Origin of the sequence: Thauera sp. 63, assembly GCF_000310165.2 — a bacterium.
In the GTDB taxonomy this organism is placed as follows: Bacteria; Pseudomonadota; Gammaproteobacteria; order Burkholderiales; family Rhodocyclaceae; genus Thauera; species Thauera humireducens.
Map to the genome: position 1 here is coordinate 1 of NZ_AMXC01000006.1, position 113086 is coordinate 113086.

A 113086-nucleotide genomic window follows, 5' to 3' on the forward strand; every position below is an offset into this window, starting at 1 on the left:
GCTACCACCCTTGCCTATGTCAGGCGTTGAGGGGACGTACAACGGAACCTTGCATAATCGCGGGCCGCGCATAATTGCGCTTATGCCAACCTTTGCATAAGCGCAAGAACTGGCTCTTCGCGGGGAGCCTGCGGGCGGGCCAGCGCGCGGCTGCCGTCATGAGCCTGATCCAGTCCGCGCGACTGAATGGCCACGAGCCCTTCGCGTACCTGAAGGATGTGCTCGAAAGACTGCCGAGCCAGCCCTACAGCAGGATTGGCGAACTGCTGCCGCATCGCTGGCAGCCAGCCGTCAGCGTCTGAGCGAAACGGCAAGACGGGTTCGCCGGGCGCTTACTTTAAACAGAAGCCGCTGATCGGATGAAAAGGAGCCCCCGCTGCACGAGAGATAGGATTGATCTGAGACTTGGCCTACGACCAACGCGAACCATTCGGCCTCAGCTGTCACTGGTCTGAGTGGTGAAGTCAGGCAGGAATGTGTTCGTTCACCTACCGTTCACGCGTCAGGCGACGGTGAACGGCAGCTTCCCAGGCCTGCAAGCTGGAACTGCCGACCCGTTGCTGTTCAAGTTTTCTGCAGCTCAATGAGAGGTTTTTCGGGGAACCTGCCTCCCAACTCATCACAAGCGCCTATGCGCTTGAGGCCCAAATTGCCCGAGCGCAAGTAACGTGGGCGCTCGGACCCGGGAACCTTCGGCAAGTGCTTACCCGGCGGCAAGTTTCTCGGCGATCGCCGCCACGTGCCGGCCCTGGAAGCGGGCGATTGCAAGCTCGTTCTCGCTCGGCTTGCGCGAACCGTCGCCCGCCGCGATCGTGGTTGCACCGTACGGGCTTCCACCGGTGATCTCGCTCATGATCGTCTGCCGTGTTTCCGAGTATGGAACGCCGACGATGACCATGCCGTGATGCAGCAGCGTGGTATGGAAGCTGGTGATGGTGGTCTCCTGCCCACCATGCTGGGTCGCGGTGCTGGCAAACACGCTGCCGACCTTGCCGATCAGTGCGCCCTTCGCCCAAAGACCACCGGTCTGATCGAGGAAGTTGCGCATCTGCGAGGCCATGTTGCCGAATCGGGTCGGGGTGCCGAAGATGATCGCATCGTATTCGGGGAGTTCGGCAACCGTGGCAATCGGCGCGGCCTGGTCTAGCTTGATACCGGACGACCGTGCGATCTCCTCCGGCACCAACTCAGGAACACGCTTGATCGTGGCCTGCGCGCCTGCTTCCCTGACGCCTTCGGCGACAGCAGAGGCCATCGCTTCGATGTGCCCATACGACGAATAGTAAAGAACAAGAACCTTGGTCATGACACGCCCTCCGTGGGGTGGATGGGGGATCGAGAACGGCTTATCACTGCGAGGTCCGCCGCATGGGCGGGCCTGGCATCGGTCAGTATAGGTTGGCCGCGTGGCGCGCGATGCCCAGGCGTGTCTCCTAGGCGCCCTGTGCGTCACGCGATGCTTTCGACGATACCGCCCTCGACCCGCAGAGCAGCGCCGGTGGTTGCGCTGGCTTGGGAGGAGGCCGCGTAGACGCAGAGGTTGGCGACCTCCTCGGGACTGGCGAAGCGCCGAATCAGGCTCGACGGACGGTTTTCGGCGAGGAACAAGGCCTCCATCTCCGTCGCGGAGACCCCGCGTTCCTGCGCCATGCCCGCAATGAAGGCGATTGCGCCCTCGGTGCGGGTCGGCCCCGGCAGGATGGTGTTGACGGTCACGCCGCTGCCGGCCAGGACCTTGGCCAGACCGCGGGACAGGCCCTGCAGTGCCGCCTTGCTGACGCCGTAATGCACCATCTCGGCCGGAATGTTCAGCGCCGACTCGCTCGAGATGAACTGGATCCGCCCCCAGCCGCGTGCCTTCATGCCCTGTGCATAGTGGCGCGCCAGACGCACCCCGCTCATCACATTGACCTGGAAGAAGGCCTCCCAGTCCGCGTCATCGATGTCGAAGAAGGCCTTGACGCCGTAGATGCCCAGGTTGTTCACCAGGATGTCGGCATCCGGCTCGGCATTGATCAGCGCCTGGCAACCGGCGGCCGTGCCCAGGTCGGCGACCACGCCACGGGCCTGCGAGCCCGCCCGGGTGGTTCGCAGTTGCGCCAGTGCCGCGTCGACACGTTCCTGCTCACGACCGCAGATGACGACGGTCGCACCAGCGTCTGCCAGCCCCCTGGCGATGGCGAGGCCGATGCCGCCAGTGGAGCCGGTGACGATGGCGGTCTTGCCGGAAAGCTCGATGATCATGTGTAAGTCCTCTTTGAAAGTCAGTCGAAGCGAAACGCCGACAGGGTGGTTTCCATCACCCTGTCGCTGAAGATGCATTGGCCGGCGCCCTCGCTGGCCGCGCCGGCCACCACCATCAGCGGCAGCAGGTGCTCTTCGGCGCGCGGCGGATGGCACAGCCGGGCCGATGGCGCCTGTTCCCAGGTCGCCAGAGCCTGCTCGCGCTGTGGCGCCGGGGACCCGACCGTCTGCACCAGCCAGTGGTCGAACGCGTCGGAGACCGGCCCGAAACGCGGGTCACCATAGGCGCGCATGTTGTGAAAGCTCATGCCGCTGCCGACGATCAGTACGCCTTCGTCGCGCAGCGCGGCCAGCGCGCGGCCGGCGTCCAGGTGCGCCTGTGGGTCCAGGTCATGGCGCAGCGAGAGTTGCACCACGGGGATGTCGGCGTCTGGGAGCATCAGCTTCAGCCGAATGAACATGCCGTGATCGAAGCCACGCGAGGCGTCCTGTCGGGTCGGCAGTTGCGCCTGGTCGAGCAAGCCGGCAATGCGCGCGGCGAGTTGCGGCTCTCCGGGTGCCGGATAGCGCAGTTCGTACGTATGCGGGGGAAAGCCGTAGTAGTCGTAGAACAGATCCGGTTGCCGTCCGCTGGTGACGCTGAACGCCGGCTCCAGCCAGTGGGCCGAGACCACCACGATGGCCGAGAGGCGTGCGGGCAGGGTGCTCGCCACGTTCTTCAGGAAATCCCCCATGGCGTTCCACGCGTCGGGCGGATTCCAGTCTATGAGGAAGCAGGGTCCGGCGCCATGGGGCACGAACAAGGTTTTCTTGGCTGACCCCTTCAAGCCTGGGAACGGCCGTTCATGGCAAGTGTATGGCTGACATTCGATCCTGCCCCCGAGCAGCTGCGGCTGAGTTTGTGTTCACAGTGGGCATCCCGACCATATGGGGTGCGACGGCCTACTCCCTGGGGGCATCCCTGGCTCACCTCTTACCGATATGCCGTGGATCAGCCAGCGGGTGGCTGAACGCCTGGGTGCAGAACGTGAATGCATCGCCAAGAATCGATTGTACTTCCAAGGCAGGCCGCTTGACGCAGTTGTATTCTCAATAACTCCGCAGGCTCTGACGGACGTGCTATGACGAGCGTGTGGACGTCGAGTTCAAGCTGCAGTAACTGGAGAAAGGTGCTGCAGGCTATGTCCGCGATACCATGACAGCTGCGGTTCGCCCTAACGCCGCAACCGACCTCAATGGGTCGGGCCCGGCCCGTCAGAGGCGGAGAGACCAGCCGTTCGAGCGAAGTTGTGAACGCGTCCCACGTCTCAACGAGGCGAAGTTCCGGCCAAATGCAGCCGTTGGCACGGAGCTCCGGTAAGCAGGCTGTCACAACTCGCACATGGTGTGCCAGGCGGCTGCGTCAGACGAAGCCCTCCTGGTCCTGCATCCAGGAGGGAATGTCGCGCTGGCCATGCAGTACGCGCCAGACATCGATGTGATCCGGGCGTTCAACGTAGAAAACGAGGTAGGGGTAGCCAGAAAGCACCCAGGAGCGAAGACCCGGAAGGTCCAATTCATGCCCAAAGCGAGGCGAACCCGTGCCAGGATGGCGGGCGATGTGGGTATAGGCCTGTTCTAGTGCGTCGATGAAGCCGAGCGCAACCGATGAGGAAGCCTCTTCGAGGTAGTAGGCTATCGCGTCGTCGACGTCCTGGCTGGCCTGCTCACGCGGAACGACGGACTTGACCTTCACCCGCGAGAAACCGGTTTGCCCGCCCGGCGTACCCGGTCACGCAGACCTTCGAAGTAAGTGGCATTTGCCGGTGACGCCGACGCATTGGCAGCCCCCGCCAGCAGCACTCCACGCAAGCGCTGACGATCCTGGTCCTTGCGAATCAATTCGCGCACGTACTCGCTACTGGTGCCGTAACCCCGTTCGCTCACCTGCTCGTCCACGAAGGATTTCAGGCTGTTGGGCAAGGAAATGTTCATCGTGCTCATGGACGCAGGTTAGTCCGCTTGGCAAAAATTGGCAAGAACGCACGTCGACCAGACTGCACGTCCGTCTTCGTCCCGTCACTCACGCCAGACGACCCCTCCATGCCGTGCCGATGACTGAAACGGCTCGGGTGGAGACAGCCACAGTCGACTCGCAGCGCCCCCACGCAGATCGGGGGATGGAAGTCTCAGTCCGGCCAACTGCCGTCACTCGGCGATTGCGGAACGCAGTCATCCGACCGTCTGCTGCACCCAGAGACTTGCCATTCAGCAGTCTTCCCGTGCTCGACCGGCAGGTCTGGGCCGGTTCAGCGACCGCTCGACCAATACCGGGCCACTCTCCTGGAGAAGCGCTACGTTTCACACTGGAATTCCCTTCAACCGAGAAGAGGAGTTCATCATGAACACGACGACGAACACACCGGCTACGACAGGTGGGCCATGGAACCGGGGCAAGCTCGTTGGCCAGAAGGCGCCTTTGAAGCTCAAGGAGATTTGGGCGATCCGCGTCCGCCTGCAACTGTCAACGAACCTGCGCGACCTCGCGCTCTTCGACCTTGCAATCGACAGCAAGCTGCGGGGCTGCGATCTGGTCAAACTGCGGGTACGTGATGTCGCTCATGGCGATCAGGTTGCCTCGCGCGCGATGGTGATGCAGCAGAAGACCCAGCGTCCTTTGAAGTTCGAGATCACCGCTGCTTCGCGTTCGAAGTCGCCCGGGACCGCCGAGGCATTGAGATGCAGTGCTGATGTCCGAATGCCGCAGGCCGGGCGATAATCGCTGCAAGACTTCAACGAATGTTGTATAAACGCTTTTATGGACAAGAAAGACGCACTCACCGTATTCGAATCCCTGTCGTCGGGCATCCGACTCGACGTGTATCGCCTGCTGGTGAAGAAGGGGCCGGGAGGCTTGGTCGCAGGCGAGATCGGCGCCGCGCTCGACGTGCCGCCGACCAATCTCTCCTTCCACCTGAAGGCGCTCGCACATGCCGGGCTGGCATCGGTCGAGCAGGAAGGCCGCTTCCAGCGCTACCGCGCCAACATGGCGCTGATGGTGGACCTGATCGCCTACCTCACCGCTGAATGCTGCGCCGGGCATCCGGAGCAATGCGCCGGCGTGGGCGAGGCGGTGATCTGTCTCGAAGGCAGTTGCGCACCGCAGGGTGCGGTGCAGTGAGCATGTCCGCGTTTCCAGGCCGCGCGAAAACGTGGAGGACACCATGAAAACCCTGACCATCGTCTGGCAACGGCTGGTCGACGCGGATGGCAGCACCTGCCCGCGCTGCGGCACTACGCAGCAGGCGGTCGAGCGCACCGTCGAACGGCTGAAGGCCGCACTGGAGCCGCTCGGCGTCACCCCGGTGCTCGAGGCGCGCGAGATCGCGCCGACTGCCTTCCAGGCGCAGCCGCTGGAATCGAACCGCATCTGGATCGCCGGCCGGCCGCTGGAGGACTGGCTGCAGGGCACGAGCGGCGCGAGCCGCTGCTGCGATGCCTGCGGCGATGCCGATTGCCGCACCGTCGAAGTCGATGGTGCGACCTACGAAGCGATTCCCGAGAGCCTGCTGGTGCGCGCCGCGCTGATCGCCGCGTCGCAACTTCTGGATCCGACGCTGCAGAACACGACCGAGAGCGGTGCATGAAGCAGCCGGCCGCCGGGAATACGATCGATCCTCACCACCCATCCGACCGATGAACGTCCTCTTCCTCTGCACGGGCAACTCGTGCCGCTCCATCCTCGCCGAAGCCACGTTCAACCACCTCGCGCCCGCCGGCTGGAAGGCGATCAGCGCGGGCAGCAAGCCCGCCGGCTACGTGCATCCGCACGCACTCGCGCTGCTGGCACGTGAGGGCATCGCCACCGCGGGCTATCACAGCAAGTCGTGGGACGATCTACCGCTGACGCCCGACATCGCCGTCACCGTTTGCGCCGACGCCGCGGGGGAAACCTGCCCGGTCTTCCTCGGGCCGGTGGTGCGCACGCACTGGGGCGTGGAGGATCCGGCGCATGCCGTCGGCACCGACGTAGAGATCGGTGCCGCCTTCATCACGGCCTACCGCATCCTGCGCGTCCGCATCGAGGCCTTCCTCGCGCTGCCGCTGGCCGAACTGGCGCAAGATCGCGCACGCTTGAAGGCGGAGCTGGACCGCATCGGCACGCTGCTGCCGTAATTTTTTTATCAATGATTCAACCTTCGATGGAGTTTCGAAATGGCCAGCATCCAGATGTTTGATCCCGCCCTGTGCTGCAGCTCGGGCGTGTGTGGTGTCGACGTCGATGAGGCCCTGATCCGCGTCGCTGCCGACGGCGAATGGGCGAAGCGTAACGGGGCACAGATCGAGCGCTTCAATCTTGCCCAGCAGCCGCTGGCCTTCGCCGACAACGCGGTGGTGAAGGGCTTCCTCGAACGCTCCGGCGCCGAGGCCTTGCCGCTGGTGCTGGTCGATGGCCAGCTCGCGCTCGCCGGCCGTTACCCTACCCGCAGTGACCTGGCGCGCTGGGCCGGGATCGCCGAGCCGGCGAAGCTGAAGCCGATTGCCGATTCGAACTGCTGCTCCGGCGGCCGCTGCTGCTGATCACCGAGGGCCGACCATGAAATTCCTGACCGATCCGCCGCGCTTCCTGTTCTTCACCGGCAAGGGCGGCGTGGGCAAGACCTCGATCGCCTGCGCGGCCGCCGTCCATCTGGCGACCTCGGGGCGGCGCGTGCTGCTGGTCAGCACCGACCCGGCGTCCAATGTTGGCCAGGTGTTCGGCATGGCGATCGGCAACTACATCACGCCGATCGCAGCGGTGCCGGGCCTGGCCGCGCTGGAGATCGACCCGCAGGCGGCGGCGCAGGCCTACCGCGACCGCTTGGTCGGGCCGGTACGCGGTGTGCTGCCCGACGCCGTGGTGAAGGGTATCGAGGAGCAGTTGTCCGGCGCCTGCACCACCGAAATCGCCGCCTTCGACGAATTCACCGCGCTGCTCACCGACGTCGAGCTGGTGGCCGACTACGAGCACATCCTGTTCGACACCGCGCCCACTGGCCACACGATCCGCCTGCTGCAGTTGCCGGGTGCGTGGAGCGGCTTTCTGGAGGCGGGCAAGGGCGATGCGTCCTGCCTCGGCCCGCTGGCGGGGCTGGAGAAGCAGCGCACGCAGTACCGCGCCGCGGTGGACGCGCTTGCCGACCCGGCACGCACCCGGCTGGTGCTGGTCGCGCGCGCGCAGGCGGCGACGCTGCGCGAAGTGGCACGCACCCACGAGGAACTCGCCGCGATCGGGCTCACACAGCAATATCTGGTCATCAACGGCGTGCTGCCGGCTGAAGAGGCCGCAGGCGATGCGCTCGCCGCGGCGATCGATGCCCGCGAGGCGCAGGCGCTCGCGGCCGTGCCGCAAACGCTTGCGGCGCTGCCCGGTGATCGCATTTCACTGAAGCCCTTCAATCTGGTCGGTCTCGATGCGCTGCGCGGCCTGTTTGACGACGCGCAGACCGGTGAGTCCGCGCGGGATCCGTTGGGGTCGTTGCCCGATCGGATCGAGATGCCCGAACTGGCGAAGCTGGTCGACGCCATCGCCGCCGACGGCCACGGTCTCGTCATGCTGATGGGCAAGGGCGGCACCGGCAAGACCACGCTGGCGGCAGCGATCGCGGTGGCGCTGGCGCAGCGCGGCCTGCCGGTCCATCTGACGACGTCCGACCCCGCCGCCCACCTGGCCGAGACGCTGGACGGGTCGCTGCACGATCTCACCGTCAGCCGCATCGATCCGCAGGCCGAGACCGAGCGCTACCGCCAGCAGGTGCTGGCGACCAAGGGCGCCGGTCTCGACGAAGCCGGCCGTGCGCTGCTCGAAGAGGATCTGCGCTCGCCCTGCACCGAGGAGATCGCGGTGTTCCAGGCCTTCTCGCGCGTGATTCGCGAGGCGGGGCGCAAGTTCGTCGTGATGGACACGGCGCCCACCGGGCACACCCTGCTGCTGCTCGATGCCACCGGCGCCTACCACCGCGAGGTGGCGCGCCAGATGGGCGGCACGGGCATGAACTTCACCACGCCGATGATGCAGCTGCAGGATCCGAAACGGACCAAGGTGCTGATCGCCACGCTGGCCGAGACCACGCCGGTGCTGGAGGCGGCAAGCCTGCAGGCCGACCTGCGCCGTGCCGGAATCGAACCCTGGGCCTGGGTCGTTAACGCCAGCGTCGCGGCGGCCGACACCCGCTCGCCGCTGCTGCGCCGTCGCGCCATCGCCGAGTTGCGCGAGATCGACACGGTGGCCACCCGCCACGCGGCCCGCCTTGCGGTGGTGCCGCTGCTGCAAACCGAGCCGGTCGGCGTAGAGCGCCTGCTCGAGCTGGCCGGTGAATCCAATTCCAGAATCACAAGCGGAGCCTGAAATGTCCGAAAGGATCTACAACGTGCTGTTCCTGTGCACCGGGAACTCCGCACGCAGCATCATTGCCGAGGTGGCGCTCAAAGAACTCGGCAAGGGCCGCTTCAAGGCTTTCAGCGCCGGCAGCCACCCGCTCGGCATCGTGCATCCGATGACGCTCGAGGTGTTGCAGGCGCAGGGCTACGACACGGACGGCCTGCGCAGCAAGAGCTGGGACGAATTCGCCCGGCCGGATGCGCCGGTAATGGACTTCGTGTTCACCGTGTGCGACCAGGCTGCCGGCGAGGTGTGCCCGGTATGGCCCGGCCAGCCGATCACCGCGCACTGGGGCTTTGCCGATCCGGGCCGCGTAGAAGGCAGTCGCGAGCGCAGGCTCAATGCCTTCAGGCAGACCCAACAGGAAATCGTCAATCGCCTCCGCCTGTTCCTGAGCTTGCCGATCGCCAAGCTCGACCGCCTGGCCCTGAAGCGCGAGGTCGACCAGATCGGCCGCCGTAACCCGCCCCAGGAGAGCTGACATGGGACTGTTCGAACGCTATCTGACCGTCTGGGTCGCGCTCGGTATCGTCGCCGGCGTCGCGCTGGGCCTCGCCACACCCGATGTCTTCCAGGTCATCGCCGGGCTCGAGATCTATCACGTGAACCTGGTGGTGGCGGTGTTCATCTGGGTGATGATCTACCCGATGATGATCCAGATCGACTGGCATGCGGTGAAGGACGTGGGTAGGCGGCCGCGCGGCCTGATCCTGACGCTGGTGGTGAACTGGCTGATCAAGCCGTTCACGATGGCCGCGCTCGGCGTGCTGTTCTTCCAGTACCTCTTTGCGCCCTGGGTCGATCCGCAATCGGCCAGCGAATACATCGCCGGCATGATCCTGCTCGGGGTGGCGCCGTGCACCGCGATGGTGTTCGTGTGGAGCCAACTGGTGAAGGGCGACGCCAACTACACGCTGGTACAGGTGTCGGTGAACGACCTCATCATGGTCGTGGCCTTCGCGCCGATCGCCGCCTTCCTGCTCGGCGTCACCAACATCACGGTGCCGTGGGAAACGCTGGTGCTGTCGACCGTGCTGTACGTGGTGCTGCCACTGACCGCCGGCATGGCCACACGGCACGCGCTCGAGCGCCGTTCGACGCACGCGGTGGCCGACTTTGTCGCCCGGCTCAAGCCCTGGTCCATCGTCGGTCTAATCGCCACCGTGGTGCTGCTGTTCGGCTTCCAGGCCGGCACCATCGTCGCCCAGCCGCTGGTGATCGCGATGATCGCGGTGCCGCTGATCGTGCAGAGCTACGGCATCTTCGCCGTCAGCCTGATCGGCGCGCGCATGTTGAAGCTGCCGCACAACATCGCCGGCCCCGCCTGCCTGATCGGCACCTCCAATTTCTTCGAGCTGGCGGTGGCGGTGGCGATCTCGTTGTTCGGCCTGAACTCCGGTGCCGCCCTGGCCACCGTGGTCGGCGTGCTGGTCGAGGTGCCGGTGATGCTTTCGCTGGTGGCCATCGTCAATCGCACCCAGCACTGGTTTGCCTACGCCCCCCAACCCAAGTGTGTGCTGAAAGAGGAAATACGCTGATGAGCGACATCACGATCTACCACAACCCGCGCTGCGGCACCTCGCGCAACACGCTGGCGATGATCCGCAACAGCGGCGAGGAACCGACTGTAATCGAATATCTGAAGACGCCGCCGACGCGCGCGAAGCTCGTCGAGCTGATCGCTGCCGCCGGGCTTGGCGTGCGCGGCATCATGCGCGCCAAGGAGGCGATCTTCACCGAGCTCGGCCTCGGCGATCCGCCTAGGACCGACGACGAGCTGATCGACGCGATGATGGCGCATCCGATTCTGATCAACCGCCCGATCGTCGTCAGCCCGCTCGGCACCCGGCTGTGCCGGCCCTCGGAAGTGGTGCTCGAGATCTTGCCGCAGGCCCAGCGCGGCGCCTTCGCCAAGGAGGACGGCGAGCAGGTCGTCGACGCGGAGGGGCGCCGTGTCTGAGCCCCTGCCCAACATCGACCCGGCCCTGTTCCGCGTGCCCGACTCGGCACAGCTGCACAGCGCGCAGCGCTCGACCCATCCGCCGCGCATCCTGCTGCTCTACGGCTCGCTGCGCGCGCGCTCGTTCAGCCGGCTGGCGACGGAGGAGGCCGCCCGCCTGCTGCGCGCGATGGGCGCGGAGACGCGCATCTTCAACCCGAGCGGCCTGCCGCTGCCCGACGATGCACCCGACACCCACCCCAAGGTGGTCGAGCTGCGCGAACTCGCTCAGTGGGCCGAAGGCATGGTGTGGTGCTCGCCCGAGCGCCACGGCGCGATGACCGGCATCATGAAGACGCAGATCGACTGGATTCCGCTGTCCGTCGGCGCGGTGCGCCCGACCCAGGGCAAGACCCTGGCGGTGATGCAGGTGTGCGGCGGATCGCAGTCGTTCAACGCGGTCAACCAGATGCGCGTGCTGGGGCGCTGGATGCGCATGCTGACCATCCCCAACCAGTCGTCGGTGGCAAAGGCTTTCCTCGAGTTCGACGACAACGATCGCATGAAGCCTTCGGCCTATTACGACCGCGTCGTCGACGTCATGGAGGAACTGGTCAAGTTCACCCTGCTGACGCGCGACATCGCGCCCTATCTCGTCGATCGCTACAGCGAGCGCAAGGAAAGCTCGGAGGCGCTGTCGAAGCGGGTGCAGCAGCAGTCCATATGACCTCGACTGACCTAAGTCCGTTGGATCTGCCGGGTGGTAAAACTGGACGGGACTCCCTTGGATGACGTTTCCTTGTCTGTTGGATGCCTGGTCGGCACATGAGGCCGAACTGCTGCGTTACCTTCGTCATCACATCCGCCCACCGTCGGAAGCGGAAGATGTGCTGCACGATCTCTTCCTCAAGGCTTTGCGCCAGGGCGAACACTTCTGCGAAGTGAATAATCCGCGTGCCTGGCTGTTCGAGGTGGCGCGCAACGTGGTGGTCGATCATGCCCGACGGACCCGCAATGGCGAGCCCCTGCCCGAGGATCTCGCCGCACCTGAATTCGAGGTCGCGATGGTCGAGCAGCTTTCGGCCTGCCTGCCGCGCGTGCTGGCGGAGTTGTCGGAGGAAGATCGCGAGGCCATCAGTCTGTGCGACATCGGCGGCATGACGCAGATGCGCTTTGCCGAGCTGAAGGGGCTGTCGCTGCCGGGCGCGAAATCCCGCGTCCAACGGGCGCGGCAGCGCCTGCGCGAACAGTTGCTGTGCGCCTGCCAGGTCCGGTTCGATAAAAGCGGAAAGGTGTGCTGTTTCGTGCCGAGGCCGCCCCTGGGCTGAACCCTCGCGTGTGAGTGCATCCTTCCTGACCGATCCGCGTCTTCATCGTCAGGACCGCGCAGAATCGCCAGGGAAGTATTTCGCAAGCGACACCCGTTACGTGGTGGATCATGCTCATGCCGGATGCCCAACTCGATCATGGCCAGGGAATGCACATGCAGTGATGCCAGCCGGCTCGGGATCGTCGAGATCGCCGAGGCCTTGCGCACGGACGTCGAGCGTGGTCTGGACGCGGCGGAGGCCCGCGTCCGCCTTGCCCGCGGTGGGCGCAATGAACTGCGCGCGGCACCTGCCGTTCCGGCCTGGAAACGGCTGCTTGCGCAATTCCACGATCCGCTGATCTATCTGCTGCTCGCGGCGATCGTCGTCACCCTCGTGGTGTGGGAGATCGAGGGGCAGGCGGGCTGGCCGTTCGATGCGATCGTGATCGCAGTGATCGTCGTGCTCAACGCGATCCTGGGCTTCGTGCAGGAGGCGAGGGCAGAGAATGCCGCCGCCGCACTGGCGAAGATGACCCAGGTGAGCTCGGGTGTCATCCGCGACGGAACCTTGCTGCGCATCCCGAGCGCAGAACTGGTGTGCGGCGACCTGCTGGTGCTGGCGGAAGGCGATGCCGTGGGCGCCGATGCCCGTCTGGTGCGCGCGGCCACGCTGTTCGTGCAGGAGGCGTCGCTGACCGGCGAGAGCGAGCCGGTGCTCAAGGACGTGGCCACCCGGGCCGATGCGGCGTCGATCGCCGACCAGCGCAACATGGTGTTCAAGGGTACGGCGGTCGTGCGGGGCACCGGGCTCGCGCTGGTGACGGCGACCGGCATGGAAACGCAGATGGGTGGGATTGCCGCCCTGCTGGAAGGCACGCAGGAGGATCCGACCCCGCTGCAGCGGGAGGTGGCGCGCATCGGCCGAATGCTCGGCCTGGCCGTGCTGATCATCGCGGCCATCGTGGTCGCGGCGATTGTGCTGACATCGGAGATCCGCAGCGCCACCGATCTGCTCGGCGTGCTGCTGCTGGGCGTGTCGCTCGCCGTCGCCGCCGTCCCCGAAGGCTTGCCCGCGATCCTGTCCGTCGTGCTCGCGCTCGGCGTGCAGCGCATGGCGTCACGCAACGCGATCGTCAAGCGCCTGTCCTCGGTCGAGACGCTCGGGTCCGCGTCGGTGATCTGCTCGGACAAGACCGGCACGCTGACACGTTCCGAGATGACCATCGTGCGCGTGGCGACCCTGTCGGGCAGCACCGAGGTCAGCGGCGTCGGCTATGCGCCCGAAGGCGAAGTGCAGCAGGCGGGCAAGGCGCTGGTCCACGGGGCGCTGCACGCCGAGCACGTCGTGCTGCTGTCCGGCGGCAGCCTGGCTGGCAACGCTGACCTTCGCCAGGCTGCCGACGGCGCCTGGGAGATCCAGGGCGACCCGACCGAAGCGGCCTTCCTCGTGGCCGAGCGCAAGCTGGGTGTGCACGAGCGCCGGCACCGCCGCTTCGAGCGCGTCGCCGAGGTGCCGTTCACGTCGGAGCGCAAGATGATGTCGGTGATCGCCATAGACCACGAGCACGACGATGCGCGGGTGGTGATTGCGAAGGGCGCGCCGGACGTGCTGCTCGAGCGCTGCACGCACGCCCGTGTCGGGCTCGATGCGGTCGAACTCGACGACGCCTTGCGCGCCCGCTTGCTGGGCGAGGTGGACGCGATGTCGGATGCCGCGCTGCGCCCGCTGGCGGTGGCCTACCGGCCGCTGAGCGGGGGCGAGGATGCGGGGACGGGCGAGGCGCTGGAAACAGGCCTGATCTTCGTCGGCACCGTCGGCATCATCGATCCGCCGCGCGAAGAGGTGGCGCAGGCAATCGCCGATGCGCATCGGGCGGGCATCCGCGTGATCATGATCACCGGGGACCATCCGCGCACCGCGGCTCGCATCGCCGCCGACCTGGGCGTCGTCAAGCCCGGGGCGAAGGCGATCACCGGCATCGAGCTCGACGCAATGGACGATGCACGTTTTGCGGAGGCGGTGCGCACGACCTCGGTCTTCGCCCGCGTTGCGCCGGCGCACAAGCTGCGCATCGTCGATGCGCTGCAGACCGACGGCCAGGTCGTCGCCATGACCGGCGACGGCGTCAATGACGCGCCGGCGCTGAAGTCGGCGGACATCGGCGTGGCGATGGGGCGCACCGGCACCGAAGTGACGAAGGAGGCAGCCAAGATGATCCTGGCCGACGACAACTTCGCCACCATCGTCGAGGCGGTGCGCGAAGGACGGGGCATCTTCGACAACATCACCAAGTTCCTGCGCTACCTGCTGTCGTCCAACATGGGCGAGGTGCTGACGATCTTCCTCGGCGTGATCGGCGCCGGCGTGATCGGCCTGCAGGCTGGCGGCGAGGCGCTGGTGCTGCCGCTGCTGGCGACGCAGGTCCTGTGGATCAACCTGCTCACCGATTCCTGGCCGGCGATGGCGATGGGCGTCGATCCCCACACCGACGACGCGATGGCGCGCAGTCCGCGACGCCCGAACGAGCGCGTCATCGACGCCCGCATGTGGATGGGCGTCGTGCAGATCGGCCTTGTAATGTCGTTGGCCACGCTGCTGACCATCGACCTGTTCCTGCCCGGCGGGCTCATCGAAGGCACGCACGACATCGGCACCGCACGCACCGCCGGCTTTACGGTGCTGGTGTTCGCTCAGTTGTTCAACTGCTTCAATGCGCGCTCTGCCGTCACCAGCGCGTTCCATCGACCGTTCGTGAATGGGTGGCTGTGGGGGGCGGTGGCGCTATCGGCGCTGTTGCAGGTGGCGGTCGTTCATGTCGGATTCCTTAACCAGGCGTTCGGCACCGTGCCGCTGAGCGGCGAGCAATGGCTGATCTGCCTGGCGATGGGCAGTACGGTCCTTTGGTTCGGAGAGTCGCGCAAGTTCATGCTGCGGCTTGCGCGAGGTTCGGCGACTGCATCCTTTTCGCCGGGCGTGCGTCACCATTTATAAGGCTGCTTGTCCTCGACCATCCACTCGGTTAGCGTGAGGTCTCGGACCTAACGTTCTCGGACGAAAGGTCGGTCGCAGGCCGGGTAGGAAGATTTTCTCGCCGGAGTTCGTGTCATGGACACCATGCTTTCCTGGGTTCTCCCCGTCTTCTACGGCGGGCTGGGCAATCTGGCCGCCTATCTGGCGGCGCATGTGCTGCTGTGCCTGCTCCCGGCCTTCTTCATCGCCGGCGCGATGGCGGCGCTGATCCCGAAGGAGACCGTCACCCGATTCCTCGGGCGCACCTCCAGCAAGGCCGTGTCGTATCCGGCAGCCGCGGCGGCAGGCTCGCTGCTGGCGGTGTGTTCGTGCACCATCGTTCCGCTGTTCGCCGGCATCTACAAGAAGGGCGCAGGACTCGGGCCGGCGATCACCTTCCTGTTCTTCGCCCCGGCGGCCAATATCCTGGCGCTGGTCTACACCGGCGGCATCATCGGCCCCGACTTGGCGATCGCGCGCTTCGTGCTGTCGCTGATCTTCGGCATCGGAATCGGGCTGATCATGGCGCTGATCTTCCGCGCCGACGATGCCGCGCACGATCTGGCCACGGACAGTCCATTCGCCTTGCAGGGCGAGGGCATGGGGCGTACGTCGCTGGTGTTCCTGTTCGTCTGGGTTGCGCTGCTGCTGGCGGGCACGTTGAAGCTCGGCGTGCTGACCGGCACCTACGTCCATATCGAGCTGCCGCTGGGGGATGCGCAGGCCTGGCAGGGCGTGCTCGATCGACTCGTCCCCTACGACGCGGCGAAGGGCGAGGAGGGCGTATCGGTGCAGGGCGTGGTGCTGATCGCGCTGTTGGCCGCGATTGGGCTGAGCGCGTGGCGCGGCTTCGAGAACATCCAGAACGGTGCCAATGCGTGGACGTGGACCAGTCTCGGCCTGATCGCCGTGACGCTGCTGGTGGCCGCGCTGTCGGTGCAGGCCGTGCCCGAAGGCCTGCGCGTGGGCATGACCGGCAAGTTCTTTGCGGTCGCCATCAGCCTGGCCGCGCTGTATGCGATCGCCCGCCACCGGCTGTCCGAACAGGAACTGGGCGACTGGTTGTGGGAGTCGTGGCGCTTCGTGAAACAGATTTTCCCGCTGCTGGTGATCGGCGTGTTCATCGTCGGCATGATCCGCGTGCTGATTCGCCCGGAATGGATCGAGATGGTGGCCGGCACCAACTCGGTGGCCGGCAACCTCGCCGGCGTCGCGTTCGGTGTGTTCATGTACTTTCCCACCCTGGTGGAAGTGCCGATCGCGAAGATGTTCCTTGACCTCGGCATGCACCGCGGGCCGCTGCTGGCCTATCTGATGTCCGACCCCGAACTGTCGCTGCAGAGCATGCTGATCATCTCGGCCATCATCGGGCGCAAGAAGACGGCCACCTATGTCGGACTGGTCGCGCTCTTCAGTGCGACGGCCGGATTCACGTACGGCGCCTGGATCGACGGCACGTCGCTGCTTTCGCTCGCCCTGTATCTGGCGGGCTTCATCGCCGCGCTGGCGGTGCTGCTGTCGCTGGCCAGCCGTCGCTCGACCGCACCCTCACTGAAAGGAGTCTGATCATGCTCAGCATCAAGGTTCTCGGTCCCGGCTGCGCCAACTGCCGCAAGCTCGAGGAAGTCGCGCGCGAGGCGGTCGCCGCCACCGGCGTGGAGGCGGAGATCTTCAAGGTGACCGACATGCAGCAGATCATCGCCTACGACGTGCTGAAGACGCCGGGGCTGGTGATCAACGAAAAGCTTGTGTCGTCGGGCCGCATCCCGACTCCGGTGAGCGTTGCCGAGTGGATTCGGGCGGCCGGGTAAGTTCGAAGGAGAACGGATCATGGAAATGCCTGCTGCCCCTGCCCCTTTGCCAGAACCCCGCCAGTGCTGTCCGACGACTACCCGCAAGCGGATCGCTCAGGAGAACGTCCTGCTTGTCGATGTGCGCGAGCAAGCCGATTTCGACCAACTGACGCTCGACGTGCCCGAAATCGTGAACATTCCATTCAGTGTGTTCGAAGAGCGCTTTCCTGAATTGCCGCGCGACCGCGAACTCGTGTTGGTCAGCGCCGACGGGCAGAACAGCCTGAAGGCGACGTATTACCTCATGCGGCACGGTTACACCAAGGTCGCGAACATGAGCAACGGCGTCGCCAAGTGGCTTTACCGTGGCTTTCCGGTCAAGGGGGATCCTGCCGCCTTTGTCACCGCGTCCCCCGAGGGCGCGTCGGGTTGTTGTGGCGCGTAGGTTCAGAGACAGGCGTTCGAAAATGGCCACGCAGACATCAAGGTCGGCCAATCGGGAGAGTCCGCTGTGATGCCGTACTCGCTCGTTATCGAACGGATCGTATCTACCCGTGCCACTCGTGATTCGACATCACTGCCGCATTGTGTTGAAGGTGCGAGGGCGTGAAATATGTGCGAACTCTTGGGGATGTCCAGTCGGAACCCCGTCCAACTCACCTTTTCGCTGGAAGCCCTCGCTTCTCATAGTGCGCCTCCGGGCAGCCATCGTGAGGGCTGGGGGGCTGCCTTCTATCAGGACAAGGACGTTGCGCTCTTTCGCGAACCCGTTGCGGCCAGCGAGAGCGCACTTGTTCGCTTTCTCGAACAACAGGGGTCGCCCACATCGCTTGCGATTTCGCATATCCGGCACGCAACGCGGGGGCCGGTCAGTCTCGCGAACACCCAGCCCTTCGTCCGCGAGTGCATGGGGCGGATGCATGTCTTTGCGCACAACGGCGACCTGCCCGGCATCGAGCGCTCTTCCAGCCTGTGCTACGACCGTTATCGCCCGATCGGCGAGACGGATTCCGAGCATGCCTTCTGTGCGCTGCTGGAGCGGTTTGCGGGCTTGACGGTCATCCCCCCTCTTGACGAGCGCTTGTCATTGCTCGCGGGGTTTGCCGCAGATCTGCGCAAGTTAGGGCCCGCCAATTTCCTTTACGCCGATGGCGACGCGCTTTTTGCGTTCGGTGATCGCCGCACACAACCCGGAAGCGCTGCGAGAGCGGCGCCCGGTCTCGTCATGCAATCCTGCGTGTGCGTCGACGGCAAGCGGGAGATCTGTGTCCGTGGGCTCTCGATTTCCCCAGGCTTTCAGGAAGTAACGCTGATCGCCAGTGTTCCGCTTATTCCTGCTGATACGATCTGGCGTTCGTTTCAAGAGGGCGAACTGATTGCTGTCGCCAACGGGCGCGTGCAGGGTGCGACGGGAGTCTGATCGGCGGCGCAATCGCCTCGCCACCGAGTTGTGTTCCCGGGTCGGTCGTTTCGGCGCATTCTTTGCCCGCCGTTCGATAACGAGAGGAGACGAAGATGGAACTATTCAAGCAGATCCTGGCGTCCTTTGAAGGAAGCATTCCCAACGACAGCAAGACCTTTGCTGCGATTGCGCGCGGGGCGGGCCCGGAGGAGGTGTCCGCCTGCGCGGCATCGGAAGGGCTGCATGCGCTGGCAGGCGCGCTATTCGAGGCCTGCGAGGAAGGTCTTGCCCAGGATGATGCGCCGCGCCCGCTCAGCGACGTGGTCGATTCACGGCTGCGGGAGTTTCGGGAGCAAATACCGCCTGATTGCAGGACCGCCCAACTGATCGATGCGAAAGCATCACTCGAGGAAATCTCCGAGGCGGCAGAGTCCGAAGGCCTGCATTCGCTCGCCGCCTTGCTGGCGGAGGTGGAGCAGGGAAGGGGCGCTGACTGATTTCAGACATCTTCGCGCGCCTGCAGCCCAAGGCGGCGCAGCTTTTCCCACAGCGTCTTGCGCGTGATGCCAAGCGCCTCGGCGCTGTGGGTCATGTGGCCGCCATGCTGCTCCAGGACCATGCGCAGGTAATCCCGCTCGCAATCCATCAGGTAGTCGGCCAGCAGACGTGAGGGCGGGGGCTGGTCCGCGCCGGCGTCCAGCCCCTCGCCGAAGAACGCATCGGCGCCGAGGAGCGGGCCGGGAGACAGGATGCAGGCGCGCTCGACCGCGTGCTTCAGTTCGCGAACGTTTCCCGGCCAGGCGTAGTGGGCAAGTGCCTCTTCGGTGCGCGGGTCGATGCGCCGCTTTTGCTCGGGATGGGCGCGATTGAACGCGTCGACGAAGTGATGCACGAACCAGGGAATGTCCTCCCGGCGCTCGCGCAGCGGTGGAATGCGCAGGTGAATCACGTGGATGCGGTAGTAGAGATCGTCGCGAAAGCGGCCTTCGTCGACCATCGCCTTGAGGTCGCAATGGGTCGCACAGACCAGGTGGAAATCCACTGCAATCGGTGATTCTCCGCCAAGACGCTGCAGCCGGTGTTCCTGCAGCACGCGCAACAACTTGGCCTGCATCGACAGGGGCATGTCGCCGATCTCGTCGAGGAACACGGTGCCGCCGCCCGCCTGTTCGAAATAGCCCCGCCTCGCCTTGGTCGCGCCGGTGAATGCCCCCTTCTCGTGGCCGAACAGTTCGGCCTCGAGGAGGGAGTCCGGTATCGCGGCGCAGTTCACTGCGACGAATGGCGCCTGCGGACCGGCCGCGTAGCGGTGGAACAGGCGTGCCACGTGTTCCTTGCCGACGCCCGACTCCCCGGTGATCAGCAGGCTGTCGGCATGGCGGGCGAGGCGGGGCAGCGATTCGGCGATCCGCCGCATCGCTGGCGACACGCCCAGGATTTCTGCTCCCGCCGAGGCCTGTCGCGCGCCATAGCCCTCGGCCAGTGCTCGCGCCTTGGCGATCAGCGCATCCGGGTCGAATGGCTTGGTGATGTAGTCTGCGGCGCCCGCCTTGATCAGTTCGACTGCTCGATCGATGCTGCCGAAGGCGGTCATGAACAGGAAGGGCGGCAGCATTTGCGCCGAGGCGAGCAGATCGAGAAATAGGTCGCCTCCGTTGCAGTCGGGCAGCCGGATATCGCTGACGACCACCGCATGACGGTGCGCTGCCAGCGCGGACCGGGCCTCGGCGCCGGTACGGCACCAATCGACATCGAAGCCTTCGAGGCGAAAGCGGTCGGTGAGGGATTCGCCGATGATCTCGTCGTCCTCGATCAGGCACAGCCTCGGCCGCGTTTCAGTCGGATTTGCCATAGGGAATCTCGATGGTGAAGGTCGTCGCGTCGGGCTCGCTCTCGACCGCGATCTCGCCGTCGAGCTGTCGGGTGATCTGGTACACAATCCACAGGCCCAGGCCGTGTCCGGTCTCCCGCCCGGTTGCGAAGGGCTCGAACAGGTAGGGCATGTCCTGCTGCTCGATGTGTGCGCCGTCGTTGAAGACGGCGAGCGTCACACCCTGTGGCGAGGTATGTGCGTCGAGGCGCACCGTGCCGCCTTCGCCGGCCGCCGCTACTGCGTTCAGCAGCAAGTTGAGCACGATCTGTCGGAGCAGGGTCGCCGGCAACGGAACGGGTTCGGCAATGCGGCCATCGACGACGACGCGCACGGCTTGTGCATGGGCTTCGGCTTCGACCAGGATCAGCAGGTCGTCGATGTCCTCGGGGGCGAAGGAGCGGTCTTCGACCTTCGCTTCCACCAGCAGCGCGCTGACCGTGTTGCGGATCTGGGTCAGCCCGCGCTGCAGCAACGACAGCGTGCGCTCGGCGCGCTGCGGGTCCCCGCCATGGCGCTGGAACGTGTTGATCGCCGTGAGCATGCCGGTGAGGGGGTTGTTGATCTCGTGCGCGATCCCGGCGGTGAGCCTGCCAATGGCGGCAAGCCGCTCGGAGCTGAGCATCTGCCGCTCCATCTCCTGCTTGATCCGCATTTCCGCCACCATGCGCCGGAAGGCTTCGCCAAGCTGGCCGATTTCGTCGCCGCTGCGCGGAAGGTCCGCAAGCCGGGCCGCTTCGAGCTCGAGCGGGATCTGCTTCATCGCCCCGGCCAAGCGCAACAGGGGTTGCGCGGTACGCCGCGCCCAGACCCAGGATACGGGTAGCAGAATGATGAGGACCACGAGCGTGACCCATGCTGCCCGTCCGACCTGGCCCAGGAAACGGGGGAGGAGCGCAGGCTTGGCGTAGGCGAGGATGACGTGGCCCAGCGCGACGCCGTCGGCGATCAGCGGCGTCATGATGAAGAACAGTGGGCTGTCTGCCGGCTCGAGGATGCGCTGATCGGCGGGTCCGCCCCGTGAGAGTTCGGCGCGCAACAGGCCGTAGGCGCCCCCGGGGGCTGCGGCGCTGGTGCCGATGGGGAACGCGCGTGGCCGGGTCGACACGAACACACGATAGTCCGCGTCCGTCACCAGCACGACCTGCGCCTGAAGTTCGGGCGCGGCGGGGTTGGGTTCATGGGCCGACTGCAGGATTTCGTAGGCACGCCAGATGTCGTCGTGCAGCACCGGCATGACCAGCGTGTGGGCCAGCACGCGCCCCATGCTGCGGGCGTGGCCTTCGAGATTCTGGCGCACGAGGTCATAGTCCCGCGCGACCAGTGCGACGGTGACTGCGAGCGCCGTGCCCAGTACCGCCGCCACCACGCGCAGCGGAATCTTCCAGCGCAACGACAGGTCGGCGAGCGTCCTCATGGATTTCTCACGCGCGCGGCCATACGTGCAATCTCGTCAAACAGTTCCGGCTGTCCCGGCGTGAAGCCGTCGAGGCGCAGGCGATGGAGCAAGTCCATGCCTTGCGGATCGGCCACCATCTCGAGCAGCACGGTGCGAAAGCGCGCCAGCTCGGCCGTCTGAATATCCGCCCGGGCGACGAAAGGCGGGTAACCGAGCGGCGGCGAGCGCTCGATCACGCGCGTGGCCCGGGTCAGGTCCGGGTGCGATTCGGCGAGGGTCTCCCAGACATAGCCGTCGACCGCCCCGCCGTCGGCCAGTGCAATGCCGACCGCCTCGACTACCTTGCGGTGCGCCCAGGTGAAGAAACTGCGCGAGAAGAAGTTGGCCGGATTCTCGCCTTGCGTGGTGAGCAGGTAGCGCGGGTAGAGATAGCCGGAGTTGGAGTCGGGGTCGGAGTAGGCGAAGACCTTGCCCCGCAAATCGACGAGCGTCGTGGTTCGGGTGTCGTCGGCCGGCACGATGAGGTAGGACTGGTAGTAGGGCCCGCCGCGCCACAGTGGCACTGCAACCAGCTTCAGTTCCTGGCGGTGGAGCACATACGGGTAGCCGCACACCCAGGCAAAGTCGAGCTTGCCGGCGCGAAGCAGGTCCATGACTTCGCGATAGCTGCCGCGCTGGACGAACACGACGGTGCGCCCGAGCTTCACCTCCAGCCAGCGTCGCCACTGGCTAAGGAAACTCATCTGGTCATCGAGAAAGACCGGTGTCAGGCCGATACGGACGGGTGCTTCTTCGGCACGCACCGGCAGCACCGTCAGGGCCACCACAGCGCCTGCCGTGCGCAGGAATGTGCGCCGGTCCGTGGTTTCGCAAGCGGCGTTGTCCCTGTTCATGGCGCTGATGATAGGCGCCGATCCTGCGCGCTGTCAGCACGCTGGCGCCCGTCGTTACGCGGCGGTAACAGCTTGCGGCGCAGCAATCGTAGCTGATGTTACGGCGATGTAACGCCAGGCGCCGGGACAACGGGATCGGCTGGCCAGCCGATCCCTTGCACGGCAAGGCCTTTCGCCTATTTCCCTGTTCTTGGCCTGGTTATTGCGAATGTTGGAGCGTGGAGGGAGGCGTGATGCGTTCGCGGCGAGGCGCCAATTGCGAGCCGCGAATCGCCATTTCGAATGCGGAGCACACCGCGGCATTCAACGGAGGTGAAAGCATGAGTGAAGAACTCAGGGTCTCGCCGATCGAGACCAGGGAAGCGCCGGGAAAGCGCCGGTTTGCGATGGTGGTCGACACGCGACGCTGCATCGGCTGCATGGCCTGTCAGGTGGCGTGCAAGGCGGAGTACGACACGCCGCTCGGGGTCAATCGCACCTGGGTGCCGTACAAGGTCGTCGGCAAGTATCCCAACGTCAAGAAGCAGTTCCTGCCGCGGCTGTGCAACCACTGCGACGATCCGCCCTGTGTGCGCAACTGCCCGGTGGAGGCTACCTTCAAGGTGGAGGACGGCGGTTTCGTGCTCCAGCGCTACGAGCGCTGCATCGGCTGTCGAAGCTGCATGGCGGCGTGCCCGTACAACGCGCGCTTCATGCTGCCTTCGCACCGCACCTACACGCCGATCACCAACGTGGTGGACAAGTGCACCTTCTGCTTCCACCGCGTGACGCAAGACCTGGTGCCGGCCTGCGTGCAGACCTGCATCGGCCGCTCGCGCATCTTCGGCGACCTCAACGACCCCAACAGCGAGGTCTCGTACCTGGTCGCGACCAACGCCACCCAGGTGCTGCGTCCGGAGGAAGGGACCAAGCCCCACGTGTTCTACATCGGGGCCGACCGCAACCAGACCGAGTTCGGGCGCGATGCCTATCGCAAGCCCGAGGTGATGGAGCTCGATCGCAGCGCGTTCAAGCGCCACTTCGACATCTGAGGAGAAAACCATGGGTGACTACGTCTGGTTCCACGATGTGTCGTGGCACGCGACCTACGCGATCTACTTCTTCGTCATCGGGATCTGCGCGGGGCTGGCCTTCCTGTCCTATGGCTCGTGGGTGACGCCGGAGCTGCGGCCGCTGCGGGTCAAGGCGGCGGTGGTGTCCTTCGTCCTGCTCGGTGTGGGCGGCCTGCTGCTGATCGCTGACCTGTCGCAGCCGCTGCGCTTTCTCAACATCCTCAATCCGGCCTATCTCAACTTCTCGTCCCCGCTCGCGTGGGGCGCGCTGAACATCGTCGCCTTCGGCATTGCGTCGGTGCTGTATCTGCTGGCGCTCAGGAGGGGGGACGAAGGCAGAGGCAAGCTGCTCGCCGCGATCACGGCACTGCTGGCGCTCGGCCTGCCGATTTACACCGGCTACGACCTCACCGTGCACCAGTCGCGCCCGGTGTGGAACACGCCGGTCATCCCGGTGCTGTTCGTCGCCATGGCGATCGCGTCCGGTTCGGCGGTGGGTGCTTTGCTCGCAGGCGGGCATGAGGGTGCGCAGCGGGTGTTGCGTCAGTACCTGATGTGGTCCTGCGGTGCGGTGGGCGTGATGCTGATCTCGATCCTGGGTACCACCAGCTACGGTGGTTCGGCGCAGGAGCTGACCTTCCTCATCCTCACCACCGGCACGATGGGCCTGATCTTCGTGGGCGCGGGCATTGTCGCCGGCACCGCGGCGCCGATCGCGCTGCTGCTCGCACCGTTCGGCCGCCAGCAGGTCGGCATCGCGCTGGCCGCGCTACTCGTGCTGCTCGGTGGCGCGGCCCTGCGCTACGCGCTGCTGATGGGCCCCCAACAGTTGCAGACCCTCTACTGACCGGTCAGGCAAGGAGATCTTCAAATGAACTTCCCGAAAATCACCCGTCGCACCTTCCTGCAGGCCAGTGCCGGCACGACCGCGGCCGCCGCGCTCGCGCCGCGCATGCTGCACGCCATGGAAAACGAACTGGGCGGCAAGGACTTCAGCCCGGTGACCGCCGCCGAGCGCAAGGCGATTCCGATCAACTGCCACGTCTGCAACATCCAGGACGGCGCGATCGCCTTCGTGGAAAACGACCGAGTGGTGAAGCTCGAAGGCAACCCGGAGCACGTGTCCACTCGCGGCCGTCTGTGCGCCAAGGGCAACTCCGGCATGTGGTACAGCTACGACCCCGACCGCATCCTGTATCCGCTCAAGCGGGTCGGCGCGCGCGGAGAGGGCAAGTGGAAGCGCATCACCTGGGACGAGGCGCTGGCCGAGGTGGCCGAGAAGCTCGACGCCGCGCTGAAGGAAGATCCCAACACCATCATGCTGAAGTGGGGTCGCAACCGCACCGGCGGCACGCTCGAGCGCTTCATGAAGACGCTGGGCTCGGCCACCGTGCTCAACCACACCTCAGTGTGCGAGTCGTCGAAGAAGGTGGGGCAGGAGCCGACCTGGGGGCCGGACATCGAGACACCCGACTTCGCCAACGCCAAGTACGTACTGAACTTCGGCTCCAACATCCTGGAGGCGGCGTACTTCCACAACCCGCTGTCGCAGCGCGTGACCGAGGGCCGCGTGGACAACCACATGAAGATCGTCACCTTCGATGTGCGCTTGTCGAACACCGCCGGCTTCTCGGACGAGTGGATTCCGGTGTTCCCGGCCACCGATGGCGCGGTGGCGCTGGCGATCGGTCATGTGATCCTGCGCGAGGACCTGCAGGACAGCGACTTCATCAGCACCTGGACCAACGTCACGGTCGATGAACTGAAGGCGCATTACGCCCAATACACCCCCGAGTGGGCGTCGAAGATCTCCGGCGTGCCGGTGCAGACGATCGAGCGCATCGCGCGCGAGTTCGCCACCACCAAGCCGGCGACGCTGTTCACCTACCGCGGCCCGGCCAAGCACCTGTATGGCTCTTACAACGAGAAGGCCTGCATGATGCTGCCGATCATGACCGGCAACGTCGAGAAGCGCGGCGGCTATTGCCTGCCGCGCGGCATGGGCTGGCCGCAGCCCAACCCGCAGCCGCCGGGGCCGAAGCATGATTCCGTGCTCGCGCATCCGCCCGAGTATCCGCTCGCCTCGCACAAGGTCAGCCACCTGGTGCCGTTCTGGATTGCCGAAGGCCGGCAGAAGATCAACGTCGCGTTCACCTACCAGGACAACCCGGTCTACACCAACCCGGGCGCGCAGGCGGTGTGGGGCAAGCTGTACCGCGACGAGAAGCTGATCCCGTACTTCATCTCGATGAGCTCGCACATGGGCGAGGAGACGGCGCTGGCCGACATCATCCTGCCCGACTGCCCCTACCTCGAGCGCTGGGAACCCGAGTCGATGCCGAACTCGCTGTGGCCGTGGCTCGGCATCCGGCAGCCGGTGCACAAGTCGCTCGGCGAATCGCGCGAAAACCGCGTGCTGCTGCGCGACATCATCTGGAAGCTGGACCCGGACGGCGCCCGCGGCATGAAGCAGTTCTGGGAGTTCAAGGATGGCGAGGACTACATGCGCCACCACTTCGACAACGTGCCCGGGCTGAAGGAGGCGGGCGGGCTCGACTTCCTGAAGAAGCACGGCGTGTGGCCGATCTACGGCACGCTCGACCCCAAGACCGGCAAGGTCACCGACAAGACCGGACGCGAGATCCAGGCCGAGTACGGCCTGTACAAGAAGGAACTGTCGGCCGCCGACATGGAAGGCGCAATGGTGGACGCGCACGGCGTGATCACCAAGAACGGCGCGGCGATCGGCATCCAGCGCAATGGCCGCAACTACGTGGGTTTCCCGACCCCTAACCGGGTGATCAACGTGCGCGTCGATGCGTGGGCCGAGTACGGCTTCAACCCGATGCCGACCTTCAAGCGCATTCCGTGGCACGAGGCCATGAAGGACGACGAAATGATCCTGTCCACCTTCAAGCTCAACGTGCACAAGCAGTCCCGCACGGCGGCGGTGAAGTGGCTGGCAGAGATCGCCCACAGCAATCCGGCGTGGATGAACCCCGATACGGCCAGGACGCTCGGCGTGAAGACGGGCGACCTGGTGCGGGTCGAAAGTCCGGTCGGCTACCTGGTGACCAAGGCCTATGTCACCGAGGGCATCCACCCCAAGGTGATTTCGATCGCCACCGGGTTCGGGCACTGGGAATACGGGCGGCTGGCGACGCTGAAGCTCAAGGACAAGCCGGCCTTCGGCGGCACCGAGGACCCCGACCTCAACAACGTCTGGTGGGACGACAAGGGCGTGCATCCGAACGCCATCATCCCCGCGGTGGCCGACCCGATCGGCGGCTCGCAGGGCTGGTACGACACCGTGGTCAAGGTCACCAAGGCCGGGCCGAACGACAAATACGGCGACGTCCATGGTGACTGGGACAAGCATTACGCGGCCTACAAGGAGACCATGCGCTACGCCTACACCGGCGACCTGCATCGCAAGATGCACCCCGAGATGGCAGCGTGGGGCGGCCCCGAAAGCGTGAAGGCCAAGGCGCCAAGCGGGCACTGAGCCCATGGAGCGGGTGTCGATCGCGACGCGCCCGCCGGCAGTGAATCGTCCAGCCGGGCCGCGTGGCGGCCCGGAACCGAACGGGAGTCAACATGCTTAAAACCCTGCTTGCGATCGACGACGACGATGCGGTGGTCGTCGACCCGCGCACGCCGCCGCCGCGCCCTATTGCCGAGATGCGGGCCGAACTGCGTGCCGAGTGCGACGCGCGCGCCAACCTATGCCGGCTTCTGGCCGGCGTGTTCGTGGAGGAGGCCGACGCCGCCTTCATCCGCGCCCTGCGTCGCCCCGAAGTGCTCGACAGCCTGGCCGCGGCGGGCGTGTGCTTCGAGGCCGATTTCCTCGATGCGGAGGAGAGCGCCCTGGTCGAACGTCTGGCGTGTGAGTACACCACCTTGTTCGCGGCGAGCGGCGGGTTTCCGCCGGTCGAGTCGGTGCGCCTCACCGGAAGGTACAAGCAGGATCCGCATTTCCAGGTGGCCCAGGACTATGCGAAGTGGGGCTTCGTCGTCAGCAAGGGGCGCTTCGAGCTGTTTCCCGACCAGCTCGGCGTCGAGTTGATGTTCGTCGCCGAGTTGCTCGAGCGTTGCAGTGCGGCACTGGCCACCGGGGACGAAGCACTCGCCCGACGCATCGAGCGCGACCTCAAGCGCTTCTGGACGCAGCATCTCGCGCGCTGGGTGCGCGGCTATGCGCGCCTCATCGAGCAGGTCGCCGAGCACTCCTTCTACCGTGGCATGGCCGGTTTCCTGCATGGCTTCGCGAGCGAGGAGATCGCCGCGATGGGCTTGCGCACCGACGACGAGGACCACGCCCGCGCCGTGGTCCCGAAGAGCGAGATCCGCGTCGAGTTCAATCCCGACGAACCCGTGTGCAATGGCTGCGAGTCGGCTCCGGTCAAGCCGCAGCGTGCGGCGAACGTCCACACCCTGCACGACCTGCGCTGACCCAAGGGAGGTCTCGACATGCTGCTCGATCTTCAAGCCCGCCCGATTCTGCCCCCCGACCGTCAGGTGCTGTCCGAAATCGACTGGTCCGAGGTGGCCACGCTGTGGGACACCAACGAACTCGGGGTTCTGCACGACCTGCTCAATGAACGCTGGTCGCGCCTGATCCGCAATAGCGTGCTCGGCACGCGCGACCCCGAGGCCGAGTTCCTGCAGGGGCTCGCCTTCGCCACGCTGGCGCTGTTCTTCACCCAGAACCGCAACCAGGAGGGCGCCTTGCTGATGGTGGATGATGCGCTCATCGCCCTCGGCAAGTACCGCCCCCGCTTCATGGGGGTGCAGATCGATCCGATCATCGGCACGCTGCAGACGCTGCGGCCCTTGATCGCAGCGCTGCCGGCCGACGGCGAAAACCCGATGTTCCCCTTCGTGTATGCGAAGCTCGAACACGATGGAGCGCTCACGACATGATCCGCTGCGCATGCCTTGCCAACTCGGCCGACACTGCCGATGTGCCGGTCGAAGCCGCATTGCTGTTCCGGGTCGACGACCCGGAGAACACACCACGCGCGCAGGACGGCAGTACGGCTATCCTGCTCCACGGCGACGAGGCCCGTGCCGCCGCGCTGCTGGAAGCCGGTGTGCCGCAGGTATTGCTGGGCGATGCGGTGCTGAGCGATGCGGATTTGCCCTTGCGGCTCGCCGCGCGCTTCGGGGCCGATCGCGTCGGCCTGTTCGTGCCCGCGCGGCGCATGGCGGTGTCGTGGTCCTTCGACACGGTGTCGAACGCCGACTTTCGCGTGGTGACCCCATCGCTGTGCGAGCCCGGCTGGGAGATCCTGCGCGCCGATGGCAGCGCCACCGGTATCCGCGTGGACTGGTGGCTGGGCGAAATGAAGAAGCGCGGGATATCGACCGCGCTGGTGCAGGTCGATATCGTCGACGACACCGACCTCAACCTGTGCGCGGGCCTGGTCGAAGAGCTGGGCGAGGGACTGTGGATCGCTCCGGGCGGGGAGGTGGAACCGGCGCTGGCCGACTGGGTGCGCTACGGCAAGGCCACCCGGATCGCGCTGCCGCCGGCGCTTTTCGAGCGTCGCGCAGGGCTGCTGGGTGAGCTGTTGGCCCCTGCGGAGCCGATGACCGACATGGAGGAAGCATGATCACGCGAGTCCGACGCCGTGTCGGCGGTGTGCTGGTAGCCTTCTTGCTGACCGCTTCGTTACAGGCGCACGCAGCAGCGAGCCTGCGCAACGAGATGCAGCTCGGCCTGGCGCTGCGAGCCAGTCCGCCCTGTTGCGTCGTCGACGCGCGCGCCGAGTCCGAACGCAAGGCGCTGGCGCTCGATGAAGCGCTCGTCTATCGCGAGGATCTGCGGATCAAGCCGACAGCCACGGTGGTGGTGGTCGCGGACACCGACGAGGCCGCGCTCGCCGTGGCAGAGTCGATTGCCGCCGCACACCCTGGCAGCCCGGTCCTGGCGGTCGAGGGCGGTATCGTCGCCTGGCAACGCGTGCTCGCGCGCATCAACGCCGAGCCGCCGGGTGGGCGCGCGATCCAGTTCGTGATTCCGAAGAACACCTGCGAGCATGGGCCGGCCTTGCAGGAACTGCGGACGGCACCTAAGTGAGCATCGCGTATCCCGAGTTCCGCGCCAGCCGCTGCACGCGCTACCGCTTTCGCTACAGCGCATGCAGCCGGTGTGCGGACGCGTGTCCGCACGACGCCGTCGCACTCACCGACGAAGGGGTGAGGATCGGTCCCGCGCGCTGCCAGAACTGCGCGCTGTGCGTCACCGCCTGCCCGACCGACGCCCTCGGGAGCGACGTCCTCAAGCCGGTCGACATGCTGCGCCAGGCAATCCGGCACGAGCGCTTCGCGATCGCCTGTGCCCCATCGGGCGCCAGCGGCGACGCCGTCGTCCCCTGCCTTGGCGCGGTGGATGCGGGCAGCCTCGCGTATCTCGCCAAGCGGCGGATTCCAGTCACCCTGCACGGGTCCGTGCATTGCCAGCACTGCGCGCACGGTGCCCGCGGCGCGGCACAGCTCGCCAGCAACCTCGATGCCTGCGCGCTGCTCCAGGAGGTCGCCGCCAGCGTCGACAAGCCCGCCGACTGGATCGCGCCACAACTCGACGAGCCCGATGCCGCGAAGCCGGACAGCCCCGGCGCGACGCCCTTTGCGGCCGGGCGCCGGCAGTGGTTCCGGCGTCTGGTGGGAAGGGGCGCGGCGGAGGTCGCCCAGTCTTTCGACGCTCCAGTGGCGGCGCCATCGACCCCGGACAAGGCGATCCGTCCGGGCCCCTACGCGCTGCCGGAGCGGCGTGAGCTGTTGCAGATCGTCTGCACCCGCAAGGACGACCAGCCCTTCCACGTGCCGCTGCACGACGCGCTGCCGATGATGGCCTTGTCGCTGCGGCCCGGATGCACCACCTGCGAGGCGTGCTTCCGCGTGTGCCCCACGGGCGCGATCCAGATCGAGGAGTCGCCGGCGCACTATCAGCTCAAGTTCGACGCCGACCGCTGCGTCGCATGCGCGGTCTGCCTCGAGGTCTGCCAGCCGCGCGTGCTCGATGCCGACGTCGCCTTCGACGCCCGGCCCGAGCAGCCGCCACGCGTGCTGCTGGCCATGGCCAAGCAACGCTGCGCGCGCTGCGACCGGCACTTCGTTTCGCATACGCCACAGGAAACCTGTCCGATCTGTCGCGACGACGAGGACGCGTTCGCCGCCATTTTTGGCTGAGACCGGGCAACGAGGAGGAATCGCCATGGAATGGGAGTTCACCGCAGAGGATGTCGTCAAGGCGCGGGTCGGCTACATGCTTGCGGATTTTCGCCGCGACCTTGCCGAAGAAGTCCGCATGAATGCGGGCGACAGCGACGAATTGCAGTTTCGACGTACGTTCAATCTGATCTACGACATGTGCCATGCACTGGCGACCGGTCGCAAGCTTGACGAATTTCTCGCGCCCTACGCTTACGACCCGCCCACATGTGAGTTCTTGCGCGAGGTCGAGCCCTTGATGGAATCGAACGTCGAAATGCTGGGCGCGATTTTGCAGAGGATGATCATGGACGGCGTTGAACGCGGTCTGCCTCTTGAGGTGGCTGTGAACGAAGCCGCTTTGCAGCATCGACAGGTGGCTATGTCAGGCGTGTAGTCCTCCTCGTGAGCACGCGATGTGCCGCCATTGAGGCCCCCATTTCGGGTGGCGGCAAAGGTTGCCGATTGGATTCGGGCGGTCGTCTGAAATGGCGATCTACGACGGCAGCAGAAGCGCCAGAGCAAAGCTGCTGCCGGGGGGGCGGAAGTTGGTGGCCTGTCCGCGATAGAGGCGGGCCGCGATCAACTGGATGCGATCGGCGCAAGCGTCGGCACGCATATCGAGCTTCACGTCACTCTCGGCGCTGTCGATGCTGACGCGACGTTCGGATGGCTGGGCAAGCGCCTGGGCCTCGAATGCGCTCCGAAGCACGGCCGATGCAGGCTGTCTCGAGCGCGCAGTTCGTCCGGCGATCGTAGACGAGGTCGATCACGTCGCCACCGCACAATAGGTGTTCGCCGCGCCATTCGAGTTTGCGCGGATCGACGATCGGCGCGTCGGCGCGTCGGCGCACAGATGGGAGTCGAAACGCAGGAACGCGCCGCGCGGGCCATGATCGAGGCGGGCGATTGTCAGGCTCCGGGCGAGCACCCGTTCACGATAGGCCGGTAATGCGACCGTCACCTCGACAGCACGGCAAGCCGTGACATGTCGTGTGGAGACATGTTTGAGTATGCACCCGCGTACGGTGGCTCCACTCCGTTACCTGCCGTTCGAACGACGAAGAGCCCAACGGCTGTTGTGGGTCGATAGCCCCAGCACGCAGAGTGTGGAAGCTGTCGTTCGCGGTCGCGTCACGGACGAATGACAGGTGACCGGCGCTTTGCGGCCTGACTTCCTCCAGCAGGCTACCGACTGCAACGGCCGAGTTGCTTCCGTTGGTCATCTGGTTCATCCCCACCGGCGTGGGGAACACGGACGGTACGTACGTCCTCCAGCAGAGGTCGGCTCATTTCCACGGGCGTGGGGAACACTTTTCCGCCCGGCCGTCACCGCAGAACTACTCCCGAACCTAGGGCATGGCGTGGACGCGCGTGGGGTTCGTTGGGCAACCGCGAAAGGGGAACAGTCCAGCCAAGTCTGCTGCGCGGATTTGGGCGATCTCCCTGGAGGTGGCCAGAATCGTTGCGGCGACCAATAGGTGAGAGTCTACAGGAGAGCCCTGAAAAGTCGCGCCGTTGCCGGGCTTTGAGCGCGCGATAGGTGAGAGTTTACGGGAGAGGATGGCAACGACAGCACCCAAGGCTGGCTGGGTGAGTCCGGGGTGGTAGCATCGGATTAGCCGCGTCCCTATAGCAACTTTGGACGGCGGTGTATCTGCACATTCGAGGGCACGGTGAGGACGAAGTGCTCAGTGCCTGTTGGCGGTCGCGGGCATCCTGAGTAACAAGCTGCCCAGGCGTTCGCGCATCGCCCCAAAGTCGCCTTGCTCGGCAAGCCGACGAAGCTGACTCCTAGTCAGGCAGTGCTGTTAGTGATGCTGAACAGGTCAGAGTTCAAGAACTAGGCCGTGATCAACGTAAATTCCAGATCACCATCGACGCCCCATGAGGCCGCGGCTTATGCTGTGACTCGACGCGTCCCACTGCCCCGCAAGAACGATGAAACTCACCGTCTATACCGATTACACACTGCGCGTACTGATGTATCTCAGTTTGCGCCATGAGAGCGGCGGCCTCGCCACGATCGATGAGATCGCAGCCGCGTACGACATCTCGCGTAGCCACCTGATGAAGATCGTGCATCAGATGGGTGCGGCAGGACTGTTAGAGACGATACGGGGACGCAGTGGCGGTGTGCGTCTGGCGCGTGATCCCTCCGCGATCTCGATCGGCATGATCGTACGGATTGCGGAAGGCGACTTTGCCCTGGTCGAATGCTTCGAGGCAGGCAAGGAGCACTGCTGTGCGATCTCGCCGGCCTGCAACCTCACGCGTGGGCTGCGGCGCGCACTCGATGCCTTCATGCTCGAACTCGACAAGATGACGCTGCGCGACGCGGTCGCGGCACCGAGCGTGGCGGCATCACTGCTCGGAATCGAAGACACTCAGCGGCGAATTATTCCACTAGCGCGCGCTCCTGCGCCGGACGCCAAGCGCTCACCGGGCTGAATTGCTGCCCCTGGCCGCGACGCGGCGAGGATCCGGTAAAGCACCAAGCCGGCAAGCACGAACGCCAGGACGATTAGCCCCTTCCCGGCGACCGCCTGTTCATCGACGAGGTAGCTCACGCACAGGCGCCGTTCTTCGTCTTGGTACAACAGGCCGGCGGTGGCCAGCATCCAGGCCATGTTGCCGACGAAGAAGGCGGCGATCTCAGGTTCGCTTCGGTGCCAGCTCGCGCGCAGTACCACGCCGGAGAACCACCACGCGCCGTACTTCGCCCACTGCACGCCGGTATCGAGAAGACTGAGGTCGAGCATCGCGGGGATCATCCACAAAGCGCTCACGCAGCTCGCGAACGCGAGCCCGAGCACGCCGTGGGTGTCGATGCGGCGTGGCAGTCCAGCGGGCAGGCGGTGGTGCGCGAGCACCGCGCCGGCGGCCCAGCCGCTTGTCAGCAGCAGCGGCAGCTCCACTAGCATGTGCAGCGCCATGCTGCCTTCTAGCAACTGGCGCAGGGGCGGCCACAGCAGCAGAAGCGGCAGCGTCGCGAGTAGCCTGGTTAGTACCAATGGCCCCCAGGTGTTCATGGGCGTCCCACCCCAGCCAGCGCCAGTGCGCGTTCGAGCGCCTGCGGCCAGCGTTCGAGATCGTAGATGCCTTGTACGGTACCGCTGGCATCGATGAGGTGGATGGCCCCGTTGTGCACGAAGCCCCCCATCCCGTCCGCAACTGCAACCACGCCAAGGGAGCGCAGCAGGGCCTCCTGTGCCCCAGCGTCGACCGGCGTGCCGATCTGCCACAGATCGGGCTCCTGCCGGTGGGTGATGCCGTAGTCCCGCAAGGCAGCGGGCGTGTCGTGGGTACGGTCGAAGGCGATCGACACCAGACGGATCGGGCTGTCGGCGCCGAAGCGCTCGCGCAGTGCGCGTTGCATGCGGGTGTATTCGGCGCCGAGGGCGCTGCACACGGTCAGACAGCGGGTATAGATGAAGTCGACCAGGAAGACCTGACCCGTCGATCCCGGCCAGGGCGTCCACGGCGCTCCGTACGGACCTGAAAGCTCGACCGGGCGGGCAAGCAGGCGGGCGCCCGCCGCGTCGTCGCGACGCAAGGCCTCGAAGGTCCAGTATTCAAAGCCGCGGGTAACCTGGCCAACCAGGGCGATGAAGCCCACCAGCAGCCCCAAGGCTGCGAGCAGGGTTGCCACCAGCGCGCGGGGGCGCGTTGCGGCAGCGCTGTTGCGAGCGCCCGGCACTATCCCCGCTCCACGATGACGCGTCCCTCTTCATCGGCGACAAACTTCGCCGGGCGGCTGAAGAAGCCGAGGAACAGGCTGCGCCCGATCATCCCGGCGACCTCGCGCAGCCGCTCGCGCGCGGTCACTTCGAAGCCGTAAGCGGTGTGGCGGTGCCACAGCGTCATCCAGCGCGCGAAGTGCTCCGGCTCGACGCCCTTGAGCTGCATATGGGTGGTAAAAACGCTGCCAGAGAAGGTGCGCGTGTCGAGCATCATCGTCGACCAGAACTCGACCATGCGTCCGAGGTGGGTGTCCCAATGCTCGCCGATCGCCGCATCGAACACCGGGGCAAGCAAGGGGTCGCGGCGCACGTCCCCGTAGAAGGCGTGCACCAGGCGGTGAAGATCGTCACGCGTCAAGGCGGCCGATGTGCTCGTGATGGAGGGTGTGGGTGGGCTGTTGGCGCTCATGTCAGTTCAGGGAAGGGCGGCGAGTTCCTCGCCGCCGGAGAAGGGTTGCTTACGGTCCGCGAGGCGGGCCCGCGCCGCGGCCACGGCCTCGGCGGCGATCGGCGCGGCGGCGTTTCCCCAGGCGCTGCGGATGTGGGTGAGCACGGCGGCGATCTCGGCATCGCCCAGCGAGCCCCCGAACGCGGGCATCGCGCCCTGGTAGACCGTGCCCTTGACCTCGAGCGGGCCACTGACGCCGTGCAGGAGGATGGCGACGACCGTGTCGGGTTTGCCGAGCACCCACTCCGATCCGGCCAGGGGCGGGAACACGCCCGGCAGCCCCAGTCCCGTCGCCTGGTGGCAGGCGGCGCACATCGAGTTATAGATGGCGCCGCCATCCACCTTGGCGCCGGCTGCCGGCTTGTCGCCCGCAAGTTCGGACGCACTGCGGCCGTCGCCCCAGGTCGCCGGTACATTGAGGTTCGAATGGGCGATGTAATCGACACCGAACGCGGCAAGCGCCACCGCGAGCGCAAGGACGAGCCATGGGATGGGCGTCCGGCCCTCTTCTGGGTCGGGGTTCTCGCGGCGCTGCTGCGAAAGGATCTCGGGCTTGTTCATTGGCGTCGTCCTCTGCCGCTCAGTTCACACTTGCCGTATCGGCGACCGGATAACTACGGTCGAGCGACTTCAGGTAGCTCACCAGATCGAGCGCCTCCGGGCGGGCGACGACGATTTTGCCCGCTGGGGCGAAGTCGGGCGGCAGGGTCACCACGGTCTCGCCCGCCTCGGCCTGGTCACGAACCTCGAACAGGAAGGGATAGGCTGGCATGGTGCTGCCCGGCGCGTAGGCGCGCGGCTGGTAGAGATGCCCCAAGTGCCACTGCTCGCTCGGCTGGCGAACGCCGATGTTCATCAGGTCAGGGCCAGTGCGCATCGTGCCGAGCAAGGGCGGGTCGTCATAGGCATAGTCGCCAGCCACGGTTGCCCGCCCCCAGGCCCGCTTGGCATCGGGTGCGAACGCCCTCGCGCGCGGCTGCTGCGAGTGGCAATACATACATCCATGTTGAATGTATTGCGTGCGCCCGCGCAGCTCGGTCGAAGTGTAGGGATTGAGGCCTTCGACCGGCGGCGTATCGCGGACCGTCACATAGGGCAGGACGACCAGGGCGGAGGTCGCGACCGCCAGCGTGGTCAGGCCGCCGAGAATCAAGCGCGTTTCGCTGTGCATCAGATCGCTCCCGGCGCGGAAAGGTAGGCGGACGATTGCTCCGTGCGGCGCTCGCCGCCGATCAGCAGGCGGACGAAGTGCGCGGCAAACACCACATGGCTGAGCGCCATCAGCGCCCCCCCCACGCTGCGACCCTGCAGGTAGGGCAGCGTGATCTGAACTGACTCCATGAACCCGCGGCTCTCGTCGAGCATCGCGGTGCCCTGCAGCCAGCCGCCGATGGTCAGCGACACGAAATAGATTGCGATTCCAGCCGCTGCCAGCCAGAAGTGCAGGCTGATCAGCCGCGGCCAGGGCCAGTCGCGACCAGTGACGCGTGGCACCACGAAATAGATGGCGCCGAAGAAGACCATCGTGACAAAGCCGTAGAGACCGAGATGGGCGTGGGCGACCGTGTAGTGGGTGAAATGGGTGATGACATTGACGCTTCGCAGGGCCTCGAACGAGCCCTGCACAGAACTCGCCGTGTACATCAGTCCGCCCAGGCAGATGAACTGCAGCGTTGGGGAATGACGCAGCGCAGTGAGATGGCCCTTGAGCGTCAGGTGCTGGTTCACTGTGAAGGCGACCACCGGCAGGATCATCATCATGCTCTGCACGATCGACAGGGTGACCAGCCAGGCGGGAACTGGGCCGCCGACGAGATGGTGCCCGCCGACCTGTCCGTAGAAGAAGGCGAGTCCCCAGAAACCCACCAGCGACAGGTTGTAGGACTGGATCGGCCGCCCGATCAGCTTGGGCAGGAAGTAGTAGATCGACGCCAGCGCGAGCGGTGTGTAGAACAGTCCGAGCACGTTGTGGCCGAACCACCAGTTCATCGTCGCCGCCTCTACGCCGCGGTGAAGGCCGGGGATGTTGGCAACGAAGAACAGCACCGGAAACCAGAACAGCGCGCACCCCATGTACCAGACCGATACGTAAAGGTGGGCGACCTTGCGCCTGAGCAGGGTGAGGATCAGCGGCAGGCCCACTAGGGCGCCGCCGGCGACGAACAGGATGTCGATCTGCCAGGGGATCTCGAGCCACTCCATGCCGTCGCTGACGCCATAGGCGAGGCTACCAAGCCCGGCGACCAGCGCCGCGTTCCACAGCGCCCCGCCCAGCACCGCGTAGCGGCCGCCGATGAGCTCGGTCTTGAGGAGGCGCGGAATGATGAACAGCGCGGTGCCCAGACCGGCCATCGGCGCCCAACCGTAGGCCACGGCATTGAGGTGCAGGGTGCGGATGCGGCCGAAGCTGAGCCAGGCCTCCGACACCAGCCAGTCGGGCGCATGGAGCTTGATCGAGGCGGTGAGCCCCGCCGCCGAGGCCACGAGCAACCAGACGAAGGCACAACAATAGAAGAAGAACACCACCGGGGCGGTCGAGGCATCCGCCGCAGCGCGATCGAGCAACTCCTGGCTATCTACCGCGTTGGCCTCTAAAGGATTACGTAACGTCAATGTTTCAGCAAAACCAATCTCTCCTCGAGCGAAAATCACCTCGCCTCCATCGGCACTACGGCTCAACAGGCGGCTGCGCTGCGACCAGATGAAGAAACCGAGGCCGACGAGCGAAAGCACGAAGGCCGACATCAGGATCGAGAGGGTATTCATGGGGAGTCCGCGGGACAAGGCCCAAATCCAGGGCCGGCCGCAGGCCGCTCCTGGGTCGTGACTTTGCGTAGATGCGTCGTTAAAAGATATACAAAGCGTACATCTTATATACCCTATGCGCAACCCGGAAACGGATCAGCGCCCACGCCATGGTTTTGTAGTCGGGCGCTCGTTGCTCTCATCAACTCCGCAAAGCGTGGCACAGGCAAGTGCTTGCCAAAACGCACATGGATACTGGGGCCGACGAAATCGAAGCGTGGGTGAGGGTGCTGTTGTCGCTGGATACGCATGAGGTTGCACGACGCCTCTTCGAGCGGCTCATCTGAACGGGTTGAAGAACGTTTAAGCCTAGGCGGGGTGACTGGCAGGGCGTACCCCCGCAAACGGGCCGGCGTCGGCGCTCTCAGTGGGGAAAGCGGCCGTCTGAATGAGCTGCCAGCGCTGCAATCCACATGAGAGAACCGTTGTGGCGAGCCGTCATCCGTGACTTCATCGCGTGGTGGCCTGTCTTTACTGTTGGGCAGCTGGCGTCAGCCAGTTCTCCGTCGCAACGCCGGGGTAACGCGCAAAGTCCTTCATGTTGTTGGTCACGACCGTCACACCAAGGGCCGAAGCGTGCGCGGCAATCAGTTTGTCGAGCGCATCCTTCTTGTTCTCACGCGTAGCAAGCCGGATCGGGCCATAGGCAAGGGCGGCCTGAGCGTCAAAGGCGACCACGGGGATGTCCTCGACCAAGGCCTGGAGGTTGGCGCGTTCGCGCTCCGGATCAGCCGCCACGGCAACGCCATACTCCAACTCAGCGAAGGTGATGGCTGACATCACCACGTCGCCGACGTAGCACGTCGCAAAACGCCGGGCGACTTCCTCCGGTTGGTTCTTCATCAAGTAGATGCACATGTTGGTGTCGAGCATGTAGCGCGGCATTACAGCGGGTCCCGTTCAGCTTGCTCCTGATCGCCGCGTCCTTCGGCCAGGAAGTCGGGCGAGAACTGGGCGAACTTGGTGAGCACGCCCGCCAGTGAGCGTCGAGCGGGCCGAATCCGGATTTCATCGCCCTCGCGCTCGATCTCGAGTTCCATGTCCGTGCGCTCGTAAGCCAGGTCAGCCGGGATGCGAACGGCCTGTGAGTTGCCGTTCTTGAAAGCGCGTGTGGTGTGCATGGGTGGCTCCAGCAAGGATGTACAGCGTATGTACTTTAGGCTAGGTCGGGGGTGATGTACACCTTCGGATGTACTTGGCCTTGCCAGTGCGTTCGGTGAGGGGCGATGCCTAGGCCTGGTCGTGTCAAATATATGGACACTTCCCAATTCGGCGCCGACCGGGTTCCGCGCTGCTACTGGGTTTGAGGCTCATCCCGCGCCGCGCCAACCATCTCCATTTTTTTGAAATTGCTGGCGGGGCCCCTTAGGCGTCATCTGTTCATGATAATAGTCGTTATCGTGAACGGATGCCCGGCAAGGTAACGAACGTGACGAAAATCAGTACGTGCGCGACGTAGCGTACATGAGCGAATAGGACTAATAGATTATCAATGCCTGCCAATGTCCCTACGTTTCTGATTACTTCATGACCTCGGTCGCGGTGCATGGTGCATCGCGTCTGTGACCCCGCTTGTGTCGCCGCAAGAAACCCTCGCGCAGCGCGCACCGGCCGTCGGCGCCGCGCCACCGAGCACGGGCCTGCGTGCGTCGTCCAAACGGCAGGGGCGCTCGGGGCCGACGCCCCACGATCTGCTCTGGGATGCGGTTGTGGCGCGATGGTTCACCGCGGTGCACGAGTTCGAGGGCGCCGTGCCGGGTCGGCGCTACCGGCTCGATGTGGCCTTGCCCGAGGCGCGCATCGACTTGGAGGTCGACGGCTTCAGGCACCACCGGAAACACCTGGAGGATTTCCGGCGCGACCGATTGCGGCAGAGCGCGCTGATCTGATCATCTGCGGTTGGCGAGTCCTCTGATTCGTCGCCAGGGACATCAGGAAAGACTCGAACGCATGCCTGGAGACCATCCAGGCCTTACTGGGGTCAGGTCACAAAACGGGAAAATCGTACGCTAAGGCGCGATCTGTCAGATTGAGGTCGCATAAGTTGACGCGAAGTCGTCAGCGGAAAACAGCTCTATCCTGATGCTTTGCGGGCTGAGGGCCTGCCCGGCTAAGGCATAGCTCAGACTGATATTTTTCTTGAACGATTAAAAGTCAATCACTATGACTAACTAAAAATCAAGCCGCATCAAAAAGGATCGTGCCCGATGGGCATTTCCGCCCACCCGCTACGAACAACCAAGAGGGCTCGGCCTGGGGACGCATTGAGAACTATGTCACGGAAGAACGTCCACGCCAGACGATCGGCAAGATCGTCGTCAAGGGCTCGGTCGATGTGGTATTCCGGCGCAGCGACAAACCAATGCTCATCGTGGCCGGCGAAACGACCGAGGCCGTCGACTCGGTAAAAACTTACTTCAACGGCGGGAAGCTGGTGATCGAGCGGGATGGCATGACCATCAACTTCGGCAACAGCCGCATGACCTTTCACGGCTCGGTCGGACGTTCGTGATGGGCGACATCGTGAACGGCAGGCCGATGGGTACGAGCATCAGTCAAGGCAAGGTGGTCGTGGGCATCGCACTGCTCGAGGCACCGGCTGTCAAGATCAAGGGTAGCGGTGACGTAACCCTGCTCGATCTGCGGCAAGCTGGCTTGGACCTCGAAATCGACGGTTCAGGCGACATCACTGCCTATGGGCAAGTCGCTCACCTGGAAGATGAAATCGCCGGGTCCGGTGACATCCTGGTGCGGGGCAATTCGCCGCACCGTGACCACAGCTTTGCCGGCTCCGGCATGATCAAGTTCCGATAGGAGGTGCAACATGACATCAGCAACAAAAGTACTGACCGCGCACGTACGGCTTCCGCTGGCTGACAAGGTGGATCAGATGGCTTCACGCCTTGAACGTTCGCGTGGCTGGATCATGAAACAGGCGCTTTCCGCCTGGATCGCCCTAGAAGAGGAGCGCGACCGACTGACCCAAGAAGCGCTGGCTGACATAGACGCCGGCCGCGTCATCGACCACCAAGCCGTACAAGCGTGGGCGGAGAGTCTTGGCACCGACCAGCCGCTGCCGGTGCCGCGTTGAGGGAGCTGAAGTGGACCGACAAGGCGCTTTCCGATTTGGCGCGCTTGTATGAATCCCTGGCTCCGGTGAACAGGCCCGCAGCCGCGCGGGCGGTGCAGGCGCTGACCAAGGCCCGGACCATTCTGCTGACCAACCCACGCATCGGCGATCAACTGTTCCAGTTCGAGCCGGGCGAGGTACGGCGAATTCTGGTCGGAGAGTACGAGGTTCGCTACGAAATTCAGGATTTGATTATCTACGTCCTGAGGTTGTGGCATACCCGAGAGGACCGCTGAGATGGCTTTGCCACCAACCTACTATGACCTCGTGCGCAAGTTGCGACCCACCCCTGTTAAGAAGGGGGAGCTGTACGCAGCGGAGTTGCTGAGCGGCCCGAATCCGCTGCAGGTCATCCATAGCGTGGACGACTACGACAGCCGGTTTCCGCAGTACATCGAACAACTGAATGCGGAGATACGTCAGAACCCGGTTCGAGTGGCTTCTATATGCCGATCATCGGTGGCTCTATTGTGGCGGTCAGTTACAGACGTCTTGACGCGTGGATCAACGCGTACAGGTTGGTGCTGGACCGAGAGCCGTGTGCCAAGGCGCCATTTTCCATAAATGCTCTCATGATTGCCACGACGGGAGATAGTGGGCGTCCCTGCCACCAAGGCCCTCCTTGTGGGAAGGAGGCGGTGAGGGCGTCGTCCTGGGAAACGAAGGTTCGGTTCAGGCTTGGCGCCCGGTTGCCTTGACGCGTTTTGCGGTATCGATTTTCTGAGCAAGCTTGCCGGCCTGCAGGTGGGTATAGCGCTTCAGCACTTGTAGGGTCTTATGCCCAGACACGCTCGCGAGTTCTAGAACGTTCAGGTCACCGAGTTCGGCTAAGCTGGACAGTGCCTCGTGCCGCAGATCATGGAACGTGAGGTCTTTAATCCCCGCCCGATCAACCGCACGTGCGAAAGCTTTGTAGAGCGTCATGCGGACAATCGGGAAAACTTGGCCGCCAACGGCTCGCGGAAGCGCCTTGAGTGTCGCAACGGCCTCGCTTGTGAGAGGGGCAGCTCGTGCCTCTCCGTTCTTGCTCATCGGGATCAGGGCTACTCCAGTTTCGAGATCGATATGCTCCCAACGCAGCGCCAAGATTTCCCCCTGTCGCATCGCGGTCTCAAGGGCGAGTTCGACTGCAGGCCGTAGCCAGCGATTCTTGCTTGCATCGCATTCAATCAAGAGTAGCTTGCGTTCTTCCGAAGAGAGCCTGCGCTCGCGTCCGCCTGTCGCGCTCGGCTTCCGGATGCCCAGAACCGGGTTGCCGTGGGGAAGATGGATGCCGAGTTCCCTTTGGGCGAAGCCCAGTAGCGTTGAAAGGAGATCGAGTTCTCCCTTAACAGTGGACGCGCTTACACACGGCGCACGGTCAGGATCGTGCTTATAGCGGCTATCAGGCTCCGAAAGGCGCTCGTCGCGGTAGCCGGCCACCAATGAGGGGGTGAGGGCGGCAAGAGCGTATTTGCCAAGCTTCTCGCGTAACCGCGCGAGCTTGAACTTCCACGCGCTACCGCGATAGTGGTGGGGAGCGAAACTTGTCTCGAACTCGACCGCTATTGCCTCGAGTGTGGTCCTCTCCGCCGTTTTTCGTGGTAGGTAAAGGCCGCGATCCATCTCAGCCTCGATCTGACGACCCCAGCGTTCAGCATCGGCCTTGAGAGTGAATGTCCGGCTTTCGGCAGGAAACCCCTTCTTACGTACCTTTACCTGCCACTGGCCTGGACCGCGGTTTGTGACAACTGCCATTCTGTTCTGCCTTGTCCCAAGAGTGTCCCAAATAATACCGAAAAATCTCCAAGTACAAGTATATAAAGAACCTTACAATTCCCTGCTAAGGGAGCATACCGTCAAAAACGGTATCGAGGGTTCGAATCCCTCCGTCTCCGCCAGACCTGCGAAGAAGCCATATTTTCAAGTCAATTCAACGGCTTAGAAATTATGGCTTTTTGCTTGTATACCGCATCAAGTTATCACCTCCCTTGATCTTGAGGGGGCAGGGCAATCGCACGAATGCCGTCGTCGTACACGCAAACGAACTTCTTGTTTACGTATCGGCGCGTGTTTGCAGGGGCATGTGACGCCGCTGCAGTGCCCACTCGTACATCTTCTTCTTCAAGACTGATGACCCCGTGATAACGCTACTCACCATAGAAGCCGGGCTTTACGGCGTGACGGCGACGGCGAACCGCTGCAAGCGCTCCCCCTCGGCCCGGGCTTCGGCAAGCAACCTGCTCCAATCGTCCGGCGGGTGGCCGCTTTCTAGCATCTTGCGAAACACCCGGTAGGCGTCGTCGCTGCTCTCATAGGCGCGCTTGGTGTCCTCATCGTTGACCCACGCGAAGACGATCACCTTGCTGGGTGCGTGGTAGCGAAAGAACAGGCGGTATTGCTGGAAGAATTTCGCCCGGAACCAGTGCTTGTGATCGTCACCAAGGGTGCCACCCTGGCGGTACTCAGGGCGGCCCGGATCTTGCGGGATAAGGTCGAAGGCAAGCTTGGTGATCGCCGCAAGGCGCTTGCTGGCGTTCTTCTTGATGTACCCGACCGGATCTTTCCGCTTCAAGGCCGCGATCTGATGTGCCAGCGCTTCAATCTGTGCGAGGAACAGCGGGTGGGCAAAGATCGTCCAGCCATGAACGACCAGAGGCGCGGGCTTGCCCGTGCTCATTCATCATCTGCCGACAGGGCGGCATCAAGATCGACCTCGATGCTGCCGACCAGCGACTTGAGTCGTTGGACAAGGCCGGCATCCACCGCCTGCAGGCGCTCAGGATGGCTGGCAATGTCTCGGGCCAGAAAGCCAAGAAACTGGCCGAGCACCGGGTCGTCATCTTCGTGGTCTGCAGCGCGAGTTAACACCACCTCACCGCTGGGGCGGATGCTGTAGTGAATTTTGTCGCGCTTGCCCAATCGCAGGGCGCGACGCACGGTTTCGGGCACCGTGGTCTGGTAACGGTCGGTCAACGTGGATTCGACGTCGAGGGTGGCAGGCATGGCGCTCTCCGGTCAATGTGTGGATGTCTTGCATGGTAATGCACTCGCCTTGTCAGGTAAATGCAGATGCATTGCCTGCGATTGCTGCCATCCTGTTCCGAGTTTCGGAGGTCCACCAGCTACCAAGGCCGAATCGAACGCCGCGATCCAGCTTGGCCGGGCGGCGTTTCCATTCGACGACAGGCCAGTGCAGGCCACCGCGCTAGGTGATCATCGGAACATCAAATCGGGTGACCACACTCACCAGTCTAGGGCGATTCACTCTGCTAACCAGGCGCGGGTACTAAAGACGGGGGCTGGTCACTCCGGGAACGATGAAGTAAGCACTCGCGTACCGGATCAGCGGGAGACAGCTGCCATTCGCGGCACCCCAACGACAGGGCTTGCCCTCAGGCTGCGCTTGTCGACTTGCGGCCCAAGATCGTTTCCGACGAATGCAGTGCCCTGGCGACCTTTAGCAGCAGGAGCATTGCGCATGCGGCCGTGACGCAGCTGACCAGCAGGGCATAGCGGAGTGTGTCGGTGCCAAAATGCGGTAGCAGGATGTCACTGATGAGCCCCGTCAGAAGCGGCCCGATCCCCAGGCCCAGCAAGGTGCTGAGCAAGGTCTGAAGCGCGAAGGCAACGGCTCGGTTGCGCGAACCGGTCAAGGTGGTGAGGAGGGCAAACGAGGGGCCGAGCCACCATACCGATGCGAAGCCGTTCAGCGCACACCAGATCATGGCCTCGGGCACGGGGACGCCGAGAATGGTCGTCAGGAGGTCAGTGGGCCAGAACAGGTAGGTGATCAGGGAGAGCACGCCAATCAGGTGCCCGATGAGAGGAATGCGGATACGCCATTGCGGCCCACGGCCGCCTGCGCGGTCCGCCAGCCAGCCAGCGAACATCGCGCCCAGGCCGGCACTGATGCCGCCGACGAGGCCAGTCAGCAGCCCGGCATGTTGCAGCGCGATGCCGTGCGAACGCACCAGAAAGGTCGCGTTCCACATGCCGAAAGAGGTCCCGCCCAGGGTTGCGGTCGCACTGGCGAGAATGAGGTAACGCACCGGCCGGTCGGCCCACAGTCCTTTGACTGTGGAGCGCATGTCCGACGCGGCCGTGTGTGTGACCGGGGCGTCCCATCGCCCGCGCACGGGCTCGCGTCCAAGAAAGGCCAGCAAGATCCCGATCAGCATTGCCGGAAGGCCCACCACGATGAAGCTCGTGCGCCAGCCATAGGCGTCGACCAGCCACGCACCCAGACTGAGCGCGACGATTGCGGCAAAGGTCGGTGCGGTGGTGAACACGCTGATGGCAAATGCGCGCCGCTGAGGAGGGTAGAGGTCTGCGATCAACGACAGCGCCGCGGGCGCCGAAGGCGCTTCTGCGGCGGCAACGGCCATGCGGGCGAGAACGAGCAGGAGAAAGCTGCCGGTCAGCCCACACAGGAGGGTTGCAATCCCCCACAGGATGCAGGATGCCGAAAGCAGGAGGACGCGCGGCACACGGTCGGCGAGCCGCCCGGCTGGCAGCCCGAGCACTGCGAAGACGGCTGCGAAGGCGAGGCCCGAGATCAGCCCCATCGAGGTGTCGCTGGCGCCGAACTCGTGCTTGATCGGCTCGATCATCACCGCGATGATCTGTCGGCCGACAAAGTTGTCGGCATACATCATTGCCAGCAGGAGCAGCAGGCCATGGCTCCTCCACGGCGACACGGTGGCAGGCGTGTCCATGGCCTTGGTCGTCATGCCCTGGCGTGTGCCGCCTGTCTCGCCCGCGCCAGATTCAGCGCCGTATCCTCGATCATGTCCTCCTGCCCGCCGACCATGCCGCGCCGGCCCATCTCGACCAGGATCTCGCGCGCGGGCACGCCGTACTTCTTCTCGGCGCGCTTGGCGAACAGCAGGAAGGAGCCATACACGCCGGCATAGCCCAGCGTGAGCGCGTCGCGGTCGATGCGGATCGGGAAGTCCATGATCGGCACCACCAGGTCCTCGGCCACGTCCTGGATCTTGAACACATCCACCCCGGTCTCGATCCCCATCAGGTCGCACACCGCAATGAAGACTTCCATCGGGGTGTTGCCCGCACCGGCGCCCAGGCCGGCGGCCGCCGCGTCGATGCGGGTGGCGCCCACTTCGAGCGCGGCGAGGCTGTTGGCCACGCCCATGGCGAGGTTGTGGTGGCCGTGAAAGCCCAGTTCAGTCTCGGGCTTGAGCGCATCGCGCACCGCACTGAGGCGGGATTTGACCGTGTCGGGCAGCAGGTGCCCGGCCGAGTCGGTGACGTAGATGCAGTTGGCGCCGTAGCTCTCCATCAGCCTGGCTTGCTTGACCAGCCCTTCGGGGCTGTTCATGTGGGCCATCATCAGGAAGCCGACGGTGTCCATGCCGAGCTTGCGGGCCATGCCGATGTGCTGCTCGGAGACGTCGGCCTCGGTGCAGTGGGTGGCCACCCGGATCGTGGAGACGCCCAACTCGTGCGCCATCTTCAGGTGGTCCACCGTGCCGATACCCGGCAGCAGCAGCGCCGAGACCTTCGCCTGCTTCATCAGCGGGATCACCGCGCCGAGGTATTCCTCGTCGCTGTGGGCGGGGAAACCGTAGTTCACCGAGCTGCCGCCGAGGCCGTCGCCGTGGGTGACCTCGATCAGCGGGATGCCCGCTTCGTCCAGGCCGACGGCGATGGTCTTCATCTGCTCGAGCGTCATCAGGTGGCGCTTGGGGTGCATGCCGTCGCGCAGGGTCATGTCGTGGACGGTGATCTTCTTGCCGCGAAGTTCCATGTTCATCTCCTTCGTCTGGTCGCCGCTCAGGCCACCATCGTGGCGCGGTTGGATTCGAGTTTCAGGCGCCCGGCGAGGATCTCCTCGGCGAACATCTCGGCGGTGCGCGCACCGGCCGCGGTCATGATGTCGAGGTTGCCGGCGTACTTGGGCAGGTAGTCACCCAGGCCTTCGACTTCCAGGAAGACCGAGACGCGGTTGCCATCGAACACGGGACCATTCACGAGGCGGTAGCCGGGCACGTACTTCTGCACCTCGCGGATCATGGCGTGGATGGATTCGGTGATCGCGGCCTGGTCCGGTTCGGTCTCGGTCAGGCAGTGCACCGTGTCGCGCATGATCAGCGGCGGCTCGGCCGGGTTCAGGATGATGATGGCCTTGCCCTTCTTCGCGCCGCCCACCTTCTCGACCGCGCCTGCGGTGGTGCGGGTGAATTCGTCGATGTTCTTGCGCGTGCCCGGACCGGCCGATTTGCTCGACACGGTGGCGACGATCTCGCCGTAGGCCACCGGCTGCACGCGCGACACGGCCGCGACCATCGGGATCGTGGCCTGGCCGCCGCAGGTGACCATGTTGACGTTCATCTCGCCCTTGCCGACATGCTCGGCTAGATTGACCGGCGGCACGCAGAACGGGCCGATCGCGGCCGGGGTGAGGTCGATCATCAGCACGCCCAGCTCGTTGAGCTTGCGGCTGTTCTCGGCATGGACGTAGGCGCTGGTGGCGTCGAAGGCGATCTGCACGCCGTCGGCCAGCACATGCGGCAGCAGGCCGTCGACGCCCTCGGCGGTGGTCTTGAGGCCCATCTCGCGCGCACGCGCCAGGCCCTCGGAGGTGGCGTCGATACCCACCATCCACACCGGCTCCAGCACCGGGCTACGCTTCAACTTGTACAGCAGGTCGGTGCCGATGTTGCCCGGACCGATCAGGGCGCATTTGATCTTCTTGCTCATGGATTAAGCTCTCCGAGTGGGGGCCTGACCGGCCGTCCCGATGCAGCAAAACGATGGATGCAGGCCACGCGGCGGCACGTGGAAGAGGGAGGGTGTGCCGCCGCGCACCTGCAAGCCGCGAAAGTCAGGAGAACGCGACCGAACAGCGGCCCAGTCCCTCGATCTCCATCTCGAAACGGTCACCTGCGCGTGCGGGGATCAGCGGCGCCAGCGAACCGGACAGGATCAGCTCGCCGGCACGGAAGGGAATGCCGAAACGGCCGAGGGTGTTCGCGAGCCAGGCCACGGCTTCGGCCGGATGGCCCTGGACGGCCGATCCCAGGCCTTCGCCGGCGGGTTCGCCGTTGCGCAGCATGCGCATGCGGACCGCCGCCAGGTCGAGGCCGGCCGGGTCGGTGTGCCGCTCGCCGATGACGAAGACGCCGCAGGAGGCGTTGTCGGCGACCGTGTCCTGAATCCGGATCTTCCAGTCGTCGATGCGGGAGTCGACGATCTCGAAGCAGGGGGCGACCCAGGCGGTCGCGGCGAGCACGTCGTCGCGGGTCACGCCCGGGCCGTGCAGGTCAGCCTTCAGCATGAAGGCGATCTCGCCCTCGGCGCGCGGCTGGATCAGGCCAGCTTTCGCTATGGAAATCGTGGCGCCGTCGGGGTAGTGCATGGTGTCCGTCAGGAAGCCGAAATCGGGCTGGTGCACGTTCAGCATGTCCTGCACTGGCTTGCTGGTCACGCCGATCTTCTTGCCGACGACCTTCTCGCCATCGGCTTCGCGCCGCGACAGCATGTGCAGCGAGACATGGTAGGCATCGTCGACGTCGATGTCGGGATGGCGGTCGGTCAGCGGCGCCAGCGTTCGGCGCTGGCGCAGGGCGTCATAGAGTTCGTCGCCGAGCTGGCGGATCAGGGTGTTGTCCATGCTTGCGTCCTTGAATGAAGGAAGGCCGTGTGTCCGATGCAGGTTCAGCCCGGCCAGACGCTCGACTCGGCGCCGCCGTCGACCTCGAGGATCTTGCCGGTGACCCAGGCGGAGGCCGGGGTCGCGAGGTACAGCGCGGCGGCCGCGATGTCCTCGACTTCGCCCAGCCGCTTCAGCGGCGTGTTCTTGATCATGCCCTCGCGCATGTTGGCGGGCAGGGCACGGTCGAGCGCGGCGGTCATGATCGGTCCCGGCGCGATCGCATTGACACGCACGTCGGGGGCGAAGTCCTGCGCCAGCAGGCGGGTGAGCTGGCTCAGCCCGGCCTTGGCGGTGCCGTAGGCGCTGAAATACGGCTGGGCGTAGCGCGCGGCGCCCGAGGTGATGTTGACCACGTTGCCGCCGCCAGCCGCGCGCATGTGCGGCACGCACAGGCGGGTCAGCTCGTAGGCCGAGCTGACGTTGAAGCGGAACACCCCCTCGAACTTGTCCGCCGACATCTTCAGCGGGTCGTTGGGCCCCGAACCACCGGCGTTGTTCACCAGATGGGTGATACGACCGAATTCGTTCATTGCGGCCTCGACCACGCTGGCCAGTTGCGGCAGGTCGGTGACGTCGCATTGAACAGCCAGGGCACGGCGGCCGAGGGCGCGGACCGCGTTCGCAACCGCCTCGACGTCGGCCAGCGTGCGTGCAGCACACACGACGTCGGCGCCGGCTTCGGCGTAGCTGAGCGCGATGGCACGGCCGATGCCGCGGCCTCCGCCGGTGACGATGGCGACCTGGTTGTCGAGGCGGAAACGGTCGATGAGAGGCATGGGATGTCCTTTTCGATTAAGCGTTCGGGGTGTCGTCAGCCGGCGCTCAGCGCGGCGACCAGAGGTCGGGCATGCCCGGGTCGCTGCTGGCGATCAGGCGCTTGAGCAGTAGTTTCAGGGCCATCGCGTCGCCTGCGCCGAGCTTGGCCGCGATGTCTTCCTCGACGGCCTTTGCCAGCGCGATCTGGCGCAGCGAGGCCTCGCGGCCGTCGGCCGTCAGGACGTAACGCTCTTCGCCATCGTGGGTTTCGAGCGCGACCAGGCGCTGCGATTCCAGCGAAGCCATCGACTCGTCCGTGGCCAGCATGCCGGTATAGGCAATGAAGGCGTTCAGTTCGTTCAGCGTCAGACGGTCGCGGATCGACAGCACCGACAGGACGAAGAACGAGCGCTCGTCCAGGGCCTGCGTGTTCAGCAACTGGCGCAGGGCAAACAGCATCTGGTAGTGGGCGCGCCCCAGCAGGTAGCCGAGCAGGTCCTCGGTGTAGCTGCACTCGGGTGGCGGCGTCGCCCCGAGGCGGACTTCCTCGCGCGGCTTGCGCGCGGCCAGCGCGTACTGGCCGCTCTGGAAGACGAGCGGCGGCAGATCGCTGTGGTCGTAGGCGAGCACCTCGCCGACGAAGATGACGTGATCGCCGCCGTCGTAGCTGAAGGCAGTGCGGCACTGGAAGCGTGCCGTGCAGTCCTTCAGCAGCGGTGCCTTGCTGATGCCGTCGTCCAGCTCGAGTCCCGCGAACTTGTCTTCACCCTGGCGGGCGAAGCGGCCCGAAAGCGGCTCCTGGTCGGCCGACAGCACGTGCACGTTCCAGTGCTTCGCGCTCGAGAAGGCCTGCAGGCTGCGGGCATTCTTCGCCAGACTCCACAGGACCAGGGGCGGATTGAGGGAGACGGAGTTGAAGCTGTTGGCGGTGATGCCGATCGCTTCGCCATCCGGGGCGCGGGTCGTGATGATGGTGACCCCGGTGGTGAAGGTGCCGAGCGCGGCGCGGAATGCCTGGGGGTCGAAACCCTTGTGCGTCGTCATGTCGTGTCTCGCAAGACGGGAGAGAAGATGGCGCCGAGTATGGAATTCGCCCCTGACAGGGTCATCGTCCCAACGGACTAGCGTTTTTTGCCGGCGCGGCCTGGGGCGATCGTCCGATCGGACTACGCGGCTTCGGGGTTCGCGGGTTAAGTTCGCAGCGTGCGCAACTGCGTCAAATCCCGCCTCTCAACCCGGAGCGATTGCCGTGACGAAAGAGATCATCACTACCGCCGCAGGCCTGGTCGGCCTGCTCCAGCAACAACGCAGCGCGTTCGATGCCGCTGGCGCCGTCAGCGCCGCGGAGCGCAAGCGCCGCATCCAGACGGCGATCGACTTGCTGGTGAAGTACCACAAGCCCCTGGTCGAGGCCATGGACGCGGACTTCGGCGGCCGTCCCAAGGGCTATTCGCTGATGAACGATGTGCTCGGTTCGCTGACCTCGCTGAAGTATGCCCGCGATCATTTCGAGCCCTGGATGGCGAGCGAACCGCGCACGCCGTTCCCGCCCTATGACCAACTGGGCGCCCAGGCCTGGGTGATGTACCAGCCCAAGGGCACGGTGGGCATCATCGGTACCTGGAACGCGCCGCTGTTCACCCTGTTCAGTCCGCTCGCCAGTGCGCTCGCTGCCGGCAACCGCGCCATCCTCAAGCCTTCCGAGGTAGTGCCGCGCACGGCCCAGGTCGTGGCCGAGGCGGTCGTCGACATGTTCGATCCGCTCGAGGTCGGGGTCGTTACCGGCGGCCCTGACATGGGCGAGATCTTCACCGCCCAGCCCTTCGATCACATCGTGTTCACCGGCAGCACCCAGGTCGGCAAGGCGGTCATGCGCAACGCCGCCCAGAACCTCGTGCCGGTGACGCTGGAGCTGGGCGGCAAGTCGCCGACCATCGTTGCCCGCAGCGCCGATCTCCCGACCGCGGCCTTCCGCATCGCCGCCGCGAAGGCGAGCAACGGCGGGCAGCTGTGCGTGAATCCGGACGTCGTCTATGTGGCCCGCGAGCAGCTCGAGGATTTCGTCGCCGCGCTCAAGCGTAGCTTTGGCGAACTGTTCCCGAGTGTGGCGGGGAACCCGGACATGGTCGCGGTGGTGAACGAGCGCCACGTGGCCCGGGTCGACGCCTATGTCAGCGATGCGGCCCGTGCCGGCGCCCGGGTGGACTGCGCGCCGGCGCCGCTGGCGGCCGATGCGGCTGGGCGCCGCCGCCCGCTCGCCATCGTCATCGACCCGCCGTCGAACGCGATGATCATGCAGGAAGAGATCTTCGGTCCCGCGGTCGTCGTGAAGCCTTACGACGCGATCGACGCGGTCATCGCCGACATCAACAGCCGTCCGCGTCCGCTGGCGCTGTACTACTTCGGCGAGGACGAGGGCGAGCAGAAGCGCGTGCTCGAGCACACGCTGTCGGGTGGCGTCACGATCAACGAGGCAATGTTCCACGCCGCGATGGAAGACGCGCCCTTCGGCGGCGTGGGCGCCTCCGGCATGGGGCACTACCACGGTCGCGAAGGCTTCCTCGAATTCAGCCATGCGCGCACGGTGTTCAAGGCGCCGGCCTACGATCCGCGTCGCGAATGGGGTCTGCTGCCGCCTTACTCCGAGCACTTCCTGGCGATGATGGAGGCGCAGGTCACGCCCTGAGCCTGACGCGCCTCAGGGGTCGTCAACGCAACGGTTTCCAAGGAGCGCGAAGCCCTGCTGTAATGAAGAAACGCCGCGCCCCCGGCTGGGGATCGCGGCGTTTCTTATTTAGCCGTGTGCTTGTGCGCGCCGCTCTCAGCGCCCGGCGGCAGCCAGCCCGGCCTGGCGGCCGAAGAAAGTCGAATCGCCGAGCGACATGCCCGAGCTGTAGCCCTCGCCCCAGCGCGGCAGGCCGCAGGCGGTGCGCCCGGCGGCGTAGAGGCCGGGGATCGGCTGACCGTCGGCGTCGAGCACCTCGCCGCTGGGCCGCGTGTGCAGGCCGCCCATGGTGAAGGCGTGGGCCTTCATGTCCTCGCTGCAGTAGCTGAGCGCGGCGAAGGGCGCCTCGGTGAGGGGACGCAGCCAGTTCGCCGCCTTGTGCAGCAGCGGGTCCTGGCCCTCGGCCGCGTGGCGGTTGAACTCGGTCACGGTGTGCACCAGGCTGCCGGCGGGCAGGCCGAGTTCCTGCTCCACCTCTTCCCAGGTCTCGCCGACCGCGGCAACCCTGAGGTCGGGCTGGATCACCGGACGACCGAAGATCTCGTTATCGACCAGCAGCCAGGCCTTGCCCTCGGGCTGGCGTAGCACGTAGTGACCGACGCGGCCGTGGTAGGCATCCTCATTGATGAAGCGCTCGCCGCGCTTGTTGACGAAGATGCCCTTGACCAGCGACTCGGGCGGGAAGAATGGGATGGTGGCAAAGAACTGATCCATGTGGATGGTGGCGCCGCCGACGCTCATGCCCATGCGGATGCCCGAGCCGTCATCGTTGCCGCCCGAGACGAGTTCGCTGCAGGCCAGCGCCCCTGGCGCGAAGCGCGCCACCATCTCGCGGTTGACGATGAAGCCGCCGGCGCACAGCACCACGCCTTTGCGCGCCCGCACGAATTTTTCTTCGCCGTCGATGCGCACGATCACGCCGACTACGCTGTGGGCCTTGTCCACGACGAGGCTCAGCGCCCGGCTGTTGCAATGCACGACGGCGCCGAGCGCCTCGGCACGCGCGCACAGCTTCTCCATCAGCACCTTGCCGCCGCCCCAGCCCTCGAATTGCGCGGTATGGCCGCGCGGCGCCGGCTTCGCCCTGGCGCTGAACGGCCAGGCCGCCTCGCTGCCCGACCACAGCAGGGTGTCGTCCGTCGTGGGCTCGATCCACTTGCCCGGCAGGTAGGTGCCCTTGAACGGCACGCCCTGGGCCTCCAGCCAGTCGAAGTGGGCGGCGGCGTGCTCGGCATAGGTGCGCACGCGTTCCGCGTCGGCGCCCGGGCCGCCGGCCATCATCAGGTAGGTGTAGAGGTCCTCGGTGCTGTCCTCGAAGCCGTGCTCGCGCTGGACCCGCGTGCCGCCGCTGCCGCCGACATACACCTCACCGCCCGACCACGACGCGCTGCCGCCGGGCGCGGCCGCCACTTCGAAGACATGGACATCGGCGCCCGCCGCGCGTGCCTCGATCGCTGCGCAGCTGCCGGCGGCACCGAAGCCGATCACGGCCACGTCCGTCTCGATGTCCCAGCGCGGCACATCCTCAATGCGGCAGGGGCGGGCGGGCCCGTAGATGGGGGAGGGTGTATTCGTGCTCATGTGACTGTCCTTTTCTGTGGGTGTCTCCGCGCACGATGATCGGATTCCACGGCAAGCGCCGCATCCCTCGATTGGATGATGCCGGGCGCCGGCGACGCCACGCGCTCGCGCCTAGTCCGCATTGACGATGAAGCGCGCCCGACCTGCCGCCACCATCGCTCACATTCCAACAAGATCAGGGGTGGAGCGTGAGCGTGCAAGATCAGTCACAGATGAGCTGGGATGTCATCGTCGTCGGCTCCGGTGCGGGCGCGATGACCTCGGCGGTGATCGCCGCCGACCGCGGGCTGTCGGTGCTGGTGATCGAGAAGAGCGACAAGTTCGGCGGCACCTCGGCGATCTCGGGTGGCGGCATCTGGATCCCGAACAACCACTACTTCAAGGCCAAGGGCGGCCAGGACAGCTACGACAAGGCGCTGCAGTACATCCTGTCGGCCGGTGGTGGCAAGGCCGACGAGACCAAGGTGCGCGCCTACCTCGATCACGCGCCGAAGATGATCAAGTACCTGGAGGAAAAGTCCCGGGTGCGTTACGCCGTGGCCGAGAAGTATCCCGACTACTACCAGCACCTGCCGGGTTCGCTCCCGGGCGGGCGCTCGCTCGACCCGGAGCTGTTCGACACCAGCGTGCTCGGCGACGAGCTCGACAACCTGCGCCGCCCTTCGCCCGCCACGCTGCTGATGGGGCGCATCTCGTGGACCGCGCGCGACGCGCACATCGCCATGGCGCGCGAGCGCGGCTGGCGCCTGAAGGTGCTGTGGATGATCCTGCGCTACAAGCTCGATCTGAAGTGGCGCAAGAAGAGCAAGCACGACCGCCGTGCCGGACTCGGCAGTTCGCTGGTGTCCGCGCTGCGCGCCTCGCTGCTGGATCGCAAGGTACCGCTGTGGCTGAAGACCGACTTCCGTGAGCTGGTGCTCGATGGTGATCGCGTCATCGGCGTCCGGGTGGTGCGCGAAGGGCGCGAGCTGACCTTGACCGCCTGTCGCGGCGTGATCCTCGGCGCTGGCGGCTTCGAGCAGAACCAGGCACTGCGCGAAAAATATCTGCCCCAGCCGACCAAGGCCGCGTGGAGCGCAACCCCGCCGGGCAACAACACCGGCGCCGCGCTCGAAGCCGGCATGGCCGTGGGGGCCGCTACCGACCTGATGGAGTGGGCGTGGTGGGCGCCGACCATTCCGGTTGTGGGCGAGGACAAGCCGCGCGGCATCTTTGCCGAGCGCGCCTTCCCGGGCTCCATCGTGGTCAACAGCCTTGGCAAGCGTTTCTGCAACGAGGCTGAGGGTTACCTTGAATTCGGCGATGCGATGTACAAGGACTACAACGCCACCGGCGGCAAGAACGTGCCGGCGTGGTGCATCTTCGATGCCCACTTCCGCTTCCACTATGCGATGGGCCCGCTGATGCCAGCGCAGATCATGCCCGACAGCCGCCTGCGCAATGAGTGGCTGGGCAGCGTGTACTGGAAGGCCGATACGCTCGACGAATTGGCGCGCCAGATCGGTGTCGACCCCGCCGGGCTCGCGGACACCGTGGCGAAGATGAACGACTACGCCCGTAGCGGCAAGGACGCCGATTTCGGCCGTGGCGACAGCGTGTTCGACCGCTACTACGGCGATGTAAACGTCAAGCCCAACCCCTGCCTCGCGCCGATCCAGAAGGGGCCGTTCTACGCGATGCGCATGGATGCGGGCGACATCGGCACCAAGGGCGGACTGCTGACCGATGCGCAGGCCCGCGTGGTGCGACCCGACGGCACGCCGATCGAAGGTCTTTACGCCATCGGCAACACCTCGGCCTCGGTGATGGGCACTGCCTATCCGGGCGCCGGTGCCACCATCGGACCGGCGATGACCTTCGGCTACATCGCGGCACACCACATCGCAGCCAACGCTTGACCGTACTTCAGGAGACATTGCACATGGCAGGACGAATCGAAGGCAAGGTGGCGCTCGTCACGGGGGGCGCGAGCGGCGTCGGGCGCGCGACGGTGGAATGCTTCGTCCGCGAGGGCGCACAGGTCGTGTTCACCGACCTCAACGTCGACGCGGGCGAATCGCTGGCCGCCGGCCTGAACGGCAAGGCCGTCTTCATCCGCCAGGACGCCGCCTCGGCCGCCGACTGGGACGCGGTGATGGCAACGGTGCGCGCGCGCTTCGGCTGTCTCGATATCCTGGTAAACAATGCCGGCATCCTGGTGAAGGGCTCGATCGAGGACGCCTCGCTGGAGGACTGGCAGCGCCTGATGCGCGTCAATGCCGACAGCGTCTTCCTCGGCTGCAAGGCCGGCGTGGCGCTGATGAAGGAGGGCGGGGGCGGATCGATCATCAACATGTCGTCGATCGCCGGCATCGCCGCCAAGGAAGACTACGCTGCCTATGGCGCCTCCAAGGCCGCGATTTCAGGGCTTACGCGCGCGGTCGCCGCCCATTGTCGCAAGGCCAAGTACCGCATCCGCTGCAACTCCATCCACCCCGACGGCGTCATGACGCCGATGACCGCAGGCTCGTACCCCAAGGGCGTCGACCCGGCGCGCTTCACCATCGATGCCGACCCGATGAACCGTGCCTGCCTGCCCGAGGACGTCGCCGCCGCCGTCCTCTTTCTTGCCGAGGATGGCGCGCGCGCAGTCAATGGCATCGAGCTGCGCGTCGACAGCGGCCAGTTCGTGATGAGCATCTGAGCCGCCGCAACACCACCGGAATCATCATGACCGCACATTTCGTACCGCCGCTCGCCCGAAGCCTGCCCGCGCTGGTGCTCGAGGCCGCAAAGCGCCACGGCGACTGTCTCTTCATCGAGGACGGCGACACCCGAATCCATTACGCGGACCTGCCGGCGCGCGTTCTTGCCGTCACCCGCGCGCTGATCGCCCACGGCATCGAACCAGGCGACCGGGTTGCGATCTGGGCGCCCAACCGCGCCGAATGGATCCTGGCCGCGCTCGGCATCCACTGCGCGGGCGCGGCGATGGTGCCGATCAACACCCGCATGAAGGGCGCCGAGGCGGCCGACATCATCGAACGCAGCCACGCCCGCATCCTCTTCGTCGTCGACCGCTTCCTCGAGATCGACTATCCGGCGATGCTCGCCGGCTGCCGTCCCGCCACGCTGGAGAAGGTGGTGGCGATCGGCGAAGCCGGCGCGCATGCCGACACCGACTGGGCGCGCTTCCTCGCCGACGGCGAGGGCGTGAGCGAGGGCCAGGCGCGCGTGCGGGCGCAGGCGGTGCAGCCCGACGACATGTCGGACCTGATGTTCACCTCCGGCACCACCGGTCGGCCCAAGGGCGTAATCAGCGCCCATGGCCAGATCATCCAGGCCTTCACCGAGTACGTGAAGATCGCCGGCATCCGTGCCGGCGACCGCTACCTGATCGTCAATCCCTTCTTCCACACCTTCGGCTACAAGGCGGGCTGGGTCACCTGCCTGATCGCCGGCGCCACCGTGCTGCCGCACCCGGTGTTCGACGCCGAGGCGGTGTTCCGCCGCATCGAGGCCGACCGCATCAGTGTGCTGCCCGGGCCGCCGACGCTCTACCTGTCGATGCTCGCGCATCCGAAGCTGGCGCAGACTGACCTTTCCAGCCTGCGCGTCGCTGTCACCGGCGCTTCGACCATCCCGCCGGTGCTGATCGAGCGCATGCGCCACGAACTCGGCTTCGAGGTCGTGCTGACGGCCTACGGCCTCACTGAATGCGGCGGGCTGGCCACCATCTGTGCCGCCGACGACGACGCCGAAACCGTGGCGCTGACCAGCGGCCACGCCATCCCGGGCACCGAGATCCGCATCGTCGACGGCGAGAACAGGCCGCTGCCCGTGGGTGAGGCCGGCGAGATCTGCCTGCGCGGCTTCCACGTCATGCGGGGCTACTTCGAGGACGCCAAGGCCACCGCCGAGACGATCGATTCGGATGGATGGCTGCACACCGGCGACGTGGGCACGCTGGACGCGCGTGGCTACCTGCGCATCACCGATCGCCTCAAGGACATGTTCATCGTTGGTGGCTTCAACTGCTACCCGGCCGAGATCGAGGCCGCGCTCACCGCGCACCCCTCGATCGCACAGGTGGCGGTGATCGGCTTGCCCGACGAACGCATGGGCGAAGTCGGCTGCGCCTGCGTCGTGCTGCGCCCGGGGCATGCCCTGGACGAGCCCGGGCTGATCGCCTGGTCGCGGGAGCGCATGGCCAATTACAAGGTGCCGCGCTTCGTGCGCTTCTTCGCGTCGCTGCCGGTCAATGCGTCGAACAAGGTCGTCAAGAACGAGCTGAGAGCGATGGTGCGCGTTCCGGCGTGAGCGCCTCGCGCCATCCGTGCCACTCCATGAACTTCACGAGACATTTCATGAACGAGAAAAACACGCTGTTTACCCCCTTCAAGCTGGGGCCTGTCACCTTGCGCAACCGTTTCATCCGCGCGGGTGCCAACGAGGGCATGGTGGTCGATGGTGCACCCAGCAAGGCGCTTGTCAAGCACCATCGTGACATGGCGGCCGGCGGCGTCGGCCTCACCACGGTGGCCTACGGGGCGGTGTCGAAGGTCGGTCGTACCTTGCCGAACCAGGTGTGGATGCGCCCCGAGATCCTGCCCGACCTGGAGGCGCTGGCCGAGGCCGTGCATGCCGAGGGTGGCGCCATCTCCTACCAGATCACGCATGGTGGTTCCTTCGTCACCTCGGTCAAGGTGGAAGAGCCGACGATGAGTGCCTCCGGCGGCTTCAACAAGGCGGGGTTCATGCGCGGCAACTTGCGCAAACGGGCCATGACGCGCGCCGACATGGACCTGGTGGCGCAGCAGTTTGTTGACGCAGCTGAACTGTGTCGCCAGGCCGGCTTCGATGCGGTCGAGATCCACATGGGCCACGGCTACCTGCTCAACCAGTTCATCTCGCCCATCTCCAACAAGCGCACCGACGAGTACGGCGGCAGCGCCGAGAATCGCGCCCGCTTCCCGGCCGAGGTGCTGCGCCGGGTCAAGGAGAAGGTCGGCCACCAGATGGCGGTGCTGGCGAAGATCAACGTCGCCGACGGCGTGCCCGGTGGTGCGACGGCCGACGACGCCATCGTCACTGCGCGACTGTTGCAGCAGGCCGGTGCCGACATGCTGGTGTTGTCGGGCGGACGCAACATGGAGTCGGGCTGGTTCATGTTCGGCAGCAACTTCGACATGGACGAGATGAAGAAGGTGCTCAAGGGCAGCTGGCTGACCGGGCTGATGATGAAGTTGTCGCAGATCGGCACGCCCAAGGTCCAATTCCGGGAGATGTATTTCCTCGAGTACTCGCGCCAGATCCGGGCGGCCGTGGACATCCCGCTGGCCTATCTCGGTGGTGCGCGTTCGCTCGCCAATGCCGAGCAGGCGATGGCCGAAGGTTTCGAGGCGGTGGTCATGGCCCGGCCGCTCATCCACGACTCGCAGTTCGTCAACAAGCTGCAGCGGGGCGAGGTCAAGGCCTCGGGTTGCATCAACTGCAACCGCTGCATTCCCTACATCTATCACCCCGCGGGAACGATGTGCGTCATGAATCCGCCCAACGATGTCGCCTTGAACTGTGTGCGTGCGGCGGGCTGACGAGGGCACTGCAGCGTGACGAAACTCAGCATTGCACAGCGACTGTGGATCTGGGCCGCAGTTGCGGGCTTCCTGTTCTTCGCGGCGGTGGCCTTCGGCTGGTACGGACTTCACCAGGCCAAGGAGTCACTGCGCGAGGTTCACGAGATCAACATCGCCACCCTGGGGCGGCTGGAGGCGATCCAGTTGCGGCTGCTGTCGAACCGCCGGCTGATCCCGCTTGCCTTCCAACTCGACCCCGAGGGCGGCCTGGCCTCGGCGCACGAGCGGCCGCTGCCCTATTACCTCGAGCAGATCGATCGCAACACGCGCGAAATGGAGACCTTGCTGCAGTTGCAGCGTGAGCGGCTGCGCGATCCGGAGGAAGAGGCCTTGTTCACCGCCTTCGAGGGGCACTACCGGGAGTGGCTGGCTCAGGTCGACGAAGTGCTTGCGTCGCTGCGCACCGGCCACTTTCGCCAGACCTACATGAGTGCCTTCGTCCAGGGCGGCGAACCGGCGGGCGATGCCACGGGCGAGGCCTTGGCTGCGCTCCATGCCCATCAGACGGACGTGACGGCCCGCATGTATGAGGCTGCGCAGCAGCGCTACCACGCCACCATCAGCGCCTATCTGGCGCTCTCGGTCATCGGCACGCTGTGCGGCGTCTTCATCGCGGTGAGTACGCTCCGGCGCCTGCGCACCGCCTTCGGCGTGGCGTCGCGCGTCGCCCGCTCGATCGCGGATGGCGACCTCTCGGTGAGCGTGCCCGCGCTGGGTTCGGACGAGTTCGGCGTGCTGCTCGGCGAGATCGGGCACATGCGCGACCGGCTCCACGGCCTGGTCGACGACCTGCGCCGCGAGGTGAAGCAGCTGGGCGTGGAGGCGCGCCAGATGTCGGGCATCGCCGGGACGGCCTCGGAGCGCGCGCTGTCGCAGGAAGAGGCGCTCAACCGCATGTCCGAGGCGGCCAATGCCCTGGTCCATTCGATCGACCAGGTGGAAACGCATGCCAGCCTCTCGCTGCAGACCACCGAGCGCTCCTCGGCCCGCGCCGAGGACAGCCGGCAGTTCATCCGCAGCATGGCCCGGGAGATGCACCGCGTGGCCGAGGTGGTCGACACCACCGCCCTCCAGGTCCAGGAACTCGAGCAGCTGTCGCAACGCATCAGCGGCGTGGTCAATGTCATCCGTGAGGTGGCGGAGCAGACCAACCTGCTGGCGCTCAACGCAGCCATCGAGGCCGCGCGTGCGGGCGAGCAGGGGCGCGGTTTCGCCGTCGTTGCCGACGAGGTGCGCAAGCTGGCCGAACGCACGGCAGCGTCGACGCAGGAGATCATCGTCACGATCAGCGATATCCAGGATCGCACCCGCGGCGTTTCCGCCGGCATGAAGCAGGTCGTCGAGCGGGTGGCCGCGGGGCAGGGCTTGTCGCGCGACGCCGAGGTGTCGGTCGAGAGCATCCGCGAGGGCACCCATGCAGTGTTCGAGGCCGTGGGCAGCATCGGCGAGTTGATCAAGGCGCAGGCCGAGTCCACGCGCGAGATCGTGCGCCGCATCGAGAGTGTTTCCAGCGGCACGGGCGACCTCTCGGCAAGCGCCACCCGCAGCGCCGAGTCGGCTGCCGGGCTGGATGCGCTGGCGCGCACGCTGGACGATCTGTCGGGACGCTTCCGCCTGGCCTGAGGCGGTTCGGTGCGCGCGGCTGGCGTGCCCACAAGACAACGCCCCATCGGTTCCGTCCGGGACCGATGGGGCGTTTGCGTGACCAGGCTGGGCCCGGCCAGAGAAGGGGCGATTGAGGCGGGGCGACTCAGGCGGTGATGCCGCCGCCGTTCAGCGGCACGATCTGGCCGGTGACCCATTCCGCCTCGCGCGAGGCGAGGTAGGCGACGCCTGCGCCGACATCGGCGGGCGAACCAGCGCGCGGGATGATGCAGTTCTTGCGTGCGAGATCCTCCGAGCCTTCCCAGTTGTTCATCGTGCCCAGCGACAGCGCGTTCACATTCACGCCCTTGCGCCCGACCTCGGCCGCGAGCTGACGCACGAAGCCGACCACGCCGGCCTTCGAGGCCGCATAGGCAGCGATGCCCATCGGCACGGCCGCGCGCCAGGACTCGGAGGTGATGGCCACGATGCGGCCCCATTTCTTCTCGATCATGCCCGGCAGCACCGCGTGGCAGCCGTTCATCAGGCCGTACATGTTGAGCTTGACGAAGCGCTCCCAGTCCTCGGGCCGGGACTCGAGGAACTTGCCGTAGCCCATGCCGGTGGTCGGGACGCCGGCGTTGGAGACATAGATGTCCACGATGCCGGCCTGCTCGCGTACCGCGGCCACCATCTTCTGCACCGCATCGTAGTCGGTGACGTCGGCGGGCGCGGCCAGGGCCTTCAGCCCGGCGGCGCGCAGTTCGGCAGCGGCGGCTTCGGCGCGCTCGGGGAAGAAGTCGTTGACTGCGACGGTTGCACCCTGGCGGGCCAGGGTCTCGGCCACGCCGCGGCCCATGCCGCGGCCGGCGCCGGTCACGATGGCCACGCAGCCATCCAGTCTGAAGAGCGAGTCGGACATTTCGATTCCTGTTGATGGGCCGATGTGGATTGGAGGGGGTCAGCGACCTTCGAACTTCGGCGGCCGCTTGTCGATGAAGGCCTGCATGCCTTCCTTCTGGTCGCGCGAGGCGAACAGCAGCGCGTTGGCGCGGCGCTCCATCGCCAGCGCGGTTTCGAGCGGGGCATCCATGCCCAGCAGGATGCATTCCTTGATCTGTTCGGCGGCCAGCGGGGGCATCGCCGCGATGGTGCGCGCCAGCTCGATCGCGGTCGGAATCACCTGATCGTCGGGCACCAGGTCGCTGATCAGGCCGGCGGTCCACGCCTCGTGCGCGGTGATCGGCTTGCCGGTCAGCGCCATGCGCATCGCCTTGGCCTTGCCGACCGCGCGCACCAGGCGCTGCGTGCCGCCGATGCCCGGCATGATGCCGATGCGGATTTCGGGCTGGCAGAAGCGGGCGCCCTCGCCGGCGACGATGATGTCGGCCAGCATTGCTAGTTCGCAGCCCCCGCCGTAGGCGTAGCCGCACACCGCGGCGATCACCGGCTTGGGGCAATGCTGGATCGGGCCCCACACGCGCTCGGTGTGGCGCTGGGTGATCTCGATCGGGCCGACGCCGGCCATGCTGGTGATGTCGCCGCCCGCCGCGAACACCTTGTCGCCACCGGTCAGCACGATGCAGCGCACCATGTCGTCCGCCGCCAGCTCGGTGAAGCGCTGCGACAGCAGGGCCTGCAGTTCGAGCGACAGCGCGTTGGTGGCCTGCGGCCGGTTCAGGCGCAGCAGGGCGACGCCGCCGTCGAGGCGTTCGAGCAGCAGGGGCGAGGCCGGATCGGACGGCGGTGTCAGGTCTGTGGTCATGGCGTCTCCAGGAGCGCCCCGCGCGCGACGGCCGGGGAAGGGGATGGGACGAATGTTCCGTCCTCGACGCAAGCCGCTCATCGTCCGTTCAGACGACGATCGGGTCGAAGCGCGCCCCTAGACTCGCAGGCATCGAACGAACCCTCGTGGAGACAGGTGCATGAATACTCAGGCTTCCCCATCGGTGGCGCTGGATTACCGCGGCAAGGTCGTGCTCGTGACCGGCGGCACCAAGGGCATCGGCGCCGGCATCGCGCGGGGCTTCCTCGCTGCGGGGGCGACGGTGGTCGTCTGCGGCCGCAATGCGCCGGAGGTGCTGCCCGAGGCCGGCGGCAAGACGGCTGACTTCATCCCTGCCGACGTGCGCGACGTCGAATCGCTGCAGGCCCTGTTCGCCGCCATCCGCGAGCGCTTCGGCCGCCTCGACGTGCTGGTCAACAACGCCGGCGGCGCGCCCTTCGCGCTCGCCGACAAGGCCTCGCCGCGCTTTCACGAAGGCATCATCCGCCTCAACCTCATCGCCCCGCTCAACGTCGCCCAGCAAGCCAATGCGCTGATGCAGGAACAGGACGGCGGCGGCGTCATCATCTTCATCGGCAGCGTTGCCGCGTCGCGTCCCTCGCCGGGCACTGCGGCCTATGGCGCGGCCAAGGCCGGCGTGCTGTCGCTGGCGTCCTCGCTGGCGGTGGAGTGGGCGCCCAAGGTACGTGTGTTGACCATCAGCCCGGGGCTGGTGCAGACCGAGCAGGCGCACCTGCACTATGGCGACGAGGCCGGCATCGCCGCGGTGGGTGCCACCATCCCCGCCGGCCGCATGGCGACGCCGGACGACATCGCCAACGCCTGTCTGTACGCCGGCTCGCCGATGGCCGCCTACTTCGCCGGCACCAACCTGCTGCTGCATGGCGGTGGCGAGCGGCCGGCCTTCCTCGCCGCGGCCAATACCGGCGATCAGCACTGACGAGGCCGCGCCCGGCTCAGAGGCGCGGCGCGGCCTCGGCCCTCAGTGCGGGGCGCGCTGCTCCACGGCGGCCGACTGGTCGCGCTCGGCGTATCGCCGCGCCATCACGGCGCACACCATCAACTGGATCTGGTGGAACACCATCAGCGGCAGGATGGCGAGGCCCGCCGCCCCGCCGCTGAAGATGATCTGCGCCATCGGCACCCCGGTCGCCATGCTCTTCTTCGAGCCGCAGAACACGATCGTGATCTCGTCCTCGACATTGAAGCCGAACGTGCGCGCGAGCCAGGTGGTGGCGACCAGCACCAGCGCGAGCAGCACCACGCAGCACACCACCAACTGCGCCAGCGCCGAGGCCGGCACCACGCGCCAGATCCCGTCGAGCACCGCCGCGCCGAAGGCCGTATACACCACGAGCAGGATCGACCCCTGGTCCACCAGGCGCAGCCAGCGCTGCTGCTGCATCACCCAGTCGGCGATCCACGGGCGCAGGGCATGGCCGGCCGCGAAGGGCAGCAGCAACTGCACGCCGATCTTCAGCACGGCTTCCCCGAGCGGCACGCCCGCCCCGGTGCTGCCCAGCACCAGGCCCGCCAGCAGCGGCGTGAGCACGATGCCGACCAGACTCGAGGCCGACGCCGCGCAGACGGCGGCCGGAATGTTGCCGCGCGCGATCGAGGTGAAGGCGATGGCCGATTGCACCGTGCCCGGCAGCAGGCACAGGTAGAGCATGCCGAGCCAGAGTCCGTCGCCCAGCAGCGGACGCAGCACCGGCCCGAGCGCAAGGCCGAGCAGGGGAAACATCGCGAAGGTGCACACGAACACCAGCAGGTGCAGGCGCCAGTGCATCGCTCCGTCGATAATGGCCCGGCGCGAAAGCCGCGCGCCATGCAGGAAGAACAGCAGCGCGATCCCCGCATGGGTCAGCCAGTCGAAGAACACGGCGAATGCGCCCTGCGCGGGCAGAACGGTGGCCAGCACCACCACGGCGGTGAGCAGGAGCGTGAAGCGGTCGAAAAGCAGAAGCAGAAGGTTCATGGCGGTCCGGGCGTGTGCGGAGGGGAGAGGGTCGGGTGGAACCGGGCTGGAAACAGGCCCCGGAAAGGCGCGCTGGCCGCGACGGCAGCGCGCTTGAGACGAAGCCTACCGAAGGGCGATACTTCCAGCTAACGCCAACCGGCTCTTCGATATCGCTGACAAGACATGCTGCCGACGCCTTCCGAAGAACTCGCCGGGCTCGCCGCCCTGCCGCGATCGATATTCGGCCACGCCGAGTCGGTGGCCAATCGCGCGCTCGGCTATCGTCACGCCCATCCCTGGGTCCAGTTTGCATACGCGGTGGCGGGCGTGCTCGACGTGCGCACCGACGCGGGGCGATTCATCGCGCCCCCGCAGCGCGCGGTGTGGATTCCTGCGGGTGTGGCGCATCAGGTGCGCTGCTCTGCCGACACCGAGATCCGCAGCCTCTACATCGAGCCCGCCGCCTTGCCCGCCGCGCAGGGCGGTTGCCGCGTACTTGCCGTGAGCCCGCTGCTGCGCGAGCTGATCCGCGTCTTCGGCGCCCTGCCGGCCGAGTACGACGAGCACGGGCCGGGCGGCCGACTCGCCGCCGTCCTGCTCGATCAGGTGGCCGCAGCCCCCACGCTGGGCCTGATGTTGCCGCTGCCGCAGGAGCCCCGCCTGCGCCAGATCTGCGAAGCGCTGGAGGCCGAGCCCGATTCACGCGAAGGCCTGGCGGCCTGGAGCGCGCGCCTGGGGTGCACGGAGCGCACGCTGGCACGCCTCTTCCGCCAGCACACCGGCTTGAACTTCCGCCTCTGGCGCCAGCGCCTGCGCCTGATCAGCGCCTTACCCCTGCTCGAGGCCGGCGAGCGCGTCACCGACGTCGCCATCGCCTGCGGCTACGAATCGGTGTCGGCGTTTATCGCGAGCTTCAGGGAGCATTTCGGGGCGACGCCGGGAGAGTTTGCGGGGGAGCGGGGGGATGGGTGAGTGATGACTGAACAAGGGTAGGGTCAGCAGAGACCAAGGTCCTTGGTCACGGGGTTGCTTCAAGCGGCATACGCGGGTCGCCTCGACTTCGCACTCGCAGAACCCTAAAATGGCGGCTCTCCCGAAAGAACCGTCATGGCTGTGTCCATGAAAGGCTTTCATTCTCGCTGCCAAAGTGGTGAAGATGACCAAGCCTTTCATTTCTCTGTGTCCCGAGATCACTCGGGCCGACGCGCTCACTCTCATGGACTGGCTGGAGGACGAATGCGTCACCCGCTACCTGAGCGATTCCCGCCATGTTTCCCGCTTTATCGAAGACGTCATCGGACGTGTTCAGCTGCCTGTCCTGACCCATCTGTTCAATCAAGGCGGTCGGTTCTTCATGGCCTACGATCGGCATGATGTGCCTGTGGGTTTTGTACGTCTCGTCAAAACCGGGCGCGACTGTGAAATGGTCCTGGTCATCGGCAACCGCGACAACTGGGGGCGCAGGCTTGGCGCCAGCGCCATCCGCGAAGGGATGAAACTCGCGTTCTTCGAAATGCGGGCCGACAAGCTCATCGCCAAGATCCACATGGAAAACACGCGTTCGCTGAAGGCTTTCGAACACTGTGACTTCGTGCTGGAAAGCCAGACGCCTACCGTGAAGTCGTTCGCCATGAGCGCCGAGCGTTATCTCCGGCTCTTGCGAGAAGGCGCCTCGAATCACGCCGCTGACATCCACATCACCGAATTCGACAAGGAACGGCTCACGAGTCTGCTCGTATTCGAGCATCCCTCGGCAGTTTTCGAACTCGAGCACGAGATCGAGCGGGCCATCGTCGTCGAGCCGCGTCAAGTGCCGCAGAATGTCGTCACGATGAACTCAAGGACTTTGCTGCAGCTGGACGACGAGGAAATGGAAGTGGCGCTGGTCTACCCGGAGGACGCGGATGACAGCGTCGGGAAATTGTCGGTTTGCTCCGACATTGGTACCGCGATCCTGGGCTACAAGGTGGGCGATGCCTTCGACTGGCGCATGACGAACCGGACCCGCCATATTCAGATTAGGAAAGTGCTTTATCAGCCAGAGGCCGCAGGCCATTTCCACCTGTAGGCTCTCACGCTGTGTCACGGTGGCTGATTTCGCTACGAGTCAGCGGTCACAGTGATTCGCCAGGCGAATAGGTAGAGAGTCCCTTTTGGGGGGATTATGAATAGTTGGCTACCTGCGACCGTCTTGAGCCGACCCGCTGTTGTCATTCGATGTTCGAACAGTTCGACGGCAGGTGTATGAGTGGAGTAGTCGCGCAACGGCAGGGGTTCCGACGTAGCGATGCCGGCTTGGCGCCGCTCGCAATTGCGATTGGTCAGAGCGGAGCTGAAACGACCTCCCCGTCGTCCTGCAGCGCCAAGCAGATGGCCATGTGCGCGTGCAACTGGCTCGACGCGAACGTGTTGGCGGTACGGAAGAACATCGTTATGCCGCTGCGAGCGGAGGTAGCCCTTCGCCAAGTTGCTACTTCCCAAGATCGATGCGTTTGCGAAGCGCGGCCCTTGGGAAGTCCGGTGGCGTTGGCTTGAACTCCTTCGCATCCTTCTGCAGGCCATACCCCTTTCGCTGATGCGACCGCAATGCCGTCAGGTTCAGCGACGTCGTTAAGAAGGTCAAGTTATCCCCGCCCTTGATGCGAACGGGGTTCATGAAGTCAGACTTAGAAGGGCAGACAACCCGCGAGTCACCAAAGCCAGAGTCGTTGACCTGGACGATGTAGCAGTGCAAGTCCCGCGCGGCCGACTCGACTATGTTGGAGAAATAGTTCGTGTCGCGATTGAACTCCGTCGCCACGATGAAATCCACGTGGCCCTTGAATATCGTCCGATCCTCGATGGAGGCAAGTTCAAAACAGTTATATATCGCGAAGCTTGCGCCTCTCCACCTAAACAAGTGGTATCGGCTGCTCTTTGATTTCGGCACTTCCAAGTGTTCATTTTTGAGGATGAACTCCTCTGCTGGGGAATAGAAGCGCTTGAGGCGTCGAACGGGGACGCACGCCCAATGCCCACTGCTGGTCTGGTAGGGCAACAGAGCCAGGACCTCATTGAGAGCTTGGCCCGCATTGTTGACGCTGTGTTCAAGACCACAAACGACGCCGATCCGATGCCGTCGTACCCAAGTAGCCAACATGGTCTCCCAAGCGTGGGGAATGCTCACCTCGGGGAATACGATCAGATCAATCCGACGCTTTGAGTTGCTGCGGTACTGTGAGACTTCATTCAGCAGGTTGGTGAACGGCTTCAACCTGGCCCGGCCGACTCGAGGCGATCCTAGGTAGCTGGCCTCCATGTTCTTCTGGTCGACAGGCACATTTGCCAGCGCGATCTGGATGGAGTCGTGCAGGTCAGAAGCCCCGACACCGACCGTGACCTCCTCATATTGGGGAGCGCTCATCAGGTTTCCTCCTCCTGCTCGTCGGCGTCGGAATCGCCCCCAGCCTTGACCCACAACACACCATTAGGTGCGTGTCGGTTGGCCGCCTCGAAAACGGCGCTTGCAAACTCGAACGGAGAGGCCTTGCCACGTCGAACGTTGCCGCTGTAAGCGAGCAACATGCATTCATCGAAGTTCAAGAACCGAGGCGTCCACTTCAACTTGTGCGGATCGGGCTTCGCCGGCTTTTTGAGAGATCGGCAACTCAGAGAACCGCTATAGTTCGTGAAGTTCAGAAGAGGAGCCCTCACGAAGTGGTGGCGAAGCAGGTTTGCGCGGCGAAACTCCTCGGCGGGTACGTCGCCCAACAGTTCGGACAGCCCGACGTCTTCTTCCGATACTGAGTCCGACAGGGCGAGTGCGAGCTTTAGATGTTGTTCGAGGTTGGCCAGAAGCTCCTTGGTGACCTGGACGTCGTTGTGCCGTACCCGTGGAATCTCCGCCTTCAACTGCTTCAGAAATGCTTTCCCCGTTGCCTTGTCCCCTGCGATCCCTAGTAGCGTGAAGACCCGTTCCCACAGGTCGAAGTACTCAATCGCACTACGCCCCTTGAAGAAGTTCTGCAGGCCCTGACTCACTTTTCGATCTGGCGGGTCGTCGGTCACGAGGTGCAGGATGGTCTGACGCGCAAGGTGCTTGGCCAGTTCGTAGCGGTTCTCGGCAACGCCCTTGATACTCCTGAACTTATTCACCGATCCCTCATACAGGAGCTCGTAGGCCACATCCTCCATTGAGCTGTCGGCCTCGTCCACGGGCAGAAGCAGGAAGTCGCTGCCATTCTGTTCCAGCTTCTTCTTGAACTTCTCGAGCCCGGCAATGGAGTGGCGTGCGTCGAAGTATTGCAGGATGCACTTCGACTGTTGCAGTTGAAGGCTGGATCGCCCACGCAGGCGGTAGATCCCTTTTTCCGGGGGGCTCAACAAGCCCGGTCGCACAAGAATGTCGTTTATGAACTCCGCGACTGGGCTTCCATCGCCCTTGCTCGGATCCTGACCGGCAGGCACCACAAGCAGGATGTCATCGACGTAGCGGCCGTAGTAAGCGGGCCTCACCGACTTCAGCACTTCGGCATCGAATTCCTGCAGGTACCAGTTTGCAAGAACTAGGGAAGAGCATAGCCCAATAGGAAGACCGGCCACAGACTCAGGGAACTCGACATGCGTCCGAGACAAGAGCGGCGAGATGCAGTCTCGGTAGGCCTTTCCGATTGCCTCAATGCAATCGAGAAGCGGCGCTTTGTCAACCAAAACTCCCGCGGACTGCAAGACGCTCCGTAGTTCGCCGAAATCGAGTTTCACTCGATAAAAGTACTCCCTCAGATCCAGACCTAGGATCGCGACATTGCGTCGCTCCTCAACCAAGAGATGCTTGGCCTTGCGTATGCCGTTGTCCCGCCAGCGCGAATACTGCTCGTGATATTTCGCGAAGAGCTGGAGCGAATCGTCGTCTTCCTCGTGTAGCTTCGGCGATAACCGAGATCCGCAGCACTCGGGAAGAAACATCGCATCCAAATGACGGCCTTCTCGCATGAGCCAGAGCACGGCGATGAGGTGCAACTCAACGGGACCGTCGAAAAAGTAGTTGACGGCCTCAACTTCGACTGCTGGCGCCGAGGTGACGTTGGTGATGTACTTTCCATCTGGCTCGTCATCTGGCGATTCCGCTGGTCGTGCCGGCCGAAGCTTCTTCGGCACGACGCGATAGCGGATCTGCTCCAACCACTGCTTGAATCGTTTGTCGAGCGCCGGTTGCTCCGCACCCGCGACCTCCTGCACCGCCTTGAGATTGCCCACGAACTTGTCGGAGCACTCGAACTTCGCCAGACGCTCTCGCAGCCTTAGATCAGTCTTGTCGTAGTAGACATAGCTCTTCAGCTTGCGGTACGCGGTCTCGATCTCGGTCCCCGTCATTGCCATCCCAACTCACCCCTAACACCTTCGCTCCCTAGCCCCAAGGTGATCCATGAGGGTAGAAAATCTGAACATCATCAAGTAATTATCTTCGCTCACGCAGCCCATCGTCAATCGCGGACTCCACTCAGTTGTCCTGTGGGCCCCGTATCACCTGTTGTCCTATCGTGTCAAAGGCGAGAGAAACGCCAACTCATCTGGTTGCTATCGAAGTGGAGCCGCCGTTGGAGCGGCCGCTTTGCCTGCGGGCCGAACGGCGAGTCGTGGCCGATAGTACCCCTTCGGCATCATCGCCGTAAGCAGCTACTCGACGTTCATATCTCGATCTTCTTGGAGGTCTCTGGCGCATGATCGACCTCGATGTCCAGGTACCGAAATGTCGATTCGCGCCTCGACTAGTCCAGCGGGGGGCGTGACGACCCCGTGCCTCTTGGATCACTCATCGGTCATCGACGCTTGCGTATCGGCGTCCTGAACTGATACCTGCCAGCACGCACTCGACCGGCCCGGGTCGAGGTGCCAGCCGATGGTTCGCCCCGCCATGCAGAAGGGCGGCGGTGTCAATCCATTAAGAAGCGGGGGTTGGCCGGCGCTGCTGGCGTGCAGTCAATCAGGATGACGCTTTATAACCATCAGGCATGAGATTTGCATTCGTTTTGTGCATTCCGGATGCAAAGGCGTGCCATGAACGTTCATTCCGCTTCGTCGGTCCTTCTCTATGCCGCTTCGATGGCGCTTTCGCAATCGAACCGGCAACACGCAGCCGCGTCGCCGGCAAGTACTGCCGACACGGTCAGCATCTCTCAGGCTGCACGCGATCTCTATGCGAGTGTCGAGAACCAGGCCAAGCCTGCAGTTTCCGCGGGTAACAACGTCAAGACCGCATTCGAAACCACGAAAGGCAGGATGGATCTCGACATCGAGTCCTACTTCGCGCCACAGGGCAGTGATGGCGTGGACCTGGATGCCGTGCCGCTACTGCTTCCGAGCCAGAAGAACATCGAAGCCCTGTCGAACTACCTTTCGGCGCAGATGCCGGGTTTCCTGGCCGACAAGGGCATCCCGACGCCACCAGCGAGCATCACATACGACAGCATGGGGCAGATCGAACTGCCGGCTGATTACCCCTATGCGGCGGAGTTCAAACAGGCGCTGAAAGACAATCCGGCGATGGAGCGGGCCTTACGCACGACTTCAGCGCTGACGTCGCATATGGTTGAGATGAACAAGTCCATTCCCTTCCAGCGCGAATACGCGGCGGCCACATCGCAGACCCAGATCGACGCTGTTGTCGCGAAGTACCACTACCTATTCTCCGCAAATCGTCACTACGACAGCATCGCGCTCAACTTCACGACCGACGGTATCCTGAGTATCACCCACGACGGAAAGCCGCTTTCCGGCGCCTGAGTCTCTGGTCCGGCGGCGCGCGCCGCGACTTCGCTTGACCGGGCATTTCTCAATCACCCCCCTCAACCCACCCGTGCCTGCGCTTCCCCCGTCACCGCCGCCGCGCGCGTGCGCGTCAGACGCAGGCTCAGGACCAGCGCCAGCCCGATGAGGCCGAGCAGCATGTAGCCCACGTTGGTGAGGGCGGTGTTCAGGCCGGCGATGTTGGCTTCGGCGAGCACGGCGTCGGCCGACAGCCCAGCCTCGCCCAGGCGGGTGGCGACTTCGGCGGGCAGCTCGCGGGCGCGGCTGCTGGCGGCGCGGGCGAGGGCCTCGACCGAGGTCGACGGGAGGTCGAGCGCTGCGATCTGGCGCAGGATCGCGTCCTGCGTGGCGTAGGCCAGGCTGGCGCCGAACACCGCGAGCGACAGCGACGAGCCGGTGGGGCTGCCGAGGTCGCGGAACATGCTGAAGAGGCCGCTGCCCGCGCCCATGTCCTTGGCAGGTACGGCGCCCAGGGCCAGCTTCATGATCGCCGGGGTGTTGCAGCCGATCGACAGGCCCATGATGCAGGCCACCGCGATCACCATCCACAGCGGCGTGGTGACGTCGATGTTGAGGAAGAGCAGGGTGCCGCCCAGGCTGGCGAGCATGGCGATGATGACCAGCACGCGCGGTTCGATGCGGTCGACCAGCTTGCCCGCGATCGGCGAGCTGATGAGCCCGCTGCCGTAGAGGAAGAGGGTGACGAAGCCGAACTGCGCTGCCGTGCCGCCGGGGCGGCTGTTGATGAAGAAGGCCAGCGAGTAGACGACGCCGCTGGAGAAGATCATGTGCAGCCAGTAGATCGCCGAGGGCGTGGCGAAGGTGCCGCGCGCCAGGATGCCGAGGTCGATCACCGGGTTGGCCATGCGCTTGCTGTGCCGCCACAGCACGATCAGCGCGCTGATGCCGACGACCACGATGGCCCAGGTGATGGGCGATTCCTTGCCGAAGTTGGTCGCCCAGGTGGGCAGCGACAGCAGCGAGGCGATGACGGCGAACAGCAGCATCGCGCCGGTGTAGTCGAAGGCGGCCTGATTCTTGGCCGGGGCGATCTCGGGCACCAGCATGCGCACCGGCACCAGGCCGATGAGGGTGAGCGCGCCGCTGATCCAGTACACGCTGGGCCAGCCCAGGCGGTCGATCAGCAGGCCGCCGAGCAGGCCGCCCGAGGCGGCGCCGAAGGTCATCGTGAAGGCGAGGATGCCCAGCGCCAGGCCGCGCTTGTTGTCGGGAAAGAGGTGGGTGGCGTAGGCGAACACGCCCGGCAGGATGCATGCCGCGCCCAGGCCCTGGACGAAGCGGGCGCCGAGGAAGAACCAGAAGTTGGGCGCCCAGGCGGCGGCGAACTCCGACGCGGCGAATACCACCATGCCGATCGTAATGACCCGCTTGCGCCCGTGCTGGTCGCCCAGGCGGCCCATGATCGGGGCGAACACGGTGAGCGCCAGCGAATACAGGATCAGGATCAGCGCCGACATGTTCACCGGAATGCCGAAATGCCGGGTCACGCTCGGTAGCGCGGGTGCCTGGAAGGCGGCGGCCTCGATGGTGATGAAGGTGCCGAACAACAGGGCGGCATACACGGCCCAGGCCGTGCGCGTGTCGGTGCGTGAATCCATTGGCTGTCTCCGGATGCAGCGCATGCGGGCGCGCGCCGCCTTTTTGTGTCGGCGGATGTTCATGCCCGAGGGGTGGGGGCACATCGTCCGATGGGACTAAATCGGGCTCGTAAAACCGCGCCGAATGTCGAGGTTCGGCCGCCTTGTCCATCGTCCGTTCAGACGAAGTGCCGTTGTCGGTCCTGCTCTTAGACTCGCTGCAAGCGCTGCGAAAAGGGTGTGCCGCCAATATGGTGGTGCCGCTCGCAGCAGGGTCCAGCAGGGGCGGCAGCTTGAAGACGGCGCCTCACACAACCGCAGGAGACGAACTTGGCTGAACAGGAATGGATGTCCGAAGTGCGTGCCAAGGTGGGTCGCGAGTACGGTCGCGTCTACGCCTGGGACGAGGTCAACGCGCCGATGATCCGGCAGTGGTGCGAGGTGATGGGCGTCGACAACCCGCTCTACACCGACGCGGATTATGCCGCGACCACGGAGTTCGGTGGCATCGTGGCGCCGCCGGCGATGCTGCAGGCCTGGTGTCTCGAAGGCCTGCACATGAACAACTACGCGCCGGGCTCGACCGACGAGAACCCCTACGAAGTGCTCAAGACCATGGAGGCGCATGGCTTGCCTTCGGTGGTGGCGGTGAATTCCGACCTCCACTTCGAGCGCTACGTGAAGCTGGGCGAGAAGCTCTACTACACCACCCGCCTCGATGCGATCGGCGAGGAGAAGACCACCGCGCTCGGCACGGGCTACTTCGTGACGCTGATCATGAGCTTCTTCTCGCAGAAGCCCGAGGGTGACGAGAAGGTTGGCCAGCTGCTGTTCCGCGTCTTCAAGTTCCGTCCCGCCAATGTGCCCAAGCCGGTGGAGAAGGGTGTTGCACCCGCGGTGCCCAAGTTCAAGCGTCCCAAGCCGGGCGTCAGCGACGACACCCGCTTCTTCTGGGAAGGCGCCGAAGCCGGCAAGCTGCTGATCCAGCGCTGCACCTGCTGCAGCACGCTACGCCATCCGCCGGCGCCGGTGTGCATCAAGTGCCATTCCTTCGACTGGGACACGGTCGAGGCATCCGGCAAGGGCAGCATCTATTCCTTCGTCGTCATGCACTACCCCGAGGTGCCGCCGTTCGAGCATCCCAACCCGATCGGCCTCATCGAACTCGACGAGGGCGTGCGCCTGATCGCCGGCCTGGTGGGCGTCAAGCGTGACGAGATCCAGATCGGTCAGCGCGTGCAGGTCGAGTTCCAGTCCTTCGACGACGGCGAACTGACCCTGCCGATGTTCCGCCCGGTTGCGGCCTGAGGAGACGAACATGGATTTCCAACTGACTGACGATCAGCGCGCCATCGCCGACATGGCGGGCAGCCTGTTCGGCGACCTGTGTACCGACGACCGCCTGCGCGCCTTCGACACTGCGGGCGAGCCCTTCATGGCCGACCTGTGGAAGCAGTGCGTCGAGACCGGCCTGCATGCGCTGGCGATTCCGGAAGACGCGGGCGGCAGCGGCCTGGGCATGACCGAGCTGATGCTGGTGCTCGAAGCCCAGGGTCGCGGCCTCGGCCATGTGCCGCTGTGGCGCCACCAGCTTGGCGCTGCCACGCTGGCGCGCTTCGGCGGCGAGACCGGTGCCGGGATCGCCGCCGCCGCAGCCGAAGGCAAGCTGCTGATCACGCTGTCGCTCGGTGCCGCGGCGCGTGCCCATGGCATCGCGCTCAAGGCGTGCCGCGACGGCGACGGCTGGGTGCTCGACGGCAAGGTGGCCGCCGTGGCACTGGGCGCCGAGGTGTGCCGCGCCTTGCTGCTGGCCGACACTGACGACGGCCCCCGGCTGGTGTCGGTGGATCTGCGCGCCGCCGGCATCGACAAGGTCGCGGGTGTGTTCACCCACCGCGAGGCGGTGGCCGACCTGGGCTTCAAGGCCCACCGCCTGCCTGCGGACGCAGTGCTGCCTGAGGCGGCGCTGTCCTGGCTGGAGCAGCGCGCCATCGCCGCGCTGGCCGCGCTGCAACTGGGCGTGAGCACCGAGCAGGTGCGCCGCACGGTCGCGTACATCAACGACCGCCGCCAGTTCGACCGCGCCATCGCCACCTTCCAGGCGGTGCAGATGAGCATGGCCGACGCCCACATCGCCATCGAGGCGCTGCGTTCGGCGCTGTGGCAGCTGGTGTATCGACTGGATGCCGGCCTGCCGTCGCCGTCCGAGGCGCTGGCGGTCAAGTACCTCGCCAACGAATGCGGCCACCTCGTCGGCCACAAGGCGCAGCACGTGCATGGCGGCATCGGCGTCGATCTGACCTATCCGATCCACCGCTACCTGTACTGGAGCCGCGCGATCGGCATCACCCTGGGCGGCAGCGCCGCCACGCTCGAACGACTCGGCGACTGGCTCGCCAACAACGACAAGCTGGGATGGAAATATGACCTCGAAGAACAGCAAGCGCTTTGACGACGTGCGCCCCGGCGAGGCGCTGCCGGAGCTGGCGATCCCGATCACGACGACGCTGATCGCCTCGACGGCGATCGCCACCCGCGACTATTTCCCGGGCCACCACGACATGGAGGCGGCCCAGCAGCTCGGCTCGCCGCACGTGTTCATGAACATCCTCACCACCAGCGGCCTCTCCCAGCGCTTCGTCGAAGGCTGGGCCGGTCCGGCGGCGCGCTTCAAGGATCTCAAGATCAAGCTCGGCGCGCCCAACTACCCGGGCGACACCATGACCTTCAGCGGCGAGGTCGTCCGCACCGACGCGGCCACCCGCGAGGTGGAAGTCGCGCTCAAGGGCAAGAACTCGATGGGCAGCCACGTGACCGGCACGGCCACGCTGGTGCTGCCCTGACATGCGGAGAACCGAACTCATGACGGATATGTCCCTTTCCGGCCGCGCCGCCATCGTTGGCCTGGGCGCGACCGAATTCTCCAAGAACTCCGGCCGCACCGAGCTGCGCCTGGCGATGGAATCCACCCTGGCCGCGCTGGCCGACGCCGGCATCGACCCCTCCGAGGTCGAAGGCTTCTCGTCCTACACCATGGACAAGGTGCCCGACTACGAGATCGCGCGCCTGCTCGGCTGCAAGAACGTCAAGTTCTTCTCCCAGATCCCGCACGGCGGCGGCGCCGCCTGCGCGCCGGTGGTGCATGCCGCGATGGCGGTGGCGACCGGGCTGGCCAAGGTGGTGGTGGTGTTCCGCGCCATGAACGAGCGTTCGTGGTATCGCTTCGGCACCGGCACCTACGGCTTTGGCGACACGCCGATCTTCGAGAACGTGAACTACGGCTGGTACATGCCCTACGGCTTCCACACGCCGGCCGCCTGGGTGGGCATGTTCGCCCGCCGCTACATGCACGCCTACGGCGCCACCAGCGAGGACTTCGGCCGCGTGTCGGTCGCGGTGCGCGACTTCGCCGCCACCAACCCGGCGGCCTTCTTCTACGGCAAGCCGATCACGCTGGAAGATCACCAGGCCTCGAAGTGGATCGCCGAGCCGCTGCGCCTGCTCGACTGCTGCCAGGAGTCCGACGGCGCGGTGGCGATGGTCATCACCTCGGCCGAGCGCGCCCGCGACCTCAAGCAGAAGCCGGTCATCATCAAGGCCGGGTCGCAGGGCATCACCGAAGGGCAGCAGAGCATGACTTCCTACTACCGTGACGACATCACCGGCCTGCCGGAGATGGGCGTGGTGGCGCAGGAGCTTTACGCCCAGTCCGGCCTCGGTCCCGACGCCTTCCAGACCGCGGTGATCTACGACCACTTCACCCCGTTCGTGCTGCCGCAGCTGGAAGAGTTCGGCTTCTGCAAGCGTGGCGAGGCGAAGGACTTCATCCGCGCCGGCGAGCACGCCCGCGGCGGCAAGCTGCCGATCAACACCCACGGTGGCCAGCTGGGCGAGGCCTACATCCACGGCATGAACGGCGTCGCCGAGGCGGTGCGCCAAGTGCGCGGCACGGCCGCCAACCAGGTGGCCGATGTCGAAAACGTGCTGGTCACCGCCGGCACCGGCGTGCCGACTAGCGGCCTCATCCTCGGCGTCGCCTGAGCGAAGGAGAACGAACGATGTTCGTCGATCTGACCCCGGAACAACACGCGCTGCGCCTGAAGGTGCGCGACTACTTCCAGACCCTGATGACCCCCGAGCTGCGCAGCGAGCTGCGCGGCAAGGAAGGCGGCGAGCTGTACCGCAACGCCATCCGCAAGATGGGCGCGGACGGCTGGCTGGCGGTGGGCTGGCCCAAGGAACACGGCGGCCAGGGCTATGCCGCCACCGAGCAGCTGATCTTCTTCGAGGAAGCCAACATCGCCGGTGCGCCGCTGCCCTTCGTCACCATCAGCACGGTCGGCCCGGCGCTGATGGAGGCGGGCACCGAGCTGCAGAAGAAGAAGTTCCTGCCCGGCATCGCCGCCGGCGAGATCATGTTCGCCATCGGCTATTCCGAGCCGGAGGCGGGCTCCGACCTCGCCACGCTCAAGACCAGTGCGCGGCTTGAAGGCGACCACTTCGTGGTTAACGGCAACAAGCTGTGGACCTCGGGCGCCGAGGCCGCCGACTTCGTCTGGCTCGCCGCGCGCACCGATCCCAACCTGCCGCGCCACAAGGGCGTGTCCATCCTGATCCTGGACACCCGGGCGGAAGGCTTCTCGCACACCGTCATCCCCACCTGCAGCAACCCGACTGCCGCCACCTACTACGACAACGTGAAGGTGCCGAAGGAGATGCTGGTGGGCGAGCTCAACGGTGGCTGGAAGCTCATCACCGCCCAGCTCAACCACGAACGCCTGGGCCTGGGCTCCTGGTCGGACAAGGTCGTCGCGCTGTATCGCCGCGTGCTGCTGTGGGCCAAGGCCCAGGACGAGAACGGCCGCCGCGCGGTCGATGCCGCCTGGGTGCGCAGCCTGCTGGCCGAGTGCTACGCGAAGATTGAGGCCATGCGGCTGATCAACTTCCGCATCGCCGCCGACCTCGAGCGCGGCCACATGGACGTAGCGCTGGCGTCGGCGACCAAGGTGTACGGTTCGGAGTCCGCGGTCGATATCCTGCGCAAGCTGTCCGAAATCGTCGGCGCCAGCGGCCTGGTGCGCGAAGGTTCGGCGGCCGCGGCCCTGCTCGGCGAGCTGGAATACGAGGTGCGCGCCTCGGTCACGCTGACCTTCGGCGGCGGTACCAACGAGATCCAGCGCGAACTGGTGGCACAGTTCGGCCTTGGCATGCCGCGTTCGCGCTGAACCACGACAGGAACAGGAAATGAGCACCCTCGAAGATTTCCGCCGCGAGACCCGCGCCTGGCTCGAGGCCAACTGCCCGGCCTCGATGCGCACCGGGATGCCTGATGGCGAGCTGGTGTGGGGCGGGCGCACGGTCGAGTTCAAGACCGAGGACCAGCGCCTGTGGTTCGAGCGCATGCGCGACAAGGGCTGGTTCTGCCCCGACTGGCCGGCCGAGTACGGCGGCGGCGGGCTGACACCGGAGCAGAACGCGGCGCTCGAGTCCGAGCTGCGCCGCCTGCGCTGCCGCCCGCCGCAGATCAACCTCGGCATCTGGATGCTGGGCCCGGTGATCCTCGAGTTCGGCAGCGAAGAGCAGAAGCGCGAGCTGCTGCCGCCGATGGCGCGCGGCGAGATCCGCTGGTGCCAGGGCTTCTCCGAGCCCAACGCCGGTTCCGACCTCGCCAGCCTCAAGACCAGCGCCGTCGACGCCGGGGATCACTTCGTAGTCAATGGCACCAAGATCTGGACCTCCTACGGCGACAAGTCCGACTGGATGTACATGCTGGTGCGCACCAACCCCGACGTGCCCAAGCAGCAGGGCATCAGCCTGCTCGTGGTCGACATGAGCTCGCCGGGCATCGAGGCGCGGCCGATCGACCTCATCAGCGGCAAGTCGTCGTTCTGCCAGGTCTTCTTCGACAACGTGAAGGTGCCCAAGCGCCAGCTGATCGGCCCGCTCAATGGCGGCTGGACCCTGGCCAAGGCGCTGCTGCAGCACGAGCGCAGGGCGATGTCGAAGTTCGGCGAGTTCAGCCTGCCGACCCACTTCGACCTGCTGTCGATCGCCGGCACGTACCTGCCGGCGCAGGCGGCGTCCTCGCCGGCCGACGTCGCGCTGCGCCAGCGCGCCTACGCGATGGCGATGGACGAGATGGCCTACAGCCTCACCGCTCAGCGCATGGGTGAGGAGGCGCGCGCGCGCAGGAACGTGTCCGGGCTGATGTCGATCATGAAGCTGGTGCACTCCGAGCAGGAGAAGGACAAGTTCGAGGTGCTGGTCGACGTGCTCGGCCACCGCGCGCTGGGCTGGGAAGGCGACGCCTTCGAGCCGCAGGAGCTGGCGCTCACCAAGGCGTGGCTGGGCAGCTTCGCGCAGACCATCGCCGGCGGCTCGTCCGAGGTGCAGTTGAACGTGATCGCCAAGCGGGTGCTGGAGTTGCCCGAGGGCAACAGCGGCAAGCAGGGCAAGTGAGGAGCAGCCTGTCATGAGTCTGGTTTATTCCGAAGAGCAGCAACTGCTGGCCGATACCGCCGCCGAGTTCCTGATGGCGAAGAGCCCGGTCACCGCCCAGCGCAAGCTGCGCGATGAGGGGGCGGCCGAGGGTTTCGACGCCGCGCTGTGGCGCGAGATGGTCGACATGGGCTGGAGCGCGATTCCCTTCCCCGAAGCGCTCGGTGGCCTTGAGTTCGGCTGCAAGGGCCTGGGCGCGGTGTTCGAGCAGATCGGCCGCAACCTGTCGGCCTCGCCGCTGCTGTCGAACGTCGTGCTCGGCGGCGCGGTGATCGAGCTCGCTGGCTCCGAAGCGCAGCAGGCGGCGTGGATGGCGGCGCTGATCTGCGGCGACAAGCGCGTCGCGCTGGCGGTGGATGAAACGCCGCGCCACGACCCCGCCGCGGTCGCGCTGTGCGCCACGCGTGCGGGCGACGGCTACGTGCTCACCGGCACCAAGGCCTTCGTCGCCGACGGCGTGGGCGCGGATGCCTTCATCGTCGCCGCGCGCACCGACGGCCTGCCGGGCGAGCGGGGCGGCATCAGCCTGTTCATCGTCGCCGCGGACGCGGCCGGCGTGCAGGTGTCGCCGATGAAGACGCTCGATTCGCGCAACCACGCCACGCTGGTGTTGAACGAGGTGCGCGTCGGCGCCGCCGCGCGGCTGGGCGCGGAGGGCGAGGGCTTCGCCGCGCTCGATGCTGCGCTCGATCGCGGCCGCGTGTGCCTGGCGGCCGAACTGCTGGGCGCCACGCAGAGCCTGTTCGACACCACCATCGAGTACCTGAAGACGCGCGTGCAGTTCGACGTGCCGATCGGCAGCTTCCAGGCCCTGCAGCACCGCGCCGCGTGGTGCTACGCGCACCTGCAGCTCGCACGCAGCACGGTGATGGCCGGCCTGGCGGCGATGGACGACCCGGCGCTCGACGCCGCGACGCGCGCGCGCATGGCCAGCCTCGCCAAGTGGAAGGCGGGCGACGCCGCCCACCGCATCAGCCGCGAGGCGGTGCAGCTGCATGGCGGGATGGGCGTCACCGACGAGCTCGACGTCGGCCTCTACCTCAAGCGCATCCGTGTCGCGCAGGCCAGCCTCGGCGATGGCGATTTCCACGTGCAGCGCTACGGCGACCTGAGCACGGCGGAGGCCTGAGCGATGACGGCGACGGGCAACGGCGTTCTCGCGGGCAAGGTTGCCGTCGTCACGGGCGCCGGCCAGGGCATCGGTCGCGGCGTGGCCCTGCAGCTGGCGCAGCAGGGCGCCCGGGTGGTGGTGTCCGACATCAACGCGGAAACCGCCGCCGAGACCGTCGCCATCGCGCAGTCGCGTGGCGCCGAGGCGGTGGCGATCGGCTGCGACATCGCCGACAGCGCGAGCGTGGAGGCGCTGGTGGATGCGGTGGCCGAGCGCTTCGGCGCGCTCCACATCCTCATCAACAACGCCTACCTGGGCAACCTGCCGGGGCCGCTCGAGACCAAGGCGGCGGGCGATTTCGCGCGTGCGCTGCAGGGCAGCTTCTATGCGCCGCTGGCCGCGATGCAGCGCGCCTTCCCGCACATGAGGGCGCAGCGCTGGGGCCGCATCATCAACATGTGCTCGCTCAATGGCGTCAATGCGCACATGTATACCGCCGACTACAACGTCAGCAAGGAAGCGCTGCGCTGTCTCACCCGCAGCGCCGCGCGCGAATGGGCGGCGCACGGCATCACCGTCAATGCGGTCTGCCCGGGCGCGCGCACCCCGGCCTACGAGCGCTTTGCCGCCGCGTCGCCGGAGAATGCCGCGCAGCTGCTCAGGCAGAACCCGATGGGCCGCATGGGGGAACCCGAACAGGACATCGGCAGCATCATCGCCTTCATCTGCAGCGATGCCGGCGGCTACATGACCGGCAACACGGTGTTCCTCGACGGCGGCTCGCACATCAACGGCGTGTCCTGGCAGCCCTCGGCCGGCTGAGGCGACGAAGCGCGATGCGCTGCCTTCCGCCGGTCCGGACACGCGACGAGTTGATCGCCCGCCACGGCGAGGCCTTCAAGTGGCTTGCGCTGACCGTGGTCGGGCTGGGCACCATCGCCGCCGTGCTGGCGACCACCAGCTTCAACGTCGCCGTTCCGGCCCTCGGGGCCTATTACGGGCTGGGCCAGCACCAGGTGCAATGGGCGATCACCGGCTTCATGGCCGCGCTCACCGTCGCCATGCTGCCCACGCCTTGGCTGCTTGACCGGATCGGTTTCCGGCGGCTCTTTCTCGGCGCCAACCTCTTGCTGGGCGTCAGCAGTGTTGCCGGGGCGCTGGGTGACAGCTTCAGCTTTGTCGTCGCCATGCGCACCGTGCAAGGTGTGGCGGCGGGTCTGCTGCAACCGCTGCCGATGCTCGCGGTGATGCGCCTGTTTTCACCCGGCAGCCAGGGGCGGGCGCATGGGTTGCTGGGCTTCGGCATCGTGCTGGCGCCGGCAGTCGCGCCCGCGCTGGCGGGCGTCCTGCTCGACCGGTTCGGCTGGCCGTCGATCTTCCTGATGAGCCTGCCGTTCTGCGTCATCGCCGGCATCCTTGGCCTGTACCTGCTGCCGCGCCACGAAGCCGCGCTGCGCCAGCCCTTCGACTGGCAGGGCGTGGGCATCCTGTGCGCGGGCTCGCTGCTGGCGATCGACTTCATTGCCAGCTTGCGCGGGTCCGGCCTGTTCGCACCCCGGACCTCGCTCGTGCTGGTCCTTTCGATGGTGTGCGTGGTGGCTTTCGTGCGCCATGCCCGGCGCGCGACTGCGCCCATCGTGTCGCTGGACATCTTCGCCGAGCGCAGCTTCGCGATGGCGGGGCTGGTGACCGTGGTGTACGGCTTCGGCCTGTATGCATCGACGTATCTGATTCCCGTCTTCCTGCAGAGTGCGCTCGGCTACGACGCCACGCATGCCGGGCTGGCCCTGCTGCCATCGGGCATGCTGCTCGCCGTCGTCATTCCGCTGGCCGGCGTGCTGACGGACCGCTATTCGCCGCGCTGGATCACGGTGTGGGGGCTGTTGCTGTTCGGGGTGTCCTTCGTGCTGTTCGCTTGGCGGGGCGGAGAGATCAGCTACGCTGAAGTGATCGGCTTCAGCCTGGTCGGTCGGCTCGGGCTCGGGCTGACAGTGCCTGCGCTGATGGTGGCCACCATGGCGCATGTCGTCCCCGCGCGTCTGGGGCAGGCGTCGATGGTCAGCAACTACACCCGGCAACTGGGGGGCGTGCTCGGCGTCGCGGTCGTCGCGGTGTTCGTGGAATGGCGCACGACCGTGCATGGCGCGCTTGCCGATGGCGTCTTCGTGGCCTACGTCGAGGCCTTCCTGCTGCTGGCGCTGAGCTTTGCCCTGGCCGTTGCGTTTGCCGTGCGGATGCGACCGCGGACAGCTTTCATGGAGTGATGTGATGACCTGCTACGCGTTTGCCGGCCTGCGGCCGGTGGTGTCGCCGGATGCGTTCGTGCATCCGGATGCGGTGCTGATCGGCGATGTGATCGTTGGCGCAGGCTGCTACGTTGCCCCGCTGGCCTGCCTGCGCGGCGATTTCGGACGCATCGTTCTGGAGCCGGGTTCGAACGTGCAGGACACTTGCGTGATGCACGGCTTCCCCGGCTCGGACTCGGTGGTCGAGGAAGACGGGCACGTGGGGCACGGGGCGGTCCTGCACGGCTGCCGCGTCGGTCGGAATGCGCTGATCGGCATGAACGCGGTGATCATGGACGGCGCGCTCATCGGCGAGTCCAGCATCGTTGCCGCCTGCGCATTCGTGAAGAGCGGCATGCAGGTGCCGCCGCAGAGTCTGGTGGCGGGCCTGCCGGCCCGTGTCATTCGGGCCCTGGGGGCCGAGGAGGTCGACTGGAAGCGGAACGGCACGAGCTGCTATCAGACCCTGGCCCGTGTCAGCCTGGCCACGCTCGAAGCGTGTGAGCCGCTGACTGCCGTCGAGGCCGGCCGGAAACGGATCGACCTCTTCTCGGCCGTAACGCTGCAGGAGATGCGTCGGGAAACCGACCCGAACTAGACGATCCCGGCCAGAAACCGCACCCTGGCGCGTTCCAGTTTCAGGCGCCCCGCATCATCCGCGAGCCGCAGTGCCGTCCGGTGGTAGGCCTCGAACGCCGCCTTGACCCTGGCCGCATCGAGCGGAGGAGTGCACTCCTGTTCTGCCGTTGGCGCCCAGGGCTCTCCGGGAATCGGTTGGAGCGTTGCGTGCTTGGGAATGAAGTCCACGCCGCCGGATTCCGCAGCGCCGGTCATCGGGCCGACCTTGGTGTAGTTGCGGCCTTTCCACTGGAAGCGGGCGCCCATCGGGAGTTGGTCGATCTTCATCGGTCTGCGCGGGAGAGTCGGGGCCGACAGTCTATGTGAAGACGGCGGCGGGCTGCGCGCTCAGCGGCGGCTTCCGGTCCTGAAAAAACCCGGGTGGCGGCATGAGCACCGCACACCCGGCCGAGGGACGACGGGATGTTCCGGTCAGGCCGACAGGCCGGCGAGCATGCCCGACTTGACGGCGCCTTCGATGTAGCCGATCTGCGCGCCGTCGCCGACCGAGCTGACCGGCACGCCGGCTGCTTCCAGCGAGCGCGCCAGCGTGTCGTCGGGCCGCACGCCGACCGCGAGCACCACCGATTCGGCCGGCAGCGTGTGGCTTTGGCCTTCGGCGTCGGTGTACTTCACGGCCTTCTTGTCGATCGACTCGATCCGGACCCGGGTGTGCAGCTCGACGCCGTGCTGGCGCAGGGTATCGAGCACGCGCCAGCGGCGCACGATGGACAGCTCGCGGCCCAGGCTCGGGCCTTCTTCGAGCACCACGACTTCGCGCCCGCGGTCGACGAGGAACTCGGCCAGTTCGATGCCGACTAGGCCGCCGCCAATGACGGCAACCTTCTTGCCCAGCGGCATCCACACGCGCGACAGGTTCTGGATGGCGTCGGTGCTGTCGGTGACGCCGACCAGGCTGCCGGCCTTCATCAGCGTACGCTGCGTGAAGGACAGCTTGCGCTTGGCGATCTCTTCGGCGCGGTCGTCGGTCATCAGGCGGCGCAGTTCGTCGCCTGACCACACGTGGTCCAGCTCGGCGCCGGGGATGGGCGGAGCGTTACGCTCGGCGCCGGTGGCGACGATCACGGCGGTGGCGCCAATCTGCCTGATGAGTTCGGGCGTGGCCACGGTGTTGAGGCGCACATCCACTTGCAGCTTCTTCATCTGCGTCGTCAGGTAGTCGAGCAGGCCGCCGTTCTCGGCGTATGCGAGCGCGGCAAAGAACAGCGTGCCGCCCAGGCGGCGGCTGCGCTCGACCAGGGTGACCTTGTGGCCGCGCAGCGCGGCTGCGCGCGCCGCCTCCATGCCGGCGGGGCCTCCGCCGACGACCAGTACATGGCCTGGCTTTGCTGCAGCAATCAGCCGGATCTCGGACTCGTGGCCGGTCATCGGGTTGACGGCGCATTTGACGCGCTGGTTGACGAAGATCTGGCTGACACAGGCGTAGCAGTAGATGCAGGGCCGGATGTCCTCGGGGCGGTTCTCGATCAGCTTCTTCGGCAGTTCGGGGTCGGCCAGCATCTTGCGCGCCATGGCCACGAAGTCGCACTGGCCGGCGGCAATGGCGTTGTCGGCGACTTCGGGCTCGAGGCGGCCGACGGCGATCACCGGGATCTTCACCGCCTCCTTGATCTCGGCCGCCCACAGCAGGAAGCCAGCCTTCTGCTGTACCAGCGGGGCTTCGGTGAAGGCCACGCCGGTGCTGGTGTTCGCATAGGCCGACACGCTGACGGCGTCACAGCCGGCGGCTTCGGCCATGCGCGCGAAGACCTTGGCTTCTTCCAGCGTGATGCCGCCGTCCATGCGCAGCTCGTAGGCGTCCAGGCGCAGCCACACCGGGTAGTCGGCACCGACACGCTGGCGCACGGCGGCGATGACTTCGCGCAGGAAACGGCCGCGGTTCTCGATCGAGCCACCGTATTCGTCGTCGCGCTTGTTGAAGTAGCCAGACAGGAAGCCGGCGATGATGTAGGTGTGCGCGGCATGGATCTCGACGCCATCGAAGCCGGCACGCCTGGCACGATCTGCCGCAGCGGCGAACCACTCGATCATCTGCGCGATGTCGGCCTTATCCATCACGCGGATCTTCACGCCCGCCTTCTCACGGCCCTTCGACGAACTGATGAAGGCGCCGAGTTCTTCCTGCGTCAGCGCGGCGAACATGTCGGTCTTGACCGCGGGCGGCATCGAGGGCACCCACAGTTCCCGGCCCTCGGCGAGGTCGCGCACCGAGGTCTTGCCGGCGTGCTGGAGCTGGATCGCGATTCTGGCGCCGTGCTTGTGCACCCGGTCGACGATGCCCTTGAGTCCGGGAATGAACTTGTCGTCCGACAGGCCGACCTGGTAGGGCTCGGCCGTGCCGTGGGGATAGGCGATCGCGCCCACGCCCATGGTCAGCAGCCCGGCGCCGCCGGCGGCACGCGCTTCGTAGTAGGCCTGGATGCGCTCGCCGCAGGTGCCGTCGGATTCGGCGAAGTTCGACCCCATCGGCGCCATCACGATGCGGTTGCGCACTTCCATGGTGCCGATGCGGCCGGGTTGCAGCAGGTTGTCGAAAGCTCCCATGGTCTGTGTCACCCCTTGGTCAGGAAATCGATGCAGCTACGGTTGAAGAGTTCGCGGTGCTCCACCTGTACCCAGTGACCGCACTGGTTGAGCAGGATCATGCGCGCGTTGGGCGTATTCTCGATCAGCTTCAGGGCGCCGGCGTGCGGGTTGAACTTGTCGTTCGCGCCCCAGAAACCGAAGATCGGCACACGGATCTCGTGCAGGCGCTCGGTCATGTTCGGCACCATCATCGTCGAGAACAGGTTGGCCGGCTGCGAGGGGGCGATCGCGGCCCGCTCGGCGATGATGCTGTCGTCGAGCAGCGAGGGGTCGAACACCTGCAGGCTCATCACATGGCGCATTTCGGCTGGCCCCATCGGGCCCTTGGCGAAGGTTTCCACCATGCGCACGATGCCTTCCATCTTGAAGTAGGTCTCGCGCTCCTCGACGCCGCCGGGCGCCATCAGGATGAGGCGCTCGACCGTCTCCGGATGCGCGAGCGCCTGGCCGAGCGCGATCGCGCCGCCGAGCGAGTTACCCAGCAGGGTGCATTTCGCCACGCCGATCTTGCCGAGGAAGGCGTTCAAGTTGGCGACGAAGAAATCCAGGTTGTACTGCGCGTCCGAGGGCTTGTCCGAGCGGCCGAAGCCGGGCAGATCGAGCACGATGTTGCGGAAGCCCGCTTCGGCGAAGGTCGGATAGTTGCCCTTGAAGTTGCTGTAGCCACTCGCACCCGGCCCGCTGCCGTGCAGCCATACCACTACCGGCCCTTGGCCAACGTCGAGGTAGTGGAGGCGCAGGCCGTTGTCGAGCTCGGCAAACTGGTCGAGGGGGATGGGCAGATCGGGTGAGGTCATCAGGGAGTCTCCTGTGAAATTTTCATGTCGGGTAGGGACGTTCATGAGCTGACCGCTACCGCATCAGCCGGCGGCGTCGCACCGAGCAGACGGCGGCGATAGCGCGGCAGGGCGAGAGCCAGGCACAGTGCGGTCAGCGCATACAGGCCGATCGTGCTGGCGAGCGCGTAGCGCAGCGCCTCCTGGCCGAGGCTTGCGGCGAAGAAGTCGCTCAGGCCACCCACAATGATCGGCCCGAGACCGACGCCGAACAGCGTCATGCCCATCACGAAGATGGCGCTCGCCTGTGCGAGGCGGTTGGGCGGAAAGAGATGGCTGATGGCGCCGAAGCAGGGCACAGACCACCAGGTCGCCGTGAAGCTGAACGCAACGTAGAAGAGATACGCCTCCGGCACCGCCATGCTGCCGAGGTGGAAGGCCGTGCCGGCGGGCCACAGGTAGAACGCCAGCCCGAGCGGCACGCTCACAAGGCAGGCGATCACCGGCACGCCGAGCTGCCAGCCGGGGTCGCGCGCAACCAGGCGATCGGTGATGCTGCCGCAGAGCAGGGTGCCGACGGTGGCTGAGATGCCGCCGCCCAGTCCGACCAGCAGCCCCGCCTCCTGCATCGACAGGCCATGCGAGCGGATCAGGAAGCTCGGGTTCCAGGTGCCGATCGCGTATCCCATGACCGCCGCAAGGGTGCCGGCCGCGACGATTAACATGAAGGCCGGGGTGGCGAACAGCTGGCCGAGCGTACTCTTCCAGCCTTCTTGCGCGGCGCCCGGCGCACCTTGGGCGGTGGAGGCGGCGGGGCGTGGAGCGCGCACGGTGAGCAGGAAGAGCAGGCCGAGCAGCACCCCCGGCGCGCCGATGACGATGAAGGCTGTTCGCCAGCCGTAGGTCTGTGCGATCCAGCCTCCCAGGCCCAGACCCAGCACCGCGCCCAGGCTCGGGCCCATGAGGAACACCGAGAGCGCGCGCGAGCGCTGCTTGGCGGGATAGAGGTCGGACACCATCGCCACCGAAGGGGCCGTACCGCCGGCTTCGCCGACTGCGACGCCGATGCGGAACAGCAGCAGCATGGCAAAGCTGGTCGCCACCCCGCAGAGCATGGTCATGCCGCTCCAGGCGATGCACGCGAGCGCGATCACCGGCTTGCGTCCGATGCGGTCTGCCAGGCGGCCGAAGGGCAGGCCGAAGACCGTATAAAAGATCGCGAATGCGACACCCGAAAGCAGGCCGATCTGGGTGTCGGAAATGCCGAACTCTGCCTTGATCGGCTCGATCAGGATCGAGATCACCAGGCGGTCGATGTAATTGAAGATGTAAATCACTGCGAGCACGGCGAGGGCATAGTGGGTATGCCAGGTCACGCGATGCGGGGCTGCGGCGCTCGTGCTCACGGCCGTGTCTCCTTATTTATGTATGTCAGCCGGGCGGGCGGCTCTTTCTCGGGCGTGCCTATGCTCGGTCGCGGCAGCAAGTGCGGCATCGTCCATTCAGACGAATGGCGGACGTAATTGCGGCGCAGCATGCGCGCTGCGGGCTAGTCTCATCGGACGATGTCGATGCGCCGCGTCGGTAGAAAACTCTGCTCCATAGCGACCCCTGCCATGGTTACGGCACGGGCTGACGACAACGCATACATGGAGACGAGCGATGAACTTTGCAGGCAAGGTGGTGTTCGTGACGGGCGCGGCCCAGGGTATGGGACGGGCGATCGTGTCCCACTTCGCTTCGGTGGGGGCGAGCGTGGTGGCCGCCGACATCAATGCCAACGCGGCGGCCGAGGCGGTCGCGGCGCTGGGCGAACGCGGCTTGGCGATGGCCTGCAACGTCTCGGACCCGGCCTCGGTCAAGGCCGCCTTCGATGCGGTCGGTGAGCGTTTCGGCCGGCTCGATGTGGTGGTCAACAGCGCCGGCATCGGCTCGGTCGATGCCTTCCTGGACACACCCGACGACAACTGGATGCGCGTGATCGGCGTCAACCTCACCGGCACCTTCCTGTGTTGCCGCGAAGGGGCCCGCCTCATGCAGAAGTGCGGCGCCAAGGGCGCGATCATCAACGTGTCGAGCACCGCCGCGCTGTCGGGCGAGGGACCCAGCCACTACTGCGCGTCCAAGGCCGGCGTCATGGGCCTCACGCGCAGCATTGCGCGCGAACTGGCCGCCAGCGGCATTCGCGTCAACACCATCGTTCCGGGGCCGACCAACACGCCGATGATGGCCGGCATCCCGGACGAGTGGATGCAATCGATGATCAAGGCGATCCCGCTCGGCCGCATGTGCGAGCCCGATGAGATCGCCCGTGTCGCCGCCTTCCTCGCGAGCGATGATGCCGGCTTCATCACGGGGCAGAACATCGCCGTCAACGGCGGCATGGTCTTTATCTGAGGGGGCCAGCATGACGACCCCAGCAACCCAGGCCGACCTGCTCGCCCGCATTGACCGCCTCGAATCGATCGAGGCCATTCGCCAGCTCGCCGGCAAGTACTCGCTCTCGCTCGACATGCGCGACCTCGACGCTCACGTGAATCTTTTTGCGCCGGACATCCGCGTCGGCCGCGAGAAGGTGGGCCGCGCCCATCTCAAGGCCTGGGTGGACTCCACCTTGCGCGACCAGTTCTCGGGTACGTCCCACCACCTGGGCCAGCACATCATCGAGTTTTCGGACGCAGATCATGCCGTCGGCGTGGTGTATTCCAAGAACGAGCATGAGACCGGCCCGGAATGGGTCATCATGCAAATGTTGTATTGGGACGATTACGAAAGAATGGACGGGCAGTGGTATTTCCGTCGTCGCCTGCCGTGTTACTGGTATGCGACCGATCTCAACAAGCCGCCCATCGGCGACCGCAAGATGCGCTGGCCGGGGCGCGAACCCTACGAAGGCACCTTTCACGAAATGTTTCCGTCGTGGCGTGCGTTCTGGGCCGAACGCCCGGCCAAGGACCAGCTCCCGCAAGTGGCCGAGCCCGCTGCGCTGGAGCGCTTCCTCGTCACGCTGCGGCGTGGTGCCCCCGACCCCCGTATCCGCGTGCGCTGAGGCGTGCGCTCTAACCTCGAATAAATCATGGAGAAGGGCGCATGTCCGATTCTGCCGTCGTTCTGAATCCGCCCGCGGCCCGCAGCAAGGTGGTCCCGCGCGAAGAAACCCAGGCCAAGCTCGATGCGCGCTCGCGCGCCGCGGGCCTCATCAAGCCAGCCGCGCAGTACACCGTGGCGGATCGTCTCGAAGAGCAGGCCGCGCGCTTCGGCGAACGCAACTTTCTGATCTACGGCGGGCGTCGCTTCAGCTACGCCGAGGTCGATGCGCGGGCCAACCAGGTCGCCCACGCGCTGCACGCGAGAGGCCTGCGTTGCGGCGACGTCTGTGCGCTGGCGATGGAGAATCGGCCGGAGTTCTTCTTCTACTGGTTCGGCCTTGCAAAGCTGGGTGTCGTGGTCGCCGTCATCAACACCCACGTCAGCGGTCGCCCGCTCACCCATGCGCTGGAAACGACCGGTGCCCGTGCGGCGATCATTGGCGAGGAGTGCATCGAAAACTTCGCGCTTACGCCGCACCGCCCTGCGCAGCCACTCTATGTCGTGGCTGACGCCGAGAAGCCGGCCCGACCCGAGCATCGGGCCATCGCGAGCGCAGACATCACCGGCGACGTTGAAGGGGCGTCCCGTGCGTGCTTCCCGCGTGACGGGCGGGCCGCGCTGCGTGCAGAAGAAACCATGCTGCTGATCTTTACCTCCGGCACCACCGGTCTGCCCAAAGCGGCACGCTACAGCCACATGCGCTGGATGTCGTCCGGTGACGTGATGGAGGTGACGCTGGGCGCGACCCCTGAGGATGTCTTCTACTGCTGCCTGCCGCTTTACCATGGTGCTGCGGCAACCTCGGTGACCTCCACCGCGTTGAAAGCCGGCAGCAGCATCGTGGTGCGGCGCAAGTTCAGCACACGCGAGTTCTGGCACGATGTGCGCGCCAACGGCATCACCGTGTTCCAGTACATCGGCGAGATCTGCCGCTACCTGCTCAATGCGCCGCCGCAACCCGACGATCGCGTGCATAGCCTGCGCTGCATGCTCGGTGCCGGGCTCAGCGCCGACACCTGGACGCGCTGGCTCGAGCGTTTTGGACCCATCCAGGTGTTCGAGGGTTGGGGCTCGACCGAGGCTAATACCGCGATCATCAACGTCGACAACTACGTCGGCTCCTGCGGCCGGGTGCCGGACTGGAACAAGACCAATTTCCGCCTGGTGCGCTACGACGTCGAGACCGAGTCGCACCCGCGCGATGAGAACGGGCGCTACATCCTGTGCCAGCCGGGCGAGGTGGGCGAGGGCATCGGCTACATTGTCAATCACCCCGAGATCGGCGGTGGGCGCTTCGAGGGCTATACCTCGGAGGAGGCCACCGAGAAGAAGATCCTGCGCAACGTCTTCACCGATGGCGATGCATTCTGGAGCTCGGGCGACCTGCTGCGTTACGACGAGAATGGGTATTTTTATTTCGTCGACCGCATCGGCGACACCTTCCGCTGGAAGAGCGAGAACGTGTCGACTGCAGAAGTGGCGGACGCGTTGGTCGACTATCCGGGCATGGAGCTCATCAACATCTACGGCGTGCAGGTGCCTGGCCACGAGGGCAGGGCAGGCATGGCGGCGATCGTGATGCAGCCCGGCCATGCCTTCGACCCGAAGACCTTCTATGCGCTGACCGAGGCCCGCCTGCCGCGCTACGCCGCCCCGCAGTTCGTGCGCGTGTCGAGCGCTGCCGACCTCACCACCACCTTCAAGCTGCGCAAGGTGGACCTGCAGCGCCAGGGCTACGATGACAAGGCCTTCGACGACCCTCTGTACGTGCGCGACGACGCAGGTGCGACTTACGCGCCGTATTCGCTTGAGGCGCTCGAGCGTGCGGGGTTGCCGCCGTTTGCGTGACGCGGGACAGGTGACGATCGATCGGCGCTCTTCGGAGCGCCGATTTTTTTGGATTTAGTCCATTTGGACGATGCCGCGCTTGCGCGCCTCCGACAATCTACACACCGTGCAGGAGGAGACCCTTGGGTGGCAGTCGCAACGAAGCGGCGTCGCACCATGTTCCTGCGGGTGGCGTGCAGCGCGCACGCGAGACTGTAGCGCACGGAGGAGAAGTACATGATTACCAAGGCCCTGTTGTGCGGGTGTGTGTTTGGATGCCTCGCGGCCTTTGCTGCAATGCTCGATCGGGGCCACGCCCGGGTGCTCGACTCCCTGGTACAGATCCCGGCCTGCGGCGCCGGTGAGACGGGGTGTCAGCACACGGCCTCCCCCGCAAACGCCTCGACCGAACGATTCTTCGCAATGCTGGCGATGCACTGATTGATGTCCAGCGACCGCCTCGGCGGTTGGATCGAACGAAATGGCCCTGCCCTCGGACTCCGAAGGCGGGGCCATGTGTTTTTTGCAGGGCTCAATCTTGCGCTGGCAGGTTTCCGAAAGTGTGGGCCATGCGAATGATGTAGTGGCGGATCGCATCCACGTCAGCCGCCGTCAGCACGTCCGCGAACCCGGGCATACCGCGCGCGGCGAGCAGGCCCTCGAGGAGCGGGCGACGGAACTGCGCAGCATCCTTCAAGTAGGGTGATTGGCGCAGGTCGGGCATGGCGCCGCCGGCCACTGCGCCTGCGCCGTGGCACTGCATGCAGTAGCGTGCGTAACGCGCGGCGCCGTGTGCAAGCTCGGCTTCCGAGCCGGTGGCAGGCGGCGGCGCCACGCTGGGGCGCTGTGTCGGCGTAGGCATCTCGCCTTTGCCGTCAAGCTTCCACACGAAAAGCCCGCCGGGCACCGGGGCGCCGGTGCCCGGCAGCAGCGCGCTCGAGGTCAGGTGCATCGAGCTGCCGAAGCCGGCGGCTGCAGCGATGTACTGTTCGCCGTCGAGCGTATAGCTGATCGGGCCGCCGAGGATGTCGAGCCAGGTGTCCGACTGCCAAAGACGGCGCCCGTCGCGGGCATCGAACGCGGCCAGGCCCTCGCCGCCGACCCCCTGGAACACCAGGTCGCCAGCCGTCGCCAGTACGCCGCCATTCCACGAGCCGGCATGCGGGGTGCGCCAGGCCGCGCGACGACGAACCGGGTCCCATGCCAGCAGATGGCCGCGCATCGCGGCTCTGGCCTGCTCGAGCAGGGCCGGATCGGGCGGCATCGGTGGCGTGAGCACGCCGAGGTTCCAGCGGCCGGGCTCGTGGCGGAACGCCGGCTCCTTCATCATGAAGCCGGTGTTCTCCTGCGCCGGGATGTAGACCAGGCCGGTGGCCGGGCTCCAGGCCATCGGCTGCCAGTTGTGGCCGCCGAGCTGCGAGGGTTGCACCAAGAAGGGCTGGCCCGCGGGGTAGCGCGCGCCCTCGGTTTCGACCGGGCGGCCGCTGGCAGGATCGACATGGCTCGCCCAGTTTACCGTCACGTACTTGTCGGCGGAGAGCAGTTCGCCGGTGGCGCGGTCGAGGACGTAGAAGAAGCCGTTCTTGGGCGCTTGCATCAACACCTTACGGGTCTTCCCGCCGAGCTCCAGGTCGGTCAGCATGATGTGCTGGGTGGCGGTGTAGTCCCAGCTGTCGCCGGGCGTCGTCTGGTAATGCCAAACGTATTCGCCGGTCGCGCGTCGCACGGCAAGGATCGAGGACAGAAAGAGGTTATCGCCGCCGCCGGGGCTGCGGATATCGCGGTCGTGGGGGGCGCCGTTGCCGACGCCGAAGTAGAGCAGGTCGAGTTCGGGGTCCCAGGCCATCGAGTCCCAGACCGTGCCGCCACCGCCGTAGCGCCACCACTCGCCCGTCCAGGTCGGACGCGCGAGCGTCTCCAGCGGGCGATCTGAGACGGTGCCATCGGGGCCGTCGGCCGGATTGCCCGGCACGGTGTAGAAGCGCCAGCGCAGTTCGCCCGTCTTCGCGTCGTAGGCCGAGACGAAGCCGCGCACGCCGTACTCGGCGCCGCCGTTACCGATGATGACCAGGCCGCGCGCCACGCGCGGAGCGCCGGTAATGGTGTAGGGCGCGTCGATGGCGAAGGTCCGCATCGACCACAGCAGGCGGCCGCTTTGCGCATCCAGCGCCTGCAGTCTGCCGTCGATGGTGGCCACGAAGACGCGCCCGTCTTCGACCGCCACGCCGCGATTGACCACGTCGCAGCATGCGTGCATGCCCTTGCCGGCCGGCACCTCGGGATCGTGCTGCCATTTGAGCTGGCCGTTGCGCGCGTCGACGGCATACACCACGCCCCACGGGCCGCTGACGTACAGCGTGCCGTCAACCATGATGGGGGTGGCCTCGACGCCACGTGGCCGGTCGAAGCGGAAGTGCCAGGCCAGTCCCAGCCGTCCGACGTTGTCCGCGCTGATCGCGGACAGGGGGCTGAAGCGGGTCTCGGCGGCGTCCAGTCCATGCCGGGGCCACTCGCCCCCCGTTTCGGGTGGGGACGCGGGGGCGGGCGACGCGGCGAAGGCGGGCGCCTGCGCGACGAGGACGCTGCCTGCCGCCAGCAGGGCGAGCAGCGGCTTGAGGGTGAAGCGACGCATACGGGGACTCCTCCAGTGTTGCGGTGAATCGTGGGCAAGGGATGACTCGCGCATGATCGGGGCGCGGGCCGGTTGCCGAATCGTCCGTCCGGATGGTGTCCTCCGCTTCGCCTAGTCGATTTGAACGATTGCGCCCCCCGGACGCTGTGGCATCGTTGTGCCCAACACAGGGCCGGACAGGGCCTGGATCAACGAGGTGAGGGACCATGGGTCTGAAAGGAAACGCAGCAATCGTCGGCGCCGCGCAGTACAAGCCGGAGAAGTACGCGACCGCGCCGCGGATGTTCCATCTGGAGCAGGTGGCCGACCTGGCCGGCCTGGCGCTGGCCGATGCCGGGCTCAAGGCCTCGGACATCGACGGTCTGGTGATCCACGGGCCGCAGTTCCACGAGGCGCAGGTCTTCGTGCCGGCGATGGCGGCCGAGTACCTCGGCCTGTCGCTCAACTTCGCCGAGGTCGTCGACCTGGGCGGTTGCTCGTCGGTGGCGGCGGTCTGGCGCGCGGCGATGGCGGTCGAGATGGGGCTGTGCCAGGCCGTGCTGTGCGTGATTCCCGCGCGCATGGCGCCCTTCGGTCCGGATGAAGACCCGAGCTGGATGGCCCGTGCAATGCGCTTCGGCGGTCACAGCACCGCTTTCGGCGCGCCCGAGGCCGAGTTCGACCTGCCATACGGCCACATGGGCCAGAACACCGGCTACGCGATGATCGCCCAGCGCTACGCGGCCAAGTACGGCTACGATCCGGTGGCGATGGCCAAGATCGCGGTCGACCAGCGCACCAACGCGCTCGCCAACCCGGACGCCAGCTTCTTCGGCAAGCCGCTCTCCATCGAGGACGTGCTCGCCAGCAAGATGGTCGCCGAGCCGCTGCGCGTGCTCGAGATCGTGATGCCGGTCGCCGGCGGTGCCGCCGTGATCGTCGCCTCCAAGGAAGTGGCGGCACGCGCGAAGAACCGCGGCGCCTGCATCACCGGTTTCGGCGAGCACCTGTACTTCAAGTCGCCGACCTACGCAACCGAGATGACCGACACCCCGATCGGCCCCGCGGCCGAGCGCGCCTTCGCGATGGCGGGCATCCAGCGCAGCGACATCCACGCCGCGCAGATCTACGACTGCTACACGATCACCGTGCTGCTGACGCTGGAAGATGCCGGCTTCGCGCCCAAGGGCGAGGGCATGCGCTGGGTGCGCGAGCACGACCTGACCTACAAGGGCAACTTCCCGATGAACACCCACGGCGGGCAGCTCAGCTTCGGCCAGAGCGGCACCGCGGGCGGCATGTCGCAGGTCATCGAGGCCTTCCACCAGATTTCCGGCCGCGCCGGTGAGCGCCAGCTCAAGCGCTGCGACACCGTGTTCGTCTCGGGCACCGGTGGCGTGATGAGCGAGCAGGGCGCACTGATTCTCCAGGGAGCATGACGAGCATGTCGACCAACAAACCGCTGCCGACACCGACCGGGATCTCGGCGCCGTACTGGAACGGCCTCAAGGAAGGCCGCCTGACCCTGCCGCACTGCAAGTCCTGCGGCCACTGGGTCTTCTTCCCGCGCCGTCACTGCGACAAGTGCTGGTCGCAGGACCTGGCGTGGAAGGAGGTCAAGGGCACCGGCACGCTCTACACCTACACGCTGACCCGCGTCCCGACGCTGCCCGACTTCGCCGACGAGATGCCGCAGAAGATGGCGGTGGTCGAGCTCGACGAGGGCGTACGCATCAACACCACGCTCATCGGCGTGGATGAAGGTGAGATCAAGGTCGGCATGCGGGTGAAGCCGGTGTTCGACACGGTGAAGTCGGACGGCACGGCGCTGCTGCGCTTCACGGCTGCGGACAAGGATATGCCCGAGCGCATCGACAGCACGCCTGCAGCGCTGGCTGCCGCAGCCGAGGCCGCGGCGGACACGGCGCCGGTGGTCGCGAAGCGCCAGGTGCGCTGCGACGACGAGGCGGCGATGAAGTCGCTGGTGAGCGACACCTTCTCGCCCTGGAGTAACCAGATCGTGGTCGATCAGGCGTTGATCGACGAATTCGCGAAGCTGTCGGGCGACGACTACTGGATCCACATCGATCCCGAGCGCGCGCGCAAGCAGAGCCCCTTCGGCGGCACCATCGCCCATGGCGCGCTGGTGCAGGTGCTGCAGTCGCGCCTGCGCATCCCGCTCGACTTCGAGGTCGTCGGCTTCACCAACATGGTCAACTACGGTTCCGACCGCCTGCGCTTCCCGGCGCCGGTGCCGGCGGGTTCGCGCATCCACGCCCGGTCGCGGGTGAAATCGGTCGAGAAGCTGGCCAAGGGCATGCAGCTGACGATGGAGATCGTTACTCACGTCGTGGGCAGCGAGCGGCCGTCGGTAATCAATGACCTGGTGATCCTCTACATGTGATCCAGGTGTCAGGGTTTTTCTAGCAGCAAATCGTTGTTCTTGTAGTGCGTTTTTGTTGTACCTGCAGTTCAGTTGCATGGTTTTCCTCCTCTCTTCTGGCCGCCTCCCGCAAGGGTTGGCGGCCGTTTTTTTGCGGACGGAGAATGCCCTGGGGATGAACTGGCGCAGGCGCCGCGCACCGTCACGGCAGGCTGATAGTCAGTTCTGACGATTGCAGCGGACGCAGCGGTGCGTACCGTGCAGCGATACCGCGTCGGCATCCGCGGCTGGCGGCCGTGGGAACGCGACGGGGGAAAGACTTCGCTCATCAAGGAGACATTCATGCAGAACGTGGAGCCATTGCTGTCAACGCCCTCTACCGGCGTACTCGTCACCGGCGGCGCGTCCGGAATCGGACTGGCCTCGGCGCGGGCGCTCGCAGCCGTCGGGCGCCCGGTTGCGATCTGGGACATCGATGCGCGCAGGGCGGAGGCGGCTGCAGAGCAGATCTGCACGGAATTCGGTGGCCAATGGAACGGGGCCTGCGGCATGCCGGCCATTGGTTTCGGTGTTGACCTCCGCAGCCCCGAAGCGATCGCTGCGGCTGCGGATGAGACACGCCAGCGACTGCCATCGCTGGGCGGAATCGTCCACTGCGCGGGCATCGTCGATACCGGATCGCTGGAGGGAATCACCCTCGACAGCTGAGCCGATGGCATCACCATCCATCTGCGTCCCATCGTGTTGCTGCTGCAAACCTTTCTGGAAGATCTGAAGCGGCAGCCCGGCTCGGCGGTGGTTGCGACCGCTTCGATCAATGCAACGCTCGGGAACGGCATCAACCCGGTGTACTCGGCGGCCAAGGGTGGCGTGTTGTCGCTCGTCCGCTCCCTGGCCGACCGCCTCGCTCATGACGGCATACGCATCACCAGCGTGTCGTCGGGCTATGTCGAGACGCCCATGACCCGGCCCGCGATCGATGCGCTGCCGCCGGGGTTCTTCGAGCGTCGCATCCTGCTTGAGCGCGTCGGCGCAGCCGAGGAGATCGGTCGCGTGGTGCGCTTCCTGCTGTCGGACGAGGCGAGCTACATCACCGCAGCCGAGATCGTCGTCGACGGCGGGAACATTTCCTCCCAGCGCTGAGTACGCGCCCCGCGCTGACAGCCTGCGGGGCGCCGGGGTCTGGGCAAAGCGTCTTCACCCGTTTTGCCCAGACCCCGCTCGATGAGGGGTGGCTCAGTCATTCCTACTTAATTGCGCTCACGCGGGGTGACAACGCGCTGGCGGCGTTTGCCTGGCGTGTCCGCGCCAATTGCGTGGCGAGGATGAGGGCGATCAGGATGGGGACGCAGAGGAGGTAGCCCACCTGGGTCAGTGCGCCCTGCAAGGCCTCTGCGGAGGCAGCCGTGATGAGCTCCGATGTCTTGATGCCGGCGGCTTGCAGCTGGGTGGCCAGCGCCTCGGGCAGTGGGCCGCGGTTTGTCGCTGCCCGCACCAGGGCGGTCAGGGTGTCAGCCTCGAGCGCGTGCCCGTCGATGAGCCGTGACAGTGCGCTGCTGGCCTTGTCTGCCAATGCGGTGCCGAAGACCGCCAGGGCCAGCGACGAACCCGTCGGGCTGGCCATGTCGCGGAACATGCTGAACATGCCGGTGCCCACGCCGATCCGCTCGGGCGGAATGGCGCCGAAGGCCATTTTCATCGACGCCGGGGTGTTCGCGCCCAGCATGATTCCGAGCAGGCTGCAGATGGCGGCGATATGGGCCAGCGACGAATCGATCTGGATGGTGAGAAACAGAAATGACCCGCCGAGGGTACCGATCAGGGCGAAAAGCGACACCCGTCGGGCCTCGAAGCGGTCGCACAGGCGCCCGGCGATGGGGGAGCTCAGCATCGCACTGCCGAACATGAAGAGCGTCATCAGTCCAAACTGCCACGCGTTGCCGCCCGGACGGTTGTTCATGAAGAAGGCGAGCGCGTAAAGGACGCTGCTGGTGAACAGAACGTGCAGCCAGAAGATTGCCAGTGGCAGCGAGAAAGCCTTGGTGGAGAGGATTTTCGTGTCCAGCACCGGGGCGGCGGTGCGCCGGCTGTGTTGGATCAGCACGAGGAGGGTGATCAGGCCGCAGACCAGAATCGCCCAGAAGAGGGGCGAATGGGTGCCGATATTGCTGGCCCAGGTGGGCAGCGAGAGCAAGGCGCCAAAGGTGATCAACAATAGCAGCGCGCCCTTGTAGTCGAAGGCTGCGTTGATTCTTTCGCCACGAATCTCGGGAACGATCAGATAAACGGGAAGCAGACCGCCGATCGCGAGCACCCCGCTGATCCAGTAAATGCTCTCCCAGCCAAAGCGGTCGATGAGGAGTCCGCCGAGTGCGCCGCCGGTCGCACCGCCCAGCGTCATCGTGAAGCTGAGGATGCCCAGTGCCAGCCCCCGCTGCTTGTCATCGAACAGGTGGGTTGCATAGACGAACACACTGGGCAGGATGCAGGCGACGGCAAAGCCCTGCAGGAATCGGGCGACAAGAAACGACAAGAAGTTCGGTGCGAGCGCAGCAGCAAACTCCGACATCGCGAACACGACGAGGCCAAACAGCAGGATGCGCTTGCGACCGTAGACATCGCCCACCCGCCCCATGATGGGCGCGAACACCGCGACCGCAAGGAAGTAAAGCATCAGCATCAGCGACGAAAGGCTGACCGGGATGCCGAAATGGCGGGTCACGCTTGGAAGCGCCGGAATCTGGAAGGCCGAAGCTTCGATGGTGACGAAGGTACCGAACAGGAGTGCGATGTAAATCGCCCAAGCCTTGCGTGGCGTCATGGGGATGCTCCGTAGGTGATGAGCCCCGGGCGAACCGGGGTCGGTCAGTGTCTGGACGTGCACGACGCCGCGGGGACAGCCGACTGGCTGTCCCCGCGGGGGTATTGCCGCTCAGGACGTCAGGCGGCGCAGACGTAATCCTCGTCGCGCGGCTTGGCGGTCTGTTCGGCGAACGCGTCGTAACTCCACGGCCAGCTCGCCGGCACGCCAGTGGCATCGAGGTACCAGCTGTTGCAGCCCGAGCCGAAGATCGTCTTGCGGGCGGCGGCGATGCGGCGCTCGTCATAGGCGCGCAGGGTTTCCTCCTTCAGTTCGACCGAGCGTGCCTCGCCGGACTCTAGCGCGGCCAGCAAGTGCTCGATGTAGCCCCACTGACGTTCTGCGATGTCGATGAGGGAGAAGTTGCCGACAGGGCCGGTGGGGCCGTTGATCATGAAAAAGTTCGGGAAGCCCGGCACGCTGATGCCGAGGTAAGCCGACGGCGTCGGGCTCCACTGGGCGTCGATGTCTGTGCCATCGCGGCCGATCAGGCGCATCGGGCGGACGAAGCGGTCAGCATGGAAGCCGGTGGCGAGCACCAGCACGTCGACCTCCTGCAGGGAACCGTCGGCCATGCGTACCCCGTTCGGCTCGATCTGCTTGATCCCTCCGATGGCGACCTCGACATCGGGCCGTTGCACCTTCTGGTAATAGTCGGACGAGTAGATCAGGCGCTTGCAGGCAGCGCGGTAGTTTGGCCGCAGCTTCTCGCGCAGCACCGGGTCCTTGACGCTGTCTTCGAGGTTCTTCTGTACGATCGCCTCGATCTCCCGCATTTGGGGGGAATCCGGGTCGACGATCGCTTCGGTGAAGCGGCGCACCGCCGATGTGTAAGCCTCGCTGTAACGGATCTCGTCAATCAGGGCCGGATTCGCCCGGAATGCCGCCTTTTGTTCTTCGGTGTAGGGATCGTTGGGCGTCGGCATGATCCACTGCGGCGTGCGCTGGATGTGGATGACCTTGCTCGCGCGCCCGGCGAGCGCCGAAACGATCTGCACGCCGGTCGATCCGCTGCCGATGATGCCGACACGTTTGCCATCCAGTGCAACCGAGTGGTCCCACTGGGCCGAGTGAAAGCACGCGCCGGCAAAAGTGTCGAGGCCGGGGATGTCGGGCGTGCTGGGGTGATGCAGCACACCCGTCGCCGCGATCACGACGTCGGCCGTGTCCTTCAAGCCTTTTGCCGTCTCGAGTTCCCAGCGGCCGTTTTTCCATTCGCAGCGCGTCACTTCCTGACCGAACTTCATGAACTTGTCGAGCGCGTACTTTTCGGCCACCGATTCGAAATAGCGCTGGATCTCTGCGCCCGGAGACAGGTAGCTGCTCCATTCGGGGTTGGGAGCGAAGGAGTAGGTGTAGGCGTGGGCGGGCACGTCGCAGGTCAGGCCTGGGTAGGTGTTTTCGCGCCAGGTGCCGCCGACGCGGTCGGCCTTCTCGTAGACGACGAATTTGTGCTTGCCCGCCTCGAGCAGACGGGTGGCGGCCAGGATGCCTGCCATGCCGGCGCCGATGACGGCGATGCGCAGGGACTTGGGTGCGCTTTGTGTGGAAGCCATTTTGAGTCGAGTCTCCAGGTGTGGAAAAAGGTTCTTTAGGTTTGTGGTTGATCAGTTATCGAACGCGTGGCGCAGTTGGAGCGCGCTGAACGCCAGTGCTTCAGTCGCGGCATCGAGCGTTCCGAGCATGCTTGCAAAGCCATGGAACTGCCCGTTCCAGCGCTGCTGTGTCACGCAGACCCCGGCGTCAACCAAGGCCTTCGCATAGGCTTCGCCCTCGTCGCGAAGCGGGTCGGCGCCGGCGGTGATCACGGTGGCGGGGGCGAGACGGGCTAGATCGGTCTGCAGCAAGGGTGACGCACGGGGGTCGCGCGCCGCATCTTCGTTGGGAAGATAGTTGCGCCAGAACCAAAGCATCATGTCTCGGTTGAGGACAGGGGTATCGGCCGACTCGAGCTGCGAGGGTGAATTGCAGGAGGCGTCGGTCACCGGATACAGCAACAGTTGATGACGAAGCGCGATGGGGCCGTCGCGCAGTGCGTGGGCGACGACGGTGGCGAGTGTGCCGCCGGCACTGTCACCCGCGACCGCGATCTGCGTGGGGTCGGCGCCGAGCGCCGATGCGCGCGCATGCAGCTTGCGCACTGCGTCGATGGCGTCGTCCACCGCGGCTGGGAAACGGTGCTCGGGGCCGAGGCGATAGTCGACCGACACCACGATCGAGCCCGACAGTGCGGCGAGGCGGCTGCAGAGGTTGGCGTGCGTGTCGATGCTGCAGCTGACGAAGCCGCCACCGTGGAAGAACACGGTGAGCGGGAGCTGACCTGCGCCGAAGGGGCGAAAGATGCGCACGGGCAGCGGACCCGCGATCCCGGGCAGGGTGTCGTCAACAATCGACTCGAGGCCATCGTCACCCGCCGGCGCGATGGGGAAGGCGGCGATCATGGCGCGGTAGTCGGCGACACTCAGGGTGGAGAAGTCCGGACGCGGACTCTTGGCGAGCTGGTCGGCGATGGCTTGAGCTTGCGGATCGAGACGCACATTGACTCCTTGATGGTTACTGATGCGGGCTGCTGGCTTAGGCAGCTGACTGCTTGGTTTCGTGACCCAATTATTCGCCGCTCTGAAACAGGGGCATCCTGCAAACTGGTTAACGAGCGCATTGCGTCATCGTTCTGGGGGCACCTCTTCGTGCCCTAGTCCAATCTGGTGATGAAGCCCGTGGTGTCTGGTGTCATCGTTGGTACAAGTGATTGAGCGGCGTTTGTTCGGTGTGCTTCGGTCCATCGAGTGGAGAGACGATGAACAGGGATAGGGCGGACATGAGGGCACGGTGTATTTCCGAGATGCGGATGTCTTCGTTCATGTCGGAGGCTCAGACGGCGGGCGAACTGTTCGAGGCGTCCGGGCTGGACTTCTCGGAATACGACGATCTGGTGCGTCTGGTTTACTCGGGCACACAGGAGACGGTGCCGTGGACACGGCTTCTCGACCGCTTGCGGGATCTGCTGGACGCCAACTACGCCGTCTTGATCCTGCGCACGCAGTACGCCGATCAGCCGCTGCAGGTCGTGTTTTCGGGTCAGGCCAGACCTGCCCTCGCGGCGCCGTTCTATACCGATCTCAGCGCGATCGACACCTTCGTCAACCTGCCCCGCAACCGCATGGTCACCCGCGAAGAACTGATTGACGACGAGGAGTGGCTGGCCAGCCCCTACTATCGCGAGTTCCACGCGCCGCTCGACGTGCGCTATCAGATGGCGGCCGACATCGGCTTGGGCGCCGAACCCAGTTGTCGCCTTCGGGTGTCGCGCCCGTCCAGCGGCGTGCGCTTTGGCGAGCGTGAGCGTGCGATCTGCAACCTCCTGCTGCCGCATCTGACGACCGCGGTCGAGTTGCGTGCTAGTTTCGACATTGCCGAGGTCGAGCGCTTTTTCTACTCAGGGATGCTCGATCGCCTGTCCGTCGGGGCGGTGTTCCTCGACAAGGAGGGGCGCATCCTCAAGACGAATCAGGCCGCGAGCGACATCCTCGCGCAGCGGGACGGACTGTCGATCGTCAATGGCGGTTTGTCGGCGGCCTATCCGGGCGAAAACCACGAGTTACGCCGGTTGATCGAGCAAGTGGTGTCACCCACAAAAAAAACCACGCCCGGCGTGGTTGTCGGCATGTCGGTCAGCCGGTCGTCGGGTCGCCCGGGGCTCGGTGTGGCAGTCCGTGCTGCGCCGCCCACCGAATGGTCGGAGCCCACGTCGCGGCCCGCCGCGCTTGTCATCATCCGCGACCCCGAGGCGCGCGTCCTGGCTTCGCATGAGCAGCTCAAGCGCTTGTATGGCTTGACGCCTGCCGAGGCCAACCTTGCCCTGCACCTGATGGAGGGGTGCACGGTGGACGAGGCGGCCCAGCGCCTCAACGTGAGCCGAAACACCGCCCGTTGCCAGATCCGCGCCATTTTTGCCAAGACGGGCGTGACACGCCAGACGGAGCTCCTGCGCGTCTTGCTGAGCGGCGTCGCGCCGCTGGTCTGAGTACCCGCATAACCCGGCTTCAAGACTTTCCCGATGCCGATCCATCGTCGGCCGGCATCGATTCGATTGCGCATCGCGCACACCACAATAGGGAGGAGTCAAACATGCAACGTTTTCAAGGCAAGGTTGTTTTCGTGACCGGTGCCGCGCGCGGCCAGGGTGAGGCCGAGGCGCGGCTATTCGTCGCGGAAGGGGCAAAGGTCGTCATCGCCGACCTCCTCGACGAGCAGGGCCAGAAGCTCGCGGACGAGCTAGGGCCGAACGCCCTGTACCTGCACCTCGACGTTTCCCAGGCCGACCAATGGGAGGCGGCCGTCAGCGCAGCGGTGGCGCGCTTCGGGCGGCTGGACGTGCTGGTGAACAACGCCGGCATCCTGCGCTGGAGCCGCATCGAGGAGATGAGCGCCGAAGATTACATGAGCGTGATCCAGGTCAATCAGCTCGGCTGCTGGCTGGGCATGAAGGCCGTGTTGCCGGCGCTGAAGGCAGCGGGCGGCGGGGCGATCGTGAACACCTCGTCCGTTGCCGGCCTGATGGGCATCGGCGGCTCCAGCGCCTACACCGCCACCAAGTTCGCAGTACGCGGCATGACCAAATGCGCGGCGCTCGAGTTCGGCCGCTACAACATCCGGGTGAACTCCGTCCACCCCGGCGGCATCGACACGCCGATGGTGCGCACCCCCGACAGCGACCTGAACGATGCGCACAAGGCCCTGCCGATCCCGCGCGTCGGCCAGGTCGAGGAAGTGGCCCGACTGGTCGCATTCCTGGCTTCGGACGAAGCCTCCTACACCACCGGCTCCGAATTCGTCATCGATGGCGGCATGACGGCTGGCTTCAACGCGCTGAACTGAACTTCAGGCCAGCTTGGCGTGGTGGGGCGGCTCGCCCGCCGCGCCACGCATAACAAGACGAGGAGAAAAACATGTCAAAACGGGTCGTGCGCATCGGCAGCGCCTCGGCGGCGCTGTCGGACAGCGCGCTCGCGGTGCCGCAAATGCTCAAGCATGGACAACTCGATTATCTGGTGGGCGATTACTTGGCCGAGGGCTCGATGGGCCTGCTGGCGATGTTCGCCAACGCACAGGCGAGGGCTGGATTCGCGCCGGATTTCATCCCGGTACACATTGCGCCCCATCTGCAGGAGATCGCGCGCCAGGGCGTGAAGCTCGTGGTCAACGCCGGTGGCGTCAATCCGCGCGGGTGTGCGGCGGCCTTGCGTGAGGTGGCCGCGCAGCAGGGTGTGCATCTGCGCATCGCCGTGGTTGATGGCGACGATCTGATGCCGCGCGTCGACGCATTTCGGGCGGCGGGGGTGCGGGACATGTTCACCGGCGAGGCCTTGCCGGACGCCCCAATCGACAGCATGAATGCCTATCTCGGTGCCTTCCCGATTGCGGACGCCCTGGCTGCAGGTGCGGATGTCATCATCACCGGGCGGGTGGTCGACAGCGCGCTAACCCTGGGGCCGCTGATCCACGAGTTCGGCTGGCGTGCCGAGGACTACGATGTGCTGGCGGCCGGTACGCTGGCAGGGCATCTGCTCGAATGCGGCGCCCAGGTCACCGGCGGCACCTTCACCGACTGGCGCAGCGTGCCCGGCTGGGCGGCCATCGGCTATCCGATCGCCGAGTGTTCGGCCGACGGCAGCTTCGTCGTGACCAAACCCAAGGGCACCGGCGGCCTCGTGTCGCGTGGCACGGTGGCCGAGCAGCTCATGTACGAAACAAGTGACCCGCAATGCTATTTCGTGCCCGATGTGACCTGCGACTTCAGCGGCGTGCACCTCGAGGAGGTCGGGCCGGACCGTGTGCGCGTGACGGGCGCACGCGGACTGCCACGGACCTCGACCTACAAGGTGTGCACCATCTACCGCAAGGGTTGGCGGGTTGCCGTTGTCCAGCCCATTACCGGCCTCGAGGCCGCGGCCAAGGGCGAGCGCCAGGCGGCCGCACTCATCGAGCGGACCGGGCGCATGCTGCGCGAACAGGGCATGCAGGACTGGTCGCGCACCCATGTCGAGTTGCTCGGGACCGAATGCACCCAGGGCGCGCGCGCGCGCAACCGGAACACCCGCGAGGTGCTGTGCCGCATCGTGCTCGAGCACGAGGACAAGCGGGCCTGCGACATGTTCATGCGTGAGCAGTATTCCGGCATCGTGTCGATGTCGCCCGGCACATCGATCAATGTCGGCATGGTCGTCACGCCACTGCAGGCCCTGACTTCGTTTCTGCTCGACAAGCGCGAGATCACGCCGGTGGTCACCGTGGATGGGGTGTCGCGCATTCCTGCGGTCGCGACCGATGGGGGCTTCGACAAGGCGCAGATCGTCCGCCCGCAGGGCATCGAGGCGCTGGAGGCGGGCGACGATGCGGTCGAAGTGCCCCTGATCGGCTTGGCCTGGGCACGCAGTGGGGACAAGGGCAACCTGTTCAACGTCGGGGTCATCGCTCGCCAACCCGACTTCCTGCCTTACATCCTGTCGGCATTGACGCCAGAGGCCGTGGCTGCCTGGTTTGCGCACGAATTCGACGACCTCGAGGCCCGGCGTGTCGAGCGCTTCCTGCTGCCTGGGCTCGATGCGGTCAACCTCGTCATTCACGACGCACTGGGCGGGGGAATCACCTGCTCGCCGCGTCTGGATGCGGTTGCCAAAGGTAAGGCGCAGCAGCTGCTGTGCTTCCCGGTGCGTATTCCCGCGGCGCTCGCGCAGCGCGTTTCCCCCAGCCTGCTCGATTTCGAACGCGCCGCGCCTTACACCGGCGCGCTTTGAAAGCCGACCGGTGATATCCCCTCTTGAGAAGTGATCAAATCATGGATGACACCCTGCCTTACCTCATGCGTGGCCTACGCCACGTCAGCACCGACAGCAGCGTGCTGGTCAGTTCGTCGAAGTATCTCAACAATCCTAAGCTGCGCGACTGGGTCGCGACCAACATGCTCAGGCGCAGCGGTCAGGACCGCCCGCCGACTGCAGACACCTACGAGTTGCACCTGATCATGAAAGAGATTCAGGACCGTGACCACGTCGATGCGCTGTTCGAACAGGAGAGGCAGCGCAACCCGCAACTCGACGCCTGGCTGAGCGAACGCTTCATGTCGAAGCTGACTGTGCAGGATGTGAAAGCCTGTGCGCCCGATACGCTCGGTGGGACCTTCCATCGGGAAGTGATCGAGAAGGGCTACAGCATCGAGATCATGCCGCCGCTGCCCGAGCCGCCCAAAAGCCATCTCGACTATTACATGATGCGCAACGGGCAAACCCATGATTTCGAACACATCCTGACCGGGGGCGGACTCGACTTCATTGGCGAGCTGGTGCCGTACTACGCGCGCCTGGTCAACGTCTTCAAGCATCTGTCGCCCGAGCTGGCCGGCGAGCTATCCGTGTTCAACATCCTGGGCGCGATGCGCATCATGTCGCGCGGCATGCTGCATTACCCGCAGACCTGGCCCGCCATTGTCGACGCGATGGAGCGCGGCATCGCGGTGGGGCGCGCGTCGGACCCGATCTTCATGCTCAAGTGCGAGGACGCGCTGCATCTGCCGCTGGAGGTCGCGCGCGAGCGTCTGGGTATCCGCGAGGCTCGTTTCGTCGACACGTCGGCGGAGACGGCCTTCTATCTGGAGCAGGTCTGATTCCGCCAGGAAATGCCCGTACGCACGAAAAGGAGTGTCTGAAGATGGATTCAGAAGCCGTTGCGACCCCGGGAACACCGGTGGTCGCATTGACCGAGGATGAGATCCGGCGGGAGCTGGCAGGCGTCCCCGCGTGGCAGCGTGAGGGAGATCGCCTGGTTCGTGAGTTCGCGTTCGCCAACTTCGACCGCACGATGGCCTTCGTCAATGCGGTGGCCTGGGTGGCACACGCCGAAGACCACCATCCGGATCTGTTGGTGAGCTACGCCCGCTGCAGGGTCGAGTATTCGACCCACGACTGCAATGGTCTGTCGCAGCGCGACTTCAACTGCGCACGTCAGCTCGATCAGCTTTACGCGCGGCGTGCGTGAGCCATTCGTGGTCTGCCTGCGCCTGAAATGAGGAAAACGAAATGCTCGACGGAAAAACCGTCTTCGTAACGGGTGCCGCAGGGGCACTCGGACGCGAGGTGGTGCTGAAACTGAATGCGCTCAATGCGCGCCTGATCCTTGTCGATCGTGTGTCGCCAGCGGCTGCATTCCCCGGGCTTGCGGGTGACGCCTGCCATCTGATGCTCAAGGGCGACGTGAGCGACGAGCTGGAGATGGGCCGGCTCGTGGATCGGGCGGTGACGCACTGCGGGGCCATCGATGGTGTGCTTCACCTGGCTGGCGGCTTCACCATGGGTGAAGCGGTCAGTGAGCTCTCGCGCGAGACCTGGGACGCCATGATGACGCTCAACGCGTGGTCGTTCATCGCGCTGAGCCGTGCGGTGGTGCCGCACATGCGGGGGCGGGGTGGGGCGATCGTCGCGGTGAGCGCGCGTGCCGCTGCCCGGGGAGAAGCGCACATGGCGGCCTACTGTGCCGCCAAGAGCGCGCTGCAGCGGCTGGTCGAATCGCTCTCGGCAGAAGTCCGGGAGCACGGCATTCGCGTCAACAGTGTCGCGCCCAGCATCATCGACACGCCTGCCAACAGGCAAGCAATGCCGGATGCAGACCCGTCGCGCTGGGTTTCCCGTGAAAGTCTCGCGGGCACCCTGGCGTTTCTGCTCTCCGACGCCGCGCGTGACATTCATGGCACGCATCTCGTCGTGTCGGGACTTTGCTGAGTCTCCCCCACTCTGCAGCGATCCTCTTCTCATCCGCCCTGCTTAGTGCAGCTGCGTGATGAAACCATTCGCACGCTGGCCTTTAATCGATCCTGCAACGCCGCGACCCTTCCGGGTCGCGGCTCGATGAACCGGTCCGCATTCGGCTTGGGGTCTTGGCGGATCGCACAACAGGGCAGAGGAGTCGATGAGCATGAAGAAGATCTGGCGTGTTCCGCTGATCATCCGGGGCGAAGTGATCGATGAGGGAGCGGTCGAGTTTGGCGGGCGTCGCGGCGGCGCCGTGTTCACAGCCCCCGATGTACGCAAGCACCTCGAGCAGCTGGCACTCGACCGTCCTTCGCGGATGGCCGATCTGTATTTGCTGAGCTTCGACGACATCGCCGAGTATCTCGGGCGGCTCAGCGAGCGCTTGAACCTCGCCACCAACCCGCACATGCAGGAAGCCTACGAGCTCTCGCGTCTGACCTCCGGGCTGTCGGACAGCATCCTGCGCAACCACTACGAGAACATCCCGTACTTCTTCCTGTCCGAGGTTGCCCGGGAGTCGGCCGAAAACTTCATCGGGCTCGACTACCTCGAGGGCTGGGTGCCGCAGGCGTCCAGGGTCAATCCGGCGCTCACGGTCAAGGTGCGCGCTTTCGGCGCGCGGGCGGTGCACGTCATCGCCGGCAATTCGCCCGGCGTGGCGGCGCAGACGGTGTTGCGCAACGCCATTACCCGTTCCGACGCGATCATCAAGACGCCCTCCAACGATCCGCTGACTGCGGCCGCGATGGCGCGCACCATGATCGAGATGGCGCCCGACCATCCGCTGACGCGCCATCTGTCGGTCGCCTACTGGAAGGGCGGGGACACCAATGTCGAAGAGATCCTCTATCACCCCAAGCGGGTCGAAAAGATCATCGCCTGGGGCGGCTTTGCGAGCATCAGCCACATCACCCGCTACCTTCAGCCCGGCATCGATCTCATCACCCTGGACCCCAAGCACAGCGCCACCATCATCGACAGCGACGCGTTCGCTGATGAGGCGACGCTGCGCCACGTCGCCCGCCGCCTCGCGCTCGACGTCGGTGCGATGAACCAGGAAGGCTGCGTGTGCGCGCGCGTCGTGTATGTGGTTTCCGGCACCGACGCGAAGGGGCTGGAGAGACTCAACAACCTCGGCAAGCTCACCTTCGAGGCCCTGCAGGCCCTGCCGTCGCACCTGAGTACCCCGCACAAGGCCTTCGATCCCGAGCTGAAGTCTGAGCTCGACGGGCTGCGCTTTGCAGGCGACGAGTACAAGATGTTCGGCGGGCGCAACAACGAAGGCGCGGTGATCGTCTCGCAGAGCGATGCGCCGGTGGACTTCTCGCGCCTCCTCTCCGGGCGCGTCTGCAACCTCGTTCCGATCGATGCGCTCGACGAGGCCGTGCTCTCGGTCAATTCCTACACCCAGACCATCGGTCTCTTCCCCGAGTCGCTGAAGGATCGCCTGCGCGACCGTCTGGCCTATCAGGGCGCGCAGCGCCTCGTCTCGCTGGGCGGCGCCGCCACCCTGTTTGCGACCGCCGCGCCGCAGGACGGCATCGAGCCCGTGCGCCGCATGTGCAAGTGGATCGTCGACGAATCGGCAAGCGCCGAATTGCTCGAGGGCCTGGCGCTCGCACCCGACGCGGCCGTGGCCGCCAACTGATCCGCCAGGCGGCATCCACACCCCCAAGAACACCGGAGATGAACATGACTTCACTGTCCGCACAATTGCGCGCCGACCCCACCAGCTTCGTCGAGGCCCGCTACGACGAGGCCTTCAATCTCGGCCGCGAAGCGCTCGACGAGATCCACCTGCACGGCCTGCAGAAGCGTTTCAACGAGCTGCGGCCGCGGCTCCCCGTGCTCGACGCGCTGGCGAAGGAGCAGGGCATCGAGCACATCAATCATGTCGACGATGCGGTGCCGTTGCTGTTTCCGCACACGGTCTACAAGTCCTACCCATTGTCGCTGCTCGAGCGCGGCCGTTTCGACCGGCTCACGCACTGGCTGGCGGGCATGACCACCACCGATCTGTCCGGTGTCGATGCGAGCGGCGTGCAGACCATCGACGACTGGATTGCGTTGATCGAGAAGACCACCGACATCCAGTTGCTCCACACCTCGGGCACCACGGGCAAGCTTTCATTCATCCCGCGTACCCGCCGCCAGTGGGACGACACGGTGCGCATCACCGCCAACAGCCTGCGTGACTGGCATGGCGCCGGCGCGGGGCCCGATGTGCTCAAGGATCACATGCCGCTCGTCATCCCGGCGTACCGCTACGGTGCGAGCTCGTCCCACCGCGGTGTCGATCGCATGGTGCGGATGTACGCGGGCGGGGACGACAACGCGCTCTTTCTCTACCCGGGCGCCTATTACAGCGCCGATGTGGCCTCGCTCGCCGGACGCCTCAAGGCGGCCGAGTCGCGCGGCGAACAGGGCAAGCTGCAGCTTTCGCCCGCGCTGCTCGCCCGCCGCGAGGAGTTCGCCGTGCGCGAGGGCGACCGCCCCGAGCAGATGCGGCGCTTCTTCGAGGCCGCGGTCGAACGCTACGCGGGCAAGGACGTGATCCTCTTCGCGGTGTGGCCGATCCTGTTCGAATGGGCTGAGGCCGGTCTCGCGCGCGGCCTGCGCAACGTCTTCGGCCCCAACAGCGTGCTGATTACCGGCGGTGGCAGCAAGGGGCGGGTGCTGCCGGACAACTACCGGCAGCAGATCTTCGATTTCATCGGCTTCTCGCGCTATTACGAGTACTACAGCATGAGCGAGATCATGGCCGGCTGCCCGCGTTGCGACGAAGGCAACTTCCACATTCCGCCGACCATGGTGCCCTACGTGCTCGATCCCGATACTGGCGAGCCGATGCCGCGCAGCGGCACGCACACCGGACGCTTCGGTTTGATGGATCTGTTGCCCGACAGCTACTGGGGCGGCCTGATCACCGGTGACGAGGTCACCCTGTCCGGGTGGGACGAACCTTGTGCCTGCGGTCGCCACGGCCCCTACCTGCACTCGACGATTGGCCGCTTCAGCGAGAAGCAGGGCGGCGACGACAAGATCAACTGCGCGGGCGCCCCCGAGGCGCACGACAAGGCGATCGATTACCTGTTGCAGCAGACCCAGGGCTAGCCTCGGGGCGAATGCCCAGTTCTGCAGTTCCTTTCCCTCCCTCGTCTGGCCGCCTCCCGCAAGGGTTGGCGGCTTTTCTTCATCAGGCATGCAAGAAGGGGGGGGCCATCGTCTTAATGGATGATGGCCAAGGAGCCTCGTGCTGGCATCGTCACCTCCTGCGATCACTGCAACCAGGAAATACCATGACGGCACGTCTTGAGAACGGCTACGACGAAGAGAAGGTCCGAAGAGCCTTTCGAGTCAGCGTGCCGAGTGCCCTTGCACTGGGCTTCGTCATGGTGTGCTGGCCTGTCTGGTTCTGGGGCTTGCTTGGCATCGACCTGGGTGCTGCACCCTATCCCGCGATCCTTTACGGAAGCGTGATCATGGGCGTCGGGCTAGCGAGCATCGGTGGGATGCGCGCACCGCGGTCGCATCTCGGCTTGCTGTTGTTCCTTGCCTGCTACAAGGGCGTGGCGGTCGTATTTCTCCTGGGGCACGGCCTGCATTTCCTGCTCAATGGTCGGCACGTGCCTGTCGCCGTGTGGATCGTCGCGGCGCTGTGGCTGCAACAGGCAATCAGCAACGCGCGTCTCTATCCGTGGGGATTGCGGGAATGATTAGACGCCCGGACGACGATGCGTACGAGGCCGGCGCAGTTCCGATTGTGCACAGCGGATGGGTTGCGGGCGATGTTCGCGCCTGGCCGGCGCTGAAGTCGGATATCGATGTCGATGTCGCCGTGGTCGGCGCCGGCGTGGTCGGCGCCTCGGTGGCACTGCATCTTGCCGAGCGCGGCGTACGTGTCGCACTGATCGAGGCGCGACAGCCGGGCGATGGCGCTTCGGGCCGCAATGCCGGGCAGGTCCTGCCCTATCTCGGCAAGCTCGTCGATCGTGCGTCGTGGCCCGATCGGGGAGAGCGCTTGCTGGATTACTTCGTGCAGCATCGAAACATCGTTTTCGATCTGTGCGAGCGGCATGGCATCGACGCGGATGCGGCACCTTGCGGCATGGTCGGGGCCGCGTATCGCGAATATGCCTCGATGACGAAGAATGTTCGCTACTGGCGTGGGCTGGGCTATGACGTCGATGTTGTGGATCACGGCCGCCTGCGCGAATTGCTCGGTACCGATCGCTACAGTTTCGGGGTGCATTGGCGTGAGGGCGGGCGCGTCAATCCGCATCGTTTCACCAATGGCATGGTCGATGCGGCAGCAAGGTCCGGGGCGCTGGTGTTCGGCGACTCCCCGGTGGAAAGCTGCACGCCGGTCGGTCGTCGCTGGTGCGTTCGCACGCCGCACGGAGGCGTCACGGCTTCGAACGTGGTGCTATGCACAAACGGCCATGCTGGCAACGCGTTCTTTCCCGAGCTGGCCGACACCCAATATCCGCTGCTGGCCTGCGGCGTCGCCACCACGCCGCTTCCCAGATCGTTGCTCGATGTGATCGACCCCGCGCGGGTGGTCATGTCGCAATATCCGCTGGGCCTCTTCCCGCTTGTTCTTGATGGAATGAACCGGCTCGTCAGCGCGACCATTCCTGCGCCGGGGCGGGCGAACGAGGCCGGGCGCTATTTCGGCTACCTGCTGCGATACCTAAATCGCACCTGGCCCGAGACGCGCGACCACGCTATCGGGCTCGAAGCATACTGGACTGGAATAACAGCCAACTCCGCGCCCGCCTATCAGGCTGGCAGTCCCCGTCTTTACAGGGCGGCCGACGGCGTGTTCGCGCTGTTGAACTTCGGTGCCGGCGGCAATGTGATCGGCCCGATGCTGGGCATGAATCTCGCTCACGCGCTCGCCGATGAGCGTCATC

109 protein-coding genes and 2 pseudogenes (1 of these 111 cut by a window edge) are annotated in these 113086 nt (G+C 65.7%); 70 read left to right on the forward strand and 41 right to left on the reverse strand.

Annotation, left to right across the window (positions count from 1 at the left end):
• Positions 1 to 101 precede the first annotated feature (101 nt).
• Positions 102 to 302 (forward strand): annotated as a pseudogene (locus C664_RS07160) (transposase domain-containing protein); the annotation flags it as partial.
• A gap of 401 nt (positions 303 to 703) precedes the next feature.
• Here C664_RS07160 and wrbA read toward each other — a convergent pair.
• The 5 genes from wrbA to C664_RS07185 all read right to left on the reverse strand — a co-directional run bounded on the left by wrbA (position 704) and on the right by C664_RS07185 (position 4227).
• Positions 704 to 1306 carry an NAD(P)H:quinone oxidoreductase gene (gene wrbA, locus C664_RS07165; protein ID WP_004256455.1) on the reverse strand — a complete coding sequence of 201 codons (603 nt, stop codon included), beginning with the start codon at positions 1304 to 1306 and terminating at the stop codon, positions 704 to 706.
• A 143-nt stretch (positions 1307 to 1449) separates the two neighbouring features.
• Positions 1450 to 2244, reverse strand: coding sequence for an SDR family NAD(P)-dependent oxidoreductase (locus tag C664_RS07170; RefSeq protein ID WP_004256460.1), 795 nt, complete (start codon positions 2242 to 2244; stop codon positions 1450 to 1452).
• A gap of 20 nt (positions 2245 to 2264) precedes the next feature.
• A complete protein-coding gene (locus C664_RS07175) occupies positions 2265 to 3041 on the reverse strand; it encodes a DODA-type extradiol aromatic ring-opening family dioxygenase (protein ID WP_269745294.1) in 777 nt (258 codons plus the stop codon).
• 605 nt (positions 3042 to 3646) lie between these two features.
• Entirely contained in the window at positions 3647 to 3979 is a 333-nt protein-coding gene (locus C664_RS07180; RefSeq protein WP_004256476.1) for a type II toxin-antitoxin system RelE/ParE family toxin, read from the reverse strand.
• Positions 3976 to 4227, reverse strand: a complete 252-nt coding sequence (locus C664_RS07185) for a ribbon-helix-helix domain-containing protein (protein ID WP_004256479.1) — start codon at positions 4225 to 4227, stop codon at positions 3976 to 3978. The genes C664_RS07180 and C664_RS07185 overlap by 4 nt, the downstream gene beginning before the upstream one ends.
• 397 nt (positions 4228 to 4624) lie before the next feature.
• Here C664_RS07185 and C664_RS07190 point away from each other — a divergent pair, with 397 nt between their 5' ends.
• From C664_RS07190 to C664_RS07270, 17 genes are all read left to right on the forward strand, one after another.
• Entirely contained in the window at positions 4625 to 5002 is a 378-nt protein-coding gene (locus C664_RS07190) for an integrase (RefSeq protein WP_232435075.1), read from the forward strand.
• Between the two features lie 39 nt (positions 5003 to 5041).
• Positions 5042 to 5404, forward strand: a complete 363-nt coding sequence (locus C664_RS07195) for an ArsR/SmtB family transcription factor (protein ID WP_004256487.1) — start codon at positions 5042 to 5044, stop codon at positions 5402 to 5404.
• A 43-nt stretch (positions 5405 to 5447) separates the two neighbouring features.
• On the forward strand, positions 5448 to 5870 hold the full coding sequence (locus C664_RS07200; protein ID WP_004256489.1) for a DUF2703 domain-containing protein: 423 nt from the start codon (positions 5448 to 5450) through the stop codon (positions 5868 to 5870).
• Positions 5871 to 5919: 49 nt separating this feature from the next.
• Complete coding sequence (locus C664_RS07205) at positions 5920 to 6399, forward strand: arsenate reductase ArsC (protein WP_004256493.1); 480 nt, start codon at positions 5920 to 5922, stop codon at positions 6397 to 6399.
• Positions 6400 to 6438: 39 nt separating this feature from the next.
• Positions 6439 to 6804, forward strand: a complete 366-nt coding sequence (arsD, locus tag C664_RS07210; protein ID WP_004256494.1) for an arsenite efflux transporter metallochaperone ArsD — start codon at positions 6439 to 6441, stop codon at positions 6802 to 6804.
• Positions 6805 to 6820: 16 nt separating this feature from the next.
• Complete coding sequence (arsA, locus tag C664_RS07215) at positions 6821 to 8611, forward strand: arsenical pump-driving ATPase (protein ID WP_004256496.1); 1791 nt, start codon at positions 6821 to 6823, stop codon at positions 8609 to 8611.
• Position 8612: 1 nt separating this feature from the next.
• Positions 8613 to 9125, forward strand: a complete 513-nt coding sequence (locus C664_RS07220) for an arsenate reductase ArsC (RefSeq protein ID WP_004256500.1) — start codon at positions 8613 to 8615, stop codon at positions 9123 to 9125.
• A 1-nt stretch (position 9126) separates the two neighbouring features.
• A complete protein-coding gene (arsB, locus tag C664_RS07225) occupies positions 9127 to 10182 on the forward strand; it encodes an ACR3 family arsenite efflux transporter (protein ID WP_004256503.1) in 1056 nt (351 codons plus the stop codon).
• Entirely contained in the window at positions 10182 to 10604 is a 423-nt protein-coding gene (arsC, locus tag C664_RS07230; protein WP_004256504.1) for an arsenate reductase (glutaredoxin), read from the forward strand. Before arsB ends, arsC begins: the two co-directional genes overlap by 1 nt.
• Positions 10597 to 11310, forward strand: coding sequence for an arsenical resistance protein ArsH (arsH, locus tag C664_RS07235; RefSeq protein WP_004256507.1), 714 nt, complete (start codon positions 10597 to 10599; stop codon positions 11308 to 11310). The genes arsC and arsH overlap by 8 nt, the downstream gene beginning before the upstream one ends.
• 61 nt (positions 11311 to 11371) lie before the next feature.
• A complete protein-coding gene (locus tag C664_RS07240) occupies positions 11372 to 11911 on the forward strand; it encodes a sigma-70 family RNA polymerase sigma factor (RefSeq protein WP_038011211.1) in 540 nt (179 codons plus the stop codon).
• 123 nt (positions 11912 to 12034) lie between these two features.
• On the forward strand, positions 12035 to 14884 hold the full coding sequence (locus C664_RS07245; RefSeq protein WP_004256515.1) for a cation-translocating P-type ATPase: 2850 nt from the start codon (positions 12035 to 12037) through the stop codon (positions 14882 to 14884).
• Between the two features lie 114 nt (positions 14885 to 14998).
• Positions 14999 to 16468: a permease gene (locus C664_RS07250; RefSeq protein WP_004256517.1), complete on the forward strand. Its 1470-nt coding sequence runs from the start codon at positions 14999 to 15001 to the stop codon at positions 16466 to 16468.
• 2 nt (positions 16469 to 16470) lie between these two features.
• On the forward strand, positions 16471 to 16713 hold the full coding sequence (locus C664_RS07255) for a thioredoxin family protein (protein WP_004256520.1): 243 nt from the start codon (positions 16471 to 16473) through the stop codon (positions 16711 to 16713).
• 19 nt (positions 16714 to 16732) lie between these two features.
• Entirely contained in the window at positions 16733 to 17140 is a 408-nt protein-coding gene (locus tag C664_RS07260) for a rhodanese-like domain-containing protein (protein WP_198291493.1), read from the forward strand.
• A 168-nt stretch (positions 17141 to 17308) separates the two neighbouring features.
• Positions 17309 to 18115, forward strand: a complete 807-nt coding sequence (locus C664_RS07265; RefSeq protein ID WP_004256524.1) for a class II glutamine amidotransferase — start codon at positions 17309 to 17311, stop codon at positions 18113 to 18115.
• 95 nt (positions 18116 to 18210) lie between these two features.
• On the forward strand, positions 18211 to 18594 hold the full coding sequence (locus C664_RS07270) for a hypothetical protein (RefSeq protein ID WP_004256525.1): 384 nt from the start codon (positions 18211 to 18213) through the stop codon (positions 18592 to 18594).
• A gap of 2 nt (positions 18595 to 18596) precedes the next feature.
• On the opposite strand, the gene C664_RS07275 is transcribed toward C664_RS07270, so the two are convergent.
• Genes C664_RS07275 through C664_RS07285 form a run of 3 tightly spaced genes read right to left on the reverse strand, consistent with a single transcriptional unit; the run spans position 18597 to position 22259 of the window.
• The gene (locus tag C664_RS07275; protein WP_004256527.1) at positions 18597 to 19949 is read right to left on the reverse strand and encodes a sigma-54-dependent transcriptional regulator; all 1353 of its coding nucleotides are present in this window, start codon (positions 19947 to 19949) and stop codon (positions 18597 to 18599) included.
• Positions 19933 to 21384 carry a sensor histidine kinase gene (locus C664_RS07280; RefSeq protein ID WP_004256530.1) on the reverse strand — a complete coding sequence of 484 codons (1452 nt, stop codon included), beginning with the start codon at positions 21382 to 21384 and terminating at the stop codon, positions 19933 to 19935. The genes C664_RS07275 and C664_RS07280 overlap by 17 nt, the downstream gene beginning before the upstream one ends.
• Positions 21381 to 22259: a substrate-binding domain-containing protein gene (locus tag C664_RS07285; protein WP_004256534.1), complete on the reverse strand. Its 879-nt coding sequence runs from the start codon at positions 22257 to 22259 to the stop codon at positions 21381 to 21383. Before C664_RS07285 ends, C664_RS07280 begins: the two co-directional genes overlap by 4 nt.
• A gap of 320 nt (positions 22260 to 22579) precedes the next feature.
• Between C664_RS07285 and C664_RS07290 the strand changes: the two genes are divergently transcribed.
• The 9 genes from C664_RS07290 to C664_RS07330 all read left to right on the forward strand — a co-directional run bounded on the left by C664_RS07290 (position 22580) and on the right by C664_RS07330 (position 30923).
• Complete coding sequence (locus tag C664_RS07290) at positions 22580 to 23290, forward strand: 4Fe-4S dicluster domain-containing protein (RefSeq protein WP_004256535.1); 711 nt, start codon at positions 22580 to 22582, stop codon at positions 23288 to 23290.
• 10 nt (positions 23291 to 23300) lie between these two features.
• A complete protein-coding gene (locus tag C664_RS07295) occupies positions 23301 to 24158 on the forward strand; it encodes a DmsC/YnfH family molybdoenzyme membrane anchor subunit (protein WP_004256538.1) in 858 nt (285 codons plus the stop codon).
• Positions 24159 to 24182: 24 nt separating this feature from the next.
• The gene (locus tag C664_RS07300) at positions 24183 to 26816 is read left to right on the forward strand and encodes a molybdopterin-dependent oxidoreductase (protein ID WP_004256540.1); all 2634 of its coding nucleotides are present in this window, start codon (positions 24183 to 24185) and stop codon (positions 26814 to 26816) included.
• Positions 26817 to 26908: 92 nt separating this feature from the next.
• The gene (locus C664_RS07305; protein ID WP_004256543.1) at positions 26909 to 27763 is read left to right on the forward strand and encodes a TorD/DmsD family molecular chaperone; all 855 of its coding nucleotides are present in this window, start codon (positions 26909 to 26911) and stop codon (positions 27761 to 27763) included.
• An 18-nt stretch (positions 27764 to 27781) separates the two neighbouring features.
• Positions 27782 to 28234: a hypothetical protein gene (locus C664_RS07310; protein ID WP_004256564.1), complete on the forward strand. Its 453-nt coding sequence runs from the start codon at positions 27782 to 27784 to the stop codon at positions 28232 to 28234.
• A complete protein-coding gene (locus C664_RS07315) occupies positions 28231 to 28926 on the forward strand; it encodes a hypothetical protein (RefSeq protein ID WP_004256566.1) in 696 nt (231 codons plus the stop codon). The genes C664_RS07310 and C664_RS07315 overlap by 4 nt, the downstream gene beginning before the upstream one ends.
• Positions 28923 to 29393 carry a hypothetical protein gene (locus C664_RS07320; RefSeq protein WP_004256568.1) on the forward strand — a complete coding sequence of 157 codons (471 nt, stop codon included), beginning with the start codon at positions 28923 to 28925 and terminating at the stop codon, positions 29391 to 29393. Before C664_RS07315 ends, C664_RS07320 begins: the two co-directional genes overlap by 4 nt.
• The gene (locus C664_RS07325; protein ID WP_004256571.1) at positions 29390 to 30505 is read left to right on the forward strand and encodes a 4Fe-4S dicluster domain-containing protein; all 1116 of its coding nucleotides are present in this window, start codon (positions 29390 to 29392) and stop codon (positions 30503 to 30505) included. Before C664_RS07320 ends, C664_RS07325 begins: the two co-directional genes overlap by 4 nt.
• A gap of 25 nt (positions 30506 to 30530) precedes the next feature.
• A complete protein-coding gene (locus tag C664_RS07330; protein WP_004256575.1) occupies positions 30531 to 30923 on the forward strand; it encodes a hypothetical protein in 393 nt (130 codons plus the stop codon).
• A gap of 99 nt (positions 30924 to 31022) precedes the next feature.
• Here C664_RS07330 and C664_RS07335 read toward each other — a convergent pair whose 3' ends face one another.
• A complete protein-coding gene (locus C664_RS07335) occupies positions 31023 to 31238 on the reverse strand; it encodes a hypothetical protein (protein ID WP_004256576.1) in 216 nt (71 codons plus the stop codon).
• Between the two features lie 1229 nt (positions 31239 to 32467).
• Here C664_RS07335 and C664_RS07340 point away from each other — a divergent pair.
• On the forward strand, positions 32468 to 32977 hold the full coding sequence (locus tag C664_RS07340; protein WP_004256578.1) for an RrF2 family transcriptional regulator: 510 nt from the start codon (positions 32468 to 32470) through the stop codon (positions 32975 to 32977).
• Here C664_RS07340 and C664_RS07345 read toward each other — a convergent pair.
• From C664_RS07345 to C664_RS07380, 8 genes are all read right to left on the reverse strand, one after another.
• Complete coding sequence (locus tag C664_RS07345; RefSeq protein WP_004256580.1) at positions 32914 to 33558, reverse strand: hypothetical protein; 645 nt, start codon at positions 33556 to 33558, stop codon at positions 32914 to 32916. The genes C664_RS07340 and C664_RS07345 overlap by 64 nt on opposite strands.
• Entirely contained in the window at positions 33555 to 34178 is a 624-nt protein-coding gene (locus C664_RS07350; protein WP_038011261.1) for an SCO family protein, read from the reverse strand. The genes C664_RS07345 and C664_RS07350 overlap by 4 nt, the downstream gene beginning before the upstream one ends.
• Before the next feature lie 47 nt (positions 34179 to 34225).
• A complete protein-coding gene (locus tag C664_RS07355) occupies positions 34226 to 34678 on the reverse strand; it encodes a group III truncated hemoglobin (RefSeq protein WP_051019120.1) in 453 nt (150 codons plus the stop codon).
• A gap of 6 nt (positions 34679 to 34684) precedes the next feature.
• Positions 34685 to 35278 carry a c-type cytochrome gene (locus tag C664_RS07360; protein ID WP_004256584.1) on the reverse strand — a complete coding sequence of 198 codons (594 nt, stop codon included), beginning with the start codon at positions 35276 to 35278 and terminating at the stop codon, positions 34685 to 34687.
• Between the two features lie 19 nt (positions 35279 to 35297).
• Positions 35298 to 35888 (reverse strand): cbb3-type cytochrome c oxidase subunit II, encoded by a 591-nt coding sequence (locus tag C664_RS07365; protein WP_004256586.1) that lies wholly within the window; start codon positions 35886 to 35888, stop codon positions 35298 to 35300.
• A complete protein-coding gene (locus C664_RS07370) occupies positions 35888 to 37483 on the reverse strand; it encodes a cbb3-type cytochrome c oxidase subunit I (protein ID WP_038011214.1) in 1596 nt (531 codons plus the stop codon). The genes C664_RS07365 and C664_RS07370 overlap by 1 nt, the downstream gene beginning before the upstream one ends.
• A gap of 510 nt (positions 37484 to 37993) precedes the next feature.
• Positions 37994 to 38407, reverse strand: a complete 414-nt coding sequence (locus tag C664_RS07375) for a type II toxin-antitoxin system VapC family toxin (protein WP_004256591.1) — start codon at positions 38405 to 38407, stop codon at positions 37994 to 37996.
• Entirely contained in the window at positions 38407 to 38643 is a 237-nt protein-coding gene (locus C664_RS07380; protein ID WP_004256595.1) for an antitoxin, read from the reverse strand. The genes C664_RS07375 and C664_RS07380 overlap by 1 nt, the downstream gene beginning before the upstream one ends.
• Before the next feature lie 441 nt (positions 38644 to 39084).
• Between C664_RS07380 and C664_RS07385 the strand changes: the two genes are divergently transcribed.
• The 5 genes from C664_RS07385 (at position 39085) to C664_RS07400 (ending at position 40888) form a co-directional block, all read left to right on the forward strand.
• Positions 39085 to 39411, forward strand: a complete 327-nt coding sequence (locus C664_RS07385) for a hypothetical protein (protein ID WP_004256599.1) — start codon at positions 39085 to 39087, stop codon at positions 39409 to 39411.
• Between the two features lie 311 nt (positions 39412 to 39722).
• A complete protein-coding gene (locus C664_RS20920) occupies positions 39723 to 40034 on the forward strand; it encodes a DUF2807 domain-containing protein (RefSeq protein ID WP_232435076.1) in 312 nt (103 codons plus the stop codon).
• A complete protein-coding gene (locus tag C664_RS20925) occupies positions 40034 to 40336 on the forward strand; it encodes a GIN domain-containing protein (protein ID WP_232435077.1) in 303 nt (100 codons plus the stop codon). The genes C664_RS20920 and C664_RS20925 overlap by 1 nt, the downstream gene beginning before the upstream one ends.
• 10 nt (positions 40337 to 40346) lie before the next feature.
• A complete protein-coding gene (locus C664_RS07395) occupies positions 40347 to 40613 on the forward strand; it encodes a CopG family ribbon-helix-helix protein (RefSeq protein ID WP_004256601.1) in 267 nt (88 codons plus the stop codon).
• Positions 40610 to 40888, forward strand: a complete 279-nt coding sequence (locus tag C664_RS07400) for a type II toxin-antitoxin system RelE/ParE family toxin (protein ID WP_004256604.1) — start codon at positions 40610 to 40612, stop codon at positions 40886 to 40888. The genes C664_RS07395 and C664_RS07400 overlap by 4 nt, the downstream gene beginning before the upstream one ends.
• A gap of 436 nt (positions 40889 to 41324) precedes the next feature.
• Here C664_RS07400 and C664_RS07405 read toward each other — a convergent pair whose 3' ends face one another.
• From C664_RS07405 to C664_RS07445, 9 genes are all read right to left on the reverse strand, one after another.
• On the reverse strand, positions 41325 to 42389 hold the full coding sequence (locus C664_RS07405; RefSeq protein WP_004256607.1) for a site-specific integrase: 1065 nt from the start codon (positions 42387 to 42389) through the stop codon (positions 41325 to 41327).
• Positions 42390 to 42804: 415 nt separating this feature from the next.
• The gene (locus C664_RS07410; RefSeq protein WP_004256609.1) at positions 42805 to 43311 is read right to left on the reverse strand and encodes a type II toxin-antitoxin system YhaV family toxin; all 507 of its coding nucleotides are present in this window, start codon (positions 43309 to 43311) and stop codon (positions 42805 to 42807) included.
• Positions 43308 to 43637, reverse strand: coding sequence for a type II toxin-antitoxin system PrlF family antitoxin (locus tag C664_RS07415; protein ID WP_004256612.1), 330 nt, complete (start codon positions 43635 to 43637; stop codon positions 43308 to 43310). The genes C664_RS07410 and C664_RS07415 overlap by 4 nt, the downstream gene beginning before the upstream one ends.
• A gap of 389 nt (positions 43638 to 44026) precedes the next feature.
• Positions 44027 to 45364, reverse strand: coding sequence for an MFS transporter (locus C664_RS07420; RefSeq protein WP_004256613.1), 1338 nt, complete (start codon positions 45362 to 45364; stop codon positions 44027 to 44029).
• A complete protein-coding gene (dmpG, locus tag C664_RS07425; RefSeq protein ID WP_004256615.1) occupies positions 45361 to 46401 on the reverse strand; it encodes a 4-hydroxy-2-oxovalerate aldolase in 1041 nt (346 codons plus the stop codon). Before dmpG ends, C664_RS07420 begins: the two co-directional genes overlap by 4 nt.
• Positions 46402 to 46427: 26 nt before the next feature.
• Complete coding sequence (locus C664_RS07430; RefSeq protein WP_004256617.1) at positions 46428 to 47354, reverse strand: acetaldehyde dehydrogenase (acetylating); 927 nt, start codon at positions 47352 to 47354, stop codon at positions 46428 to 46430.
• Positions 47355 to 47478: 124 nt separating this feature from the next.
• The gene (locus C664_RS07435) at positions 47479 to 48267 is read right to left on the reverse strand and encodes a fumarylacetoacetate hydrolase family protein (protein ID WP_004256618.1); all 789 of its coding nucleotides are present in this window, start codon (positions 48265 to 48267) and stop codon (positions 47479 to 47481) included.
• A 44-nt stretch (positions 48268 to 48311) separates the two neighbouring features.
• Positions 48312 to 49085, reverse strand: a complete 774-nt coding sequence (locus C664_RS07440; protein ID WP_004256620.1) for a glucose 1-dehydrogenase — start codon at positions 49083 to 49085, stop codon at positions 48312 to 48314.
• Between the two features lie 46 nt (positions 49086 to 49131).
• A complete protein-coding gene (locus tag C664_RS07445; RefSeq protein ID WP_004256622.1) occupies positions 49132 to 50109 on the reverse strand; it encodes a flavin reductase in 978 nt (325 codons plus the stop codon).
• 205 nt (positions 50110 to 50314) lie between these two features.
• On the opposite strand from C664_RS07445, the gene C664_RS07450 reads away from it, so the two are divergent.
• Positions 50315 to 51751 carry an aldehyde dehydrogenase family protein gene (locus tag C664_RS07450; protein WP_004256624.1) on the forward strand — a complete coding sequence of 479 codons (1437 nt, stop codon included), beginning with the start codon at positions 50315 to 50317 and terminating at the stop codon, positions 51749 to 51751.
• Positions 51752 to 51886: 135 nt separating this feature from the next.
• On the opposite strand, the gene C664_RS07455 is transcribed toward C664_RS07450, so the two are convergent.
• On the reverse strand, positions 51887 to 53371 hold the full coding sequence (locus C664_RS07455) for an FAD-dependent oxidoreductase (protein WP_038011221.1): 1485 nt from the start codon (positions 53369 to 53371) through the stop codon (positions 51887 to 51889).
• A 194-nt stretch (positions 53372 to 53565) separates the two neighbouring features.
• Between C664_RS07455 and C664_RS07460 the strand changes: the two genes are divergently transcribed.
• From C664_RS07460 to C664_RS07480, 5 genes are read left to right on the forward strand one after another with little or no spacing between them, the layout of a single operon-like run.
• Positions 53566 to 55269: an FAD-binding protein gene (locus C664_RS07460; RefSeq protein WP_232435078.1), complete on the forward strand. Its 1704-nt coding sequence runs from the start codon at positions 53566 to 53568 to the stop codon at positions 55267 to 55269.
• A gap of 23 nt (positions 55270 to 55292) precedes the next feature.
• The gene (locus tag C664_RS07465; RefSeq protein ID WP_004256630.1) at positions 55293 to 56054 is read left to right on the forward strand and encodes an SDR family oxidoreductase; all 762 of its coding nucleotides are present in this window, start codon (positions 55293 to 55295) and stop codon (positions 56052 to 56054) included.
• A 26-nt stretch (positions 56055 to 56080) separates the two neighbouring features.
• Positions 56081 to 57670 carry a FadD3 family acyl-CoA ligase gene (locus C664_RS07470; protein ID WP_004256632.1) on the forward strand — a complete coding sequence of 530 codons (1590 nt, stop codon included), beginning with the start codon at positions 56081 to 56083 and terminating at the stop codon, positions 57668 to 57670.
• Between the two features lie 47 nt (positions 57671 to 57717).
• Complete coding sequence (locus C664_RS07475) at positions 57718 to 58944, forward strand: NADH:flavin oxidoreductase (RefSeq protein ID WP_004256633.1); 1227 nt, start codon at positions 57718 to 57720, stop codon at positions 58942 to 58944.
• Between the two features lie 15 nt (positions 58945 to 58959).
• Positions 58960 to 60609 (forward strand): HAMP domain-containing methyl-accepting chemotaxis protein, encoded by a 1650-nt coding sequence (locus tag C664_RS07480; protein WP_004256636.1) that lies wholly within the window; start codon positions 58960 to 58962, stop codon positions 60607 to 60609.
• A 127-nt stretch (positions 60610 to 60736) separates the two neighbouring features.
• On the opposite strand, the gene C664_RS07485 is transcribed toward C664_RS07480, so the two are convergent.
• Positions 60737 to 61492, reverse strand: a complete 756-nt coding sequence (locus tag C664_RS07485; RefSeq protein WP_004256637.1) for an SDR family NAD(P)-dependent oxidoreductase — start codon at positions 61490 to 61492, stop codon at positions 60737 to 60739.
• Positions 61493 to 61531: 39 nt separating this feature from the next.
• Entirely contained in the window at positions 61532 to 62335 is an 804-nt protein-coding gene (locus C664_RS07490; RefSeq protein WP_004256639.1) for an enoyl-CoA hydratase, read from the reverse strand.
• A gap of 160 nt (positions 62336 to 62495) precedes the next feature.
• Here C664_RS07490 and C664_RS07495 point away from each other — a divergent pair, with 160 nt between their 5' ends.
• Positions 62496 to 63296: an SDR family oxidoreductase gene (locus tag C664_RS07495; protein WP_004256641.1), complete on the forward strand. Its 801-nt coding sequence runs from the start codon at positions 62496 to 62498 to the stop codon at positions 63294 to 63296.
• Positions 63297 to 63338: 42 nt separating this feature from the next.
• Here the strand turns inward: C664_RS07495 and C664_RS07500 are convergent, their stop codons facing one another.
• Positions 63339 to 64334 carry a bile acid:sodium symporter family protein gene (locus C664_RS07500; RefSeq protein ID WP_004256643.1) on the reverse strand — a complete coding sequence of 332 codons (996 nt, stop codon included), beginning with the start codon at positions 64332 to 64334 and terminating at the stop codon, positions 63339 to 63341.
• Positions 64335 to 64499: 165 nt separating this feature from the next.
• On the opposite strand from C664_RS07500, the gene C664_RS07505 reads away from it, so the two are divergent.
• Entirely contained in the window at positions 64500 to 65288 is a 789-nt protein-coding gene (locus tag C664_RS07505; protein WP_004256648.1) for an AraC family transcriptional regulator, read from the forward strand.
• A 184-nt stretch (positions 65289 to 65472) separates the two neighbouring features.
• Positions 65473 to 66384: a bifunctional GNAT family N-acetyltransferase/nucleoside diphosphate kinase regulator gene (locus C664_RS07510; protein ID WP_004256650.1), complete on the forward strand. Its 912-nt coding sequence runs from the start codon at positions 65473 to 65475 to the stop codon at positions 66382 to 66384.
• 402 nt (positions 66385 to 66786) lie between these two features.
• Here the strand turns inward: C664_RS07510 and C664_RS07515 are convergent, their stop codons facing one another.
• A complete protein-coding gene (locus tag C664_RS07515; RefSeq protein WP_051019122.1) occupies positions 66787 to 67719 on the reverse strand; it encodes a hypothetical protein in 933 nt (310 codons plus the stop codon).
• Positions 67719 to 69674, reverse strand: a complete 1956-nt coding sequence (locus C664_RS07520) for an RNA-directed DNA polymerase (RefSeq protein WP_038011225.1) — start codon at positions 69672 to 69674, stop codon at positions 67719 to 67721. The genes C664_RS07515 and C664_RS07520 overlap by 1 nt, the downstream gene beginning before the upstream one ends.
• A 678-nt stretch (positions 69675 to 70352) precedes the next feature.
• Here C664_RS07520 and C664_RS07525 point away from each other — a divergent pair.
• Complete coding sequence (locus C664_RS07525) at positions 70353 to 71078, forward strand: hypothetical protein (protein WP_004256653.1); 726 nt, start codon at positions 70353 to 70355, stop codon at positions 71076 to 71078.
• Between the two features lie 62 nt (positions 71079 to 71140).
• On the opposite strand, the gene C664_RS07530 is transcribed toward C664_RS07525, so the two are convergent.
• Positions 71141 to 72721 (reverse strand): MFS transporter, encoded by a 1581-nt coding sequence (locus C664_RS07530; RefSeq protein ID WP_004256656.1) that lies wholly within the window; start codon positions 72719 to 72721, stop codon positions 71141 to 71143.
• A 309-nt stretch (positions 72722 to 73030) separates the two neighbouring features.
• On the opposite strand from C664_RS07530, the gene C664_RS07535 reads away from it, so the two are divergent.
• Genes C664_RS07535 through C664_RS07580 form a run of 10 tightly spaced genes read left to right on the forward strand, consistent with a single transcriptional unit; the run spans position 73031 to position 83192 of the window.
• Positions 73031 to 74008 (forward strand): OB-fold domain-containing protein, encoded by a 978-nt coding sequence (locus C664_RS07535; RefSeq protein ID WP_004256658.1) that lies wholly within the window; start codon positions 73031 to 73033, stop codon positions 74006 to 74008.
• A gap of 10 nt (positions 74009 to 74018) precedes the next feature.
• The gene (locus C664_RS07540) at positions 74019 to 75152 is read left to right on the forward strand and encodes an acyl-CoA dehydrogenase family protein (protein WP_004256661.1); all 1134 of its coding nucleotides are present in this window, start codon (positions 74019 to 74021) and stop codon (positions 75150 to 75152) included.
• Positions 75124 to 75543 (forward strand): MaoC family dehydratase, encoded by a 420-nt coding sequence (locus C664_RS07545; protein ID WP_004256663.1) that lies wholly within the window; start codon positions 75124 to 75126, stop codon positions 75541 to 75543. The genes C664_RS07540 and C664_RS07545 overlap by 29 nt, the downstream gene beginning before the upstream one ends.
• Before the next feature lie 19 nt (positions 75544 to 75562).
• Positions 75563 to 76741, forward strand: coding sequence for a lipid-transfer protein (locus C664_RS07550; RefSeq protein WP_004256666.1), 1179 nt, complete (start codon positions 75563 to 75565; stop codon positions 76739 to 76741).
• A 17-nt stretch (positions 76742 to 76758) separates the two neighbouring features.
• On the forward strand, positions 76759 to 77925 hold the full coding sequence (locus C664_RS07555) for an acyl-CoA dehydrogenase family protein (RefSeq protein ID WP_004256669.1): 1167 nt from the start codon (positions 76759 to 76761) through the stop codon (positions 77923 to 77925).
• A 19-nt stretch (positions 77926 to 77944) separates the two neighbouring features.
• Positions 77945 to 79159: an acyl-CoA dehydrogenase family protein gene (locus tag C664_RS07560; RefSeq protein ID WP_004256671.1), complete on the forward strand. Its 1215-nt coding sequence runs from the start codon at positions 77945 to 77947 to the stop codon at positions 79157 to 79159.
• Positions 79160 to 79172: 13 nt separating this feature from the next.
• On the forward strand, positions 79173 to 80327 hold the full coding sequence (locus C664_RS07565) for an acyl-CoA dehydrogenase family protein (protein ID WP_004256673.1): 1155 nt from the start codon (positions 79173 to 79175) through the stop codon (positions 80325 to 80327).
• A 3-nt stretch (positions 80328 to 80330) separates the two neighbouring features.
• Positions 80331 to 81131 carry an SDR family NAD(P)-dependent oxidoreductase gene (locus C664_RS07570; protein WP_004256675.1) on the forward strand — a complete coding sequence of 267 codons (801 nt, stop codon included), beginning with the start codon at positions 80331 to 80333 and terminating at the stop codon, positions 81129 to 81131.
• 14 nt (positions 81132 to 81145) lie between these two features.
• Entirely contained in the window at positions 81146 to 82573 is a 1428-nt protein-coding gene (locus C664_RS07575; protein WP_004256676.1) for a DHA2 family efflux MFS transporter permease subunit, read from the forward strand.
• Between the two features lie 4 nt (positions 82574 to 82577).
• Positions 82578 to 83192, forward strand: coding sequence for a phenylacetic acid degradation protein PaaY (locus C664_RS07580; RefSeq protein ID WP_004256679.1), 615 nt, complete (start codon positions 82578 to 82580; stop codon positions 83190 to 83192).
• Here C664_RS07580 and C664_RS07585 read toward each other — a convergent pair.
• The 4 genes from C664_RS07585 to C664_RS07600 all read right to left on the reverse strand — a co-directional run bounded on the left by C664_RS07585 (position 83189) and on the right by C664_RS07600 (position 88001).
• Entirely contained in the window at positions 83189 to 83500 is a 312-nt protein-coding gene (locus C664_RS07585; protein ID WP_004256691.1) for a hypothetical protein, read from the reverse strand. The two genes, C664_RS07580 and C664_RS07585, sit on opposite strands and share 4 nt — an antisense overlap.
• A 144-nt stretch (positions 83501 to 83644) precedes the next feature.
• Positions 83645 to 85777, reverse strand: coding sequence for an oxidoreductase (locus C664_RS07590; RefSeq protein WP_004256693.1), 2133 nt, complete (start codon positions 85775 to 85777; stop codon positions 83645 to 83647).
• A gap of 8 nt (positions 85778 to 85785) precedes the next feature.
• A complete protein-coding gene (locus C664_RS07595; RefSeq protein ID WP_004256695.1) occupies positions 85786 to 86616 on the reverse strand; it encodes an alpha/beta fold hydrolase in 831 nt (276 codons plus the stop codon).
• A 41-nt stretch (positions 86617 to 86657) separates the two neighbouring features.
• Positions 86658 to 88001, reverse strand: a complete 1344-nt coding sequence (locus C664_RS07600) for a spinster family MFS transporter (protein WP_004256699.1) — start codon at positions 87999 to 88001, stop codon at positions 86658 to 86660.
• Between the two features lie 256 nt (positions 88002 to 88257).
• On the opposite strand from C664_RS07600, the gene C664_RS07605 reads away from it, so the two are divergent.
• The 4 genes from C664_RS07605 to C664_RS07620 all read left to right on the forward strand — a co-directional run bounded on the left by C664_RS07605 (position 88258) and on the right by C664_RS07620 (position 91953).
• Positions 88258 to 88992, forward strand: coding sequence for an SDR family NAD(P)-dependent oxidoreductase (locus C664_RS07605; protein WP_004256701.1), 735 nt, complete (start codon positions 88258 to 88260; stop codon positions 88990 to 88992).
• 10 nt (positions 88993 to 89002) lie between these two features.
• Positions 89003 to 89644, forward strand: a complete 642-nt coding sequence (locus C664_RS07610) for a nuclear transport factor 2 family protein (RefSeq protein WP_004256703.1) — start codon at positions 89003 to 89005, stop codon at positions 89642 to 89644.
• A gap of 41 nt (positions 89645 to 89685) precedes the next feature.
• Positions 89686 to 91533, forward strand: coding sequence for a long-chain-acyl-CoA synthetase (locus tag C664_RS07615; protein WP_004256705.1), 1848 nt, complete (start codon positions 89686 to 89688; stop codon positions 91531 to 91533).
• A gap of 216 nt (positions 91534 to 91749) precedes the next feature.
• Positions 91750 to 91953, forward strand: coding sequence for a hypothetical protein (locus tag C664_RS07620; RefSeq protein WP_004256707.1), 204 nt, complete (start codon positions 91750 to 91752; stop codon positions 91951 to 91953).
• Between the two features lie 91 nt (positions 91954 to 92044).
• Here the strand turns inward: C664_RS07620 and C664_RS07625 are convergent, their stop codons facing one another.
• Positions 92045 to 94144, reverse strand: a complete 2100-nt coding sequence (locus C664_RS07625) for a PQQ-dependent dehydrogenase, methanol/ethanol family (RefSeq protein ID WP_004256708.1) — start codon at positions 94142 to 94144, stop codon at positions 92045 to 92047.
• A gap of 206 nt (positions 94145 to 94350) precedes the next feature.
• Here C664_RS07625 and C664_RS07630 point away from each other — a divergent pair, with 206 nt between their 5' ends.
• The 3 genes and pseudogenes from C664_RS07630 to C664_RS20930 all read left to right on the forward strand — a co-directional run bounded on the left by C664_RS07630 (position 94351) and on the right by C664_RS20930 (position 97649).
• Complete coding sequence (locus C664_RS07630; RefSeq protein WP_004256711.1) at positions 94351 to 95562, forward strand: thiolase family protein; 1212 nt, start codon at positions 94351 to 94353, stop codon at positions 95560 to 95562.
• Positions 95563 to 95567: 5 nt separating this feature from the next.
• The gene (locus C664_RS07635) at positions 95568 to 96527 is read left to right on the forward strand and encodes a bifunctional OB-fold nucleic acid binding domain-containing protein/MaoC family dehydratase (RefSeq protein ID WP_004256712.1); all 960 of its coding nucleotides are present in this window, start codon (positions 95568 to 95570) and stop codon (positions 96525 to 96527) included.
• A 321-nt stretch (positions 96528 to 96848) separates the two neighbouring features.
• A pseudogene (locus C664_RS20930) lies at positions 96849 to 97649 on the forward strand (SDR family NAD(P)-dependent oxidoreductase).
• Between the two features lie 103 nt (positions 97650 to 97752).
• On the opposite strand, the gene C664_RS07645 reads toward C664_RS20930, so the two are convergent.
• From C664_RS07645 to C664_RS07655, 3 genes are all read right to left on the reverse strand, one after another.
• Positions 97753 to 99327 carry an MFS transporter gene (locus C664_RS07645; RefSeq protein WP_004256716.1) on the reverse strand — a complete coding sequence of 525 codons (1575 nt, stop codon included), beginning with the start codon at positions 99325 to 99327 and terminating at the stop codon, positions 97753 to 97755.
• Between the two features lie 119 nt (positions 99328 to 99446).
• Positions 99447 to 100922, reverse strand: a complete 1476-nt coding sequence (locus C664_RS07650) for a flavin-containing monooxygenase (protein WP_004256719.1) — start codon at positions 100920 to 100922, stop codon at positions 99447 to 99449.
• Between the two features lie 51 nt (positions 100923 to 100973).
• Positions 100974 to 101903 (reverse strand): alpha/beta hydrolase, encoded by a 930-nt coding sequence (locus C664_RS07655; RefSeq protein ID WP_004256723.1) that lies wholly within the window; start codon positions 101901 to 101903, stop codon positions 100974 to 100976.
• A gap of 311 nt (positions 101904 to 102214) precedes the next feature.
• Here C664_RS07655 and C664_RS07660 point away from each other — a divergent pair, with 311 nt between their 5' ends.
• The 10 genes from C664_RS07660 to C664_RS07705 form a co-directional block, all read left to right on the forward strand.
• Positions 102215 to 103390, forward strand: coding sequence for a helix-turn-helix transcriptional regulator (locus tag C664_RS07660; RefSeq protein ID WP_004256725.1), 1176 nt, complete (start codon positions 102215 to 102217; stop codon positions 103388 to 103390).
• A gap of 104 nt (positions 103391 to 103494) precedes the next feature.
• Positions 103495 to 104244: an SDR family NAD(P)-dependent oxidoreductase gene (locus tag C664_RS07665; protein WP_004256727.1), complete on the forward strand. Its 750-nt coding sequence runs from the start codon at positions 103495 to 103497 to the stop codon at positions 104242 to 104244.
• Positions 104245 to 104315: 71 nt separating this feature from the next.
• A complete protein-coding gene (locus C664_RS07670; RefSeq protein WP_004256730.1) occupies positions 104316 to 106163 on the forward strand; it encodes an acyclic terpene utilization AtuA family protein in 1848 nt (615 codons plus the stop codon).
• A gap of 41 nt (positions 106164 to 106204) precedes the next feature.
• Entirely contained in the window at positions 106205 to 107029 is an 825-nt protein-coding gene (locus C664_RS07675; protein WP_004256740.1) for a Coq4 family protein, read from the forward strand.
• A 44-nt stretch (positions 107030 to 107073) separates the two neighbouring features.
• Positions 107074 to 107400: a 4a-hydroxytetrahydrobiopterin dehydratase gene (locus C664_RS07680; RefSeq protein ID WP_004256745.1), complete on the forward strand. Its 327-nt coding sequence runs from the start codon at positions 107074 to 107076 to the stop codon at positions 107398 to 107400.
• Positions 107401 to 107441: 41 nt separating this feature from the next.
• A complete protein-coding gene (locus tag C664_RS07685) occupies positions 107442 to 108140 on the forward strand; it encodes an SDR family oxidoreductase (RefSeq protein WP_004256748.1) in 699 nt (232 codons plus the stop codon).
• Positions 108141 to 108333: 193 nt separating this feature from the next.
• On the forward strand, positions 108334 to 109818 hold the full coding sequence (locus C664_RS07690) for an acyl-CoA reductase (protein ID WP_004256750.1): 1485 nt from the start codon (positions 108334 to 108336) through the stop codon (positions 109816 to 109818).
• A gap of 44 nt (positions 109819 to 109862) precedes the next feature.
• The gene (locus C664_RS07695) at positions 109863 to 111284 is read left to right on the forward strand and encodes a hypothetical protein (RefSeq protein ID WP_038011270.1); all 1422 of its coding nucleotides are present in this window, start codon (positions 109863 to 109865) and stop codon (positions 111282 to 111284) included.
• 185 nt (positions 111285 to 111469) lie between these two features.
• Entirely contained in the window at positions 111470 to 111886 is a 417-nt protein-coding gene (locus C664_RS07700) for a hypothetical protein (protein ID WP_004256773.1), read from the forward strand.
• On the forward strand, positions 111883 to 113086 hold the 5' portion of the coding sequence (locus C664_RS07705; protein ID WP_004256775.1) for an NAD(P)/FAD-dependent oxidoreductase. Its footprint extends 128 nt past the window's final position; 1204 of the gene's 1332 nt are visible here — the first part of the coding sequence; its start codon is at positions 111883 to 111885; the stop codon falls past the right edge of the window. The genes C664_RS07700 and C664_RS07705 overlap by 4 nt, the downstream gene beginning before the upstream one ends.

Coding starts and splice junctions, on each gene's coding strand:
- wrbA (WP_004256455.1), bottom strand. CDS start 1,306: ATGACCAAGGTTCTTGTTCTTTACTATTCGTCGTATGGGCACATCGAA.
- C664_RS07435 (WP_004256618.1), bottom strand. CDS start 48,267: ATGGACAACACCCTGATCCGCCAGCTCGGCGACGAACTCTATGACGCC.
- C664_RS07555 (WP_004256669.1), top strand. CDS start 76,759: ATGTTCGTCGATCTGACCCCGGAACAACACGCGCTGCGCCTGAAGGTG.
- C664_RS07700 (WP_004256773.1), top strand. CDS start 111,470: ATGACGGCACGTCTTGAGAACGGCTACGACGAAGAGAAGGTCCGAAGA.
- C664_RS07495 (WP_004256641.1), top strand. CDS start 62,496: ATGAATACTCAGGCTTCCCCATCGGTGGCGCTGGATTACCGCGGCAAG.
- C664_RS07205 (WP_004256493.1), top strand. CDS start 5,920: ATGAACGTCCTCTTCCTCTGCACGGGCAACTCGTGCCGCTCCATCCTC.
- C664_RS07320 (WP_004256568.1), top strand. CDS start 28,923: ATGATCACGCGAGTCCGACGCCGTGTCGGCGGTGTGCTGGTAGCCTTC.
- C664_RS07285 (WP_004256534.1), bottom strand. CDS start 22,259: ATGAACAGGGACAACGCCGCTTGCGAAACCACGGACCGGCGCACATTC.
- C664_RS07675 (WP_004256740.1), top strand. CDS start 106,205: ATGGATGACACCCTGCCTTACCTCATGCGTGGCCTACGCCACGTCAGC.
- arsB (WP_004256503.1), top strand. CDS start 9,127: ATGGGACTGTTCGAACGCTATCTGACCGTCTGGGTCGCGCTCGGTATC.
- C664_RS07585 (WP_004256691.1), bottom strand. CDS start 83,500: ATGAAGATCGACCAACTCCCGATGGGCGCCCGCTTCCAGTGGAAAGGC.
- C664_RS07305 (WP_004256543.1), top strand. CDS start 26,909: ATGCTTAAAACCCTGCTTGCGATCGACGACGACGATGCGGTGGTCGTC.
- C664_RS07565 (WP_004256673.1), top strand. CDS start 79,173: ATGAGTCTGGTTTATTCCGAAGAGCAGCAACTGCTGGCCGATACCGCC.
- C664_RS07440 (WP_004256620.1), bottom strand. CDS start 49,085: ATGCCTCTCATCGACCGTTTCCGCCTCGACAACCAGGTCGCCATCGTC.
- C664_RS07525 (WP_004256653.1), top strand. CDS start 70,353: ATGAACGTTCATTCCGCTTCGTCGGTCCTTCTCTATGCCGCTTCGATG.
- C664_RS20925 (WP_232435077.1), top strand. CDS start 40,034: ATGGGCGACATCGTGAACGGCAGGCCGATGGGTACGAGCATCAGTCAA.
- C664_RS07245 (WP_004256515.1), top strand. CDS start 12,035: ATGCCCAACTCGATCATGGCCAGGGAATGCACATGCAGTGATGCCAGC.
- C664_RS07370 (WP_038011214.1), bottom strand. CDS start 37,483: ATGAATACCCTCTCGATCCTGATGTCGGCCTTCGTGCTTTCGCTCGTC.
- C664_RS07240 (WP_038011211.1), top strand. CDS start 11,372: ATGACGTTTCCTTGTCTGTTGGATGCCTGGTCGGCACATGAGGCCGAA.
- C664_RS07530 (WP_004256656.1), bottom strand. CDS start 72,721: ATGGATTCACGCACCGACACGCGCACGGCCTGGGCCGTGTATGCCGCC.
- C664_RS07455 (WP_038011221.1), bottom strand. CDS start 53,371: ATGAGCACGAATACACCCTCCCCCATCTACGGGCCCGCCCGCCCCTGC.
- C664_RS07685 (WP_004256748.1), top strand. CDS start 107,442: ATGCTCGACGGAAAAACCGTCTTCGTAACGGGTGCCGCAGGGGCACTC.
- C664_RS07520 (WP_038011225.1), bottom strand. CDS start 69,674: ATGGCAATGACGGGGACCGAGATCGAGACCGCGTACCGCAAGCTGAAG.
- C664_RS07375 (WP_004256591.1), bottom strand. CDS start 38,407: ATGCCGCGCTACATGCTCGACACCAACATGTGCATCTACTTGATGAAG.
- C664_RS07265 (WP_004256524.1), top strand. CDS start 17,309: ATGTGCGAACTCTTGGGGATGTCCAGTCGGAACCCCGTCCAACTCACC.
- C664_RS07605 (WP_004256701.1), top strand. CDS start 88,258: ATGAACTTTGCAGGCAAGGTGGTGTTCGTGACGGGCGCGGCCCAGGGT.
- C664_RS07670 (WP_004256730.1), top strand. CDS start 104,316: ATGTCAAAACGGGTCGTGCGCATCGGCAGCGCCTCGGCGGCGCTGTCG.
- C664_RS07545 (WP_004256663.1), top strand. CDS start 75,124: ATGACCTCGAAGAACAGCAAGCGCTTTGACGACGTGCGCCCCGGCGAG.
- C664_RS07515 (WP_051019122.1), bottom strand. CDS start 67,719: ATGAGCGCTCCCCAATATGAGGAGGTCACGGTCGGTGTCGGGGCTTCT.
- C664_RS07635 (WP_004256712.1), top strand. CDS start 95,568: ATGTCGACCAACAAACCGCTGCCGACACCGACCGGGATCTCGGCGCCG.
- C664_RS07395 (WP_004256601.1), top strand. CDS start 40,347: ATGACATCAGCAACAAAAGTACTGACCGCGCACGTACGGCTTCCGCTG.
- C664_RS07220 (WP_004256500.1), top strand. CDS start 8,613: ATGTCCGAAAGGATCTACAACGTGCTGTTCCTGTGCACCGGGAACTCC.
- C664_RS07625 (WP_004256708.1), bottom strand. CDS start 94,144: ATGCGTCGCTTCACCCTCAAGCCGCTGCTCGCCCTGCTGGCGGCAGGC.
- C664_RS07260 (WP_198291493.1), top strand. CDS start 16,733: ATGGAAATGCCTGCTGCCCCTGCCCCTTTGCCAGAACCCCGCCAGTGC.
- C664_RS07550 (WP_004256666.1), top strand. CDS start 75,563: ATGACGGATATGTCCCTTTCCGGCCGCGCCGCCATCGTTGGCCTGGGC.
- C664_RS07575 (WP_004256676.1), top strand. CDS start 81,146: ATGCGCTGCCTTCCGCCGGTCCGGACACGCGACGAGTTGATCGCCCGC.
- C664_RS07315 (WP_004256566.1), top strand. CDS start 28,231: ATGATCCGCTGCGCATGCCTTGCCAACTCGGCCGACACTGCCGATGTG.
- C664_RS07485 (WP_004256637.1), bottom strand. CDS start 61,492: ATGTCCGACTCGCTCTTCAGACTGGATGGCTGCGTGGCCATCGTGACC.
- arsA (WP_004256496.1), top strand. CDS start 6,821: ATGAAATTCCTGACCGATCCGCCGCGCTTCCTGTTCTTCACCGGCAAG.
- C664_RS07595 (WP_004256695.1), bottom strand. CDS start 86,616: ATGACCTCACCCGATCTGCCCATCCCCCTCGACCAGTTTGCCGAGCTC.
- C664_RS07410 (WP_004256609.1), bottom strand. CDS start 43,311: ATGAGCACGGGCAAGCCCGCGCCTCTGGTCGTTCATGGCTGGACGATC.
- C664_RS07170 (WP_004256460.1), bottom strand. CDS start 2,244: ATGATCATCGAGCTTTCCGGCAAGACCGCCATCGTCACCGGCTCCACT.
- C664_RS07365 (WP_004256586.1), bottom strand. CDS start 35,888: ATGCACAGCGAAACGCGCTTGATTCTCGGCGGCCTGACCACGCTGGCG.
- C664_RS07310 (WP_004256564.1), top strand. CDS start 27,782: ATGCTGCTCGATCTTCAAGCCCGCCCGATTCTGCCCCCCGACCGTCAG.
- C664_RS07345 (WP_004256580.1), bottom strand. CDS start 33,558: ATGAACACCTGGGGGCCATTGGTACTAACCAGGCTACTCGCGACGCTG.
- C664_RS07330 (WP_004256575.1), top strand. CDS start 30,531: ATGGAATGGGAGTTCACCGCAGAGGATGTCGTCAAGGCGCGGGTCGGC.
- C664_RS07650 (WP_004256719.1), bottom strand. CDS start 100,922: ATGGCTTCCACACAAAGCGCACCCAAGTCCCTGCGCATCGCCGTCATC.
- C664_RS07380 (WP_004256595.1), bottom strand. CDS start 38,643: ATGCACACCACACGCGCTTTCAAGAACGGCAACTCACAGGCCGTTCGC.
- C664_RS07510 (WP_004256650.1), top strand. CDS start 65,473: ATGACCAAGCCTTTCATTTCTCTGTGTCCCGAGATCACTCGGGCCGAC.
- C664_RS07405 (WP_004256607.1), bottom strand. CDS start 42,389: ATGGCAGTTGTCACAAACCGCGGTCCAGGCCAGTGGCAGGTAAAGGTA.
- dmpG (WP_004256615.1), bottom strand. CDS start 46,401: ATGGAACTTCGCGGCAAGAAGATCACCGTCCACGACATGACCCTGCGC.
- C664_RS07690 (WP_004256750.1), top strand. CDS start 108,334: ATGAAGAAGATCTGGCGTGTTCCGCTGATCATCCGGGGCGAAGTGATC.
- C664_RS07660 (WP_004256725.1), top strand. CDS start 102,215: ATGTCTTCGTTCATGTCGGAGGCTCAGACGGCGGGCGAACTGTTCGAG.
- C664_RS07200 (WP_004256489.1), top strand. CDS start 5,448: ATGAAAACCCTGACCATCGTCTGGCAACGGCTGGTCGACGCGGATGGC.
- C664_RS07645 (WP_004256716.1), bottom strand. CDS start 99,327: ATGACGCCACGCAAGGCTTGGGCGATTTACATCGCACTCCTGTTCGGT.
- C664_RS07470 (WP_004256632.1), top strand. CDS start 56,081: ATGACCGCACATTTCGTACCGCCGCTCGCCCGAAGCCTGCCCGCGCTG.
- C664_RS07610 (WP_004256703.1), top strand. CDS start 89,003: ATGACGACCCCAGCAACCCAGGCCGACCTGCTCGCCCGCATTGACCGC.
- C664_RS07620 (WP_004256707.1), top strand. CDS start 91,750: ATGATTACCAAGGCCCTGTTGTGCGGGTGTGTGTTTGGATGCCTCGCG.
- arsC (WP_004256504.1), top strand. CDS start 10,182: ATGAGCGACATCACGATCTACCACAACCCGCGCTGCGGCACCTCGCGC.
- C664_RS07475 (WP_004256633.1), top strand. CDS start 57,718: ATGAACGAGAAAAACACGCTGTTTACCCCCTTCAAGCTGGGGCCTGTC.
- C664_RS07280 (WP_004256530.1), bottom strand. CDS start 21,384: ATGAGGACGCTCGCCGACCTGTCGTTGCGCTGGAAGATTCCGCTGCGC.
- C664_RS07570 (WP_004256675.1), top strand. CDS start 80,331: ATGACGGCGACGGGCAACGGCGTTCTCGCGGGCAAGGTTGCCGTCGTC.
- C664_RS07415 (WP_004256612.1), bottom strand. CDS start 43,637: ATGCCTGCCACCCTCGACGTCGAATCCACGTTGACCGACCGTTACCAG.
- C664_RS07275 (WP_004256527.1), bottom strand. CDS start 19,949: ATGGCAAATCCGACTGAAACGCGGCCGAGGCTGTGCCTGATCGAGGAC.
- arsD (WP_004256494.1), top strand. CDS start 6,439: ATGGCCAGCATCCAGATGTTTGATCCCGCCCTGTGCTGCAGCTCGGGC.
- C664_RS07195 (WP_004256487.1), top strand. CDS start 5,042: ATGGACAAGAAAGACGCACTCACCGTATTCGAATCCCTGTCGTCGGGC.
- C664_RS07615 (WP_004256705.1), top strand. CDS start 89,686: ATGTCCGATTCTGCCGTCGTTCTGAATCCGCCCGCGGCCCGCAGCAAG.
- C664_RS07360 (WP_004256584.1), bottom strand. CDS start 35,278: ATGAACAAGCCCGAGATCCTTTCGCAGCAGCGCCGCGAGAACCCCGAC.
- C664_RS07290 (WP_004256535.1), top strand. CDS start 22,580: ATGAGTGAAGAACTCAGGGTCTCGCCGATCGAGACCAGGGAAGCGCCG.
- C664_RS07665 (WP_004256727.1), top strand. CDS start 103,495: ATGCAACGTTTTCAAGGCAAGGTTGTTTTCGTGACCGGTGCCGCGCGC.
- C664_RS07355 (WP_051019120.1), bottom strand. CDS start 34,678: ATGAGCGCCAACAGCCCACCCACACCCTCCATCACGAGCACATCGGCC.
- C664_RS07560 (WP_004256671.1), top strand. CDS start 77,945: ATGAGCACCCTCGAAGATTTCCGCCGCGAGACCCGCGCCTGGCTCGAG.
- C664_RS07300 (WP_004256540.1), top strand. CDS start 24,183: ATGAACTTCCCGAAAATCACCCGTCGCACCTTCCTGCAGGCCAGTGCC.
- C664_RS07430 (WP_004256617.1), bottom strand. CDS start 47,354: ATGAGCAAGAAGATCAAATGCGCCCTGATCGGTCCGGGCAACATCGGC.
- C664_RS07295 (WP_004256538.1), top strand. CDS start 23,301: ATGGGTGACTACGTCTGGTTCCACGATGTGTCGTGGCACGCGACCTAC.
- C664_RS07695 (WP_038011270.1), top strand. CDS start 109,863: ATGACTTCACTGTCCGCACAATTGCGCGCCGACCCCACCAGCTTCGTC.
- C664_RS07250 (WP_004256517.1), top strand. CDS start 14,999: ATGGACACCATGCTTTCCTGGGTTCTCCCCGTCTTCTACGGCGGGCTG.
- C664_RS07190 (WP_232435075.1), top strand. CDS start 4,625: ATGAACACGACGACGAACACACCGGCTACGACAGGTGGGCCATGGAAC.
- C664_RS07270 (WP_004256525.1), top strand. CDS start 18,211: ATGGAACTATTCAAGCAGATCCTGGCGTCCTTTGAAGGAAGCATTCCC.
- C664_RS07420 (WP_004256613.1), bottom strand. CDS start 45,364: ATGACGACCAAGGCCATGGACACGCCTGCCACCGTGTCGCCGTGGAGG.
- C664_RS07445 (WP_004256622.1), bottom strand. CDS start 50,109: ATGACGACGCACAAGGGTTTCGACCCCCAGGCATTCCGCGCCGCGCTC.
- C664_RS07540 (WP_004256661.1), top strand. CDS start 74,019: ATGGATTTCCAACTGACTGACGATCAGCGCGCCATCGCCGACATGGCG.
- C664_RS07500 (WP_004256643.1), bottom strand. CDS start 64,334: ATGAACCTTCTGCTTCTGCTTTTCGACCGCTTCACGCTCCTGCTCACC.
- C664_RS07185 (WP_004256479.1), bottom strand. CDS start 4,227: ATGAGCACGATGAACATTTCCTTGCCCAACAGCCTGAAATCCTTCGTG.
- C664_RS07630 (WP_004256711.1), top strand. CDS start 94,351: ATGGGTCTGAAAGGAAACGCAGCAATCGTCGGCGCCGCGCAGTACAAG.
- C664_RS07505 (WP_004256648.1), top strand. CDS start 64,500: ATGCTGCCGACGCCTTCCGAAGAACTCGCCGGGCTCGCCGCCCTGCCG.
- C664_RS07590 (WP_004256693.1), bottom strand. CDS start 85,777: ATGGGAGCTTTCGACAACCTGCTGCAACCCGGCCGCATCGGCACCATG.
- C664_RS07340 (WP_004256578.1), top strand. CDS start 32,468: ATGAAACTCACCGTCTATACCGATTACACACTGCGCGTACTGATGTAT.
- C664_RS07680 (WP_004256745.1), top strand. CDS start 107,074: ATGGATTCAGAAGCCGTTGCGACCCCGGGAACACCGGTGGTCGCATTG.
- C664_RS07255 (WP_004256520.1), top strand. CDS start 16,471: ATGCTCAGCATCAAGGTTCTCGGTCCCGGCTGCGCCAACTGCCGCAAG.
- C664_RS07465 (WP_004256630.1), top strand. CDS start 55,293: ATGGCAGGACGAATCGAAGGCAAGGTGGCGCTCGTCACGGGGGGCGCG.
- C664_RS07490 (WP_004256639.1), bottom strand. CDS start 62,335: ATGACCACAGACCTGACACCGCCGTCCGATCCGGCCTCGCCCCTGCTG.
- C664_RS07580 (WP_004256679.1), top strand. CDS start 82,578: ATGACCTGCTACGCGTTTGCCGGCCTGCGGCCGGTGGTGTCGCCGGAT.